Genomic DNA, 115,343 nt, shown 5'->3' on the forward strand with positions numbered 1-115,343 from the left:
CTGCCGCATGTGTCGACCAACCTGATGGCCGGTCTGATCGAAACGCTGGCGGCCGCGCCGTATCACGGCCGTGCCGACATGCCGGAAATTGCCCGCTCGCTGCATCTGGAGGTGGACGATCTGTTTCCGGTCGCGGAAGTGCTGCAGCATCTGGGCTTTGCCGAAGTCCGCGAAGGCGACATTCTGCTCACGCCGCCAGCGCGCGTGTTCTCCGAACTCGGCACCCAGCACCGCAAAATGATGTTCGCCGAACATCTGCTGCGTCACGTGCCGCTTGCGGCGCGGATCAAGAAGGTGCTCAACGAGCGTCCGGGCCACCGTGCGCCGCGCGTGCGTTTCGAGCAGGAACTGGAAGATTTTCTCTCGGACAGCGCCGCTGAGAAGACGCTCGACGCGGTGATCAACTGGGGCCGTTACGGCGAGATCTTCTCGTATAACGACCAGACCGAATTGTTCAGTCTGGAAGACGTGGAGTCCTAACCTGTTTTGGTGTCATCGGATTGGTTACGGACGTAGCGGCACCCGCGTGCCGCTACGCATCAACGATCCTTTTCTATCGCCCAGTCGACCGCGGCCTGCGCATGCAGCGCCGTGGTATCGAACACCGGCAGCGCGACATGCTCGGGTTTGATCAGGAGCGTGATCTCAGTACAACCCAGAATCACCGCCTGCGCTCCGCGCGCAGCGAGATCCGCGATCACCCGCTGATAGACCTGCCGTGAGTCGTCGCGGATCACGCCGTGACACAACTCGTCGTAAATGATGCGATGGACCTCGCCACGATCGGCTTCGTTCGGCGTCAGCGTGTCGAGCGCGTAGCGCTCCTGCAGCCGCCCCGTGTAGAACGACTGCTCCATGGTGTAGCGTGTGCCGAGCAAGCCGACCCGCTCGATGCCCGCGGCGCGCAATGCATTGCCGGTCGGATCGGCGATATGCAGAAAGGGAATCGCGATGGCCTGCTCGATCGACGCGCAGACCTTGTGCATGGTGTTGGTCGCGAGAATCACGAGGTCCGCGCCGCCGCGTTCGAGTTGACGTGCGGCGTTCGCCATCTGCTCGCCCAGCGCGTCCCAGTCGCCCGCGCGCTGATGCGCTTCGACGGTCGCAAAATCTACCGTCAGCAGCAGGCTGCTTGCATTGTGGTGCCCGCCCAGACGCGTTTTCGCGTGGCGGTTGAGGAGCCGGTAATACTCGCTCGACGATTCCCAACTCATGCCGCCGATAATGCCGATCGTTTTCATCTGGTTGCCCCGCCGCTGCTGATTGCCGAACGCTGAGTATAGGCCGGGCAGGGTGGTGGGCAGCAGTACGGATGGGCAGGATTGTGCCGGTACGGGCGGCGCGAACGCGGTAGATCCGTGTTCAATCTTTCGGCAGCGCGGATTGCCCGCGCCGCCCGCGCTGTCCGCGTGGCTTGGGTTCGACGCCGATACGCGGATCGCGCGCGAGCACGAGCGCCGTCAACCGTTCGACGGTGGCTTCGAACGCCGGGTCGTCTTGCGGGACGTATAGCCATTTTCCGAGCACTGGATGTGGCCGCAAGGCGGGCAGATCATCCGTCAGCGCAGCGTGGCGCTCCTGCGATGTGCATACCAGCAGGCCGTTCCACGGCGGATCGCGGTCGGCGGCGACCAGGCATAACAGGCCGTCGAGATAGGCGGCGTCGGAGCCGAACATCCGTTTGCCAAGAAAGGTCGGCTCGCGTTCAAAGGCGTCGAAAATCCAGGCAAGCGAGTTGCGGATGGAAGACGGCATGAGGGGATGTCGATTCGTGGGCGTCTTGATAATACTACTGTATTTTTGTACAGTAGTGCATCGTGAATCCGCTCGACTCTTCTCCCGCCGTATCGCCTTTGTCACTCGTGCCGCTCCTGCGCAAGATCATCCATTGCGATTGCGACTGTTTCTACGCGTCCGTCGAAATGCGCGACGACCCCACGCTGCGCGGGCGGCCGCTGGCCGTGGGTGGCCGCCCCGATCATCGCGGCGTGGTGGCCACCTGCAACTACGAGGCGCGGCGCTTCGGCGTGCATTCGGCCATGTCCTCGGCGCTGGCGCTGCGCAAGTGTCCCGAGCTGCTGATCATCCCGCCGTCCATGGAGAAATACCGCATTGCCTCGCGTCAGATCATGGCGATCTACGCCGACTACAGCACCGAGGTCGAACCGCTCTCGCTCGACGAAGCTTATCTCGACGTGACCTACACGGAGCGTTGTAAAGGCAGCGCCACGCTGATGGCCAACGAGATTCGCGAGCGCGTGCGCGAAACGGTTGGCGTGACGGTATCGGCGGGTGTGGCGCCCAACAAGTTCGTCGCCAAGATCGCCTCCGACTGGAACAAGCCCGACGGTCTCTTCGTCGTACGGCCGCACGAAGTCGACGCGTTCGTGGCAGCGTTGCCGGTGCGCAAGATTTTCGGCGTGGGCAAGGTGACGGCGGCGAAGCTCGAAAAGCTCGGCCTCACCACGTGCGCGCAGTTGCGCGACTGGCCGCTCGTCGACCTGCATCGCCAGTTCGGCGTGTTCGGCAAGCGCCTCCATGAACTGTCGCGCGGCATCGACGAGCGACCCGTGCGCGCCGACCGCGAACGCAAATCGGTGAGCGTGGAGACGACCTATGTCACGGACTTGCGCACGCTCGAAGAGTGCGCCGCTGAACTGCGTGGGCTCGCTGAACAACTGGACGTGCGGATTGCCCGGGCCGAAGCGGCAGCGGCGGTGCGCAAGCTGTTCGTGAAGATCCGTTTCGCCGATTTTCAGCGCACCACCGTCGAATGTGTGGGCGAAGTTCCGCATCTGCCTACGCTGCTCGCGTTGCTGGAGAAAGGCTTCGCGCGCCGCAACCGGCCGGTGCGGCTGCTGGGTGTGGGCGTGCGGCTCGAAGAAGAGCATCTTGCACAGCCTGTGCAGTACACGCTGTTCGACGACGACCCCGCCGACGAAGTGATCGAGGCGTCGCCGCAAGCTTCGATTGACGATCCCGAAGCGTAGACCTCGATCAGCGAGCCGTGAGTGCTGAAACGGTGGCCACCCGCCGCTGCAAGTGCCGCGCCAAACGTCTCCCCCAATCCTTTCTGACGCCGATAGAATCGATGGCAGTCAAAGGAGCGAGCCATGGACCTGATCATCCGCCGTGCCAGTCTGCCGCGTAGCGTTGCCGAGCATCGGGAGCCGGTCGATATCGGCATCGAGGCGGGGCGCATCGTCGCGGTGGAACCGCATCTGGCCGCGCACGCGCAGGAAGAAATCGATGCCGCCGGCTCGCTTGTCACGCCGCCTTTCGTCGACCCGCACTTTCACATGGACGCGACACTGTCGTACGGTCTGCCGCGTGTCAATGCGTCCGGCACGCTGCTGGAAGGCATTGCGCTGTGGGGCGAACTGAAGCCGGAGCTGACTCAGGACGCCTTGATCGAGCGCGCCCTGCAATACTGCGACTGGGCCGTCGCGCGCGGTCTGCTAGCAATCCGCAGCCACGTCGACGTGTGCGACCCGCGCCTGCTGGCGGTGGAAGCGCTGCTCGAAGTCAAACGGCGCGTGGCGCCTTATCTCGACCTGCAACTGGTGGCGTTTCCGCAAGACGGCGTGTTGCGCAGCCCCGGCGCCTTCGACAACCTGAAGCGGGCGATTGCGCTCGGTGTCGACGTGGTCGGCGGCATTCCGCATTTCGAACGCACTATGGCCGATGGCGCGGAGTCGGTGCGGATCCTGTGCGAGTACGCGGCCGAGCAGGGCTTGCGCGTCGATATGCATTGCGACGAATCGGACGATCCGCTCTCGCGTCACATCGAAACGCTGGCGGCGCAGACCCACCGGCTCGGTCTGCATGGCCGCGTCACCGGTTCGCATCTGACATCGATGCATTCGATGGACAACTACTACGTCAGCAAGCTGCTGCCGCTGATGCGCGAGTCGGGCGTGGCGGCGATTGCCAATCCGCTCATCAACATCACGCTGCAAGGCCGCAGCGATACGTACCCGAAGCGGCGCGGCATGACGCGGGTGCCGGAGATGATGGCCGCGGGCATCAACGTCGCGTTCGGCCACGACTGCGTGATGGATCCGTGGTACAGCCTCGGCTCGGGCGACATGCTCGAAGTGGCGCACATGGGCCTGCACGTTGCGCAGATGACCGGCATCGACGCGATGCATGCGTGCTTCGACGCGGTGACCGTGAACGCGGCGCGCGTCCTTGGACTGGAGGGTTATGGCATCGCGCCGGGATGCGAAGCGAATTGCGTACTGCTGGACGCCCGCGATCCGGTCGAGGCAATCCGTCTGCGCGCGGCGCGCCTCGCGGTGATCAGGCGCGGCAAGGTGGTCGCCCGTTCGCCTGCGGCGCGGGCCACGCTTGCCCTGGAAGGACGGCCCGCGCAGATCGACTTCAAGCTGCAGCGCGGTTAGCCGAGCCGAGGTCGGTTGCAGCAGCCATAAAAAAACCGGTGCCTGCGTGAGCAGAGCACCGGCTTTTAACGTGAAGCGGCTCGCAGCGCCAGGCTTAGTGTGTCGCGGCCGGCGTCATGCCGTTATGACGCAGCAGCGCGTCGATATTCGGCTCGCGGCCACGGAACGCCTTGAACGATTCCATGGCCGGACGGCTGCCGCCCACCTCGAGAATCTCCTGGCGATAGCGCGTGCCGGTCGCCGCATCGAGCACACTGCCGCTCGCCGCTGCAGCCGCTTCTTCGAACGCGGCATAGGCGTCGGCGGACAGCACTTCGGCCCACTTGTAGCTGTAGTAGCCGGCTGCGTAACCGCCCGCGAAGATATGGCTGAAGGTGTTCGGCCAGCGCGAGAAGGCGGCTTGCGGCACCACGTGGAAGCGTTCGTTGATCTCGCGGGCGAGGTCGTTGGCGCTCTTCGGGCCGCTCGCGTCGAAGTCGGTGTGCAGCTTCATGTCGAACATCGAGAACACGATCTGGCGCAGCGTGCCCAGACCGCTCTGGAAATTCTTCGCGGCGAGCATCTTGTCGAACAGATCGCGCGGCAGCGGTTTGGCGGTTTCGACATGCGCGCTCATGTCGCTCAGCACGTCCCACTCCCAGCAGAAGTTTTCCATGAACTGCGACGGCAGTTCGACCGCGTCCCATTCGACGCCGTTGATGCCGGACACCGCCAGTTCATCGACGCGCGTGAGCATGTGATGCAGGCCATGGCCGAATTCGTGGAACAGCGTGATGACTTCGTCGTGCGTAAAGCAGGCGGGCTTGCCGCCAACCGGCGCCGAGAAGTTACAGGTCAGATAGGCGACCGGCGTTTGCACGCCGCCGTTCGCGTGCCGGTGACGGGCTCGTGCATCGTCCATCCACGCTCCGCCGCGCTTGCCTTCGCGCGCATACAGGTCGACATAGAACTGCGCGACCAGACCGCCGTCCTGATTCTCGATGCGGAAAAACCGCACATCCGGATGCCACACGGCTGCTTCGTCGCGACGGATCTTCACGTTGAAGAGCGTTTCCGTGACCTTGAACAGGCCCTTGAACACGACATCTTCCGGGAAGTACTGCTTGACCTCGTTTTCCGAGAACGAATAGCGCTTCTGGCGCAGACGTTCCGCTGCAAACGTCATGTCCCACGGCTGCATCTCGGACATGCCGAGTTCGTTTGCGGCGAACTCGCGCAGTTCCTTCCAGTCCTGCTCGGCATGTGGACGCGCGCGGGTGGCGAGGTCTTCGAGGAAGGCCATCACTTGCGCGGGCGACTCGGCCATTTTCGGCGCCAGCGAGACTTCAGCGAAGTTGCCATAGCCGAGCATGTGCGCCTCTTCGGCGCGCAGCTTCAACTGCTCGGCGACATTGGCAGTGTTGTCCCACTCGAGCTTGCCGCCGCCGTACGTGCCGCCGAGCTCCGACGCGCGCGTGACGTAAGCGCGGTACAGGGTCTCGCGCATGGCGCGGTTTTCCGAGTACTGCATGACCGGGAAGTACGACGGGAAGTGCAGTGTGAATTTCCAGCCGCTCTTGCCTTCGCGTTCGGCGGCTTCCTGGGCGGCTTCGATCACGTCTTCCGGTAAGCCGGCCAGGTCTGCCTTGTCTTCGACGACGTAGCTGTAGGCGTTGGTTGCGTCCAGCACATGGTCGGAAAAGGCTTTTGACAGATTCGCCTGACGTTCCTGTAATTCGGCGAAGTGCGGCTTCTGGCTTTCCGGCAATTCGGCGCCCGACAGACGGAAATCGCGCAGCGCGTTGCTGAGGATTTTTTTGCGTTCGCCCGTGAGCGAACTGAAGTCGCTGCTGGCGGAGAGGGTCTTGTACTTTTCGTAGAGCGCGAGGTTTTGGCCGACGCTCGACCAGAACTCGGTGACGCGCGGCAGATTCTCGCCGTAGGCGGCGCGCAGTTCCGGCGTGTCGGCCACCGCATTCAGGTGCCCGACGACGCCCCATGCGCGCGAGAGCGGCTCCGTGACGCGCTCGACCGGGTCGACCACGTCGGCCCACGAAGCGGGCGTGCCCGGTTCGGCGGCGCGCTCGACGGCGGCCGTCGCATTGGCGAGCAGCACGTCGAGGGCGGGAGTCACGTGTTCAGGGCGGATGTCGCCAAAGCGCGGCAGATCGGAGAAATCGAGGAGCGGGTTGTCGTGTTTCGATTGAGGTGTGGACATGAGGCGGCTTCCTGTCTGACGCGGGTGAGTAGGCGTGTATCGGCGGACGTGGCTCGTGGCGGCGCCCGATACCGACATTATTGGGGCGCAGCGCCACGATTCCAATCGGGCTACGGCACAAATTATCAGAAGTTCGCCTGGCGTGTATTCGCCTCGATATTTGTGCCACACCGGTAGCAAGCCGGGTTCGCAGCCGCCAGGCGGTACACGGCGTCGTGTCCCGCCTGGCGGCGTGGCGCACTGTCCGTGGGTCTGTGCGAAAGCGAACGGTCAATTTTGTTGCTATGCGGCATCGTGATGCTTCGTCGGCTGTGTGGACAGAACCGGCCGACGGCGTCGTTCATAGAGGAGAGCTTTCAATGCATCCGCTTTCGCGTGCGTTATCGCGCAACGGGAACAATTTCGATCTGGTGCGCCTCCTCGCCGCCATCGCCGTAGTCTACGGTCACTCGTACATGGTGCAGATGTCGGATGGCAGTGTCGACGGTGCCCTGGCCGCGCTCGGTTTCGACGGTTTTGGCGCGTTCGGGGTCTACGCCTTTTTCCTGCTGAGCGGCATGCTGGTGACCGCCAGTTTCGACCGCCAGCAATCGGCGCCGCGCTTCGTGGCCTTGCGCATTGCGCGGATCTGGCCGGCCGTGGCCGGCGGCTCGCTCGTGACGATCTTCGTGATCGGGCCGCTTTTCACCACCTTGCCGCTACGTGAATATTTCGCTTCCGGCATGACGTGGGCCAATCTCGACAATTTTTCGACGATCGTGCTCAAGGCGGGCTGGGTCGTGCCCGGCGTGTTCGAACACAACCCCTTCGTGAACGACGTTTGCGCGCCGCTGTGGACCTTGCCGCTCGAAGTGCGCTGCTATCTGATCGTGTTGCTCACGGGGCTTGCGGGCTTGCTATCGAGCCGCTGGGGCGTGGTGCTGGCGGTCGCGCTGGGGGTGGCCGCCTTCGCGCTGCGCCTGCATCTGTCGCCGCATCTGGAAATCGGGCTGCGCGACTTCAGCGAGAAACCGGGTGGCTATTCGTTCTGGCCGGAACCGTTCTTCTTTGTCGGCATGCTGCTCTATGGCTGGCGCGAGCGCATTGCCATTCATGGCCTCGTCGCGGTGGGTCTCGTGATGGTGTTTCTGGTGTTTCGCGATACGGCCGGCGCGCAGCCGCTGTTTTATCTTGCCTTTGTGTACGGCGTGTTGTGGATCGGTACGACGCCGCTGTTGCGCCGCTTCGTACCGCGCAACGACTACTCGTATGGCATTTATCTTTACGGCTTCATGATGCAGCAATGCCTGGCGAATATCGCGCCGCACCTGCACCACCTGACGGCGGCGCTGGTGGCCGCGCCGTTCATCCTGCTGTGCGCGGCGTTGTCGTGGCGGTTCGTGGAAAGGCCGGTGCTGGTGTGGTGCCGGCGGCGGCTGGCGCGCTCGCCGGGCTCGCTCGGTGCTGCGGTTGCGGGCTGAGTTGCGGCTGCGGGCTGCGGTCGCGGGCTTTGTGCGCGAGCTTTGTGCGCTGTGGGCGGCCGTCCGGCCGCCTCTTCTATTTACGCGCCTGCGGCAGCGCGTTCGGCTGCCTCGATCGTGTTGACGAGCAGCATCGTGATCGTCATCGGGCCGACGCCGCCCGGCACCGGCGTGATGTAGCCCGCCACTTCCTTGACGCCCGCAAAGTCGACGTCGCCGCACAGTTTGCCGGCCTCGTCCCGATTCATCCCGACATCGATCACGGCCGCACCGGGCTTCACCATCGCGGCAGTCAGAATGTTGCGCAGACCGGTGGCGGCCACCACCACATCGGCGTTGCGGGTGTGCGCGGCCAGATCGCGGGTCTTGCTATGACAGATCGTGACGGTCGCGCCGGCTTCGAGCAGGAGCAGCGCCATCGGCTTGCCGACGATGTTCGAGCGGCCGATCACCACCGCGTTGGCGCCCTTCAGGTCGATGCCATAGGCCTCGAACATTTTCATCACGCCGTACGGTGTGCACGGACGAAACAGCGGCTTGCCGGTCATCAGGGCGCCGGCATTGGCCACGTGAAAGCCGTCCACGTCCTTCTCGGGGGCGATTGCTTCGATCACCTTGTGGCTGTCGATATGCGCCGGCAGCGGCAGTTGCACGAGGATGCCATGGATCTTCGGATCACGGTTCAAGCCGTCGATGCGGGCCAACAGGTCGGCTTCGGACAGCGTCGCCGGATAGCGGTCATACGACGAGAACAGGCCGTTGTCCTCGCAGGCCTTGATCTTGTTGCGCACATAGACTTCGCTAGCCGGGTTGTCGCCCACCAGCACGACGGCGAGGCCCGGCTGGTGGCCACGGGCGGTGAGGGCGGTGGCGCGCGTGGCGACGTCGGCGCGCAAGGTCTTGGAGAGGGCGTTGCCGTCGATCAGTTTGGCTGTCATGGTCGGTCGAGATTGGGCTGTTCGGAATGCGGGGTACGGCGGCGCGCGTGATTCCACGTTCGGCACGCCTCGCATGCAAGAGGCATACGTGTCGGCGACGGCGCATGGGCGTTTTCAACATGCGCGTATGCGACGTGCGCGTTAGCAACCCGCGATGGCGCTTTTCATCACAAGCCAGTCGGATCGCGAAACGCGCGGCGCGGAAAAAGCGTCGCTGCGAAGTTCGGCATTATACCGTCGCAGGCTTGCGCGCCGCATGAGCCGGGTAATCCGGCGCGAAGGGGAAAGTCACCACCAGGGAAGGTGAGCAGAACGGCAGGGCGTTCGCGCGTGGCGGGCTTGGAACAGTAGGGCGCAAAGGCGCAAGTCGCGACCAGGCAGGGAAAACGGAATGGCAGGGCGCTCGCGCGTAGCTGACCCGAGACAGTCCAGCAGGTACAGCGCTCAAGCAGGGGAATAGCGAGGCTTGCCGGGTACGCCCGCGGCAAGCCGTCGTGCGACAAGCCTTACTGCGTCTGTTGCGGCTTGTTTGACAACGCCAGTCGCAGCAGGTCGGCGACCGTGTTGACGTTCAGCTTTTCCATGATGTTGGCGCGGTGCGCCTCGACCGTCTTGATGCTGATGCCCAGGTCGTCGGCGATCTGCTTGTTCAGACGGCCGGCGATGATGCGCTCGAGCACCTGGTGCTCACGCGCGGTCAGCTTGCCCAGACGCTCGGCCGCGGCGCGCTGCTGCTGCACGTTGGTGCTTTCGCTACGTGCCTTGTCCAGCATGCGTTCGACCAGCTTGCGCAGTTCGGCTTCGTCAAACGGTTTCTCGATGAAGTCCATCGCGCCTTTTTTCATCGTCGACACCGCCATCGGCACGTCGCCGTGACCCGTCACGAAGATGATCGGCAGCGAGGCATTGTCGGCGATCAGACGTTCCTGCAACTCCAGCCCGCTCATACCCGACATCCGCACGTCGAGGATCAGACAAGCGATCTGGCCCGGATGCGTGTGCGGCTGCCAGGCGTCGATGAACTGCTCGGCGCTGGAAAAGCACTGGACCCGATAGCCGTTCGCCTCCAGCAGCCAGCGCAGCGAATCTCGCACGGCCTCGTCGTCATCGACGACAAAGACTGTTTCCTGAGTGGTGACTGGGCTGTTCATAGCTCTCCCGTAACGGTTTGTGGTGTCGGCGCCTCTGACCCGCCGTTGCTCGGGCCATCGGGCTCTCCAATAGGCAGACTGCAATGGAACGTGGCGCCTGTGATATGGCCGTCGGACTCGACGTTGTTCACCACCCACAGGCGACCGCGATGCGATTCGATAATCGAACGGCAGATGTTCAGCCCCATGCCCATACCATCGGACTTGGTGCTGTAAAACGGTTCAAACAGACGCTCGGCCGTGGCTTCGTCGACCCCCGGACCCTGATCCACCACGCTGATGCACACAAAGCCGCTTTCCAGCCGCACGACCACGCGGATCACCGGATCGACCGCATTGGGCCGCGCATCGTGCATGGCTTCAGCGGCGTTTTTCAACAGGTTCACCAGCACCTGCTCGATCAGCACCGGGTCCACGTAGATCACCGGCAGCCGTGAACGCAGGTCCGTGACGATCCGGATACGCCGTTTGCGGGCCTCGATTTCGGCCAGTCCGACCGCATCCGCGACGATATCCGCGACCCGCGTGGCCTGGCGTTTCGGCTCGCTGCGCTTCACGAACTCGCGGATCCGCTTGATGATCATGCCCGCCCGCACCGCCTGCTGCGCGGTCTTTTCGAGCACGGGCAACAAGTTGTCAGGCGTCGTCCGCCCAGATTTAACCAGTGCTACGGTTCCGGAGCAATAGTTATTGATCGCGGCGAGCGGCTGATTCAGTTCGTGAGCCAGCGAGGAGGCCATTTCGCCCATCGTCATCAAGCGGCTCGTGAACTGCAGCTTCTCGTCCTGCTGGCGCGCAAGCTCCTGGGCCTGCTTGCGGGTGGTGATGTCGGTTGCGATCTGCATCTGCGCCAGATGGCCGTCCACCCACTGAATGTACTGACGGCGCACTTCGAACCACTTCTGGATGCCCTGCACATAGACTTCCTGGGCATCCGCGGTGCTTTCGGTCAGCGCGGCCGCCGGCAGGCCGGCGTAGGCGTCGACCATGTCGATCGAATCGGATGAGGCGTCGCCGCTGTCGAAGCCGGCGCCCGCCAGTTCCAGATGGCCGTCCGGCCGGATGCCGAACAGGTGACGGTAATAGCGGTTGGCGAACAGCAGTTCGGCTTCGTCGGCGGCCAGCACGGAAACGGCGGCATCGAGGCTTTCGAGCACGGTGGTGAAGCGCTCGTGCGCGGCGGCCAGTTCTTCGCGGGCGCGTTTGGGTTCGGTGATGTCGGTCATCGACGACATCCAGCCGGTCTGGCGCCCCGAGCTGTCGATCAGCGGCGACACGTACAGCCGGGCGTGGAACAGCGAGCCGTCCTTGCGCCGCACGCGCAGCTCGAAGCCCGAGGAAGGCGCCTTGCCGCGCAGCGTCATGTCGAGCTGGCGCTGCATCTCCGGATAGGCGTCGCGCGGCCAGTAGGGGAACGGCGCGTGCTTGCCGACCAGATCGCTCTCGTCCCAGCCGGTCATGCGGCAGAAGGCGGGATTCACGTGGGTGATGCGGCCGTGCATGTCGAGCACGCGCATACCGATCAGCACGGAGTTTTCCATGGCGCGGCGGAAGAACGCTTCGGCATAGAGCGCCTGCTGCGCTTCGAAGCGCTGGCGCGTGTGTTTCCAGAGACTCCACAGACTCCACAGCACGAAGCACGACAGCCCGGCGACCAGCCACACGAGCGTGTTGTTCGTGAAGTTGGTCATCTGCGGGAACGCGTAGACGCGTACCGAGATGCCCTGGCCGGGCGGGTCGAGCGGCAGGTCGTAGAACATGTCGCGCGGCAGGCGCGGCCGCGTCGAGGTGGTGGCGAGCTCGCGGTTGTTCAGGTCGATGATCGAGATCTTGTACTTCGCCGACAGCTCGGGCGGGATGTCGTGCTTCAGCACCCCTTCGATCGAGAACACGGCCGCGATCGAGCCGAGAAATTCACGGTCGCGATACACCGGCGTCTGCAACGTTAGATAGCCGTTGCCGAGGTCGTCGTAGATGAGCGGTGAGTACACCTGACGGCGCGAGGTGCGCGCGTCGTTGAAGGCGGCCTTGAGGGCTTCGTCCATCTGCGCGTCGCTGGGTCGGGCGAGGCGCTGGCCGAACACCGGCAGTGCCGTATTGGGCCAGCGCGGCTGCTGCTGCGGCGTGTACCAGTTCATGTAGAGGATTTCGGGATGCCCCTGCATGATGTCCGTGGTAGACACCTGAAACGAATGCGGATCGGCGTGGCCGGCGGCGAGGTCACGCGCCAGGGCCTGAATCTGTTCCTGGGCGCCCGTCATGGACAGGCGGATCTGTTGCTGGGCCCACGCGACGTTGCGGTAGAGCGTGTCTTCCTGCTGCTGCTGTTCGCGCCGGTTCAGACTCCAGAGAATCAGGCTCATGACGACCAGGAACACCAGGATCGACAGCAGCGGCGTCAGCAAATAGGAATTCGACCACCATGGTCCATGGTGCCAGCGGGACGGCGACGAATCCGCCGTCGTTCGGGCGGGCCGCGCCGAGCGTGCGAAAAGCCGTTCGGTCAACATGGCTGGCATTGTAGCGCAGCGTGCAATTACCAAATGACGCAAAAAAGCGCTGAAAGTGCCGCTAATCGGAGCAAACTAGCCGACGTATTCACGGATCCGCAGCCAAACCAGGGTGCGCCGCAACAATTTTCCGCATTATGAGAAGTGATCTCGTAATTCGAAAATTATGTTGCGCAGACGGCGAACGACTTATTACAATCGGCCCGAAGCTGCCGCGGTCGGACCTCGTCCGCGTCGTCTGTTTAAAGAGCGTTCCTTATCCTCAGGAGACGAGCATGTCCGCTGTACCCGACGAAGTCATGAAATATGTCGCCGCCGAGAAAGACGACGATCCCCAGGAAACCGGCGAATGGCTGGAAGCGCTGGATGGCGTGATTTCTGCTGTGGGCCCCGATCGCGCCCACTACCTGATCGAAAAGCAAATCGAATTTGCTCGCGTGCACGGCGAACATCTGCCGTTCTCCGCCAATACTCCCTACATCAATACGATTCCCGTCGCGCGCCAGGTGCCGATTCCCGGTGACCAGGATATCGAACACCGTATCCGCTCGTACACGCGCTGGAACGCCATTGCCATGGTGCTGCGCGCGGGTAAGGCCACGAACGTCGGCGGCCACATTGCTTCGTTCGCCTCGGCGGCCACGCTGTACGACGTCGGCTACAACCACTTCTGGCACGCACCGTCGGAAAACCACGGCGGCGACCTCGTGTTCGTGCAGGGTCACTCGTCGCCGGGTGTCTACTCGCGCGCGTTCCTGCTCGGCCGTCTGACCGAAAACCAGCTCGACAACTTCCGTCAGGAAGTGGGCGGCGAGGGCATCTCGTCGTATCCGCACCCGTGGCTGATGCCGGACTTCTGGCAGTTCCCGACCGTCTCGATGGGCCTTGGCCCGATCATGGCGATCTATCAGGCGCGTTTCATGAAGTACCTGCAGGCGCGCGGCATTGCGAAGACCGACGGCCGCAAGGTCTGGGCCTTCCTCGGCGACGGCGAAACGGACGAGCCGGAATCGCTCGGCGCGATCGGCATGGCCGGCCGCGAACGTCTCGACAACCTGGTGTTCGTGATCAACTGTAACCTGCAGCGCCTGGATGGCCCGGTGCGCGGTAACGGCAAGATCATCCAGGAACTGGAAAGCGAATTCCGCGGCGCCGGCTGGAACGTCATCAAGGTGATCTGGGGCAGCCGCTGGGATGCGCTGTTCCAGCGCGACAAGTCGGGCGCGCTGATGCGCCGCATGATGGAAGTCGTGGACGGCGAGTATCAGACGTACAAGTCGGAGTCGGGCGCCTACGTTCGCGAGCACTTCTTCAACACGCCGGAACTGAAGGCGCTGGTTGCAGAATGGTCCGACGAAGACGTGTGGAACCTGAATCGCGGCGGTCACGATCCGCACAAGATCTACGCAGCGTTCCAGGAAGCGTCGAATTCCAACGGCCAGCCTACCGTGATCCTCGCCAAGACGATCAAGGGCTACGGCATGGGCGAAGCTGGTCAGGCGATGAACATCACCCACCAGCAGAAGAAACTGCACGTGGATCACCTGAAGAAGTTCCGCGACCAGTTCCGTTTGCCGATCTCCGACGAAGACCTCGTCCACGTGCCGTATCTCAAGTTCGAAGAAGGTTCGAAGGAACTCGAGTACATGCGCGCGCGTCGTCAGGACCTGGGCGGTTATCTGCCGGCGCGTCGTCAGAAGGCGCAGTCGCTGCCGGTGCCGGACCTCAGCGCATTCGAACCGCTGCTCAAGGGCACGGGCGAAGGCCGCGAGATTTCCACGACGATGGCGTTCGTGCGGATTCTCAACATCCTGCTGAAGGACAAGGCGCTCGGTAAGCGCGTGGTGCCGATCGTGCCGGACGAGTCGCGTACCTTCGGTATGGAAGGCCTGTTCCGTCAGATCGGTATCTGGAATCAGCAAGGCCAGAAGTACGTGCCGGAAGATTCCGATCAGTTGATGTTCTACCGTGAGTCGGAAACCGGTCAGATCCTGCAGGAAGGGATCAACGAAGCCGGCGGCATGTCGGACTGGATCGCGGCCGCGACGTCGTACTCGACGCACGGCGAGATCATGATCCCGTTCTACATCTTCTATTCGATGTTCGGCTTCCAGCGTATCGGCGATCTGGCGTGGGCCGCGGGCGACATGCGCTCGCGCGGCTTCCTGCTGGGCGGCACGGCTGGGCGTACGACACTGAACGGCGAAGGCCTGCAGCACGAAGACGGCCACTCGCTGCTGTGGGCGGCTTCGGTGCCGAACTGCATCAGCTATGACCCGACGTTCGGTTACGAACTCGCCGTCATCATGCAGGACGGTCTGCGCCGCATGGTGGCGGAGCAGGAAGACGTGTACTACTACGTCACGGTGATGAACGAGAACTACGAGCACCCGGCGATTCCGCAGGGCGAGTCAGTAGCGGCCGACATCATCAAGGGGATGTATTCCTTCAGGAAGGCCGAGGCTGACAAGAAGGCACCGCGCGTTCAGCTGATGGGTGCGGGCACGATCTTCAATGAAGTGATCGCCGCAGCCGAACTGCTGAAGTCCGACTGGGGCGTCGCGGCCGACCTCTGGAGCGTGCCGAGCTTCACTGAGCTGGCTCGCGAAGGCCATGAAGTGCAGCGCTGGAACCTGCTGCATCCGACCGAAGAGAAGAAGCTCTCGCACGTCGAGAAGCTCCTGAAGGACGCACAAGGTCCGGTCATTGCATCGACCGACTACGTACGTGCGCTGACCGAGCAGATTCGCGCGTTCGTGCCGCAGAAGTTCATCGTGCTGGGCACGGATGGCTACGGCCGTTCGGACACGCGCGAAAAGCTGCGTCACTTCTTCGAAGTCGATCGTTACTGGGTCACGGTTGCCGCGCTGAACGCGCTGGCAGACGAAGGCACGATCGAACGCAAGGTTGTCGCCGAGGCGCTCAAGAAGTACAACCTTGATCCTGCCAAACCCAACCCGATGACCGTCTAAGGCATCATTCCCCGTGTGCCACGGCGTGCGCGCCTGCTTCTGATCACAGAAGCAGGCGGCGTACGCGGCCCAGGAGACACTAACAATGAGTCAAACGATCGAAGTCAAAGTGCCGGACATCGGCGATTACAAGGACATTCCTGTCATCGAGGTGCTGGTGAAGGCGGGTGACACCGTCGAGAAAGAGCAATCGCTCGTTACGCTGGAATCGGACAAGGCGACGATGGACGTGCCGAGTTCGGCTGCCGGCACGGTCAAGGAAGTGAAGGTCAAGGTTGGCGACAACGTGTCGGAAGGCACCTTGATCGTCGTGCTGGAAGGCGCGGAAGGCGGCGCGGCTGCTGCGAAGCCGGCGGCTGCGGCTGCTGCACCGGCGCCTGCTGCTGCGGCAGCACCTGCCCCGGCACCGGCACCTGCTGCCGCGCCGGCACCCGCTGCTGGCGGTGGCGGTGTGCAGGAAGTGAAGGTGCCGGATATCGGCGACTACAAGGACATTCCCGTCATCGAGATCGCGGTGAAGGTCGGCGATCGCGTCGAGAAAGAGCAGTCGCTGGTCACGCTCGAGTCCGACAAGGCGACCATGGATGTGCCGAGCACGGCCGCCGGTGTCGTCAAGGAAGTGAAGGTCAAGATCGGCGACAACGTGTCGGAAGGCTCCGTGATCGTAGTGATCGAAGCCGACGGCGGCGCGGCCGCCGCTCCGGCTCCGGTTGCCGCGGCTAAACCCGCTGCGGAAAAGCCGTCCGACGCGCCGGCTACGCCGAGCCCGGCTCCGGCTGCACCGTCCGCGCTGGCTCAGGCACCGATCATTCCGGCAGGCGAAGGCGGCGCGCGCAAGGCGAGTCACGCCTCGCCGTCCGTGCGCAAGTTCGCGCGCGAACTGGGCGTGGATGTGTCGCGCGTGCAGGGCACGGGTCCGAAGGGCCGCATTACCCAGGACGACGTCGCCGCGTTCGTCAAGGGCGTGATGACAGGTCAGCGTGCGGCTCCGGCTGCGGCGCCTGCTGCTGGCGGCGGTGGTGGCGAGTTAAATCTGCTGCCGTGGCCGAAGGTGGATTTCACGAAGTTCGGCCCGGTCGAGGCGAAGCCGCTGTCACGTATCAAGAAGATTTCGGGCGCGAACCTGCATCGCAACTGGGTCATGATTCCGCACGTCACCAACAACGACGAAGCGGATATCACCGAACTCGAAGCGCTGCGCGTGCAACTGAACAAGGAACACGAAAAGGCCGGCGTGAAGTTCACGATGCTGGCGTTCGTTATCAAGGCGGTGGTCTTCGCCCTGAAGAAATTCCCGACCTTCAACGCCAGCCTCGATGGCGATAACCTCGTGTTCAAGCAGTACTACCACATCGGTTTTGCTGCTGATACGCCGAATGGGCTGGTCGTGCCGGTGATTCGCGATGCGGACAAGAAGGGGCTGGTCGATATCGCAACGGAAATGGCCGAGCTTTCCAAGGCCGCGCGTGACGGCAAGCTCAAGCCGGATCAGATGCAGGGTGGCTGCTTCTCGATCTCGTCGCTGGGTGGGATTGGCGGGACGCATTTCACGCCGATCATCAATGCACCTGAAGTCGCGATTCTCGGTCTGTCGCGTAGCGCCATGAAACCCGTTTGGGACGGCAAGCAGTTTGTGCCGCGGCTGACCATGCCGCTGTCGCTGTCGTATGACCACCGGGTTATCGATGGGGCTGCTGCTGCGCGGTTTAATGCGTATCTGGGTGCGATTCTTGCCGATTTTCGGCGTGTGATTCTGTGATTGGGTGATGAATGCCGGCAGCGCGTTTTTGTGATCATTCGCGCTTGTCGTTGAACCTGCTTTCGTGTCGGTCTATTAGTGTCGCCCCTGCTTGGGGCGGCACTTACTTTTCTTTGTCTTCCAAAGAAAAGTAAGCAAAAGAAAGGCGCGTCCTTTGGCGGACAGCAAAGGATGTTTCTATCTGTGCCAAGAGTGACCGTCAGGCCGAAAGTTCGGGTTCTTCGTTCGTCAACGATCAATAAGAGAAGGGGACACTATGAGTCTCGTCGAAGTGAAGGTGCCCGACATCGGTGATTTCAAGGATGTCGATGTCATCGAAGTCAATATCAAGCCGGGCGACGTCATCGAGATCGATCAAGCTCTCATGACGCTCGAGTCCGATAAGGCTTCCATTGAAGTGCCCAGCGATACCGCCGGCACCGTCAAGGAAGTTCGCGTCAAGGCCGGTGATAAGGTCTCCCAGGGGACCGTCATCGCGCTCGTCGAAGCGTCGGCGGACGCGGCTCCAGCCAAAGATGCACCCAAGGCTCCCGCTAAAGAGCCCGAAAAAGCCCCCGCTCCGGCCGAAGCCAAACCGCAGGCCGCCGCGGCGGCTGCACCCAAGGCCGCGGCTCCCGCGCCCCAGGCCGGCAGTTTCTCCGGTAGCGCCGATATCGAGTGCGACATGCTCGTGCTCGGCTCGGGCCCCGGCGGCTATTCCGCGGCATTCCGCTCCGCGGATCTGGGCATGAAGACCGTGCTCGTCGAACGTTATTCAACGCTCGGCGGCGTCTGTCTGAACGTGGGCTGTATTCCGTCCAAGGCGCTTCTGCACACCGCGCTCGTCATCGACGAAGCCGATGCGCTGAGCCATCACGGCATCACCTTCGGTAAGCCGCAGATCGATCTCGACAAGCTGCGCGACTTCAAGTCCGGCGTCGTCAAGAAGCTGACCGGCGGTCTCGCCGGCATGGCCAAGGCGCGCAAGGTCGAAGTCGTCACCGGCACCGGTTCGTTCGTCGACCCGCATCACATGGAAGTCGTCACGGACGGCGGCAAGAAGGTCGTCAAGTTCAAGCAGGCCATCATCGCGGCCGGCTCCGAAGCGGTCAAGCTGCCGTTCATTCCGGAAGATCCGCGCGTGGTCGATTCCACCGGCGCGCTCGAACTGCGGCAGATTCCCCAGCGCATGCTGGTGATCGGCGGCGGCATCATCGGGCTCGAAATGGCGACTGTCTACTCGACGCTCGGCGCGCAGATCGACGTCGTCGAAATGCTCGATGGCCTGATGGCCGGCGCCGATCGCGACCTCGTCAAGGTCTGGGAGAAGTACAACAGCAAGCGTTTCGCCAACGTCATGCTGAAGACCAAGACGACCGGCGCAGAAGCGAAGGACGACGGTATCTACGTGACGTTCGAAGGCGAGAAGGCTCCGGCCGAAGCGCAGCGTTACGATCTCGTGCTGGTTGCGGTGGGCCGCAGCCCGAACGGCAAGAAAATCGGTGCCGACAAGGCTGGCGTCGCCGTAACGGATCGCGGCTTCATCGACGTCGACAAGCAGATGCGCACCAACGTGCCGCATATCTTCGCAATCGGCGATATCGTCGGTCAGCCGATGCTCGCGCACAAGGCCGTGCACGAAGGCCACGTGGCGGCCGAAGCTGCGCACGGCGAGAAGGCCTACTTCGACGCGCTGCAGATTCCGTCGGTGGCCTACACCGATCCCGAAGTGGCCTGGGCCGGCAAGACGGAAGACCAGTTGAAAGCCGAAGGTATCAAGTACGGCAAGGCCGTGTTCCCGTGGGCTGCTTCGGGTCGCGCCATTGCCAACGGCCGTGACGAAGGCTTCACGAAGCTGCTGTTCGACGAGGAAACGCATCGCGTGATCGGTGGCGGCATCGTGGGCCTGAATGCCGGCGACCTGATCAGCGAAGTCTGTCTCGCCGTCGAAATGGGCGCGGACGCAACGGATATCGGCAAAACGATCCATCCGCACCCGACGCTCGGCGAATCGGTCGGCATGGCCGCTGAGCTGTATGAAGGCGTCTGTACCGATCTGCCGCCGCAGAAAAAGAAGTAACGCCGTGAGAGGGCGCTTGCGCGGAGTTCGCGTGAGCGCTTTTGATCCGCACAAAAAAAACGGCGCGCCCCGCAAAGGGCGCGCCGTTTTTTATTCCAGCAGGGCAGAGTATTCGCCGCGCGGGTTTCTCAGGTTTACAGCACTCCGCTTGCCTCGTTTGCTTGCCTGGATAATGGGACAGCCGTGACCAGGACAAAAAAATCCCGGCCTTCGCCGGGCAAACGATACGCTGTTCAACGTATCGGAGCGTTCGGCCGGCAGTAAACGCGTGGAACGCGAGGGCTGCGCGGCGCTGCTGCGATAAGCGCCGGCCAGTGAAACCGGCCGGCGCGTGTTGATGCGCGTGATACTGAAACGCTTGAAACCTCAGTTAAAACCTGAGGCGAACACTTAGACAGCCTTCTTGGCCGAGCGCGAAGCTTGAGCGGCAGCTTGCGAAGCGGCCTTCGACGCTGCCGTAGCGGCTGCGTTGAAGTTGCTTTCAGCGATCTCGACAGCTTGCTTGGTTGCCTTATGAACCGTTTCGTACGTGGTGTTGGCGGCGGTGATAGCCGACTTGATCACGGCGACGGCGGTTTCCGAGCCAGCCGGTGCATTCTTGGCGACGTTCTCAACCAGCGACTGCACCTTACGGTTTTGCTCTTCGTACTGAGCTTCGGCAACGCGGGCGAATTCGGCTTGCGTAGCAGACACGATTTCATACACGTGACGGCCATACGACAGCGCCTTTTCCGAGACCGGTTGCGTGAGGCCAGCTTGCAGCGCGAAAAATTCCTGTGCGTCCTTCACCGACAGCGCACGTTGTGCATTTTCCTGGCTTTCCACGAGCGTCGACTTCACGACTTGCAGGTTCAGCTCAACCAGCTTTTCGATGCCTTCGAATGCCTTGGTCGTCAGACCAAACAGGGTTTCGAGGTTGGCCTTCTGTGCTGCGGCGATTTGCTCAGGGGTCAGCAGTGACATGTTTACGCTCCTGGATGGACGGTCCGTCTGATGCGGACCGTGTTGGGTTAATGGCAAAACTCTCTTTCACACCTTGCGCTGCAGTAATTGTGCGTTGCAGCAATGACACCTATTTTAGGATGGCGGCGAGGAATGTCAAGCGTTTTTTGTGCGCCGCACAATGTTAAGAAATTCTCGATAAAACAAGACGTTATGAAATGCATATGACATAACCATGACGCAGGTCGATTGGCCGCTGCACAGGGCTGGTGCGCGCTGGAGCGGTCGCGGATGCTGCGTCTGCGAAGGGACAGACGTTACATCGCCGAGGCGACGGCGGTCGGAAAAAAGGGGTAGGGACAGAGGGAATCTGACGGCGAGATGCGCTTAAACAACAATTCATGTAAACCGGAATCTGTCGCGGAACGTTAATCCGACATCCCGGTCGAATGCGCGATGGCCTGATCTGCAGCGGACGCTTAACTGTCTGCCGGTCGGTGCATTGGCCGCAGCCCTGATGAAGGTCCGCTGGGCTCCGGCACGCGGCGTTTCGCGGTTCATGGAACGACCGTATTTCCCCGGATCAAGGTTGTCTCAAATTTGCCGTTATGCTGCTAGGATCGCTCCAATCCCGTGCATAACTGCTCGACGAACGTCCGCGAGCACGATCGTTTTTTTCGATTGCGCTTACAAATCCGATAGACTTTTGATAATCGGATCTTATAAGCCGGTTTAAAGAGCATCGATAAGTGCTTAATATTGCTAATTTTTCGTGGTTTTACTACACTTGCGTAAAATCCTCGCCGCCCCTGACAGAACACCAATGAAAACCGACATGTTTTCGTCGCTCAAAGTGATCCACGGCGTGGCCCTCAGCACCGCTGTGTCGGTGGCCGCCTCGGTGGTCATCGCAGCTGCGTTCGCTGCGCCTGTCGACGCTTTTGCGGCGACGGCTACAGCCGCTGCCGCCCCCGCCAACACCAGTAAGAAACCCCTCAATACCGCGAAGTCGGCCCGCAAGGCCGGCTCCTCCGTCGCGGCGAAGAAGTCCAAAGCCGCACAGACCGCCGCCGCGACTGACGACGACGCGCCGCGCGTCGAAACCCGCCGGCATCGCGTGTCGTATACGTTGAACGGCCGCCGCCGCTCGGTGGTCCGCCAGGTCGCATATGAACCGCGCCAGCCGACGGTCGGCCAGGCATTCGGTCTGCACGACACGCCGGACGCGCTTGCCTTGCGTTCGAGCGTCGCGTACGTGATCGACCAGAATACCGGCGAGTCGCTGTTCGACAAGAACTCGCGGGCCGTGGTGCCGATCGCTTCGATCACCAAGCTGATGACGGCCATGGTGGTGCTGGATTCGAAGGCGCCGCTGACCGAGCAGATCGAAGTCACGGACGAAGATCGCGACTACATCAAGAACACCGGTTCGCGCCTCGCGGTCGGTTCGGTGCTCTCGCGTGAAGATATGCTGCATATCGCGCTGATGGCATCGGAAAACCGCGCGGCTGCATCGCTCTCGCGTTACTTCCCGGGCGGCCGTCCGGCTTTCCTCGCGGCCATGAACGCCAAGGCGAAGCAACTCGGCATGACCGACACGCACTTCGAAAGCCCGTCGGGCCTAACGAGCGAGAACGTGTCGACCGCGCGCGATCTGGTCAAGATGGTCAACGCGGCTTACCAGTATCCGATGATCCGCCAGTTCTCGACCGATCATAGCTACGAGGTGTACACCGGCAAGCGTTCGATTGCTTACAACAGCACGAATGCGCTGGTGCGCAACCCCACGTGGGACATCGGTCTGCAGAAGACCGGCTTCATCAACGAAGCGGGTGAGTGTCTCGTGATGCAGGCGACCATTCACGGCCGCCCGATGATCGTGGTGCTGCTCGATTCCTCGGGCAAGTACTCGCGCTTCGCGGACGCGACGCGTCTGCGTACGTGGCTCGATAACGGTGGCGGCGACGCGCACATCACCAGTGCCGACGCCAGCGGTCCGGGCACCTGAACCCGCACGATGCCGGAAGTGCGCTGCCTTCAGATCGCGAAGGCAGCACCAGCAAAAAGCCCCGCAATTGCGGGGCTTTTACATTTGAAGCGCCTCGACTGCGCGCTTCAGGGCCGCTCAGCTCCAATCACGCGTGCTGATGATGCGCGCTGGCGGGCGGTATCTCGGGTTGATAGCCGAGCGACGCGGAGATCACCAGCGCCGTCTTGCTGAGCTGGCCAAGCCACGAATCCTGCAGACGGTCAGCCGGTGCCGACAGTGACAGGCCCGCGACGAGCTTGCCGGTGTCGTCGTAGATGCCCGCCGCGATACAGCGCACGCCGAGTTCCAGTTCCTCGTTATCGCGGGCGGAAGACTGCTGGCGCACGTGCAACAACTCGCGTTCGAGCTTGGCAAGATCCGTAATGCTGTTCTGGGTGTGTCCCGAGAGGCCCGTGCGGGTCGCGTAGGCGCGCACGCGGGTCGATTCGTCTGCGGCGAGGAACAGCTTGCCGACCGAAGTCAGATGCAGCGGCGCCCGCCCGCCGATCGCCCGTACCACCTGCATGCCGGAGCGCTCCGAGTAGGCCCGTTCGATATAGACGATCTCATCGCCCTGGCGTACCGACAGATTCACGGTTTGCCCTGTCAGGCGATGCAGTTCACGCATGGGCAGCAGTGCAGCGTCGCGCACCGACAGGCGTGCCTTGACCAGGTTGCCGAGTTCCAGCAGCCGCATACCCAGCCGGTAGGTGCCCGGATCCGACCGGTCGACGAGGCGGCACGTCACCATGTCGTTCAGGATGCGGTGGGCGGTTGAGGGATGCAACTCGGTACCCAGTGCGAGTTCCTTCAGGCTGACCGGGTCGGTGTGCGCAGCCAGGGCGTCGAGCAGCCGCATCATGCGCTCGATCACCTGGATCGAAGTCTTGGGATCCGGGTTCGTATCGCTCATTGGGAGAAATCGGTTGACGCAACAAACAGCGGAAAACTGATTGTATATCGTATTGTGAAAAAAGCGAACGTCGTTCGAGGCGGGATTCGAATTAGCCTAGACGCCCGGCGTGCAGCGCGAAGCGTGGCTTTAGCGTTGGTATTGTTCGGCAAACAGCGGATAATCAGGGACGTTTTCCCGGAGGAGCGCCCATGCGAGTCGGATTGTTCGTTACCTGCCTGATTGACCTGATGCGTCCCGAAATCGGTTTTTCGGTGATCAAGCTGATCGAGCGGGCAGGCTTCGAGGTCATCGTGCCACCGGCGCAAACCTGCTGCGGGCAACCTGCTTACAACTCCGGCGAGCGCGGTCTCGCGCGCGATCTGGCCGAGAAGGCCCTGCGCGAATTCGAGCAGTTCGATTACATCGTCGTGCCGTCGGGTTCGTGCGGCGGCATGATCCAGGTGCATTACGGCGATCTGTTCGGCGACGATCCGGAGATGCTGAGCCGCTTCGGCCGGTTGCGTCCCAAGGTGTTCGAGCTGACTGACTTCCTCGCGAACGTGGCCAAAGTGGCGTTGACGCCGGGCGAGTTCGCGGGGCCCGTCACTTATCACGATTCCTGTTCCGGGCTGCGCGAGCTGGGCGTCAAGATGCAGCCACGCGCGCTGCTCGCGCAGGCTGGCGTGGCGGTCACGGAAATGAAGGATTGCGAACACTGCTGCGGCTTCGGCGGCACCTTCGCGGTGAAGTACGGCGATATCTCGACGGCGATCGTCGACGAGAAGTGCGCCAATATCAGCGCGAGCGGGGCGGGCGCGGTGGTGTTGGGCGACCTCGGCTGCATGCTCAATATTGAAGGCCGCTTGCGCCGCACGGGCGACACCGCGACGCGCGTGCTGCACATCGCACAGGTGCTGGCCGGCGACGCGTGAGGTCATCCGGCCAGCGAAGGCATTCGCGAGGCCGGTGCTGTTTTGGGGACCACCGTCATTTACTGAAATCGAATTCGCAAGCGCATTCCAAAGGCCGCCATGCAAGTTCAGACGATGCAGTTCAAAGCCCGCGCGGGTCAGAAACTCGCCGATCAGCGCCTGCAGCAGAACCTCACCAAGCTGTCGACCAAATTCGTTTCGGCGCGGGCGGCCGCGCTCACTGCGATCGATTTCGCCGCGACCCGCGCGGCACTCAAGGAGCGCCGTAATCGCGCGCTCGAGAATCTCGATGTGTGGCTCGAGACCTTCGAGCGTGAGGCAAGCCGGCGTGGCGTCACCGTCCTGTATGCGGAGACGACCCAGCAAGCGGCCCGGCTCGTCGCGGATATCGCCCGCCGGCACGACGTGAAGAAGGTGATCAAGACCAAGTCGATGGTCACCGAGGAAATGCGCCTGAACGAAGTGCTGGGACAGATGGGCGTGCAATCGATCGAAACCGATCTCGGCGAGTACATCCTGCAGATCAACGACAACGAACCGCCGAGCCATATCATCGCGCCGGTGGTCCACAAGGATAAGGACGAGATCGCCGATCTGTTTGCCAGAACACACCAGCGGCCGCGCCTGACCGAGATTCCCGAGATGACGCGCGAGGCCCGCGAAGTCCTGCGTCCGCATTTCATGACGGCGGACATGGGCGTGACGGGCGGCAACTTTCTGGTGGCGCAGACCGGCTCGGTCGCGCTCGTCACCAACGAGGGCAACGAGGGTATGTGCACGGTGATGCCGCGCGTGCATGTAGCGGTCACGGGTATCGAAAAAATCCTGCCGACCCTCGAAGACCTGGCCACGGCGATGCGGCTGCTGCCTCGCTCGGCCACCGGCCAGGCGACCTCGAACTACTTTTCGGTGCTGACAGGGCCGCGCGGTCCGGGCGATCAGGACGGCCCCGAGCATATGTACGTGGTGCTGGTTGATGGCGGGCGCACTGGGCTGATCGGCGGAGACTTTCAGGAGATGCTGCGCTGTATCCGTTGCGGCGCCTGCATGAATCATTGTCCGGTTTATCAGAAGGTCGGCGGTCACGCCTATGGCTGGGTGTATCCGGGGCCCATGGGGTCAGTGCTGACGCCGAGCTACGTAGGACTCGACCAGGCGCTCGACTTGCCGCAAGCCGCCACGCTGTGCGGCGAATGCAATAGCGTCTGTCCGGTCGGCATTCCACTCTCCGACCTGTTGCGCAAGCTGCGCGAGAAGCAGGTCGAGCGGCACCTGCGACCGTGGCGGGAACGTGCGGGGCTGGCAGTGTGGGGCTTTCTTGCGCTGCATCCGGACGCTTACGCGTTGTTCACCAAGCTGGCGGTGCGGGTGCTCGAACGAATGGGGGGCCGTCGGCGGGCGATTGCGCGTCTGCCGCTCGCTGCGGGTTGGACGAACAGCCGCGATTTGCCGGCGCCGGTGGGCCGCACCTTCCGGGAGCTCTACGCGGCGCAGCGCAGTCATCTCGGATAGGGCGCGTCTGGCCGATTTGATCTGAGCGACTGGGTGCGGGCGGGGTCGCCCGAGGTCAATGCGAGTTGGAGTGCTGGCCGGAGCCGTAGCCATAACCGGCGGAGCGGTTATTTCCACTTCCCGATCCGCCACCACCACCACCACCACCGCCACCGCCACCGCGCTGTCCGCCGGTGTTGCGGCTTTGCGGTGGTGGGCCCCCTGGGCGTCCACCAGCCGTGCCTCCATAGACGGGCCCGCCAGACACACTGGATGGCGGCGGGCTATGCGGTCCTCCGTCGCCGGGACGGGAATGCGCACCGTAGTCCGGACGCGGGTGTCCGCCCCATCCGCCCCAATTCGACTGGCCGTGATAACCGGGTCCATAGCCACGACGCTGATCGTAATAACCGGGTCCTGACGAACCGCCAGCGCCAATCAGAACCTCCGATTGAACTACCGGCGGTTCGCCGCCATATCCGTAATAGTCACCGCCATAAACCGGTGCTCCATCCGGATAGACGGCACAGCCACCGAGCAAGGCCAGGCCTGCGAGAGCGAACGTAAAACGTGTGATTCGATGCGACATGGTTCCGGGCAGCGTTTTGATCGAGCCGCCATTTTGAATGCCCAGCGAAAGAAAACTGTATAACTTTGTAAGGATGTGATTCCGACCACGACGCGGTGCCCCAGCGGACCCTCCCGCTGGCGATTGTTTCCTTTGGCGCAACGCTGTATCTCGCTATGACGGGTTTTCCCTGATTGATTATTTCTATATGATCTCGACTGGGCATAGTGGGTCACGAGCCCCTAGTGCCTCAATCGGAAAAGAGAATCACATCATGAGAAAGACAATATCGATGTACTGGCCATTGGCCGTGTTTATGCCGTTTGCCGCGGCAGCGTATCTGTATGTAAGCGGAGAAGGTGCTTCGCGGGCCCCGCAGCCGACGCTGGGTGCCAGCCAGCTCACGGCGGAACTGGCGCGTACGGTGTCGTATGGCCTGGTTGGCAATGAGGCTGGCATGCCGGTCAAGCCGATGCGTACGGTTGTTTCCGCGCAGACGTCCGAAGCGTCCTGAATCGCCTCCCCCGAGCAACGACGCCCACGCCGGACAGATAACCCCGCGGGCGACCCCCAGGTCCCGCAGCCCAAGGCTGCGCGCCGGGCACGCGACCGGCGCGATTCTGTGCACCTTTGTATAATCGCGGCACTTGCCAACTCGACCGGATGCATCGCATCCAGCGCCTTTGATGAAAACCATCGCCATCTGTTTTGTCTGCCTCGGGAACATCTGCCGGTCCCCGACCGCGGAAGGGGTGATGCGGCATCAGGTGGACGAGGCGCGGCTGGCGGAACGCATCACCATCGATTCAGCCGGTACCGGCAACTGGCATGTCGGCGCGCCGCCCGACGAGCGCGCGCAGCACGCGGCGGCACAGCGCGGCTACGATCTTTCGGGACTGCGCGGCCGCCAGATTGCGGCGCCGGACTTCGAGCGCTTCGATCTGCTGATCGCGATGGACGACGCCAACGTCGCCGCCTTGCAGCGGATTTGCCCGCCGGCGCAGCGCGACAAGATTCGCCTGCTGCTGGAGTTCGTGCCACAAAACGATTCCCGCTGGGCCGGCGAGCGTGAAGTGACCGATCCCTATTTCGGCGGCGCAGCGGGCTTCGAGCAGGTGCTCGACCAGTGCGAGGCCGCCTGCCGGGGACTGATCGCCGCGCTGCATCCGCAACTGGCGGCCTGAGTGGGCGCCAAACGGCGCAGCGGCCAGGTGTCCAGCAGCGTCAGGACGCGCGATTTCAGCGCCATCTCAAGCGACACATGACCCAATTTGCGATAGGGATACTTGACTAATTTGCTCATGTATTTATACTTGACCAAACTTGTCGAGAATTGCGATCCCCATACATCATGAGACTCACCACAAAAGGCCGTTTCGCCGTCACGGCGATGATTGACCTGGCGTTGCGCCAGGAGCAGGGCCCGGTGACGCTTGCGGGTATCAGTCAGCGCCAGCACATTTCCCTGTCCTACCTCGAGCAGCTGTTCGGCAAACTGCGCCGTCATGAGATCGTCGAGTCCGTGCGCGGGCCCGGCGGTGGCTACAATCTGGCGCGCCGCGCCGAAGACGTCACCGTTGCGGACATCATCATCGCCGTCGACGAGCCGCTCGACGCCACCCAATGCGGCGGCAAGGGTACGTGCGAAGGCACCAAACAGCACGACGGCCACTGCATGACGCACGAATTGTGGTCCACCCTGAACCAGAAAATGGTCGAGTACCTGGATTCGGTCTCCCTGAAAGATCTGGTCGATCAGCAACGTTCGCGCGAAGGCGCGCCCGCCGTGCTGCGCGACCGCCGTAGCGAGGCGCCGGCGGTCGAACCCACCCGCGTCGCGCCGCGCGGACCGAATTCCGTTTTCAATATGGCCAGTTCGTAGAGCGCCGCGAAGCCAGCGAACTCAGAACCCAAGAGCCAGAGCAATGATGTCCCCCGGAGCGATTCATGAATAACGAGATTCCCCACCTGCCCATTTACATGGACTACAGCGCCACGACTCCGGTCGACCCGCGCGTGGTGGACAAGATGATTCCGTACCTGCGCGAGCAGTTCGGCAACCCGGCATCGCGCAGCCACTCGTATGGCTGGGATGCGGAACGTGCGGTCGAGGAAGCGCGCGAGAACGTCGCCGCGCTGGTGAATGCCGATCCGCGCGAAATCATCTGGACCTCGGGCGCAACGGAGTCGGATAACCTCGCCATCAAGGGTGCCGCGCACTTCTACAAGAGCAAGGGCAAGCACATCATCACGGTGAAGACCGAGCATAAGGCTGTGCTCGACACTTGTCGCGAACTCGAGCGCGAAGGCTTCGAAGTCACGTATCTGGACGTCAAGGACGACGGTCTGATCGACCTCGACGTGTTCAAGGCCGCACTGCGCCCGGACACGATTCTGGTCTCGGTGATGTCGGTGAACAACGAGATCGGCGTGGTGCAGGACATCGCGGCGATTGGCGAGATCACCCGTGAAAAGGGCATCATTTTCCACGTCGACGCTGCTCAGGCCACCGGCAAGATCGAGATCGACCTGCAAACGCTGAAGGTCGACCTGATGTCGTTCTCGGCCCACAAGACATACGGCCCGAAGGGCATCGGCGCGCTGTACGTGCGTCGTAAGCCGCGCATCCGTATCGAAGCGCAGATGCACGGCGGCGGTCACGAGCGCGGCATGCGTTCGGGCACGCTGGCCACGCACCAGATCGTCGGCATGGGCGAAGCCTTCCGTCTCGCACGTGAAGAAATGGCGACGGAAAACGAGCGCATCCGCATGTTGCGCGACCGTCTGCTGCGCGGCCTGCAGGACATGGAAGAAACCTATGTGAACGGCGACATGGAAAAGCGTGTGCCGCACAACCTGAACATCAGCTTCAATTTCGTCGAAGGCGAATCGCTGATCATGGCCGTGAAGGATGTCGCGGTGTCGTCGGGCTCGGCTTGCACCTCGGCGTCGCTCGAGCCGTCGTACGTGCTGCGCGCTCTCGGCCGCAACGACGAACTGGCGCACAGCTCGATCCGCTTTACGGTGGGCCGCTTTACGACGGAGCAGGACGTCGAATACGTCATCAACCTGCTGAAGACCAAGATTTCGAAGCTGCGCGATCTGTCGCCGCTGTGGGAAATGTACAAGGACGGTATCGATATTTCGACGATCCAGTGGGCTGCGCACTAAGCTGCCGCACGGTTGTATCTACTGGGCGAAACATCGCACCGAATGCAGGTTGAAACGAATCAAGGAGTGTAATCATGGCTTATAGCGACAAGGTTCTGGACCACTACGAAAATCCGCGCAACGTCGGCTCGTTTGCCAAGGACGACGATGCAGTGGGCACCGGCATGGTCGGGGCGCCGGCGTGCGGCGACGTGATGAAGCTGCAGATCCGCGTGGGTGCGGACGGCATCATCGAAGACGCGAAGTTCAAGACGTACGGTTGCGGTTCGGCGATCGCGTCGAGCTCGCTCGTCACGGAATGGGTGAAAGGCAAGACGCTCGATCAGGCCATGTCCATCAAGAACACGCAGATCGCCGAAGAACTCGCGCTGCCGCCGGTCAAGATCCACTGCTCGATCCTCGCGGAAGACGCGATCAAGGCCGCAGTGGCTGATTACAAGCAGCGTCACGGCGAAACCGCAGAAGCGGGCGACAAGCAGCACGCCGCATAAGGCGGCAACGAGAAACGCTATGGCAATTACGTTGACTGAAAAGGCAGCACAGCACGTCCAGAAGTATCTGGTCCGACGCGGCAAGGGTGTCGGGCTGAGGCTCGGCGTGCGTACGACCGGATGCTCGGGCTTGGCCTACAAGCTCGAATATGTGGATGAACTCGCGCCCGAAGATCAGGTATTCGACTGCAATGGCGTGAAAATCATTGTCGACCCGAAGAGCCTCGCCTATATCGACGGCACGGAACTCGACTTCGCACGTGAAGGGCTGAACGAAGGCTTCAAGTTCAACAACCCGAACGTGAAGGACGAGTGCGGTTGCGGCGAATCGTTCCGCGTCTGAGTGGAACGATTCCGCGTGAAGCGGAAAAAAGGCGGCGCGGGCCGCCTTTTTAATTTGTCGTACCGGATAGCGGGTTCAACCTCGCAGCTTGTTGTACCGCCTTATTTTTCGCACTACGTGCGCCTCTTGAACGGATTACCTCTGATTCGATGGCCTCGCTGACCGATAGCCACTTCGACCTGTTCGACCTGCCGGCGCAATACACGCTCGACGCGGGTGCGCTCGACCACGCGTACCGCACGGTGCAGTCGCAGGTGCATCCCGATCGCTTCGCTGCCGCGGGCGACGCGCAAAAACGCGTTGCGATGCAATGGGCCACGCGCACGAACGAGGCGTACCAGACCCTGCGCGATCCGTTGAAGCGCGCCACCTATCTGCTGGCGTTGCGCGGCGTCGATGTCGGTGCGGAGAACAACACGGCCATGGAGCCGGCGTTCCTGATGCAGCAGATGGAATGGCGCGAAGGGATCGAAGATGCCGCGGCGGCGAAGAATGTCGACGCGCTCGATGCCTTGCTGGCCGAGCTGCGCGACGAGGAACGGGTACGCTTCACGAAACTCGGCGCCTTGCTCGACAGCGGGGTGAACCAGGCGGCGGGCGAGGCGGTGCGGCAGTTGATGTTTATAGAGCGGGTGGCGGCGGAAATCGGCACGCAGATCGAACGGCTCGACACCTGACGCGCAAGCGCCGGGGTCACGGCCCGATCAACCCAGCAACGCGAACCATTCAGGACGGGGCGGAACGCGCCTCGAAGAAGATCACAGATGGCTTTACTGCAAATCTCCGAACCCGGCATGGCGCCTGCGCCGCATCAGCGGCGCCTCGCGGTCGGCATCGATCTCGGCACCACCAATTCCCTCGTCGCCGCGGTGCGTAGCGGCCTCGCCGAAGTATTGCCCGACGCGGACGGCCATGTGCTGCTGCCGTCCGTGGTCCGCTATCTGGAGAAGGGCGGCCGCCGGATCGGCCGTATCGCCAAGGCGGAAGCGGCGAGCGATCCGCGCAATACGATCGTCTCGGTCAAGCGCTTCATGGGCCGCGGCAAGGCCGAAGTGGAAGGCGCCGAAAACGCCCCGTACGATTTCATCGACGCACCGGGCATGGTGCAGATCCGCACGGTCGATGGCGTGAAGAGCCCGGTCGAAGTGTCGGCGGAAATTCTCGCGACGCTGCGTCAGCGCGCGGAAGACAGTCTCGGCGACGATCTGGTGGGCGCGGTCATCACCGTGCCGGCCTATTTCGACGAAGCGCAGCGCCAGGCCACCAAGGACGCCGCCCGTCTGGCCGGACTGAACGTGCTGCGCCTGCTCAACGAGCCGACCGCTGCGGCGATCGCCTACGGTCTCGACAATGGCTCCGAAGGTCTCTACGCCGTGTATGACCTCGGCGGCGGAACTTTCGACCTGTCGATCCTCAAGCTGACCAAAGGCGTCTTCGAAGTCCTCGCGGCGGGCGGCGATTCCGCGCTCGGCGGCGACGATTTCGACCACGCGCTGTACCGTCATGTGCTCGAGCAGGCCGGCATCGCGCCGCAGACGCTCAGCGTGGAAGACGTGCGGATGCTGCTGGACAGCGTGCGTGTGGCCAAGGAGGCGTTGTCGGACGCGCCGCTGGCAAGCCTGCGGGCGACCCTCTCGAATGGCACCCAGCTCGATCTGACGCTCGACGAGACTACTTTCGAGGCTATCACCCAGGCGCTGGTGCAGCGCACGCTGGGACCGACCAAAAAAGCGCTGCGCGACGCGAAGGTCACGACCAAAGAAATCCAGGGCGTGGTGCTGGTGGGCGGCGCAACCCGCATGCCGGTGATCCGCCGTGCGGTGGCGGCATTCTTCGGTCAGCCGCCTTTGATCAATCTCGATCCCGACCAGGTGGTCGCGCTCGGCGCGGCGATCCAGGCGGACCTGCTGGCCGGCAATCGTGGCGCCGACGGCGACGACTGGCTGCTGCTCGACGTCATCCCGCTGTCGCTTGGCGTCGAGACGATGGGCGGCCTGACCGAGAAGATCATCCCGCGTAATTCGACGATCCCGGTCGCGCGTGCGCAGGATTTCACCACCTTCAAGGACGGCCAGACGGCGATGGCGATTCACGTCGTGCAGGGCGAGCGCGAACTCGTGTCGGACTGCCGCTCGCTCGCGCGTTTCGAGCTGCGTGGCATTCCGCCGATGGCGGCCGGCGCGGCTCGCATTCGTGTGACCTATCAGGTCGACGCGGACGGCCTGCTGTCGGTCTTCGCACGCGAGCAGCATTCGGGCGTGGAAGCATCGGTGGTCGTGAAGCCGTCGTACGGCCTCGCCGACGACGACATCGCGAGGATGCTGGAAGACAGCTTCAACACGGCCGAAGTCGACATGCGCGCCCGCGCGCTACGCGAGGCGCAGGTGGAAGCACAACGGTTGATCGAAGCCACGGATGCGGCGCTCGCAGCGGACGCTGAATTGCTCGACGAGTCCGAACGCGCCGCGCTCGACGGTTTGCTCAACGGCTTGCGTGACGTAGCCCAGGGCGCCGACGTGGAGGCGATCGAAGCCGCGACGAAAACCGTGGCCGAAGGCACCGACGAGTTTGCCGCCCGCCGCATGAACAAGGGCATCCGCCGCGCGCTCGCCGGCCGCAAGCTCGACGATATCTGAGCAAGCGGTGGCGGGTCCGCGGTTCGCCCACCCCAGCAACCTTGAATGAATCACGTGACGCGTGTCAAAAAGGCACGTGTCACCAGTAAAATGGTGCGGAGCCAGTTCGTCGGCGTCCGTGCCCCAGACCAAACGGAAATCGTATGCCTCAAATCGTTGTGCTGCCCCACGTCGAACTGTGCCCGGAAGGCGCGGTGATCGATGCGGTACCGGGCAAGAGCATCTGCGACAATCTGCTGGAACACGGTATTGAAATCGAGCACGCCTGCGAGAAATCGTGTGCGTGCACGACGTGCCATGTGGTCGTGCGTGAAGGGTTCACTGTGCTCACGCCGTCGGAAGAGGACGAAGACGATCTGCTCGACAAGGCGTGGGGGCTCGAACCCGAGTCGCGACTGTCGTGCCAGGCCATGGTGCCGGCCGACCAGGATCTCGTGGTTGAAATTCCGCGTTACTCGATCAACCATGCGAAGGAAAATCACTAACAGGAGCGCGCAGCCATGAAGTGGACCGACACGCAAGACATCGCGATGGCCCTGACCGACAAGCATCCGGAAGTGGACCCGCAGCAGATTCGCTTCACCGACCTGCACCGCTGGGTGATGGAGCTGGAAGGCTTCGACGACGATCCGGACCGTTCGAACGAGAAGATCCTCGAAGCGATCCAGGCGGCATGGATCGAGGATGCGGATTACTGAGCGGCGTTGAGCCGGGCGTGTCTGGCCGGGCTCGAGCGAACAAAAAAGGCGATTTCGTTGGAATCGCCTTTTTTACGTCGTGCGCTGGAAGCGAAGCACGACCGGTTGCCGCCTGCAACAGGTCCACGCTTAGCCGGGTCGTCGCGCCGTCGTGTCGTGGGTTGGCTCGTAAGCCAGACACACCCTCGCTTGCTTAACCCGCGGCGAGCGTACCGTTCTCGAGATGCACGCGCTCACCTTGCTGGAACGGCGGCGCTTCGTGGTACGTGAAGTAGCGGTTCTTGCCGCTTTCCATGCGCACGTGCACGGAGTAAGAGGTCGTGCTACGAATGTGCTTTTCGACCGAATTACCGGCGAAGCCACCACCGACCGCGCCGAGCACGGTCATTGCACCGCGGCCGACGCCGCCGCCGAACTGGTTGCCCACCAGACCGCCGACCACCGCACCGCCGACAGCGCCAATCCCGGTGCCATGACCTTCCTGGCGCACCTCCGAGATCCCTACGACCGTGCCGCAGCTAGCGCAATAGGCCGGCTGCGGTGCCGGCTGCTGGGCGTACTGCCCTTGTGCTGGTTGAGGCGCCGGTGCCTGGGGTTGCGCTGCATAGGGTTGCTGCGTCGGCACAGGCACAGGCGCCGGCGCGGGCGCCGCGGCTTGCGCCTGGGTGTCGGTCCGCGCCGGCGCTTGCTGTTGTTGTTGCTGCTGCGGCTGTTGATCCTGTTGCGCGTAGGTCGCGGGATTGGCGGGCTGAGACGAATCGACCACCGGTTGCGAGGCCGCTTGCGCGGCGACCGGGGCTGACTGCGTCTGATCGTTTTGCGCGCTGCCGCTCGACGCTTTCGGGAACACGCCCGTGATAGCGGCCGTGGCTGCAAGGCTGGCGACGATGACTGCGCCGGCCGCGGTCGCGACAAGCGGGTGAATACGACGTGATGGCGTGGTGTTGGGATTGTTCATGGTTGACCTCCGTCTCAAGCAGAGTCGGCTTTTATTGAGACACAGTGTCCGACAACTGGCTTGGCCCAAGGTTTCAAGTTGTAACCAAATCTGAGCGCGTTGAACGGCCGGGCAAAGGACTGCTACGGGAAGAGGGCGAGAAAACCCGATTTATCGGGCAAAGGCGGCGAGCGTACGGTGTAGCGGGTTAGCGTGTATCGTGGAGCTTTTACCGATAGTTACAAACCATCGGGTCTGAGCAAGCTATCGCGACGGCGCTGCGGCGCCACAAAAAACGCCCGGCAGGATGCGCCGGGCGTCGGGTCCAACCCGTCCAGCCGTGACGTCAGCCTTGCGGTGACTGCACGGCCAGCGCGCTCAGTCTTCGCGGCGCAGATGCGGGAACAGGATGACGTCGCGGATGCTCGGGCTGTCGGTCAGAAGCATGACGAGACGGTCGATACCGATACCGCAGCCACCGGCCGGCGGCATGCCGTACTCCAGCGCGCGGATGTAATCGGCGTCGTAGAACATGGCTTCTTCGTCGCCGGCGTCCTTCTGGTCCACCTGCTTCCTGAAGCGGGCGGCCTGGTCTTCCGGATCGTTCAACTCGGAAAAGCCGTTGGCGATTTCGCGGCCGGTGATGAACAGTTCGAAACGCTCGGTGATGCCCGGCACCGTATCCGACGCACGCGCCAGCGGCGACACTTCGACCGGATAGTCGATGATGTAGGTCGGCTCCCACAGTTGCGATTCCGCTGTCTCTTCGAACAGCGCCAGTTGCAGCGCGCCGACACCCGCGTTGAGGAACTGCGGCTGCGAAGCGTCTACGCCGAACTTCTTCAATTCCGGGCGCAGGAACGCGGCGTCGGCCAACTGAGCGTCGGTGTATTGCGGGGCGTATTTCTGGATCGCCTGGGAGATCGTCAGCCGATGGAACGGCTTCGAGAGATCCAGTTCGCGGCCCTGATAGCTGATCGTGGCGGTGCCGAGCGCGTCGACGGCGGCCTGACGGATCAGCTGTTCGGTGAAGTCCATCAGCCACTGATAATCGGTGTACGCGGCGTAGAACTCGATCATCGTGAATTCCGGATTGTGGCGCACCGAGACGCCCTCGTTACGGAAATTCCGGTTGATCTCGAACACGCGCTCGAAGCCACCCACCACCAGCCGCTTCAGATACAGCTCGGGCGCGATCCGCAGGTACATCTGCATATCGAGCGCGTTGTGATGCGTGACGAAGGGCTTGGCCGCCGCGCCACCCGGAATCGGATGCAGCATCGGCGTTTCGACTTCCATGAAGTCGGCTTCGGCCATGAACTTGCGGATCGACGACATGGCGCGGGTGCGCGCCACAAAAGTCTTGCGCGTTTCCGGCGTGACGATCAGGTCGACATAGCGCTGGCGGTACTTCATTTCCTGGTCGGCGAGACCGTGGAACTTGTCCGGCAGCGGACGCAGCGACTTCGAGAGCAGACGCAGTTCGGTACAACGCACCGACAACTCACCCTTGTTGGTACGGAACAGCACGCCGCGCGCCGCGACGATGTCGCCCATGTCCCACTTCTTGAACGCGTCGTAGGTTTCCTGACCGATGTCAGCCGGCGTGATGAAGAACTGGATCTGACCCGAACCGTCGCGCACGGTGGCGAAACTCGCCTTGCCCATCACGCGCTTGAGCATCATGCGGCCGGCCACGGCGACTTCGAGCGGATTGGCTTCGAGGGCTTCCTTGTCGGCTTCGGCGTATTGCGTCTGCAGATCTTCGGCGTGATGCGTGGGACGGAAATCGTTCGGGTAAGCGACGCCCTGTTCACGCAGCTCGCGCAGCTTTTCGCGGCGCTCGGCGATGATCTTGTTTTCGTCCCCCTCGGGCGCGGCGTTCGTCTGGATCGGTTCGGTCATGATGGGTCGGTATTCGGGGTGGCCTCTATGCGGGTGGGCCGCACGAGGTTGCCTGCCGGTCGGAAATCGGACTGCGATCGGACCACGACAGACGGTCAAAAGATGCGGCGCGGCTATTCTGGCCGCGCCGGCTGCGCTTGCTTTAGATGCCCTGTTTCAGGCTGGCGCTGATGAACGGGTCGAGGTCGCCATCGAGCACGCTCTTGGTGTTGCTGATTTCGACGTTGGTACGCAGATCCTTGATGCGGCTGTTGTCCAGCACATACGAACGGATCTGGTGACCCCAGCCCACATCGGTCTTGCCGGCTTCGAGCTTGTCCTGCTCGGCCTGACGTTTGCGGATTTCCGCTTCGTACAGGCGCGATTTCAGCATCGCCATGGCTTCGGCGCGGTTGCGGTGCTGCGAACGGTCGTTCTGGCACTGCACGACGATGCCCGAGGGCATGTGCGTGATCCGCACGGCGGAGTCGGTCTTGTTGATATGCTGACCGCCCGCGCCGGACGCGCGGTACGTGTCGATGCGCAGATCGGCCGGGTTGATGTCCACTTCGATCGAATCGTCGATCTCCGGGTACACGAACACCGACGAGAACGACGTATGGCGGCCGCCCGACGAATCGAACGGCGACTTGCGCACGAGGCGGTGCACGCCGGTTTCGGTGCGCAGGAAGCCGTAGGCGTATTCGCCTTCGATCTTGAGGGTGGCGTTCTTGATACCCGCGACGTCGCCTTCGGTCTGTTCCAGCACTTCGGTCTTGAAGCCTTTGCGTTCGCAGTAGCGCAGGTACTGGCGCAGCAGCATCGAGGCCCAGTCGCACGCTTCGGTGCCGCCGGCGCCTGCCTGAATGTCGAGGAACGCGTTGTTCGGGTCGGCCGGGTTCGAGAACATGCGGCGGAATTCCATGTCCGCCACGCGGCTTTCCAGACCGGCTGCGTCGCTTTCGCAGGCAACGAGGGTTTCCTCGTCATCTTCTTCGCGCGCCATGCCGAACAGGTCCTGCGCGTCGCGCAGGTCGTTGTCCAGCGAAGTGAGTTTGCCGACGACGTCGTCCAGCAGCTTCTTTTCCCGGCCGAGGGCCTGGGCGTGCTTCGAGTCGTTCCAGACGTTCGGGTCTTCGAGTTCCCGGTTGACTTCGATTAGACGCAGTGCTTTGTCGTCGTAGTCAAAGATACCCCCGTAGCTCGCCCGCGCGACGGCGCAGGTCGGCCAGAGAGGCTTCGATCGCGTTGAGACGTTCCGCTTCCATGTCGATCTTTTATGGCTTGGTAAAAAGGGGAAATTATAGCCGATCGAGGCTGCCCGCCGGACGCTAATGCGCGTTTCCGGCGGCTGTCTGGGGCGGTTTTGCAGGCGTTGCGCGCGGTTTTGGCGGGTTTCACGACGCCGCGAGGCGGGTCCGGCCGAACCCGCGGCGGTTCAGCTCACCGCATGCTCGACGATCAGTTGCACGCGCGACACGCCGTTCCAGGTATCGCTTGCAAGCCGGTAAGCGATGGTCGTGCGGTTGGGCAGGGAATCCGTGTGATTGAACCAGATCGCGTTAAAACGCTGACGCCCGCGCAGCAGTTGCAGCTTCAGATGCTTGTCCTTCACGAGGGCCTGCGACGCGACCTCGAATTCGCCCGAAAACACCGGCGCCGGAAAGCCCTGGCCCCAGACTGCGGCGTCGAGCATCTCGACGAATTGCGGCGTGAAATAGGCCTCTTCGAGGTCGCCGTCGGTCTCGACGACGCGCGCCAGCGCGTCCGCGGAGAGCCACTCGCGGCCGACCGCCTCGAAGGCGGCGGTAAAGCGCGGCACGTCCGCGGCCGCGAGCGTCATGCCCGCCGCCATGGCGTGGCCGCCGAACTTGACGATCATGCCGGGTTCGCGTTTCGAGATCAGGTCGAGCGCATCGCGCAGATGAAAGCCCGCAATCGATCGGCCCGAGCCTTTGACGAGCACGCCGCTTTCGTCCGCCGGCGCGAAGGTAAAGGAGGGCCGGTGGAATTTTTCCTTGAGCCGTCCGGCGACGATCCCGATCACACCCTGGTGCCAGCTTTCGTTGAACAGCACGATGGTGGCCGAGCCGGCCGGATCGACCGTCGACAGGTCTTCAAGTGCCTGCTGCTGCATGCCGGCTTCGATTTCGCGCCGCTCGCGGTTGATGGCATCGAGTTGCTGCGCGAGCTCCCACGCACGACCGATATCGTCGGTCGTCAGACATTCGATTCCGAGCGACATATCCGAGAGCCGTCCCGCCGCGTTCAGGCGCGGGCCGAGCGCAAAGCCCAGATCGAAGCCGGACGCGCTGCGCGCGTCGCGCGCAGCGGCGCGAAACAGCGCGGCGATGCCCGGCTGCATCTTGCCTTTACGGATGCGTTGCAGACCTTGCGCAACCAGCACGCGATTGTTGCCATCCAGCTTGACGACGTCCGCCACGGTGCCGAGGGCGACCAGATCGAGCAGGCCGTCCAGACGCGGTTCGGGACGCGCGTCGGTGAACGCGCCGCGGCGGCGCAGTTCGGCGCGCAGCGCGAGCAGCACGTAAAACATCACACCGACGCCGGCGATGCATTTGCTCGGAAAGCTGCAGCCCGGCTGGTTCGGATTGACGATCGCACGGGCTGCGGGCAGGTCGTCGCCGGGCAGGTGGTGGTCCGTGACCAGCACGTCGATGCCGAGCGCGTTGGCTGCCTCGACGCCGTCCACGCTGGCGATGCCGTTGTCCACCGTGATCAGGAGGTCCGGCTTACCCGCCGCGCCGCGAGCGGCCAGCGCGACGATTTCAGGGGTCAGGCCGTAGCCGTATTCGAAGCGGTTCGGCACCAGATAGTCGATCTGCGCGCCGAACATCCGCAAGCCGCGCACGGCGACCGCACAGGCGGTCGCGCCGTCGCAATCGTAGTCGGCTACCACCAGCATGCGGCGCTTCGTTTCGATCGAATCGGCGAGCAGCGCGGCGGCGTCCTCGCAGCCTTTGAGCTGTGCGGGCGGCACAAGGCGCGCGAGTCCGGTTTCGATTTCATCCGGCTGGCAGACGCCGCGCGCTGCATACAGGCGGGCCAGCACCGGATGCAGGCCATGACGGGTCAACACTTCGGCGTCGACGGGGGACGAGGCGCGCGTAACGATTCGAGTCATGCGGAAAGGCCGGAAAACATGCGATGGAACAGGCGCGGAGCGATGGACTGGGTCATTCTCGGCATCATTCGATAAAGAGCGAGGCGAGCAGGCGCCGCCGCCAGAATTTGCGCAGATCGCCGCGCGTGATGGTGAGCGTCACCGAGCCGGTGTCGCCGCACAACGTGAGGCCGAGTTCGCTGAGTTGTCCTGCCTGCAAGGCGGCGAGGGCGGGGGCGAACCACTCGGTCTCGAGCGCGGCGAACGCCTCGTTCCAGCGGCCCCAGTCCTGCTCGATGTAGGGGGCGGAAAAAGGATCCAGTTCGACCAGCGTAGTGGCCGTGGACTTGTTGCCGCCACGGTTGCGGCTGGTGCCGCTGCTCATGTCATGCGCGCCGTTTGTGCCCGCTGCGAGGTCCGCAAACGAAGCCGGGGGCGCGCCGGTTTCCACCCCGGCTGTGAGCGCGAGGCCGCGCGTGGCCGCTGCGTCCGACAGCACGCGGTCAAACGGGCTGGTTACCGGCTGCGCCGCGCCTTGCGCGTGAAACCAGATGGAGTTGACCGAGGGCAGCCCGCGCGCTTCACGCGCCTCGTTGACCGGATGTTCGAACCACGCCATCTGGACTTCGTTCTGCAGCTTCATCCACGCCCGCGAGCGCTCGCCGGTATGGGCCTCGTGCGGCAACCAGATTTCGATGTTGCGGCCACTGGCGCGCAACGGCGAAGCGCCGGCCAGGGTGCCGAAGGCGTCGCTCGCGAGGTACCAGCGCGAAGGCTGGGGCGCCTCGAGACGCACGCCGAGTTCCTCGATCAGCGGCCGGGCGACGTCGAGCAGCGTGGCGGCTTCGGCGTCGGTCAGCGCGAGCGAGGCGGGGTCGATCAGCACCAGATGATCGTGCGCGATGCGTACGTGCACCGGTTGCACGCACGCCCAGGTCGACGTGCCGGGCTCGCCGCCGTCGGCGCGCAGCATGTAAGGCGCGAGCGGCGCTTCATCGGCGGCTCCCGCGCCGCTTGCAACCGTGCCGAACTGGCGGGCCACCCAGCGTTCGTGCGGCAGCGTGCGCTGGAAGTCCTCGCCGATCACCCGTTCGACCAGCGTGGCTCGGGCGATCAGCTTGTCGAGCGCGGGGCTGGAGATGTTGTACAGCGCGGTGGAGGCGTCGGCTGCGGCGGGCAGCGCGAAGGGCAGGAGGAGGTGAAGACGGTCGACGTGCATGATGCTGCGCATTGTATGGCAAACGCTGCGCGTGTTTCGATTCTCGCTGTCATGCGGTGGTGGGTAAGGGTTCATATCGGAACGTTTGACGGTCCGTGCGGGAAGAGTGCCTTTCCCTGTGGTTGTACGTTAGCTGACCGGACGAGTTCCAACACCGCAGTCCCGCCTGTACATTGGGTTGGTGGAGATCAGTCGCCTTCATTGCATCGGCCCGACTTCCCACGTCCGAATGCGCTCAGGGAATGCCACTCGGGCATCCCCGCAACCCATCATTGGTCGTGCATCACGGTTGATGTAATGTGAACCATGGATTACACTTGTTATTGCTGAATATCCGAACGACCGAGGTTTTCGATGTCTGGTTCGACGGCCTTCGCGATCGAATCGCCAAGCGCCGGATACAGGCCCGCATCGACCGTCTGGCCTTGGGCATTCCGGGCGACACGAATTCGGCCGGCGCACCGGTTACGGAAATGCGTATCGATCACGGACCCGGCTACCGTGTCTATTACGTACAGCGCGGCGTGGCGCTGGTGATTCTGCTGTGCGGGGGCGACAAGTCGACTCAGGCTGCGGATATCAGACACGCACACAGGATCCTCGACAGTCTCGACACGGAGTAACCAATGGACAAGATCAAAACCCGCCTGTGGGATTCGGCCGAACACCTGAAGACCGAGGCCGACATGGCCGAATACTTCGAAGCCTGTCTGCTGGAAGGCGGCGACGATCCAGCCTACCTCGCGCATGCGCTCGGGGTCATCGCGCGTGCGCGCGGCATGGCGCAACTCGCGCGCGACACCGGAATTTCGCGCGAGGGACTCTACAAGGCGCTTTCCGAGGACGGCAACCCCAGTTTCGCGACGATCATCAAGGTGATCAGGGCGCTGGGTCTCGAGCTTCACGCCGCTGCGGCGCGCGCATAGGCGCGGGCAACGGTTCGCGGAGATCGTCCGCGTTGTATGGCAAACTTCGCGCTTGACCGATGGTAAAGGCCGGCGCCGGAACCTTCCGCCCCCGATCCGACACCAACGGTCACGACGCTTGCGTCGGATGGGGCGCGCAATACTCGCCGTCATGCGCCGTAACACGCCACGGCACTGCCGCGGGAACGCCGCAGCAAGCCCTGGCACGAGGCCGAAGAACGCAGAAAAGGATTCGCTTGAAATTTCCCTACGAATGGCAGATTGGCTGGCGCTACACCCGCGCCGGCAAACGCACGACCGGTAACGGCTTCATTTCGTTCATCGCGCTGGTTTCGATGTCGGGCATCGCGCTCGGCGTCGCGGCGCTGATCGTCGTGCTATCGGTGATGAACGGATTCCAGAAAGAGGTGCGCGACCGCATGTTGTCGGTGCTCGCGCACGTCGAGATCTTTTCGCCAACCGGCTCCATGCCGAACTGGCAATTGACGGCCAAGGAAGCGCGCCAGAACAAGGAAGTGATCGGCGCGGCACCGTATGTCGATGCGCAGGCGTTGCTGACGCGCCAGGACGCCGTGAGCGGCGTCGCGCTGCGCGGTGTCGATCCGGCGCTCGAGCCGCAGGTGTCCGATATCTACAAGGAAATGAAAGGCGGCCAGTTGAGCGACCTGAAGCCCGGCGACTTCGGCATTGTGCTCGGCGCCGATCTGGCGGCGAACCTCGGCGTGATGGTCGGCGACAAGATCACGCTGGTGGCGCCCGAAGGCACGATCACGCCAGCAGGCATGCTGCCGCGTCTCAAACAGTTCACGGTGGTGGGTGTCTTCGAATCGGGACACTATGAATACGACAGTACGCTTGCGCTGATCAACATTCAGGATGCGCAGGTGCTGTTCCGCCTGCCCGCGCCAACCGGCGTGCGCTTGCGCCTGAAAGACATGCAGCGCGCGCCGGAGGTCGCGCACCAGCTGGCGCGCACCCTCTCGGGCGACCTCTACATTCGCGACTGGACGCAGCAGAACAAGACGTGGTTCTCGGCGGTGCAGATCGAAAAGCGCATGATGTTCATCATCCTGACGCTGATCATCGCGGTGGCGGCGTTCAATCTGGTGTCGTCGCTGGTGATGACGGTGACCAACAAGCAGGCTGATATCGCCATTCTGCGCACGTTGGGCGCGCAGCCGGGCTCGATCATGAAGATCTTCGTCGTGCAGGGTGTGACGATCGGATTTATCGGCACGGCCACGGGCGTGATACTCGGCTGTCTGATTGCCTGGAGCATTCCATGGCTCGTGCCGATGATCGAGCATCTGCTCGGCGTGCAGTTCCTGCCGCCGTCGGTGTATTTCATCAGCGAGCTGCCGTCTGAGCTGGTGCCGGGCGATGTGGCCAAAATCGGCGTGATCGCTTTCGTGCTGGCTTCGCTGGCAACGTTGTACCCGAGCTGGCGTGGTGCCAAGGTCCGTCCGGCGGAGGCGCTGCGCTATGAATGATCGTTCGATTCTCCGACCTATGTCCTCAGACAGCGCGCTCCATCCGTACGTCCTCGAAGCGACCGGCATCTCGAAGTCGTTCGTGCAGGGCGGCCTGAATGTGCAGGTGTTGAACAACACGCAACTGTCGGTGCGGCGCGGCGAGAAGCTGGCGATCGTCGGCGCGTCGGGCTCGGGCAAGAGCACCTTGCTGCACGTGCTGGGCGGCCTCGACGATCCGAGCACGGGCGAGGTGTCGGTGCTCGGCAAGCCGTTCACCAAGCTCTCGGAACGCGAGCGCAACGAGTTGCGCAATCGCGCCCTCGGGTTCGTCTATCAGTTTCACCATTTGCTGGCCGAGTTCACTGCGCTCGACAACGTCGCGATGCCGCTGCGCATCCGCCGCATGCCGACCGAAGAAGCGCGCCGTATCGCGCTGCAGACGCTCGAGCGGGTGGGTATCGCGCACCGCGCGAAACACCGTCCCGGCGAGCTGTCGGGCGGCGAGCGCCAGCGCGTGGCGATTGCGCGGGCACTGGTGACCAACCCGGCCTGCGTGCTGGCTGACGAGCCCACCGGCAACCTCGACGGCGGTACCGCCGACACGGTGTTCAACCTGATGCTCGAACTGTCGCAGTCCTTCGATACCAGCTTCGTGATCGTCACCCACGATCTGGATCTGGCGGCACGCTGCGATCGCATCATGCGTTTGCGCGACGGCGTGCTGCACGACGAGCCGCCGGTTTCCGTATAACGTTTCTTTCCCGCGGGGCCGAGCATGTGGATCGATACGCATTGCCACCTCGACGCGTCGGAGTTCGACGCGGATCGCGACGCGGTGGCGGCCACGGCCCGCGAATCCGGGGTAGGGCGCATCGTGATTCCGGCCGTGGCGCGCATGAACTTCGCGAGGGTGCGCGACCTGGCGCATCGCGTGGAGGGCGGCGCGTACGCACTCGGGATTCATCCCATGTGTACGCCCGCTGCGCAGGATGCGGATCTCGACGCCTTGCGCATGGAGATCGAAGCGAGTCTCGACGATCCGCTGTTCGTCGGCCTGGGCGAAATTGGCCTCGATTATTTCGTCCCGGGCCTCGACGAGGGGCGCCAGCAATTCTTCTACAACGAGCAACTGAAGCTCGCGCACGAATTCGATCTGCCGGTGATCTGTCACGTGCGCAAATCGCAGGATCAGGTGCTCAAAGGCTTGCGCAAACAGCGCGTGAACCGCGGCATCGCTCATGCATTCAACGGCAGTTTTCAGCAGGCCCAGGCGTTTATCGATCAGGGCATGCACCTTGGCTTCGGCGGCAACCTGACATTCGAGCGGGCCTTGCAGATCCGGCGGCTGGCGGCGCAATTGCCGCTCGATGCGCTGGTGGTCGAGACCGATGCGCCCGACATTTCTCCCTCCTGGCTGTACCGCCAACGCAATACGCCGGATCAGATTCCCGCCATCGGCGCGGGGCTCGCGCAACTGCGCGGGATCGGCGTGGATGAGCTAGCCATAGGCACAACGGCTAACGCTCACGCCGCGCTGCCACGGCTCGCGCTTTCGTCTGCATAATCTTTCCCGAGGGTTCGCGCCGGGCGCATCCCGCGCGCGGCCGTCGTCTGAATTCGCTTTCTGACCTGTGTCCCATGGTGATGCCCGGCGGCAGTCGGGCGGTCAGCAGGCGGAGGACGAATGCGGGCAGTGTGGGGCGGATTTGCGTTAGGTGTGATCGTCTTGCAGCAGCAGGCAGGGCTGCCTGCATGGCGTGGCTGGCTGGTGCTGTTGCTAACCATGAGTGGTGCGTTGGCCGGGGCCGTGTGGGGCTTGCGTGGGGCGCCGGGTTGGCGGATGTGCTGCGGCTGGTGCGCGGTTTGGCTGGCTGCCGCTAGCGTGGGGTTTGGCTATGCGGCGTGGCGGGCCGAACTGCGTCTTGCCTCGAGCTTGCCGGCCGCGTGGGAGGGGCGCGACCTCGACGTACAGGGGGCGGTTCGCGGCCTGCCGAACCGTGACGACACGGGCGTGCGGTTCCTGTTCGACGTCGACTCGACTGACGCCCCGATCCAGCGCTTTCCGCGCACGATCCAGCTCGCATGGATCGACCAGAAGGGACCACCGCCGCCGTTGCTGGAACCCGGCTCGCGCTGGCGTCTGACGGTACGGCTCAAGCGTGCGCACAGCAACGCCAATTACGGCGTGCGCGATGGCGAAGCGGGTTGGCTCGCACGTAACATCCGGGCTACCGGATACGTGAGCAAGCTGGAGACGGCGCGGCGCCTGCCCGGGTTCGCGAGCGGCATTGCCATCGGAGTCGACCGCTGGCGTGCCGCGCTGCGTGCGCGCATCGACTCCGTGCTGGCCGGCGCGCCGCATCGCGGCGTGGTGGTGGCGCTGGCGGTCGGCGCGCAGGACGAGGTCAGCACCGCGGACTGGACGCTGATGCGCGCGACGGGCACGAGTCATCTGGTGGCGATTTCCGGGTTGCATCTCGGTTTCGTCGCCGGACTCGCCGGTTGGCTAGCCGGGGCGCTATGGCGACGTTCCTGTTTTGTAGGGTGCAACTGGCCGCTAAAGATTCCGGCGCAGACAGTCGCGGTGACGGCGGGTGTGCTGTTTGCGGCGCTGCACGCGGCGCTTGCCGGCTTCAATGTTCCGGTGCAGCGGGCGTTGTGGATGGCCGGTGCGGTGGCGCTCGCGTTTGTCAGCGGGCGCAGCGTGGCGCCGTCGTGGGTGCTGGCCTGGGCGTTGGGCCTCGTGCTGTTGCTCGATCCGTGGGCGGTGGTGTCTGCTGGATTCTGGCTGTCGTTTTGCGCCGTGGCGGCAATCGTTTATGCGATGTCGGGACGGCCGCGTGTTCGTGATGACGCTCGGCGCGGCGAGCAGCAGGAGCCTGAATCGGATGCGGATGCCGCAGTGGGTGGCGAAGCAGTTATCGAAGCCGATGGCCCAGCAGATGTCGCTGCGACCGCACGGCCAGGCCGCATGCGCCGCCCGCGCTTCGTCACCCAGGCAATCGCTCTGTTGTGCACGCTTGCCCGCACGTCCATCGCCCGCTTGCGCAGTGCCGCCCACGTGCAGTTCGCGGTCACGATCGCGCTCGCGCCGTTGACCGTCTACTGGTTCTCACAGATCCCCTTGATCGGGCCCGTCGCCAATGCGTTTGCCATCCCGTGGGTGAGTTTCCTGGTGACACCGGCCGTGCTGGCCGGCGTCGCGTTGCCCGTGCCGTTCGATGCCTACGCGAATCGCGCCGCTCACGGATTGCTCGACATGCTGGTGACCGGTCTGCAGTTGCTCTCGGGGCCGGACTGGGCGCTCTGGCGCCTGCCGCAGCCCACTATCTGGGCGCTGGCCGCGGCGGCGATCGGCGTCGTCTGGTGCCTGGCGCCGCGCGGCTGGCCGTTGCGCTGGGCGGCACCGCTGACCTGGCTGCCGCTCCTGTTGCCGCCGCCCCCCGGGCCGCCGCCAGGAACGTTCAGGCTGACTGCGCTCGACATCGGCCAGGGCTCGTCGATCCTCGTGGAAACGGCGCATCACGCGTTGTTATTCGATGCCGGACCCGGACCGGAGTCGACGCACGCCGGCGAGCGGATCGTAGTGCCGTATCTGCAGGCCAACGGCGTGTATACATTGGACACCATGGTCATCAGCCATGCCGATTCGGATCACTCGGGTGGCGCGCCGGCCGTGCTGCAAGGGGTCCACGTGCGTCAGCTGGTGGCCGGGCTTGTGCCATCGAATGCGCTGTGGGAAAAAGCCAGGGCGGCCGGCGCCGGCACGGTGCGCTGTTCGGCCGGCCAGCGCTGGCAATGGGACGGTGTCGAGTTCAGCATGCTCTGGCCTGATCCGGGGCCATTGCAGGGCAATCCGAATGGGCATAGCTGCGTGCTGCGCGTCAGCACGGCGGCCTCGCCTGATACGAGCCGCGGCGCGGTGGCTGCCGGCCACGAGGCTGAAGGCATCACCCCGGCCAACGCAGCGCCGGCGACCCACGTAGGCGCCACTGGCAACGAAGCCGCAACGGCCAACGCAACTCCCACAGCTGACGCAACCCCCACGGCCAACGCAACCCCCACGGCCAACGCAACCCCCTCAACCCGCCTCACCGCGCTCCTGGCCGCGGACATCGAAGCGCCGGTCGAGCGTATCCTGCTCAAGCGCGATCGCGAAGCCTTGTCCGCGCAGATCCTCCTTGTGCCGCATCACGGCAGCAAGACCTCTTCGACCGAGCCGTTCCTCGACTCTATCGAGCCGCTTATCGCAGTATTTCAGGTAGGCTATCGCAACCGTTTTCACCATCCCAACCCGGGCGTCTTCGAACGCTATCTGGCGCGGCATATCGAACTCACGCGCAGCGACGAGGACGGCGCAGTGCGAATTCTGGCCTGGGACGCTGCGGTGCAGGAGTCGTCGGAGCAGGGCGGCGCAGCGCCGCGTGCGACGCTTTCGCTCGAGCGGTATCGCGTTGCGCATCACCGGTACTGGATGGATCCATGAAGGCCGCACGCGCGCAACCCGCCGTGCCGCTCGGCTAACAGAATCAGGAACGGAGACAGCGACACTTGAAAAATATCATTCACTTCTCCCACGCGAACGGTTTTCCCGCGTCGACCTATCGAACCATCTTCGCCGAGCTGGCCGATGACTACGACGTGCGTTTCATCGAACGAATCGGCCACGACACACGCTTTCCGGTGACGCAGGACTGGCCGCATCTGGTCGAACAATTGCTCGACGATATCAGCCGGTCCTACGAGCAACCGGTATGGCTGGTCGGCCATTCGCTCGGCGGCTATCTGTCGCTGATGGCCGCGCTGAAAAAGCCGCAATGGGTCAAGGGGGTAGTGATGCTCGATTCGCCGGTGATTGCCGGCTGGCGCAGCAGCATGCTGCGCGTGTCGCAATGGACCGGTCTCGACGAACGTCTTTCACCCGCTGCCGCCACGCGCACGCGTCGCACCCAATGGGCGAGCCGCGACGAAGCCTGGCGGCACTTTCACTCGAAGCCCGCGTTCGCGCGCTGGGACGAGCGCATGCTGTCCGACTATATCGACTTCGGCATTCCGCAGAATTCGTCCGACGGCACGCGCGTGCTCGCGTTCGATCGCCGCACCGAATACCGGATCTACAAGACCTTGCCGCACACGCTGGGTTCGCGGCTCGCCCGCGGCGCACCGGTGCCGGTTGGCTTCATTGCCGGAACCCATTCGAAGGAGATTCGCCAGGCCGGTCTCGACGCCACGCGCCGCGCGACCGGCGGCCACCTCGAATGGATCGACGGCAGCCATTTGTATCCCATGGAGAAACCGCTGGAAACGGCACGGGCGGTACAGCGGATGCTGCGCGAACTGGAGCGGCGCACCTGATGTGAGACGCAGCGGCTGGGTGGGCGCGGGCACCGCATCGGCGGCGGGGCGGCAAGGCAGTCACAGGCGGCGTAGGAAACCGTGCGGGATCGGTATGGGTGCCGCGCATTTCGCTGGGTTGAGGCCCTGCTTTACGGTATAATCCGTTTTTCCCGCGAGCATCCAGCGATGACCAAATATGTTTTCGTCACCGGCGGCGTAGTTTCTTCCCTCGGCAAGGGTATTGCCGCCGCTTCCCTCGCCGCGATCCTCGAATCGCGCGGTCTGAAAGTCACCCTCCTCAAGCTCGATCCCTACATCAATGTCGACCCCGGCACGATGAGCCCGTTTCAACACGGCGAAGTGTTCGTGACGGAAGACGGAGCGGAGACCGACCTCGACCTTGGGCATTACGAGCGCTTCATCAGCACGAAGATGCGCAAGGCCAACAACTTCACCACGGGCCAGATTTACGAATCGGTGATCCGCAAGGAACGCCGCGGCGATTATCTGGGCAAGACCGTGCAGGTGATCCCGCACATCACGAACGAAATCCAGGCTTTCATCGAGCGCGGCGCAGCGTCTGCGACGTGCGGTGAACCGGATGTCGCGATCGTCGAAGTCGGCGGTACGGTGGGCGATATCGAATCGCTGCCGTTCCTCGAAGCCGCGCGTCAGATGAGCCTGCGCCTCGGCCGCAACAGCGCGTGCTTCGTGCACCTGACGCTGGTGCCATGGGTCGCCACCGCCGGTGAGCTGAAGACCAAGCCCACCCAGCACAGCGTGCAGAAGCTGCGCGAAATCGGTATCTCGCCGCATGTGCTGCTGTGCCGCGCCGACCGCCGCATCCCGGACGACGAACGCGCGAAAATCTCGATGTTCTCGAACGTGCCGGAAGACGCGGTGATCTCCGTATGGGACGCGGACAGCATCTACAAGATTCCGCAGATGCTGCACGACCAGGGCATGGACGCGATTGTCTGCGAAGAACTCAAGCTCACGCCGAAACCCGCCGACCTGACCATCTGGTCGGAGATGGTCGACAAGCTCGAACATCCGAAGCACGAAGTGACGATCGGCATGGTCGGCAAGTACGTCGATCTGACGGAGTCGTACAAGTCGTTGATCGAAGCGCTGCGCCATGCGTCGATTTATACGTCGACCAAGGTCAACATCGAATACATCGACTCGGAAGAGGTCGAGACGCAAGGCGTCGAGAGTCTCAAGCATCTGGACGCCGTGCTGGTTCCGGGCGGCTTCGGCCGGCGCGGCACCGAAGGCAAGATCGCGGCGATCCGCTATGCGCGCGAAGCCAAGGTGCCGTACCTCGGCATTTGCCTCGGCATGCAGCTGGCCGTGATCGAATTCGCGCGCGACGTAGTCGGCATGAAAGACGCGAACAGCACCGAATTCGATCCGGGCACGCCGAACCGCGTGGTCGCGCTGATCACCGAGTGGTACGACCGTGACGGCCGCGTCGAAAAACGCACTGAAGAGTCGGACCTCGGCGGCACGATGCGTCTCGGTTCGCAACGTTGCCCGGTCAAGCCCGGCACGCTGGCTGCAGAGATCTATGGCAAGGACGTGAACGAACGTCACCGCCACCGTTATGAAGTCAATAACCGCTTCGTGCCCCAGCTCGAAGGCGGCGGCCTTATCATCAGCGCCCGTACCCCGAGCGAAGATCTGCCGGAAATGATGGAATTGCCGCGCAGCATGCACCCGTGGTTTGTCGGCGTGCAGTTTCACCCGGAATTCACGTCCACGCCGAGCAACGGGCATCCGCTGTTCAAATCGTTCGTCGAAGCGGCGCTGGCGCATCAGCTGTCGCTCGTCGAGGAGAAAGCATGAAACTGGGCGATTTCGACATCGGACTGCACAAGCCGTTTTTCCTGATCGCGGGCACCTGTGTCGTCGAATCCGAACAGATGACGATCGACACGGCCGGCCGGCTGAAGGAAATTTGCGCGAAGCTGAACATTCCGTTCATCTACAAATCGTCGTACGACAAGGCCAACCGCAGCAGCGGCAAGTCGTTCCGCGGTCTGGGGATGGACGAGGGTCTGCGCATCCTGTCCGAAGTGAAACGCCAGCTCGGCTTGCCGGTGCTGACCGACGTGCATGCGGAACACGAGATCGAGCAGGTTGCCTCGGTGGTCGACGTGCTGCAGACGCCGGCATTCCTGTGCCGCCAGACGGACTTCATTCACGCCTGCGCGCGTTCGGGCAAGCCGGTCAACATCAAGAAGGGCCAGTTTCTCGCGCCGCACGACATGAAGAACGTGATCGACAAGGCGCGTGATGCCGCGCGTGAAGCGGGTCTGTCAGAAGACCGCTTCATGGCGTGCGAACGTGGCGTGTCGTTCGGCTATAACAATCTGGTATCGGACATGCGATCGCTTGCGATCATGCGTGAAACCCACGCGCCGGTCGTGTTCGACGCCACGCACTCGGTGCAGTTGCCGGGCGGGCAGGGCACCAGCTCGGGTGGTCAGCGCGAATTCGTGCCGGTCTTGGCCCGTGCTGCAGTAGCCGTGGGCGTGGCCGGACTCTTCATGGAAACGCATCCGAATCCGGCGAAGGCGATGTCGGACGGGCCGAACGCCGTGCCGCTACATCGCATGGCCGATCTGCTCGAAACTTTGCTGACGCTCGATCAGGCCGTCAAGCGCACGCCGTTCCTCGAAAGCGATTTCAACTGATGTCGATCCGCGCGCTGTTTCGACTCACGAGCCGGCGCTGCGCGTCTGAATCTGTTTTGAGCCCCGATTGGAACCCAATGGTCGTCCAAAGTGTCTGGCTAGAGGCTGCGCCTCGTACGTCAGACGCCGTTTCACCGTAAGAATCCAACGTTATTTCTTGAGGAAACCATGAGTGCTATCGTAGATATCATCGGTCGAGAGATTCTCGATTCGCGAGGCAACCCCACCGTCGAATGCGACGTGCTGCTCGAGTCGGGCACGATGGGCCGCGCCGCGGTACCGTCGGGTGCATCGACGGGCTCGCGCGAAGCGATCGAACTGCGCGACGGCGAAGCCGGCCGTTACAACGGCAAGGGCGTGCTGAAGGCCGTCGAGCACATCAACACCGAAATCTCCGAAGCGATCATGGGCCTCGACGCTTCCGAGCAAGCTTTCCTAGACAAGACCCTGCTCGAACTCGACGGCACCGACAACAAGTCGCGTCTCGGCGCGAACGCGATGCTGGCGGTGTCGATGGCGGTTGCCAAAGCTGCGGCTGAAGAAGCCGGCCTGCCGCTGTACCGTTACTTCGGCGGCTCGGGCGCGATGCAACTGCCGGTGCCGATGATGAACATCGTCAACGGCGGCGCACACGCCAACAACAGCCTGGACATCCAGGAATTCATGATCGTCCCGGTCAGCCAGCCGACCTTCCGCGAAGCACTGCGCTGCGGCGCCGAAGTGTTCCACGCGCTGAAGAAGATCCTGTCCGACCGCGGCATGAGCACGGCCGTGGGCGACGAAGGCGGCTTCGCGCCGAACTTCGGCAGCAACGACGAGTGCCTGTCCACGATCCTTCAGGCTATCGAGAAAGCAGGCTACCGCGCCGGTGAAGACGTGCTGCTGGCGCTCGACTGCGCCGCGAGCGAGTTCTACCACGACGGCAAGTACCAGTTGGCTGGCGAAGGCCTGCAACTGTCGTCCACGGAATTCGCGGACTACCTGGCGAATCTGGCCGACAAGTTCCCGATCGTGTCGATCGAAGACGGCATGCACGAAAGCGACTGGGCCGGCTGGAAGACCCTGACCGACAAGCTCGGCAAGAAGATCCAGCTGGTGGGCGACGATCTGTTCGTCACCAACACGCGCATCCTGAAGGAAGGCATCGACAAGGGCATCGCCAACTCGATCCTGATCAAGATCAACCAGATCGGCACACTGACGGAAACCTTCGCCGCGATCGAAATGGCGAAGCGCGCGGGTTACACCGCCGTGATCTCGCACCGTTCGGGCGAGACGGAAGATTCGACGATTGCCGATATCGCGGTCGGTCTGAACGCCGGTCAGATCAAGACGGGATCGCTGTCGCGTAGCGACCGCATCTCGAAGTACAACCAGCTGCTGCGTATCGAAGAGGATCTGGGCGATATCGCCAGCTATCCGGGCAAGTCGGCGTTCTACAATCTGCGTTGAACGCTAGCCTTGACCACCAGGCTTGACCATTGAGCCGGTTCTCTTTCGTTTCCGATTCAGCACGCCGCCCTGCGTATAGCGCAGGGCGGCGTGTATTTATTGTGCTTACTTCATGCGGCTTGTCACTGCTGTCCTGATCGTACTGCTGGCGCTGATCCAGTACCCGCTCTGGTGGGGGCATGGCGGCTGGCTGCGCGTCCACGAACTGCAAGGCGAACTGGCGCAGCAAATGCAAAAGAACGCCGACGAAAAACTGCGCAACGAACGCATTGCGGGCGAAGTGCAGGATCTGCAGAACGGTACCGCTGCGGTGGAAGAACGCGCGCGTTACGAAATGGGCATGGTGCAAGACGGCGAAGTGTTCGTGCAGTTCGTCTCGCCGAACGCCCCGTTGCCGACGCCGAACAACGCATCGGGCACGACTTCGACGCGCGGCGAAGTGTCCGCCGCGCCGGTGCGCGTGGTGCCGAATCCGGAATCGCGGGCGAAGCCGGATCGCAAGCACGGTAGTAAGGACGCGAAGGACAAGAACTCGAAAGAGAAGAAGCCGGCGCAGTGAGGCGTACGCGCAAACTGCGTGCAGAACGAGAAGTGCCCGATGCGGGGCGGTTGTGACGGCATGGGCAAACAAAAAGCGCGGTGAGAACCGCGCTTTTTTTGTCTGCAGCGTGCTGTTTGCAGCCGAGGTGACCCATTGGCCCAGCGCCGCTACGCAGCGGCACGTCAGATCAGTAGTGCCTCACCAGCCCCAGCCCCATCCCGGCGCATAGCCCACGCCTACACCACCGCCCCAGCCGGGACCCCAGCCGCCGCCGTAGTAGCCGCCATAAACGGTGACGGGCGGCGTGTAGTAGCGTGCCCAGGCCTGGGCGGCGTTGTCGGCGGCAATGGCCTGGTTCTGGTCGGCCATGACCTGCCTGTCGATCGCGTCGTAGCGCTGGCGCTCTTCTTTCGTCAGCGGGCGGGTGCCGTCAGGCAAACCCGACTGGCCAGCCGGCAGGCGGCTGTAGATGGGCGAAGGACCGGGCGGGTCGATCGTGCAACCGGTCAGCATCGCGGCGCCCGCGATCAGCGACAGTGCGACCGACGGACGAATGGTTTGCAGTAGCGCAGTACCGTGGTTCATTGCGTTGACCTTCATCGGCTGCCCCCGAATCGTACGAATTGCTGGGGCACGACCCATGTCGACGATATCGCACCGTTCATGGCCTGCACCATTTGTGCGGCCCCGAAGCGGTGCGACCGGCGCGTCTCAATGCCGTTGGTCTGCGGCGGGAGAGACACCTTCAGAAAGCCCGCTGGCGACAAAAAGTTGCGCCACATCGACCGGGTCGAACTCGTAGCGCTGGTTGCAGAACTCACAGTGAATCTCGACGTGGCCACGTTCTTCGATCACGCTGTCCACCTCTTCGCGACCCAGCATTTTCAGCATCGCGCCGACCTTCTCACGCGAGCAGCTGCATTCGAAGCGCGCCGGCGCCGGTTCGAAATGCTGGACGTTCTCTTGCCAGAAAAGCCGCCGGAAGACGGTCTCGGGTTCTTCCTTCAGCAGTTCGTCTTGCGACAGCGTGCCGCCGAGCGTGCAGACACGCTCCCAGGTGTCCACGTCGAGCTCGCCCGGATGCGGGACGATGCCGCCGTCGCCGGGCAGCTTCTGCAGCAACATGCCGACGGCACGCTCGGTATTGGCCGCGAGCCAGAGGCGCGTGTCGAGCTGTTCCGAGTGGTGCATGTAGTGCTCGAGCACTTCCGACATCGACTTGAGCGGACCGTCGAGGCCCGACAGCGGCACGATGCCCTGGTAGGGCTGCTGGCCCGGCTGTTTGACGCGCGGGTCGAGTGTGATCACGCAACGGCCATGGCCGCTGGCGTTGACCAGTTCGACGAGGGTAGTGTCGTCGCCGATGGTGCTGTCTGCCTCGCCCGAGAACTTGGCGGTGGCGCGCATCGACAGGTCGGAGCTGCACTGCACCACCAGCATCTTGACCGGGCCGTCGCCGAAAATCTGCATGATGAGCGTGCCGTCGAACTTGAGGTTCGCCGACAGCAGCGCACACGCGGCCATCATTTCGCCGAGGATGGTACGCACCGGCGCGGGATAGTCGCGACGGGTCAGCACTTCTTGCCACGTGTTGCGCAGCGAAACAATCTCGCCGCGCACCGGCGCCGCGCTGAACATGAATTTTTGCAACTGGTCGTTCACAACTTTTTTCCTCGGTCGAATGGCGCAGCTCAATGCTGCGCGCGCTGCATGCCTAGCCGATACGGACGAGCTGCGCCTTGAAAAAAGCGCGACGTTCGACGTAATTGGCCGTATTACGGTGCATGCGGGTGATGTCGGCTTCCGTGAGTTCGCGCACGACCTTGGCCGGCGCGCCCAGAATCAGCGAATTATCAGGAAATACCTTGTCCTCGGTGACGACGGCGCCTGCTCCAACCAGACAGTTGCGGCCGATTACCGCTCCATTCAAGACCACCGCCTGAATTCCGACGAGCGAACCTTCCTTGATGGTGCAGCCGTGCAGCATGGCCTGATGGCCGATCGTCACGTTGGCTTCGATCGTCAGCGGGTAGCCGGGGTCCGTATGTAGCACGGCGCCTTCCTGGACATTGCTGCCCTGACCGACTGAAATCAGTTCGTTGTCGCCGCGGATCGCCGCGCCAAACCAGACGCTCGCGTTTTCCTCGAGCGAAACCTTGCCGATGATGGTCGCGGTATCCGCGACGAACACGCTTTCATGGATGGTCGGGGCTGCATCGCCAAGCTTGTAAATTGCCACGGTCTCTCCGGTCTCATGCAAAAGTTGCGGCCGAACGGTGGCCGCGCCATCTACTGCAGGCGTGACGGCAGCGCCCAAGGCCGCGCCGTATGGTCGAATAGCGTATTGTAAACGGTTGTGTGGACGGGGCGCCTGATACTGCTGCTGGTCCACCGCGCGGGTCGCGCCGCGTTCCATCCGGATTCCATTCCTTTTCCAGCCGCTTTCCCGTTCCGCCACGATGAATTCCGTTGTTCCCATGGCTCCCGACACGCCTTGCCCACCATTCTGCGCCCGTACCGGGGCGCTCCGCGCGTTGCTCGAATGCGATCCGCGCAGCAAGGCCGACGCCGCGCGGGCGCTGTATGCCAGCGCGGTGCAAGGCGGCGCGACCTGCTCACCGTCCGCCCTGATCGAGGAGCCATCCGGCTTGCCGGGACGGCCTGAGCGCCCACAACTGGTGGAGCCGCGCAAGCTCGGCCGGCGCAGCATGCAGTCGCCGGAGGGTCGCGCGGTCTTGCTGCACGCGCTGGCGCATATCGAGTTCAACGCCATCAACCTCGCCCTCGACGCCGTGTGGCGCTTCGGCGGCATGCCGGCGGCGTTCTACACCGACTGGCTCAAGGTGGCCGCCGAAGAGGCCTACCATTTCTCGCTGCTGGTCGCGCGGCTTGCCGAGTTCGGCCACGCATACGGCGATTTTCCCGCCCACGACGGTCTGTGGGATATGTGCGAGCGCACACGCGGCGATGTGCTGGCGCGCATGGCGCTGGTGCCGCGCACCCTCGAAGCGCGCGGCCTCGACGCCTCGCCGCCCATCCGCGCGCGGCTCCAGCAGGCAGGCGATCACGCGTCGGCGGCGATCCTCGACGTGATCCTGCGCGACGAGATCGGCCACGTGCTGATCGGCAACCAGTGGTTCCGCTACCTGTGCGAACAGGGTGGTCTCGATCCGCATCCCACCTACCTCCAGCTGGCCGAGCAGTACCACGCGCCAAAGCTGCGCGGTCCGTTCAATTTCGAGGCGCGCCGTGACGCCGGTTTCGACGAGGCGGAACTGGCCGCCCTGGCGGGGCTCGAGGAACGATCGCCGGCTACGGATTGAGCGCAGCCTTGAGGCGCCGCGCCTTCCGGAAAACGCTTATCTCGTTATAATCGAACGATCATTCGTTTTTCAGGTGCGGTCCGCTTATGAACACTCCAGAGTCCGATTTCATCGACGTGCGCGGCGTGCGTCTCCACGTGCGGCGTTGGGGCAGTCCGGATGCCCCGACCTTGTTCATGCTGCACGGATGGATGGATGTCGCGGCGTCTTTCCAGTTCGTGGTGGACGCGCTCGGCGGCGACTGGCAGGTGATCGCGCCCGATGCGCGCGGTTTCGGGCTGTCCGACTGGCCGGTGGCGGAGCGCGGCGGCGGCAGTTACTGGTTCCAGGAGTACGTATCCGATCTCGACGCGCTGCTTGACCACTACGCGCCATCAGGCGAAGTGAACCTCGTGGGACACAGCATGGGCGCCAACGTGGTTTGTCTCTACGCCGGCGTGCGTCCGGAGCGGGTGCGGCGGGTGGTGGATCTCGAGGGCTTTGGCCTCGCCGCTGCGAAAGCCAGCCAGTCGCCGAAGCGTTTGCGCAACTGGCTCGACGAATTGCGCGAACCGCCGCAACTGAAGCGTTACGCCTCGCTCGACGAGGTCGCGGCGCGTCTGACGAAGACCAACCCGCGTCTCGCGCCGCGACGGGCGCGCTTTCTCGCCGAACACTGGTCGAAGCCGGACGGCGAGGTCGGTTTCATGCTGCTGGCCGATCCGGCGCACAAGCTGCGTAGCCCGCTCCTGTACCGCCTCGACGAAATCATGGCGGTGTGGGCCAACGTCCGCGCCAAGGTGTTACACGTCGAGGCCGCCGGCTCGCCAACCCTCGCGCAGATTGCGGGCGACGTACCGCTCGACGAATTTAAGGCGCGTTTTAGCGCATTCCCCGACTGGCGGGAAAAGATCATCGAGGAAGCCGGTCACATGGTCCATCACGATCAGCCGGAGCAGATTGCTGCGCTGATCGAAGCGTTTTGCGCATAATATTTTTTCGCGACTGAATGCCCTGCGAGGGATTGCGCGCCATCGAATCGTCTGCTGGGCTTACTGCATTGCAGTAAAATGAATGCAGAACCTTTTTAAGACACAGATGAACGCCGACCTCCACTGTCATTCCACCGTTTCCGACGGCCAGTTCGCGCCCGCCGACGTCGCGCGCCGCGCGCACGCGAACGGGGTCACCTTGTGGGCGCTGACCGACCACGACGAGGTGGGCGGCCAGCAGGAAGCTCGTCAGGTGGCCGAGGAACTCGGCATGCGCTACCTGAGTGGCGTGGAGATTTCGGTGACGTGGGCCTCGCGCACGGTGCACATTGTCGGTCTGAACGTGGATCCGACTTGCCAGACGCTGGTTGAGGGTCTCGAACGTACCCGTAACGGCCGTGCTGCGCGCGGTGAAGCGATCGGCGAGCAACTGGCCACGCTGGGCGTCCCGAACGCCTACGAAGGCGCACTCAAATACGTCTCCAACCCCGACATGATGTCGCGCACCCACTTTGCGCGCTTCATGGTGGATAGCGGCTACGCCAAATCGACCCAGGATGCCTTCACGCGCTTCCTCGGCGACGGCAAACCGGGATACGTCGCCCATCGCTGGTCGAAGCTGGCCGACGCGGTTCGCTGGATCCAGGTGGCCGGCGGCGAAGCGGTGATCGCGCATCCAGGGCGTTACGAGTACACGCCGCTCGAATTCGATGCGCTGTTCGGCGAGTTTATCGATCTGGGCGGCAAGGCAATCGAAGTCGTCACCGGCAGCCACACGCCCGACCAGTATCGCGAATATGCTGACGTGGCACGTCGCTTTCGTTTCGAAGCATCGCGCGGTTCCGATTTCCACGCAGCGGGCGAGGGCCGGGTCGAACTGGGCAGTTTGCCGCAGTTGCCGTCCGACCTGACACCCGTCTGGCAACGCTGGCTGTGACCGTAAGGGGTGTCGCAGCGTCACGGCTCTAACGTGCGCCGCGATGACAGGATGCGCCGGGTAGGCGGAATACGCTGACAGCGCCGCGCGGGCCGGTCCGATTCTCACGATAACTACCATGTCCCAATTTTTTCGGCTCCATCCCGATAATCCGCAGCCGCGTCTGATCAAGCAGGCCGTGCAGATCATCAACGACGGCGGGGTAGTCGCCTTGCCGACCGATTCGAGCTACGCACTAGCCTGCCATCTCGACGACAAGACAGCCGTAGAACGCCTGCGGCGGATTCGCGGACTCGACGAGCGTCAATTGCTGTCGTTGCTGGTGCGTGATCTGTCGGAGCTGGCGAACTTCGCGATGGTCGACAATCGTCAATACAGGTTGATCAAATCAGTCACGCCGGGGCCGTACGTGTTCGTGCTCGAAGCCACCAAAGAGGTGCCGAGGCGGCTCTCCCACCCGTCGCGCAAGACCATCGGGCTGCGCGTGCCGGATCACGCGATCACGCTGGCGATTCTCGAAGAACTCGGCCAGCCGCTGCTCGGCTCGACCCTGATCATGCCGGGTGAGACCGAGCCGCTGAACGACGCGGAGGAAATCCGTGCCCGGCTGGAGAAGCAGCTCGATCTGGTGATCGACGGCGGCCCATGCCCGTGCGAGCCGTCGACCATCGTGGATCTGACAGGACCTGAGCCGGTGCTGGTGCGGGCCGGGCGCGGCAGCCTCGCGCCGTTTGGCCTCGAACAGCCGGCATGAGCGATAGCAAGATCGCCTGCATGAGCGAAAGCCGACTGACGCACGCAGTGGCGTTGTTACAATAGCGGGCTATGGACTCTTCCCTCATACAGACAATCGCGGTCTACGCATTGCCGGTGATTTTCGCCATCACGTTGCACGAAGCCGCACACGGCTATGTCGCGCGCCTGCTCGGTGACAACACGGCCTACGTGCTCGGCCGGGTTTCGTTCAATCCGATGCGCCATATCGACCCGCTCGGGACGATAGCCATTCCATTGCTGCTTTATTTCGCGACCAGCGGCGCGTTCATGTTCGGTTACGCGAAGCCGGTGCCGGTGGCGTTCGGCAATCTGCGCAATCCGCGCTGGGGCAGCCTGTGGGTCGCGCTAGCCGGGCCGATGTGCAATTTCGTGCAGGCGCTCGTGTGGGGCGTGATCAGCGTGGGACTGTCGGTGGCTGGCGTCGAAGAACCGTTTTTCACGCGGATGGCCGCGGCGGGCGTGGGCGTCAATCTGGTGCTTGGCGTGATCAACCTGTTTCCGCTGCCGCCGCTCGACGGCGGCCGCGTCCTGACCGCGCTGCTGCCGACGCGCCAGGCTATTGCGCTCGCGCGCCTCGAGCCTTATGGTTTTTTCATCGTGATGGCACTGGTGATGACCGGCCTCCTGACCCGTTACTGGCTGAGCCCGCTTGTCAGCCTGGGTTATGACGCCGTGACCGCCATCCTGACCCCTATCGCTTCGCTTTTTCAATAAAACCATGTTCCCTGACCGTATTTTCTCCGGCATGCGGCCTACCGGCTCCCTGCACCTCGGCCACTATCACGGTGTGCTGAAAAACTGGGTCCGGCTGCAGTCCGAGTATCCGTGCTTTTTCTGCGTGGTCGACTGGCACGCGCTCACGACGCACTACGAGACACCCGAAGTCATCGAAAAGAACGTCTGGGAAGTGCTGATCGACTGGCTCGCTTCGGGTATCGATCCGGCGCAGGCCACGCTGTTCATCCAGAGCAAGGTGCCCGAACATGCGGAACTGGCGCTGCTGCTCGGTATGAGCACGCCGCTCGGCTGGCTCGAACGCGTGCCGACCTACAAGGAGCAGATGGAGAAGCTGAAGGACAAGGATCTGTCCACTTACGGCTTCCTCGGCTATCCGGTGCTGATGGCAGCGGACATTCTGCTGTACCGCGGCTCGCTCGTGCCGGTGGGTGAAGACCAGGTGCCGCACGTCGAAATGACGCGCGAAATCGCGCGCCGTTTCAACTACCTTTACGGCCGCGAACCGGGCTTCGAAGAGAAGGCGAATGAAGCCGCCAGGAAACTGGGCGGCAAGCGCTCGAAGCTTTATCACGAACTGCGCAACGCCTACCAGCAGGAAGGCGACGACGAGGCCCTCGAACAGGCGCGTGCGATGTTGCAGGAATCGCAAAGTCTGTCGATGAACGACCGCGAACGTCTCTTCGGTTACCTGGAAGGCTCGCGCAAGATCATCCTCGTCGAGCCGCAAGCCATGTTGACCGAAGCGTCGCGCATGCCGGGCCTCGACGGTCAGAAAATGTCGAAGTCCTACGGCAACACGATCGGTCTGCGCGAAGACGCGGCGACCATCGGCAAGAAAGTCCGCACCATGCCCACCGACCCGGCGCGCGTACGCCGCACCGATCCGGGCGATCCGGACAAATGCCCGGTGTGGCAACTGCATCAGGTCTATACGGACGAGAGCACGCACGAGTGGGTGCAAAAGGGCTGCCGTACGGCCGGCATTGGCTGCCTCGACTGCAAGCAGCCAGTGATCGAAGGCATTCTGCGCGAACAGCAACCCATGCTCGAACGTGCGCAGAAATACATGGACGATCCGTCGCTGTTGCGCGCGATCGCCGCCGACGGCTGCGACAAGGCCCGCAAGTTCGCCACCGAAACCATGCGCGATGTGCGTGAGGCGATGGGCCTCTCGTACAATTGATGCCGCTGACGCGCCGGAGGCATCGGGCATCCACGGCGCGCAGCGCTTCTTGCAGGCCATGAGCGAACCCGCTATCACCGCATCTGCCGCATCTGACACGCCGCTCGGCGAGCCGTCGCGCTGGGTGCGTCACTGGACGCACCTCGTGGCGCAGGGCGGGGCTGTGCTCGATGTTGCGTCGGGCGCAGGGCGGCACGCGCGGTGGTTCGCCAGCCACGGTCATCCGGTGACCGCGATCGATCGCGATGTGGCCGCGCTTGCCACGATGCAGAACGAGTCTCTGGTTACGGCGCTCGCCGCCGATCTCGAAGGCGCGCCCTGGCCGCTGTCCGATGCCGCGAAATTCGCCGCGGTGGTGGTGACGAACTACCTGCATCGTCCGTTGTTTCCCTTTTTGCTGGACGCGTTGGCGCCCGGAGGTGTGCTGATTTACGAGACTTTCGCGCAGGGTAATCAGACCGTCGGCAAGCCGTCCAATCCGGCCTTCCTGCTTGCACCGGGCGAGTTGCTCGACAGGGTCCGTCCGCGTCTGCGGGTGGTCGCATTTCAAGATGGTTTTCTCGCGCAGCCGCGTCCGGCGTACGTCCAGCGGATCTGCGCGGTTCTGGAGGCGGAACCGGCCCTCAATGGAGCACAGTCTGACGGGTTGGGGGCGACCCAGGCGTTACCCCCGGCTTGTTACGAACTGGCCGGCTAATCCGCTACAATCGCGTTTTACTGATTAAATTCATGGCGTTTCATGACTAACGGCACTCAAAGCGGCACCCCCGGCGAAGGTCCTCAGATTCGCGGCAGTATTCCCGCGATCATTACCCCAATGCTCGAAGACGGCAGCCTCGATTTGCCGGCATTCCGCAAACTGATCGACTGGCATATCGAAGAGGGTACGAACGGGCTCGTGGTGGTCGGCACGAGCGGCGAATCGGCTACCTTGTCGGTGGAAGAGCATGTGCTGATGGTCAAAACCGCCGTCGAACACACGGCCGGCCGGATTCCGGTGATCGCCGGCTCGGGTGGCAACTCCACCACCGAGGCGATCGAACTGACCCAGCAGGCGAAGCAGGTGGGCGCGGATGCGACCCTGCAAGTGGTGCCGTACTACAACAAGCCGACCCAGGAAGGCATCTACCGCCATTTCGCGAAGATCGCCGAAACGGTCGACCTGCCGGTGATCCTGTATAACGTCCCTGGCCGTACGGTTGCAGATATGTCGCACGAGACCGTCCTGCGCTGCGCACAGGTGCCGGGCATCGTGGGCGTGAAGGAAGCGACGGGCAATATCGACCGCGCGGCGCACCTGATCAAGTCGGCGCCCGCGCGCTTCGGCATCTACAGCGGCGACGATCCGACGGCAATCGCGTTGATGCTGCTGGGCGGCCACGGCAATATTTCCGTGACGGCGAACGTGGCACCGCGCGACATGAGCGAATTGTGCAAGGCCGCGCTGGCGGCCGACGCGAAGACCGCGCGTGAGATTCACCTGAAACTCCTGTCGCTGCATAAGAACCTCTTCATCGAATCGAATCCGATTCCCGCGAAGTGGGCGTTGCAGGAACTGGGGCGTGTGCAGGGCGGAATCCGCCTGCCGCTCACCCCGCTCGATGCGCGCTACCACGAAGTGGTGCGTGCTGCGCTGCGCGAAGCGGGCCTGCTCGGCTGAGTGGTTTCAGCACACAGCAGCCCGTCACCGGCATTTTTTTAACCGACGTCGATATCGCCCGCGTTCCCGGCATTGAACCAGGCACCGCGTTCCAGCTTCACGAAGGACCTCATGAAACGTTCCGCACTTCCCCTCCACGCAACCCGCATGGCGGCGCTGGCGCTTGCCCTGGTGACGCTCGCCGGCTGTGACACGCTGAACGACTGGTTTGCCTCCGATCGAGTCAATTACAAGGCCACAAGCATCGCGCCGCCGCTGAACGTGCCGAGCGATCTGCAGACTACGCCCACGCAAGACAAGTACGTGGCGCCGCCTGCCAACCTGGCCCTGGGTGGCGCGCCAACGCGTGCAATGACGGCCGCCGGCAATGCGACCGAAGGCGTGCCGAATGCGCAGGATCCGCTCGGCATGCACATCGAACGTGACGGCGACCGCCGCTGGCTGGTGGTCGACGGCCGGACGCCGGAACAGCTGTGGCCCCAGTTGCAGGAATTCTGGGAAGAAAACGGCTTCGTCCTGAAGACCGATGCGCCGGCTACCGGCATCATGTCCACCGACTGGGCCGAGAACCGCGCCAATATTCCGGATGACTGGTTCCGCCGTACGATCGGCAAGGTCGTCGATTTCGCTTATTCGAGCGGCACGCGTGACAGTTTCCGTACCCTTGTTTCGCGCGGTTCGAACGACGTCACCGACATTTCGATCACGCACAGCGCGATGGAAGAAATGCTGACCGGGCAGGACAAGACCTCGTCGCGCTGGGTGGAGCGTCCGCGCGACCCGGCACTGGAGGCGCTGTTCCTTGCGAAGCTGATGCAGAAATTCGGCCTGAGCGATGCGCAGTCGAAGCAACTTATTACGGATGCCCGTCCGTCGACCGCCCCGGTCACGGTCGACATGGCCGCCGGCGGCGCGGCTACGCTCGACCTGCAGGAATCGTTCGACCGCGCCTGGCTGCGCGTGGGCCTCGCGCTCGACCGCACCAACTTCGCAGTCGACAACCGCGATCGCGAAAAGGGCATTTACTACGTGCGCTACGCAGATACGATGCAGGAACTGAAGAAGGAAGGCCTGTTCGGCAAGCTGTTCTACAGCGGCAACTCGAAGAAGCCGGCGCAGGAGTTCCTCGTGAACGTGCGTCCGAAGGGAGATGCGCTGACGCAGGTGGCCGTGGTCGATGCGAACGGGCAGGTGGATACTTCGTCGGATGCGCAGCACATCGTCTCGCTGCTACACGCGCAGTTGAACTAAGGCGACCGTGAGGTTCGCCAGCCTGGGAAGCGGCAGTGAAGGCAATGCTTTGCTCGTTGAAGTGCAAAGCGGCGCGACGACCACGCGCGTTTTGCTCGACTGTGGCTTCTCGGCCAAGGAAGTCGAGCGCCGCCTTGCGCGGCTCGGTTCGGGCGTCGAGGGGCTCGACGCCATTCTCATCACCCACGAACACAGCGACCATATCGGCAGCGCCTTGACGCTGGCGCGTAAATGGTCAATTCCGCTCTACATGAGTTGGGGAACGGCGCGCGCGGTAGGTGCCGACGAAGCCGACGTCGACCTGCACGTTCTATGGGGCGACGAAGCGGTCGCGATCGGCGATGTCAGCGTGTTGCCCTATACCGTACCGCACGACGCACGCGAGCCCTTGCAGTATGTGCTGTCCGATGGCGCAGGACGCCTCGGCGTGCTGACCGATGTCGGTACGTCGACGCCACACATTAGCGCGGTGCTGGGCGGCTGCGACGCACTGGTGCTCGAATGCAATCACGATGTACGGATGCTGGCGGCGAGCCGCTATCCGCAATCGCTGAAAGCGCGGATTGGCGGCAATCACGGCCACCTGAACAACGAGGCTGCAGCGGAAATCCTCGCTTCTCTCGATCGCTCGCGCTTACGTCATCTGGTCGCAGCGCATTTGAGCCAGCAAAACAATTCGCCGGAGCTCGCCCGTGCGGCAATGGCGGGTGTGCTGGGCGCAGCGGCCACCGAAGTCGTGGTGGCCTCGCAGGATGATGGATTCGACTGGTTGAGCCTCTGAGGCGGCAGCTCACCCGTCGGAGAATACCGCCGTCGCGTGAGCCAAAAAGAAAACGCCCATGACAGTTGCCTGTCATGGGCGTTGTTTATTCCTGCGCTGAAGCACGTACCGTTTGTGCATCCAATACCGCTTCAGGCTTGGCGGGCGTGGGCCGTCTTTTATCTCGGCCCGCGCCGTTCAGTCATGCCATGTTAATTGCGGTTGCCGCCAAAGATGCCGAGGATGGCCAGCAGGTTCACGAACACGTTATACAGGTCAAGGTAGATTGCGAGCGTGGCGGTGATGTAGTTCGTCTCGCCGCCGTTCACGACGCGCTGTACGTCGAACAGCATATACGCCGAGAAGATCACAATGGCGAGTACCGACACCGTCAGCATCAACGCGGGCAGGTGCAGGAAGATGTTGGCGACCGAGGCGAGGATCAGCACGATCACGCCCATGAACAGCCATTTACCAAGGCCCGAGAAGTCACGCTTGCTCACCGTGGCGATGGTGGCCATGGCCGTGAAGATCACGCCCGTGCCGCCGAACGCCATCATGATCAGCGACGGACCGTTCGAGAAGCCGAGAATGAAGCTCAGCATGCGCGACAGCATCAAGCCCATGAAGAACGTGAAGCCGAGGAGCACGAACACGCCGACCGCGCTGTCTTTGGTGCGCTGGATGGCGAACATGAAGCCGAAGGCGATGGCGAAAAACGCCAGCATGCTCATGGCCGGGCTGGTGGCCGCGAACAGGGAGAAGCCGGTGGCGACGCCTACCCACGCGCCCAGCACCGTCGGCACCATGGACAGCGCCAGCAGCCAGTAGGTATTGCGCAGCACGCGGTTACGGGTTTCGGCCGTACTGACAGCGCCATTGCGGCCAAAGCTATAGGGATGGTCGTTCATGCTTTCTCCTTGCGTCAGGCGTAATCACTCGCCGTGGTTTATGCAGCGCCAGCCAGCAAGTTCGCCGCCAGTCGCTTGATCTGTACTGTACAACCCTAAGATTAGCGCCGACTTAAGGAGTTTCAATCCCTGGCGGTAGCCTATTACAGACAAATACAGACTCTTCGTTGGAGTCTTTCAATGCCGTAAGGGTTCAATCACAATCATACATGGGAACATGCTACAATAGCGGATTCATTTGAATCTGTAACCTCTTAATTTTCTGGAGTTTTTATGGCGATCGAACGCACCCTGTCGATTATCAAGCCGGACGCAGTGGCCAAGAACGTGATCGGGCAGATCTACAGCCGTTTCGAAAACGCTGGTCTGAAGATCATCGCTTCGCGCATGGTTCATCTGTCGCGCGCTGACGCGGAGAAGTTCTACGCTGTGCACGCTGCACGTCCGTTCTTCAAGGACCTCGTCGACTTCATGATCTCCGGTCCGGTGGTTGTGCAAGCGCTGGAAGGCGAAAACGCAATCCTGAAGCATCGCGACCTGATGGGCGCAACGGATCCGAAGAAGGCAGAAAAGGGCACGATTCGCGCAGACTTCGCAGACAGCATCGACGCGAATGCCGTGCATGGCTCGGACGCTCCGGAAACGGCGAAGGTCGAGATCGCGTTCTTCTTCCCGGAAGTCAACGTTTACTCGCGCTAATCGTTCGGCGAAGTAGTAAGGTAAAGCAGCAGGAACGGGCGCGAACGGCACATGCGTTCATGCAGCTTGTTGCATGAACGAAAGTCTCGCACTGAAATGGCAGGATTCGATATGACGAGCAGTCCAACCGTCAACCTTCTCGATCTCGACGCTCAAGGGCTCGTCGCCTATTGCGACAGCCTCGGCGAGAAGCCGTTTCGCGCCAAGCAATTGCAGCGCTGGATTCACCAGTACAACGCTGCAGACTTCGACGGCATGACCGATCTGGCGAAGTCATTGCGCGAAAAGCTCAAGGGTCGGGCAACCATGACGATGCCAGGCATCGTCAGCGATCACATCTCTACCGACGGCACACGCAAGTGGCTGATCGACGTCGGCAACAGCAACGCGGTTGAAACCGTCTTCATTCCGGAAGAAACGCGCGGCACGCTGTGCGTGTCGTCGCAGGCGGGGTGTGCGGTGAACTGCCGGTTCTGTTCCACCGGCAAACAAGGTTTCTCACGCAATCTCACTACCGGCGAAATTATCGGCCAGCTACGGATGGCTGAATTTGCGCTGCGTGCCTCGCTAGGCACAGCGGGCGGTCGCGCAGTGGGAGGCGAAGGCAAGGGCGAGCGGGTCGTCACGAACGTCGTGATGATGGGTATGGGCGAGCCGCTCCTGAATTACGACGCGGTGGTGCCGGCCATGCGCCTGATGCTCGACGACAACGCATATGGTCTGTCACGCCGGCGCGTCACGCTCTCCACTTCGGGTGTAGTGCCGATGATGGACCGGCTTGGCGCGGATCTGCCCGTGGCGCTCGCGGTTTCGCTGCATGCGCCGACGGATCCGCTGCGCGACATGTTGGTACCGCTCAACAAGAAATATCCGCTGCGCGAATTGATGGCGGCATGCCAGCGCTATCTGAAAGTTGCGCCGCGCGATTTCATTACGTTTGAATACTGCATGCTGGACGGTGTCAACGACAGCGAGGCGCAAGCGCGCGAACTGCTCGCCGTGACGCGCGACGTGCCGTGCAAATTCAATCTGATTCCGTTTAATCCGTTCCCGGAGTCCGGGCTGCTGCGCTCGAAGAATGAGCAGATCAAGCGGTTTGCACAGGTCCTGATGGACGCGGGTGTGGTCACCACGGTGCGCAAGACGCGCGGCGACGACATCGACGCGGCGTGCGGTCAGTTGGCAGGCGCGGTCAAGGACCGTACCCGTCTTGCCGAGCGCACGGGTCGCGGGGCCAAGGTGATCGAGGTCCGCGCAGTGTGAGCACGGTGGCGGGGAACGTGGGCCGCGAAGCTGCGGTGCGCAAAAAGACTGCCATGCATCACGGTATTGAAAAGAAAGTTGGCAGAAGCGATCGGAAGCGGCACACGAGGCCGCACATTTTGTTATAAACGGTCTGCGCAATCGACTCGAGGCATGGCGCCTCAGTGGTTCGCGCGTAAAAAAGAATCGACGCGAAAGGATTTGGGATGAGTGAGCCGCAGCACCCGCACCCGCAGGACACAGGGACCGACGCAGACCATCCAGTACCGGCAGCAGCACGCGCTGTGGTGCAGCCTGCTCTGCAGACGGGGTTGGACTCGCTGGCGACGGTGGGCGCGCGACTGACGCAACTCCGCGAATCGAAAAACTGGTCGATCGACGACGTGTCGGCCCGGCTGAAGGTGTCGTCAACGAAGCTGCGGGCGCTCGAGGCAGGCGATATCAGCCACTTGCCGGATACGACCTTCGCGCTTGGTGTGGTGCGCAGCTACGCGAAGATGCTTGGTGTCGATCCGGCGCCGTTTACGCAGGCAATGCGTCGCGAAAAAGGCGTGCCGGAGCCGGATCTGTCCATGCCGGCTTCGTCGGGTAGAGACTTGCCGCGTGGCCGAGTTTCGTTGTCGCTGGGCGGCAGCGGTAGTCAGAAACATCGCTCGTGGCTGTGGGGTATCGCCGCGGTGATCGTCGCGGTGATCGCACTGGGTATGTGGCATACCAACGGCGGCGATTCGTCGGCGTGGCTGGCACGACTGCGCGCTAGCGCCAATGGCGCGGCGGGCAACGCAAATGGTGCGTCGGGCGCGGTTGCACAGGGGCAGGCGGCCGGCTCAGAGGCCGCCGTGGACGAAGCGGCGCCGGCTGCATCGGCACCGGATCAGGCACAAGCTGCGGCGGACAATGGCGCATCGGCAGTGCAACTGCCGGCACCGTTGGCAACGGGCGACGTAACGAGTTCGGCGCCGGTGGTTGCGGCGGCGCCGAAAGTAGCCTCTCAGGCAAACTTGCAGGCAACGGCGCAGACGCCTGCGACGAAGCCTGCCAGTGCGCCGGCGGCGGCTCCGGCGGTGGCGACGACGGCTGACGGCGCGTCGAGCGCAGCTGAGGCAGCAGCGGGCGAGTCGATCGTGGCGGTACGCGTGACGCAGGACAGCTGGTTCAGCGTGCGCCAGAATGACGGCAAGGAAATATTTTCCGGCCTCGTACATGGTGGCGACAGCAAGGAAGTGTCGGGCGTGGGGCCATTCAAGGTCACGGTCGGCAACAAGGCCGGACTTGAATCGATGACGCTTGACGGCCAGCCGGTCGACCCGGCGAAATATTCGTCCGCCAAGGGCAATGTGGCGCGCATGACGCTGCCTTGATACGGTGTGCGTCGCGGCCCCATTGGGGCGCGGCGCTTTTTCAATTCATGCGGCATGTGGCAAGCGCGTTGCGCGCCGCATGCGGCGTAAATGGGTTTTTCGATGCACTCCGAAGCTCAATCCCAATCCAGTATTTCGTCTGCTAGCCAGATTAGTTCGAACGAGCCGGTTTTTGGCGGTCACGCAGCGCGGCGCAAGTCGCATGCTGTGGATGTCCGTTGGGGCGGCAACCTCGTGACGATCGGCGGTGATGCGCCGGTGCGCGTGCAGTCGATGACCAACACCGATACCGCCGACGCGATCGGTACGGCCATCCAGATCAAGGAACTGGCTCAGGCGGGTTCGGAACTGGTGCGCATCACGGTCAACACGCCGGAAGCGGCAGCGGCTGTGCCGGCCGTGCGCGATCAGCTCGACCGCATGGGCGTGTCGGTGCCGCTCGTGGGCGACTTCCACTACAACGGCCACCTTCTGCTGCGCGACTATCCCGCCTGCGCGGAAGCGCTGTCGAAGTATCGGATCAATCCGGGCAATGTCGGCCATGGCGCCAAGCGCGATACGCAGTTCGCGCAGATGATCGAAGCCGCGATCCAGTACGACAAGCCGGTACGTATCGGCGTCAACTGGGGCAGTCTCGACCAGGACCTGCTCGCGAAGATGATGGATGAAAACGCCGCGCGCTCCACACCGTGGGAAGCGCAGAGCGTGATGTATGAAGCGCTGATCCAGTCGGCCATCGGCTCGGCCGAGCGCGCCGTCGAATTGGGTCTGGGCCGCGACAAGATCATCCTGTCGTGCAAGGTGAGCGGTGTGCAGGACCTGATCGCCGTGTATCGCGAACTCGCACGCCGATGCGAATTCGCGCTGCACCTGGGGCTCACCGAAGCAGGCATGGGTTCCAAGGGCATCGTGGCGTCGACCGCGGCGCTTTCGGTATTGCTGCAGCAAGGCATCGGCGACACGATCCGCATCTCGCTCACGCCTGAACCGGGTGGTCCGCGTACCGGCGAAGTGATCGTCGGTCAGGAAATCCTGCAGACCATGGGCCTGCGTTCGTTCACGCCTATGGTAATCGCATGCCCGGGTTGCGGCCGTACCACCAGCACGCTGTTCCAGGAACTGGCGTCGCAGATCCAGACATATCTGCGCCAGCAGATGCCGGTGTGGCGCGATCAGTATCCTGGTGTGGAGAAAATGCACGTCGCCGTAATGGGCTGCATCGTGAACGGTCCTGGTGAATCGAAGCAGGCCAACATCGGTATCAGTCTGCCGGGTTCGGGCGAGAATCCGGCCGCGCCGGTGTTTATCGACGGCGAGAAGGTCAAGACGTTGCGCGGTGAGCATATCGCCGAGGAATTCCAGCAAATCGTGAGCGACTACGTCGAGCGCACTTATGGCCGCGCGAGCGCGCTCAACTGAGAAGTATCAAGCGAACACAGATGACTGAACAGAAGAAAAAGCTCGAGAAATTGTCCGGTGTGAAGGGCATGAACGACATCCTCCCGCAGGAAGCAGGGCTGTGGGAGTTTTTCGAAGCGACCGTCAAGTCGATGCTCCGTTCTTACGGATACCAGAACATTCGCACACCGATCGTCGAGCATACGCAACTGTTCACGCGCGGTATTGGCGAAGTGACGGACATCGTCGAGAAAGAGATGTACAGCTTTACTGACGCGCTGAACGGCGAAAACCTGACGATGCGTCCAGAAAATACTGCTGCCGTCGTGCGCGCTTCGATTGAACACAACATGCTTTACGACGGCCCAAAGCGTCTGTGGTACATCGGCCCGATGTTCCGTCACGAACGTCCGCAGCGTGGTCGCTATCGCCAGTTCCATCAGGTGGGCGTCGAGGCGCTGGGCTTTGCTGGTCCGGATGCTGACGCTGAGATCATCATGATGTGCCAGCGGTTGTGGGACGACCTCGGCTTGATCGGCATTCGTCTTGAAATCAACTCGTTGGGGCTCGCCGAAGAACGCGCGGCCCACCGTGTTGAGTTGATCGCCTATCTGGAAAAGCACATGGACGTGCTTGACGAAGAAGCGAAGCGCCGTCTGTACACGAACCCGCTGCGCGTGCTGGATACGAAAAACCCGGCCATGCAGGAAGTCGCGCAAAACGCGCCGAAGCTGATTGATTTTCTGGGTGAAGCATCGCGCGCGCATTTCGAAGGACTGCAGCGTCTCCTGAAGGCAAACAACCTGCCGTTCACGATCAATCCGCGTCTCGTGCGCGGTCTCGATTATTACAATCAGACCGTGTTCGAATGGGTGACCGACAAGCTCGGCGCGCAAGGTACGGTGGCGGCCGGCGGCCGTTACGACCCGCTCATCGAGCAACTGGGCGGCAAGCCGACGGCTGCCTGCGGTTGGGCGATGGGTGTCGAGCGCATCCTCGAACTGCTGAAAGAAGAGAACCTCGTGCCGGAAGACGAAGGCTGCGATGTGTACGTGGTCCACCAGGGCGACGCGGCGCGCGAACAGGCTTTCATCATTGCCGAGCGTCTGCGCGACACCGGCCTTGACGTGATCCTGCATTGCAGCCCCGACGGCCAGACGGCGAGCTTCAAGTCGCAGATGAAACGGGCAGACGCAAGCGGTGCGGCCTTTGCGGTGATCCTCGGTGAAGACGAGCTTGCGAATGGCACAGTCGGTGTGAAGCCGCTGCGCAATGCCAGCCAGGATGGTGATAAGAGCGAGCAACACAACGTGCCGGCCGAAGACTTGACCGAATTTCTAATCAATGCGATGGTTGCATCCGCCGAAGACGGCGACGACTAATTGCAGTGTCGTCGGCCATGCGGTTCGACACATACAAGGTAATAAAAAGAGAAGGAATCGCTTGGCGATGAGTTACCACGACGAACAAGAATCGATTGAAGGGTTGAAGGCCTGGTGGGCACAGTGGGGTAATTCCACGACGTGGATCGTGCTGGTGGCGCTACTCGCGTCCGCGGGCTGGAACGGCTGGAATTACTGGCAGCGGCATCAGGCGGCAGAAGCCGCAGTGCTGTACGACGAGGTGCAACAGGCGGTAAACGCCGGCGATAAAGCCATGGTGACCCGCGTGGCGGGTGACATGGAAGACAAGTTCGGCGGCACCGCGTATGCGCAGATGACGGCGCTGGTGGCGGCAAAGGCGCTCTACGTGGCGGGCGACGAAGCCGGTGCGAAGGCCCAGTTGCAATGGGCGATCGATCACGCCAAAGACGACGAATTCAAGCAGGTCGCGAAGTTGCGTCTGGCGTCGTTGCTGCTGGACGACAAGGCTTACGACCAGGGCCTCGCGCTGCTGGCTGAGCCGCAATCGGATGCTTTCAAGGGCGTAGTGGCGAACGGCCGCGGCGATCTGCTCGCGGCCGAGGGCAAGCGTGCCGATGCACGTGTGGCCTATCAGCTCGCGCTCGATGCACTGTCGAAGACCGATACATCCACGCGCCAGTTGATCCAGTTCAAACTGGACGCGCTGGGCGGCTGAGCGTCGCACGACGTCCAGCCCGTCCCATTTGATTAATCTCCCTAAATGCAACGTCAACCGATGAATCTGCTGAAACGCTACGCTGTGCCCGTTGCCTGTGCGATGACCGTCCTGATGGTGACGGCTTGCTCATCCACGAAGGACGAGCGCCGCGCACCGACGCCGCTCACCGAGTTCAAACCCGTGCTGAACGTGCAGCAGGCGTGGAAGTCCAGCGTCGGTAAGGCAGGGCGCTACCTGTTCTCGCCGGTAGCGGTCGGCAACGTGGTGTATGCCGCGGGCGCGAATGGCTCGGTCGCGAAGATCGACGCGCAAACCGGCAAGGACATCTGGCGCATCAAGGTCGGCAGCGACCTGTCCGCCGGTGTGGGCAGTGACGGCACACTGACAGCGGTTGGCGGGCTCAAGGGCGAGGTCTTCGTGCTTGGCGAGGACGGCAAGGTACTGTGGAAGAACACGGCGCCCGGCGAAATCATTTCGCCGCCGCTGGTGGGTAATGGCTTCGTGATCGTGCGTACGGTCGACGGTCAGATCACCGCGTTCAACGCCCAAACCGGCGAGCAGAAGTGGGTGTACCGCAATCGCGCCGTGCCGCTCAATCTGCGCGTGTCGGCGGGCATGACGTTCGCGGGTAACCAGGCCGTGCTCGCGGGCTTCCCGGGTGGCAGCTTCGCAGCCATCAACGTTCAGACGGGTGACAGTTTCTGGGAAACGCCGGTGTCGTATCCGAAGGGTGTGACCGAAGTCGAACGGATCAATGACGTCACCGGTCCGCCGACGCTGGTCGGAGCGGAAACCTGCGCTGTGACGTTCCAGGGGCAAATGGGCTGCTTCGATGCGAACTCGGGCCGTCCGGTGTGGGAAAAGGCGTTCTCCAGCACGACGGGCGTCGCCCAGGATGAAAACACCGTGGTGGGCGGCGACGACTGGTCGGTGGTGAGCGCGTTCGACGCGACGAACGGCAACCAATTATGGAGCAACGACAAGCTGAAGAATCGCGAAGTGAGCCTGCCGTACCTGCTCGGTCACGCTGCTGTGATCGGCGATTACCAGGGCTTCGTGCATTTCCTGTCGCGTGACGACGGCACGTTCGTCGCACGGATGCCGACCGACGGCAGCCCCATCACCGCTGCCCCGGTTTTGGCTGGCGAAACGCTGGTGGTGCAGACGCACGACGGCGACCTGTACGGCTTCCGTCCGCGTTAAGCGCGAGAAGAGGCTTACGCAGCAGGACGCGCAGGCCGGCTTAGCCGGCCGCGCGTCTTTTTTGCCGCAGGACAGTCGCGCAGCGCCCGCGCTGCACGGTTTGTCCCGGCACAAGGTCATCGAATGGCCTTGAGCAGATCAAGTAGAAGACAGAAACATGGATTGTCGGCCCGGCTGGTCCGGCAATTGCACCCAAGACGGTCCGCCTCACCGTCTGGAACAGATAGAACCTGGCGCACACAGGCGTGCCGCCCATACAGCCAACCCAACGTCCGCCTGGATGGGCATATATGCCGCACACCCGGGGCCGGCCGAATTCGTGATAATTTGCGTCAAACGCAGCCGCGACGCGGCCGCATGGCGTCGTGCGCGGGGTGGTCGATATCGACCTCGCGTTTCACCGTGAACAACATCTGATGAAACCCGTTATTGCCCTTGTGGGGCGCCCCAATGTGGGGAAATCCACGCTATTCAACCGCCTCACGCGTTCGCGTGATGCCCTCGTTGCCGACCTGCCAGGCCTGACGCGCGATCGTCACTACGGCGAGGGGCGCACGGGGGAACGGCCGTACCTCGTCGTCGACACCGGTGGTTTCGAGCCGGTCGCCAAAGACGGCATCCTCCATGAAATGGCGCGGCAGACCCGACAGGCGGTCGAGGAGTCGGACATCGTCGTGTTCATCGTCGACGGCCGCAACGGTCTCGCGCCGCAGGACAAGTCGATCGCCGACTATCTGCGCAAAACCGGCCGGCCGATTTTCCTCGTGGTCAACAAAGCCGAGGGGATGAAGTACAGCGCCGTGGCAGCAGACTTCTACGAACTTGGTCTCGGTGATCCGCGCGCCATTTCGGCGGCGCACGGCGACGGCGTGACCGAAATGATCAACGAGGCGCTGGAAGTCGCTTACGCCGGTCAGCCGGAAGAGAGTGATGAGGAGAAGGCGTCGCGTGGCATCAAGATCGCCATCGTCGGCCGCCCGAACGTCGGCAAGTCGACTTTGATCAACGCGCTGGTGGGCGAAGAGCGCGTGATTGCGTTCGACATGCCCGGCACCACACGCGATTCGATCTACGTCGACTTCGAACGTCAGGGCAAGCCCTACACGCTGATCGACACGGCTGGCCTGCGTCGCCGCGGGAAAGTGTTCGAGGCGATCGAGAAGTTTTCGGTGGTGAAGACGTTGCAGTCCATCTCGGATGCGAACGTCGTGATCCTGCTGCTCGACGCCCGCCAGGATATCTCGGATCAGGACGCGCACATCGCCGGTTTCGTGGTCGAACAGGGCCGCGCGCTAGTTGTTGGCGTAAACAAATGGGACGGCCTCGACCCGCATGTGCGCGAGCGCACCAAAGCGGATCTCGAGCGCAAACTAAAATTTCTCGACTTCGCCAAGTTTCACTTTATTTCCGCGGTTGAGAAGACCGGGATTGGTCCACTGATGCGTTCGGTCGACGATGCGTATAAGGCTGCAATGACCAAGCTGCCGACGCCGAGACTGACGCGCGCATTGATCGACGCAGTCGAATTCCAGCAGCCGCGCCGCCGGGGTCCGGTGCGTCCGAAGCTCCGTTACGCTCACCAGGGGGGGCAGAACCCGCCGATCATCGTGATCCACGGCAACGCGCTCGACGCGATCACGGAAACGTATAAACGCTACCTCGAAAACCGCTTCAGGGAAACTTTCGGCCTGACCGGGACTCCATTGCGCATAGAGTTCAGATCATCGACGAACCCTTATGCGGACAAAGGCTGAAACCCGCATGTGTGTTGGGTTTGGCCGGATGGCCAGGCTGCTCGCGCAAAAACGAAAATCGGCTATAGTGTAGCGGTTGACGACGGATTTCTTTTTCTTCGTCGTCAATTTAGTCAACCTGCAAAAAAATACGGAGTTTGCTATGAGCAACAAAGGGCAATTGTTACAAGACCCGTTTTTGAACGCACTGCGTAAAGAGCACGTGCCGGTGTCGATCTATCTGGTCAACGGCATCAAGCTTCAAGGGAACATCGAATCGTTCGACCAGTACGTCGTGTTGCTCCGGAATACGGTCACCCAGATGGTCTACAAGCACGCCATTTCGACTGTGGTGCCTGCCCGTCCGGTGAATTTCCACCCGGACTCCGAACAGTCCTAACCTCTCGTCTCGGCCGGCGCAGTGTCGCCCGTTTGGCGATCTCTCCCGGCCGCTTCATTTTGATACCCTCCAATTTGACCAACGCAGCGCTTGTCGGCATCGACTTCGGTAAGATCGATTTCGAAGCCAGTCTCGAAGAACTCAGCCTGCTCGCACAAAGCGCGGGCGCGAATCCCATCGTTACCCTCACCGGACGCCGGTCCAGTCCCGATGCCAAGATGTTCGTCGGCAGCGGCAAGGCCGAAGAACTGCGTCTTGCGTGCGAGGCCAACGACATTGAACTCGTCATCTTCAATCACGCTCTTGCGCCTGCCCAGCAGCGCAATCTGGAGCAAGCGCTTAACAGGCGTGTGATCGATCGTACGAGTCTGATCCTCGATATTTTTGCGCAGCGCGCCCGCAGCCACGAAGGCAAGCTGCAGGTCGAGCTCGCGCAGTTGCAGTACCTGTCCACGCGGCTGATCCGCGCATGGACCCACCTGGAACGGCAAAAAGGCGGTATCGGCCTGCGTGGTCCGGGTGAAACCCAGCTTGAAACCGACCGCCGGCTGATCGGCGAGCGCATCAAGGCGCTCAAGACGCGGCTCGAAAAATTGCGCCGTCAGCACGGCACGCAGCGGCGCGCGCGCGAGCGCAATCGCACGATGTCGGTGTCGCTGGTCGGCTATACCAACGCGGGCAAGTCGACGCTCTTCAATGCGCTGACCAAAGCTCAGGCCTATGCCGCGGACCAACTATTTGCGACGCTCGATACAACTTCGCGGCGCGTCTATCTCGGCGACGAAGTGGGGCAGGTGGTGGTGTCCGACACGGTCGGCTTCATCCGCGAGTTGCCTCACCAACTGGTGGCCGCGTTCCGCGCCACGCTCGAAGAAACCATTCACGCGGACCTGCTGCTGCACGTGGTGGACGCATCGAGCGCGGTGCGCCTCGATCAGATCGATCAGGTCAACGAGGTGCTGCACGCAATCGGCGCGGACACGATCCGCCAGGTGCTGGTGTTCAACAAGATCGACGCCGTACCTGAGCTGGCGGCCCGCGGCGAGGCGGTCGAGCGGGACGAGTATGGTAATATTTCGCGCGTCTTTTTGAGCGCGCGCACCGGGCAGGGGCTGGACACACTGCGCGCTGCCATCGCCGAAATCGCGGCTGCCGAACCTCTTTCCGACGAGCAGCGCGTGGGGCCGGAGGAAGATCACCGGCTTGCTGAACCGCGCGACGACCGCAAGGTCCCAGAACTCGGGCACTGACCCGTTCCAATTGCACTGACCCGCTGTCTACTCTGGTGAACGAACACAGGTGAACGATTACAACGAGCGGAGTATCTGGCTGCGCCTGCGCGCCATTCTTTCGATGAACGATCCGCGCTGGGGCCGGGGTGACGGCAATGGTGCGAAGCAACGGCCGAACGAGCCCAAGCGTCCGCAGAACGGCAAGGATGGCGATGGGCCGCCCGATCTCGACGAAATGTGGCGGGATTTCAATCGCCGCCTGAGCAGCATCTTCGGTCGCAAGGGCACGGGTGGGGGCGCAGGTCGCCCGGACGACGGGCGCGGCGCACGCATCGGCGTGGGCATCGTGATCGGTGTGCTGATCGCCATCTATCTCGGCAGCGGCGTGTTCGTCGTGCAGGACGGCCAGGCCGGCGTGGTGACACAATTCGGCCAGTATCGCTATACCGCGACGCAGGGTGTGCATTGGCGCCTGCCGTATCCGTTCGAAGCGCAGGAGCTGGTCAATATCGGCGATGTGCGTCAGGTGGAAATCGGTCGCAACAATGTGGTGCGGGCGGCGAACGTCAAGGATTCGGCGCTGCTCACGCATGACGCGGACATCGTCGATGTGCGCTTTGCCGTGCAGTACCAGGTGCGCAGCGCGACCGACTATCTGTTCCGCAGCGTCGACCCCGATCAGAGCGTGGTGCTGGCCGCACAGGCCGCAGTGCGCAACATCGTCGGCGCGCGCAGCACCGACGACATCCTCTATCAGGATCGCGAAGCAATCCGCCAGCAACTGTCGGATGCGATCCAGCATTCCCTGGACGAATCGAAGACCGGGCTCGTGGTGACGGGCGTGACTATTCAGGGCGTGCAGGCGCCTGAGCAGGTGCAGGCTGCTTTCGACGATGCTGCGAAGGCGCATCAGGATCGCGAACGCGCGAAGGCGGACGCCCAGGCGTATGCCAATGATTTGCTGCCGCATGCCCAGGCCGACGCGGCGCGTCTCGTCGACGAGGCAAAGACCTATAGCGACCAGGTCGTGGCTCAGGCGCAAGGCGACGCCGAGCGCTTCAAGCAGGTCTACGAGCAGTACTCCAAAGCGCCAGCGGTGATCCGCGAGCGCATGTACCTGGACACCATGCAGCATATCTATTCGAATACGACGAAGGTATTTGTCGACAGCAAGGCTGCTAACAACGTGTTGTATCTGCCGCTCGACAAACTGGTCGAGGCGACGCGTCAGCGTGTAGCTGAAGCCGCAGCCGCTGGCGCGGCGTCCGGCGCCGCTGCGGTGTCGGCTCCAGCTGTGGTCGCGCCGCAGGCGGCGAGCGGTGCCGCGGCATCGGCTCCGGCATCCGCAGCCGCCACCGCGGCGAGCGACACCGACGCGGCCAGCGATTCTTTGCGTTCGCGCGACGCGTTCCGCAGCCGCGGCCGCGAAGACGACATTCAGTGAGGAGCGCCAACATGAATCGAATCATTGCGCTCGTCGTGGTTATCGTGGTGCTGCTGTTTGCGGCTTCGTCGACGGTATTCGTGGTCGATCAGCGTCATATGGCAGTGCTGGCTGGTCGTGACGATGCGGCGCCCGCGCTGCTCGGCCCAGGCCTGCACGTCAAACTGCCGCCGCCGTTGCAAACCCTGATGCTGGTCGACAACCGGATCCAGACACTGGATACGCCGGACGAAGACCGTTACGTCACGTCTGACAAAACGGACTTGCTGGTGGACCCGGTGGTCAAGTTTCGCGTGACGGATGCGCTCAAGCTGTTCGCGCAAACCAAGGGCGACGACCAGACATTGCCGGACCGTCTCGCCCTGCTGTCGCGAAGCGCGCTAGGCGATGCGTTTGCCAAGGTCACCTTGGCCGACGCGTTGGGCAAACAGCAGGCGCTCGCCGACGAAGCACGCGCTGCGATGGCGGCCGCGGCCGCTTCGCTCGGTGTCGAGGTCGTCGACATCCAGTTGGCGCGGGTCGATTTTCCGGCAGCCATGACCGACTCCGTCTACAAGCGCATGAGCGCGGCGCGTGAACAGGCCGCCAGCGCGGAACGCGCCAAGGGCGTGGCCGAAGCCGATCAGATCAAGGCGGATGCCGCCACCCAGCAGCAGGCATTGCTCGCGGACGCGTACATGCAGGCGCAGACGATCAAGGGCGGGGGCGACGGCAAGGCAGCTTCCATCGCCGCGGACGCCTATGGTCGCGATCCGCAGTTCTACCAGTTCTACCAGAGCATGCTGGCCTACCGGAACACCTTCAAGCCGAACGACGTGATCGTGGTCGATTCGAGCAGCGAGTTTTTCCGCTTCATGCGTAGCCCGACCGGTGACGTGTCACCGGACGCCGTCGCCACACCGCGCAAACACTGATTACCGGAGCGCCGCGGCGTACGTATCGCGGCACCCTCACTCGCATGGATATAGCCGGCTCGTTGTTGCTTGCGATCGCACTGATGCTGATCATCGAGGGCATGTTCCCCTTCGTTTTTCCCAGCGCCTGGCGCGATACGTTTCGTAAAATAGCGGAGCGGCCCCCTCATCAGATCCGTATTGGCGGGCTGATCGTGATGGTGCTCGGTCTGCTGTTGCTGTATATCGCGACCTGAATCGGCGCGCGGTTGCCGCGCTGGGGTGTAGAGTCGGGCATCCCGTCAACCTTCGCCGCCCGCGAGAGGCATGTGCATCCGCGCCGCGACGAGGCGCGTGTCAGCACGTTCGTCCGGCCCAAAAAGCCGCGGCGGACCCAGCCGTGGCCCAAACGGCCGGGCTCGTGCGCAAGCTGTCCATCATTCTTATTTACCGGCGCGCCCAGGCGCCGTGTTCACCGTCGTAGGACTGTATCGATGTCGACCTGGTTACTTCCCGAGAATATTGCCGACGTGCTGCCGTCGGAAGCCCGCAAGATCGAAGAGTTGCGGCGCCATCTGCTGGACCGCTTTCGCGTCTACGGCTACGAGATGGTCATGCCGCCGCTGCTCGAATACCTCGAGTCGCTTCTGACCGGCGGGGGCCACGACCTGAATCTGCGCACGTTCAAGCTGGTCGACCAGTTGTCGGGCCGCACGCTCGGCCTGCGCGCCGACATGACGCCGCAGGTGGCGCGCATCGACGCGCACTTGCTGAACCGTCAGGGCGTGACGCGCCTGTGCTATGCCGGCAACGTGCTGCATACGCGTCCGCGCGGACTGCACGCAACCCGCGAGCAGATCCAGATCGGCGCGGAAATCTACGGGCACGCCGGGCTGGAAGCGGATCTCGAGATCCAGCAGTTGATGCTCGATGCGCTGCGTCTGGCCGGTCTCGCCCGGGTGCGTCTGGACCTGTGCCATGCCGGCGTGCTGGCGGCGCTGATCGACGCGGAACCCGCTGCGGCGGCGCTTGGCGAGTCGCTGTATGAAGCGCTTGCTGGCAAGGACGTGCCGCGTCTCGCCGAACTGACGGCCAATCTCACCCCGGTTACGCGCGATGCGCTGCGTGCCTTGCCGTCGCTCTACGGCGACGCCTCGGTACTCGGAGAAGCACGCGCACGCTTGCCGGATACGCCGGAAATCGCCCGTGCGCTCGACGACCTGGCGTTCCTCGCGAGCCAGGTGGACGGTGCGGAGGTGATGATCGACCTCGCCGATCTGCGCGGTTACGCTTACCACAGCGGCGTGATGTTCTCGGCCTACGTGGACGGTGTGCCGAACGCGGTGGCGCGTGGCGGTCGTTACGACCACGTGGGACAAGCCTACGGACGTGCGCGCGCAGCAACCGGCTTCTCGCTGGATTTGCGTGAAGTGGCGCGTATCTCGCCCATCGAGGCACGCAGCAGCGCGATTCTCGCCCCCTGGCAGCACGATGACGCACTGCGCGCCGCAGTGGCCACGTTGCGAGATGCCGGCGAAGTGGTGATCCAGGCATTGCCCGGTCACGATCACGCGCTCGACGAGTTTGCTTGCGACCGTGTATTGGTCGAGCGCGACGGCGCGTGGCTTGTCAAACCGCGTTCCTGATCAGTTGTTTTAGCGTTGCAAAAGATCGGCGCGGTGCCGGACCGCGCTATTTCGATATACCCAGAACAACGTCCATACCGTTGAGCGGAAACGGAAAAATTCGGAAGGTTCCGCGAAGATAGGTAGAATACGTTTTTAACCAGCTTACGAAACAACATGTCTGCCAGCGCAGTGAATGTGAACCCCGGACGTAACGTCGTCGTCGTGGGGACCCAATGGGGTGATGAAGGCAAGGGCAAGATCGTCGACTGGTTGACGGACCACGCTCAAGGCGTCGTTCGCTTCCAGGGCGGTCACAATGCCGGTCACACGCTTATCATCGGCGGCAAGAAAACCATCTTGCGTTTGATTCCGTCGGGCATCATGCATCCCGGCGTCGCGTGCTACATCGGCAATGGCGTGGTGTTGTCGCCGGAAGCGCTGTTCAAGGAAATTGGCGAGCTCGAGGCCGCCGGAGTCGATGTCCAGAATCGCCTCTTCATTTCCGAAGCCACCACGCTGATCCTGCCGTATCACATCGCTATCGACCAAGGTCGCGAAAAGCGTCGTGGCGCGGCCAAGATCGGCACCACGGGCCGTGGCATCGGACCAGCTTACGAAGACAAGGTGGCGCGCCGCGGTCTGCGCGTGCAGGACCTGTTCGAGCCGGAAAGCTTCGCCGAACGTCTGCGTGAAAATCTCGATTACCACAACTTCGTGCTCACGCAATACCTGGGCGTCGACGCTGTCGACTTCCAGCAAACGCTCGACACGATGCTGAGCTACGCGGATCGCCTGAAGCCGATGGTGACGGACGTATCGCGCCGCTTGTATGACGAAAACGCCAAGGGCAACAATCTGCTGTTCGAAGGTGCGCAAGGCACGCTGCTCGACATCGACCACGGTACTTATCCGTATGTCACGTCGAGCAACTGCGTGGCCGGTGCGGCTACCGCAGGTGCAGGCGTCGGTCCGCAAAAGCTGAACTACATCCTCGGCATCACCAAGGCGTATTGCACGCGCGTCGGTTCGGGTCCGTTCCCGAGCGAGCTGTACGATGCGGACAACGTCGATCGTCAGGATCAGATCGGCCTCAACCTGGCAACCGTCGGCAAGGAATTCGGCTCGGTCACCGGCCGTCCGCGCCGCACCGGCTGGCTCGACGCGGCTGCGCTGCGCCGCTCGATCCAGATCAACGGTATCTCGGGTTTGTGCATGACCAAGCTCGACGTGCTCGACGGTCTCGAGGAAGTGAAGCTGTGTGTCGGCTATACGGTGGACGGCAAGTCCTGCGATATCCTGCCGCGCGGTGCGACGGAAGTGGCCCGTTGCGTGCCGGTGTACGAGACGTTCGGTGGCTGGAAGGAAAGCACCGTCGGCATCAAGGAGTGGGACAAGCTGCCGGCGAACGCCCGCGCTTATCTGACGCGTGTGCAGGAAGTGGCAGGCGTGCCGATCGACATGGTTTCGACCGGTCCGGATCGTGACGAGACGATTCTGCTTCGTCACCCGTTCAAGGTTTAACTCATGACGCAGGGTGTACCCATGATTGCGATGAAGGACCCGCGTAACGACGACAAGAACCTGTGGGTCGGTTGGGATGAGTATCACCGCCTGATCGAAATGCTGGCGCTGTCCGTTCATGAGTCCGGGTGGAAGTTCGACAAGATCTTGTGCCTCGCGCGCGGCGGTTTGCGTGTGGGCGACCAGCTTTCGCGTATTTACGATCTGCCGTTGGCGATTCTGGCAACCAGTTCGTATCGTGAAGCGGCCGGTACGGAGCAGGGCGAACTCGACATCGCGCAATACATCACGATGACGCGCGGCGAGCTGTCCGGCAACGTGCTGCTGGTCGACGACCTGGTCGATTCGGGTGTGACGCTGGCTCGCGTGCAACAGCATCTGAAAGAACGCTATCCGGCCATCACGGCGGTGCGTTCCGCGGTGCTCTGGTACAAGGGGTGTTCAAAGGTGACGCCCGATTACCACGTGCAATTCCTGCCCACTAATCCGTGGATTCATCAGCCGTTCGAGGAGTGGGACACAGTGCGTCCGCATAACCTCGGCGCGTGGATCAAGCGCGGCACTGCGCAGGACCGATCGGACAAGTGATGCGAGCCGGCACGTTCCGCGTGTCGTATCGAATCCGTCAAGACGGGGCCCTTTTGGGGCTCCGTTTTTTTTTGCGCGCGTGCTTCGTTTGTGCGCGGCACGCAATGTGCGTGGGTGGCATCGCGATAGCCGGTCTGGCGCCCGCGATTGGCAGGCTGCAGGCAAGACACGGGTTTGTGCAAGGGGCTCACGTGGTGTAGGCACAACATGCGGGAGCGCTACCTTACAGTCAGTTTAGAATAGCGCTCGTTTTTCCGATCAAAACGGATACCCTGCGTTTATGACAGATAGCCATCACGTGCACAAACAGCCTTTGCCCACGCTCGCACTGGCTGCGGTCGGAGTGGTGTTCGGCGACATCGGCACGAGCCCGTTGTACTCGCTGAAGGAGGCGTTCAGCCCGGCGCATGGTATTCCGCTGACCGAGCAGTCCATCCTCGGCGTGATCTCGCTGCTGTTCTGGGCGATCGTGATCGTCGTCAGCGTCAAGTATGTGATGTTCGTCATGCGCGCGGACAACAACGGTGAAGGCGGTGTGCTCGCCCTGATGGCGCTGGCCTTGCGCTCAGTGGATCCGAAAAAGAAGCTGGCCGGCTTGCTGGTGATGCTGGGCATCTTCGGCGCCTGCATGTTTTACGGCGATGCGGTGATTACACCGGCCATCTCGGTGATCTCCGCGGTCGAGGGGCTGGCGATCGCTTCGCCCCATCTGTCGCATCTGGTGCTGCCGCTCACCATCATTATTCTCATTGCATTGTTCTGGATCCAGCGGCACGGCACCGCGCTGGTGGGGCGTCTGTTCGGACCGATCATGGTCATCTGGTTCGCGGTGATCGGGCTGCTCGGCATCATCCACATCGTCCAGTCGCCCACCGTGATCCGTGCGCTCAATCCGTATTACGCGTATTCGTTCATGGCGGCGCACGTGCTGCAGGCGTATGTCGTGCTCGGTTCGGTCGTGCTGGTGCTGACCGGTGCCGAAGCCTTGTATGCCGACATGGGCCACTTCGGCGCCAAGCCGATCCGGATGGCCTGGTACGTGCTCGTGATGCCGTCGCTGGTGATGAACTACTTTGGCCAGGGCGCGTTGCTGATGCACGACCCGACCGCCATCGAAAACCCGTTTTTCCTGCTCGCGCCTGACTGGGCGCTGCTGCCGCTCGTCGTGCTGTCTACGGTGGCGACCGTGATTGCGTCGCAAGCGGTGATCTCCGGCGCCTATTCGCTGACGAGCCAGGCAATCCAGCTCGGCTACGTTCCGCGCATGAAAATCCTGCACACGTCGGATCTGGCGATAGGACAGATCTACGTGCCGGTGGTCAACTGGCTACTGCTGTTCATCATCCTGTGCATCGTGGTGGCCTTCAAGAGCTCGGACAACCTGGCGGCGGCCTACGGTATCGCGGTGACGGCCACGATGGTGATCACCACGGTGCTGGCCTGCGTGGTGATGGTGAACGTGTGGAAGTGGAACAAGCTGCTGGTCGCGGCGATTATCGGCGGCCTGATGGTGGTCGATCTCGGCTTCTTCGGCGCCAACCTGCTGAAAGTCGAGGAGGGCGGCTGGCTGCCGCTCGGTATCGGCGCGTTGCTATTCTTCCTGCTGATGACGTGGTTCAAGGGCAGGATGATCGTCAAGGAGCGCACGGCCGCCGACGGTATTCCGTTGATGCCGTTCCTGCAAGGGTTACTGGCGCATCCGCCGCATCGCGTGTCGGGCACGGCGATCTATCTGACCGGCAGTGAGACACTGGTCCCGGTGAGCCTGCTGCACAATCTGAAGCACAACAAGGTACTCCACGAGCGCACCATTTTCCTGACCTTCGTGACGCTCGACATTCCTTATGTGAACGACACGGATCGCGTTACGGTGAAAGAGATCGGCGGTGGCCTGTTCCTCGCGAAGGCGGCATACGGTTTCAATGAGACGCCGGATGTGAAGGCGGTGCTGACCGACGTGGGCCGCATGCACGACATGACCTTCGAATTGATGGACACGTCGTTTTTCCTCGCACGCGAAACGGTGGTGCCGACGCAGTTGCCCGGCATGTCGGTCTGGCGCGAGCGGGTGTTTGCCTGGATGCATCAGAACGCAGCCAAGCCGACCGATTTCTTCAGCATTCCGGCTAATCGCGTCGTGGAGTTGGGGACGAAGATCGAGATTTGAAGTTTGAGATTTGAGGTTTGACGCTGCACCTCGCCCGCGAACTACGCGCGGCGCAGCAAGGGGGTAACAAAAAACCCACGCAAATGTTTTGCGTGGGTTTTTTGCTGTGCGGCGCCTGCTGTGCGACGGGCGCCGTGCGCTGGCTTGGCGCTTGAGTTAGCGCTTGAGCTTGGCGAACGCCGCAGCCATTGCGCCACCCGGTTCCGGTTCACGCGAACGTTGCGCAGCACCGCGAGCAGCGCCACCGCCTGTTCGTGCACCGCCGCGCTCCTGCTGACCGCCGCTGCGCGGCGCCGACCCTGCTGCGCCTGCTGCACCGAATTCGTCCGCGAGACGCATGGTCAGCGAAATGCGCTGGCGCTTCACGTCCACTTCGAGCACCTTGACCTTGACGATCTGGCCGGCTTTCACGACCTCGTGCGGGTCTTTGATGAACTTCGTCGACATGGCCGACACGTGGACGAGGCCGTCCTGGTGCACGCCGATATCGATGAACGCGCCAAAGGCCGCGACATTGGTCACGACGCCTTCGAGCACCATGCCGGGCGACAGGTCGGAGACCTTTTCGACGCCTTCGCGGAAGGTGGCGGTCTTGAACTCAGGGCGCGGATCGCGGCCCGGTTTTTCGAGTTCGGCCAGAATATCGCGCACGGTTGGCAGACCAAAGCGGTCGTCGACAAACTCGGCCGGCGACAGGCCGGAGAGCGCTTCACGATTGCCCAGCACTTCGCCGACGTGCCTGTTGATCTTCGCGAGCATGCGCTCGACCAGCGGATACGCTTCCGGGTGCACCGACGACCGGTCGAGCGGATTTTCGCCGTTGTTGATACGCAGGAAGCCCGCGGCCTGTTCGAAGGTCTTGTCGCCGAGACGCGGCACTTTGCGCAGATGATCGCGCGACGGGAAGGGACCGTTCGCATCGCGGAAATCGACGATATTGCGTGCAAGCGTCGCATTCAGACCGGAGACACGTGCGAGCAGCGCCACGGACGCCGTGTTTGCATCCACGCCCACGGCATTCACGCAATCCTCGACCACTGCGTCGAGCGAGCGTGCCAGTTCGCGCTGGTTCACGTCGTGCTGATACTGCCCGACACCAATCGCCTTGGGTTCGATCTTCACGAGTTCAGCGAGCGGGTCTTGCAGACGGCGCGCAATCGACACCGCGCCGCGCAGCGACACGTCCATGTCGGGGAATTCCTTGGCCGCCAGCTCCGATGCCGAATACACCGACGCGCCGGCTTCGGACACGACGATCTTCTGCAGCTTGAACTCCGGATGACGCGCGATCAGCTCGCTCGCCAGCTTGTCGGTTTCTCGCGACGCCGTGCCATTGCCGATGCTGATCAGCTCGGCCTGGGTCTGCGCGCAGATGCGCGCCAGCTTGGCGATCGAGCCGTCCCAGTCGCGGCGCGGCTCATGCGGATAGATCACGTCGGTGGTGAGCACCTTGCCTGTGCGGTCGACTACGGCGACCTTCACGCCGGTGCGCATACCCGGATCGAGACCGATCACGGCCTTCGGTCCTGCCGGCGCGGCCAGCAGCAGATCCTTCAGGTTGCGCGCAAACACGCGGATCGCCTCATGTTCGGCCTGTTCGCGCAGATTGGTCAGCAGCTCGTTTTCGATGTGCGGCTGCACCTTGACGCGCCAGCACCAGCGGCACGCGTCGGCGAGCCACTTGTCGGCCGGCCGGTTCTGGTTGGCGATGCCGAAGTGGCGCGCAATCAGCGCTTCGCCCGGATGCGGCACCTGCGCGTCCAGTTCTTCGCCGAGACCCAGCTTGACCATCAGCACACCGGCGTTGCGGCCGCGGAACAGCGCGAGCGCGCGGTGCGACGGCACCGTCTTGATGGTTTCCGAATAGTCGTAGTAGTCGCGGAATTTCTCTTCTTCCGCGTTTTCCTTGCCTTCGACCACTTTCGACGACACCACACCCTGATTGAATAGGTACTCGCGCAGTTTGCCGAGCAGCTCGGCGGTTTCGCCGAATTGCTCCGACAGGATGTCGCGCGCGCCGTCTAGCGCCGCCTTGACGTCGGCCACGCCTTTTTCGGCGTCCACGTATTGAGCGGCTTCGGTCTGCGGATCCAGTAGCGGATTGGCGAGCAACGCCTGAGCCAGGGGCTCGAGTCCCGCTTCGCGGGCGATCTGCGCGCGCGTGCGGCGTTTCGGCTTGTATGGCAGATACAGATCTTCCAGCACCTGTTTGCTGTCCGCAGCTTCGATCGCGGCGCGCAGCTCGTCGGTCATCTTGCCCTGTTCGTCGATGCTCGCGAGGATCGTCGCGCGCCGGTCTTCCAGTTCACGCAGATACAGGAGCCGTTCTTCGAGATTACGCAACTGCGTGTCGTCGAGGTTGTCGGTCACTTCCTTGCGGTAACGCGCGATAAACGGAACAGTCGCGCCTTCGTCGAGGAGTTGCACCGCCGCTGCGACCTGGCGCGGCTGGACGGAGAGTTCGCTGGCGATACGCTGTACGATCTTGAGTGCTACGGTTTCCGTCATAGGGTCTAGGTGTTCCTGCCGGACTCGATCTAGGGCCGCGCATGGCGGCACGCGAGACGCGTGCGCGTTGCGACCGGGTTGCTGAAGCGGGGCATTTTGCCATAAATGCCAAAGGGCTCAACCGCGGGGTGATAGAATTTCGGGCATGTTCCGTTGCCCATCTACGACGTTGCCGATCTCCCGTTTTCCACGTGCTCCGCTTGCCGTCAAGCTTGCCGCACCGCTATTCACCTGCGCTGCGCTTGGCGTTGCCGCCGCCTCTTTCGCCGTGTCCGCACCGGCGTTTGCGCAAGACCAGCCGGTGGTAACGGAGCCGGTCATGTCCGCGCCGTCGGCCGCCTCCGCGGGTTCGACAGGGGGCGAAGGCTCCGGGGCTGCAAGCAAGGCGCCAGGCTCCGATAATGGGCAGATGAGTGGTGGAGCGGGCGCGTCAGCGGCTGCGTCGGATGCCGCAGCGACGAGCGCGGACGGCGGAACGGGCGGCGGCAGTTTCGACGAGCGGCAAGCGGACCTGAATCGCCGTGGCGCAGAAAACAGCTATGAGTACGGCGTTGCCGTACATGATTGTTATAGCAAGTTTTTCGTGAACTATTGCATCGGCAAGGCACGGGACAGGATGCGCACCGTGCAGGCCGATATTCGCAGGGAACAGCTCGCGCTCGACGCGGAGCAGCGTACGGCGCGCGCGCAGCAGCGCGACGAGCAGGCGGCGCTGCAGCGTGCGCGGGACGAAGCCAATGCGCCGCAGCGCGCCGCGGACGATGCGCGCAACGCATCGGCGTTCGAAGACAAACAGCGCCAGCATCAGCTGGATCAGGCGCAGCGTGCGGCTGAGGCGCCACAGCGCGCGGCCAACGAGCAGTCTTATCAGCAGAAAGTGCAGCAGCATGCGCTGGACCAGGCGCAACGTGGTATCAGTGCGCCGCAGGCGGCTGCCAACCAGCAGTCCTATCAGCAGAAAACGCAGCAGCATGCGCTGGATCAGGCGCAACGTGGTAACGCTGCGCCGCAGGCAGCTGCCAACCAGCAGGCGAACTTCCAGACCCAGCTCGAGCAGGCCCGTCAGCAGGGCGCACAGAAGGCGCAGGAACGCACCGAGAAGCAGGAGAGCTATCAGCGCAAGCAGGAGACGGCCGCGCAGCACAAGCAGGACGTCGAGACGCGCCAGAAGCAGGCTGCCGACAAGGCCGCGCAAAAACAGCAACAGCAGTTGCAGGAACAGCAGCAACAGCAGGAGCAGCAAAAGCAGCAAAAGCAGCAGTAACGCGTTTTAGCCGGACAGCAACCTGAGGCGTCTGTGCTGCACGAGGCAGCCTGCGCCGCATAGGGAGAGGAGGCGAGCATGCGCGACCATCATCACGTCATCGACGCGAACGCACTTCAGGACCGCATTCTGCAACTGGAATCGGAGCACAGTGGACTGGACCGTCTGATCGACAAAATGTCGGATGAGCCCGGCTTCGACGACCTCGAACTGCAGCGCCTTAAAAAGCGCAAGCTCAAGGTCAAGGACACCATTATCTTGCTGCAGTTGCAGCTCGAACCGGACGCGCGCGCCTAGACTCGCGACCTGGCAGGCGCCGGGTCGCCACGCGCGCACCGGATTTTGCAGGAAACGCTTGCCTTGAATTCACCGCTTGTTACTTCTTCGCGCAGCTCGTCGGATGACGAAGCCCCCGCTCGCGACCCGCGCGCCGCTGAGAGCGCGCTCGCGTCGTCGTTGAATCCCCGCCGCAAAACCGAACTGGACGATATTTTCGCCGCTGATGGCCTGCTCGCGCGGCAGATCGATGGTTACCGTTCGCGTGCATCGCAGATCGAGATGGCGCGCGCCGTTGCCGCCGCCATGGAGGCCTCGGGCCGCGCCATGCCCGAGCCGGCCATGTTCGAGGCGCAGAAGCGGCCCGCGCGGCGCTTGCAACCCGCCGCAGGCGAACCTCAGCCGGACACCGCTGCGGACGCGAGCGACGCCGCAGGCAGCCTCGAAGGCGGCGAGAACACGCTGATCGTGGAAGCGGGGACGGGCACCGGCAAAACGTATGCTTACCTCGTGCCGGCCATGCTGTGGGGCGGCAAGGTAATCGTCTCGACCGGTACCAAGCACTTGCAGGACCAGTTGTTCCAGCGCGATATCCCAACCGTGCGCGATGCGCTGGCCGTGCCGGTCACCGTAGCGATGCTCAAGGGTCGCGCGAACTATCTGTGCCACTACTATCTGCAGCGCACAGCCGACAACGGCCGCTTGCCGTCCCGCCAGGAAACCTCGTATCTGCAGGACATCGTCCGTTTTGCGAAGATCACGCGTACCGGCGACAAGGCCGAGCTCGCGAGCGTGCCGGAGACGGCTGCGGTCTGGTCGATGGTCACCTCGACTCGCGACAATTGCCTCGGTCAGGAGTGTCCGCATTACAAGGATTGCTTCGTGATGCAGGCGCGCCGCGAGGCGCAGCAGGCCGATATCGTGGTGGTCAATCACCACCTGTTCTTTGCCGACATCATGCTGCGCGACACGGGCATGGCCGAACTGCTGCCTACCGCCAATACGGTCGTCTTCGACGAAGCGCATCAATTGCCGGAGACTGCGACGCTGTTCTTCGGCGAGACGCTGTCGACCGCACAGTTTCTCGAACTGGCCCGCGATTCGGTGGCCGAAGGGCTCGGTCACGCGCGTGAGGTAGTCGACTGGGTGAAGCTGGGTGCGGCGCTCGAACGTTCGGCGCGCGACGTGCGGCTCGCCTTCAGGGAAGACTCGGTGCGTCTGTCGATCGGCCAGTTGCCCGACGACCATCCGTTGTTCCCCGCACTCGAAACGCTGGAAACCGAACTGACCGCGCTCGCTGACGCCTTGTCGAGCCAGGCGGAGCGCGCCGAGTCGATTGGCGTTTGCTTGCGGCGCGCCCGCGAACTGCAGGGCATCCTGGCCGGTTGGACCACGCCGCCTACCGACACCGAACGTGACGCGGCGAGCGGCGCTCTGGACACCAAAACTGCCGCATCCGATCCGAACGAAAAAGTGCGCTGGATCGAAGTCTTCGCGCATACCGTACAGTTGCATGAGACGCCGCTGTCGGTAGCGCCGATCTTCGCCAAGCAGCGCGCCGGCGTGCCGCGGGCGTGGATCTTCACCTCCGCGACGCTCTCGGTGCGCGGCGATTTCACGCACTATGCCGCGCAGATGGGTCTGAACGCGCGCCGCTCGATGACGTTGCCGAGCCCGTTCGACTACCCGGCCCAAGGGCTGCTGTACGTGCCGCGCAATCTGCCACAACCTTCCTCGCCGATGTTCACCGACGCAGTGTTTGAAGCCGCGCTGCCGGCCATCGAGGCATCGGGCGGCGGCGTGTTCATGCTGTGCACGACCCTGCGTGCGGTCGACAAGATTGCGAACAAGCTGCGCGAAACGATCGAAGCACGCGGCTGGAACTACCCGCTACTGGTGCAGGGCGACGCGAGCCGCACGGAACTGCTGGATCGCTTCCGCTCGTACGGCAATGCAATCCTGGTGGGCAGCCAGAGCTTCTGGGAAGGGGTGGACGTGCGCGGCGATGCGCTTTCGCTCGTCGTGATCGACAAGCTGCCGTTTGCGCCGCCTGACGACCCCGTGCTTGCGGCGCGACTCGACGCGCTGACCAAGAAGGGTTTGAGCCCGTTTGCGGTTCACCAGTTGCCGCAGGCGGTGATCACGCTCAAGCAGGGCGCAGGGCGTCTGATTCGCGCTGAGACCGATCGTGGGGTGTTGATGATCTGCGATACCCGTCTGGTCGACAAACCCTATGGGCGCCGTATATGGCAGAGCCTGCCGCCTTTCAAGCGAACCCGTGAGATCGACGTGGTGCGCGAGTTCTTCGAAGAGCGTGCGGCGCCACTGGCAGGCTGAAAATCGGGTCTGGATTGAATGAGTCAGCGGGGAAAGGTCAGCGTTACAAGCGCTGGCCTGAAATAACGGCAAATGTGAATAAGCTGCGCTGAAAAAGCGGCTTCAGAATGGCAAAACGCCACGGATGTGAATCCGTGGCGTTTTGCTTTACTACACCGGTAGACCGGGTTGATCTGCCGATGTAGTTTTCGCCCAGAGGCGAACCCTGTACGACAGCTTACTGGCTTGCGCCCGAAGCCGGAGCAGCAGCCGAAGCTGCAGCATCCGAAGCTGCAGCGCCTGCGTCCGAAGCAGCGGTAGTAGCCGAAGCAGCAGCGTCGCTCGCAGCAGCAGCGCTCGAAGCAGCAGCGCCTGCATCCGAAGCAGCAGCAGGTGCCGAAGCAGCCGATGCATCGCTAGCCGGGGCAGCTGCCTGGTCGCTGCTCTTGTTGCATGCAGCCAGTGCCACAGCTGCCAACAGGGATGCTACGAGGAGGGATTTCTTCATGATCACGTCCTTTTATGGTTAAAGGTAAGCAACAGCGCAAAATAATACCGGTAATGTGCTCCAACACCGACCTGGGCCGCTGGTGGAGACGCACTTCAAGAGCGTGAATCTTCCCTACGGCTTGGGCGGAAATTATATGCACTTTCGTATCGACCGTCGACAAATCCGGGGTCAATACGTTGTCTTTCTCATACAAAATTTCACATTACGTCATAACAGGCAGGCAAGCCTCAGACAGGCTCGCCCACTTGTATCCAGCCCGCACAATACCACTCGTGCAGCAATGCTGTCACCGATGAATCATCCGAGAGTGTTACAAAGCGTTTCGCACTCAGACACCGGCTATCAGCGAATTCGATCAACCATTTTTTAAGGCTCGCGAGCCGATTTTCTTCTCCATTCAAGAAGAAAAAGCGGCTGTTGTACAGCAAAACCGTCTTCCGGTCGAGCCGGAGACCAAAGTTTGAAGCGCGTTGAATAAAACGCGCTTCGTTTAGCGGTTGTTCAGGCGGATCGAAGACGACCGTGGGCTTCGGTTCGCTCAGATAAGTGCCAAGGAAAGACGCAATGTCCTTCTCGTCCCATTTGATCTGAGCAAGGATCGCGCCCACCCGTTCGACCAGGGCTGCGGGCAGCTCTGCCGGGCGGGCCACCGCGGGCTGTTGCGGGTCGCGATACAACTGCGGCGCGCGCTCTTGGCGCTCGTCGTTTTCCCCGCGCTCGGCGAGATGATACAGAAACTGCGCCGTCAGCTCGGTCGAGGAGGGCGCGCGAAAGCCGATCGAGCAGGTCATGCACTCGCCTTCGGCTACGCCGTCGTGGGCAATGTGCGGCGGCAGATAGAGCATGTCGCCCGGTTCAAGCACCCATTCTTCTTCGGGTTCGAAATTTTGTAAAACTTTCAACGGGACGCCCGGGCGCAGCGACAGGTCGCGCTGCGCGCTGATCCGCCAGCGGCGTTTACCGTGCACCTGCAGCAAAAAAACGTCGTATGAGTCGAAGTGCGGGCCTACGCCGCCGCCGTCGGTGGCGTAGGAGATCATCAGATCGTCGAGACGGGCGTCCGGCACGAAGCGGAAGCGGTCGAGCAGGGCGCGGGCGCGGTCGTCGTGCAGGTCGACGCCCTGGACCAGCAGAGTCCACGCGCGCTGCTTCGCCGAAGGCAATTCGTCGGCCGCGAACGGTCCGTGCTCCAGTTGCCATTTGTTGCGAAAGTGCGTGATCAGGCGCGCTTCGACTTCCTCCTGGTCGGCGAGGTCGAACAGTTCGTCGCGCGAGAGCGGCGCGGCGATGTTCGGGATCGCCTGACGGATCAGCAGAGGTTTCTTTTGCCAGTACCGGCGCATGAATTGCGCCGGAGTGAGATTGCCGAGCAGCGGCGTGGGCACGTCGGGCGAGGGCGGCAGAACCGGCGAAGGAATCCGCGCAGAAGCTGCGTGCGCCGGGTGGTCAAGGGGCCGCTTGGGCATCGTATAATGTGAGTTGTATTCTGGAGAATCGAATGAAAATTGCAAAGAACACCGTCGTGTCGGTCGCTTACAAGCTGTCGGATGCGCAGGGCAACCTGATTGAAGAAAGCGACGAGCCGATGGTCTATCTGCACGGCGGCTATGATGGCACGTTCCCCAAGATCGAGGAAGAGCTCGACGGCCATGAGGCTGGTTTCGAGACCCAGATCCAGCTCGAGCCGCAAGATGCGTTTGGCGAATATGATCCCGATCTCGTGAAGATCGAGCCGCGCAATCGCTTCCCGGAACCGCTCGAAGTCGGTATGCAATTCGAAGGCACGCCGGAAGAGGGCGACGAGGATATCGACTCGCTGGTCTACGTCGTGACCGACGTGGCGGAAGACAAGGTGGTGCTCGACGGGAATCATCCGCTCGCCGGCATGGCCTTGCGCTTTGCGCTGACGGTGAAGGACGTGCGCCCTGCAACCGAAGACGAAATTCAGCACGAGCATGCCCACGGCGCGGATGGACTGGAAGTGCTCGACGAGGATGACGACGAAGGCGACGAAGAGCCGTCAGGGCCCACGCTGCACTGAGCTGGCAGGGGCGTCCGGGTTGCTGGGTGCGCTATTGGGCGTGGCTGGTATGTCTGCTGCCCCACCGCCGCCCGCCGGAGGACTGATGGGTGGGCCGAGCGGCTGCTCCGGCTGCGGCGTGTTCGGCAATAGCGGTGGCAGATTCGACGCCGGATTCAAAGACTGATTCAATGCGGGCGGTGCGGTTTCGTCGGATGCCGGCTCGGGCTGTACGGCCTGTGCCGGTTGTGTTTGCACCGGCAGCAGCGGCAGATTTTTTGGCACGTCACGGACACTCACACGGAATGGCGGCCGGCGCGCCATATCGGCTTCGATCTGAATCCACTGGTCGAGACGGTCACGCGGCGCGATGGCGATGCGCGTGAGATTCGTCACCACCTCTCCTTTGTCGTTCCGCAACGGCTGGTCGATGACGAAGCCGCCAGTTGCGCGCTGGTCGTCGCAATGGATCAGCAGCACGGGGCCGCGAAAGATCTCGGCGACCTTGACGAGGCTGCGCTTCAGTTCCAGAAAACCATCGCGCCGCGAATTGCGGGCAAAGCGCAACCAGGCGAAACGGTCCGGCCGCTCGTAGCGTTCCGGATCCAGGTCGCCCTGAATGAAAATCACTATCGCGCGCGCTTCACGCCGCTTCGCATACTCGGCGGCGTGCTCCAGCCAGAACGCATTGGCGATGACACGATCTTCGAATTCGCCATTGCGCCCGCCGGCGGTCAGATAATGATTATTTGCATCCGGTGCGTTCAGGCCGATGAAGACCGTGTCGCCGAGTTGCCAGCGCACGTTCTCCCGATAAGGCCGAAACCGCGAGACTTCGCTCTCGCGCGTCAAGGCAAGCGGGTTTTGCCCCATCGATGCGCTATCTGAAAACAGCGTCTGGCGTAGCTGGTCGAGCCGTTCGACCGGATCGAAGCCACCTGCTTCGGCCGTGCCGCAATCCGTCCAGTCGTGCTGCCCCGGAATGAAGATCAGCGCTGGACGTGCCGCTTCCAGCAGCGTCTGACGCCGCTCGTACAGAGAGTCGCGGCACGCTTCCTTCGGCCCCTTCAGATTGCCGTCGTAGACGATGAAAGACATGTCGCGGTTACGGCCGATCGCGTCGATCAGCCGCTGGGTCGGCGCCTCGTCGGCAGGGCTTTGCAAGGTGCCGGCGATGACCGCGAAGGTATAGCGAACCGGCGCCGCCTGTGCGTGTGGCGATGCAGCACCCGTCAGGATGAGCGCAACGGCGAGCGCCGCGCACAGCGTGCGCGGACGTTGCAGTTCGTGGTGTCGATCAATGATCTGCATCCGGCGCGACGGCCAGGTCATACAGTTCATAAAGCAGGTCCAGCGCATCGCGCGGGCGTAAGTCGTTGGGATCGATTGCCCGCAAACGCGTGAGCAAGGTTTGCTCCGCTTCGCTCAGCGCGGGGGCGGCTGAGGCGGCATCCGGGTAATCGTCGTCCGCATCCTGCAGCAGTAGCGGCGCTGAAAACAGGTCGAGTTGCGGTGCCGGCTGGCCGGCCGATTGCTGCTCGAGATGCGCAAGATGCTTGCGCGCCGCGCGGATCACAGCGGCGGGCACGCCGGCGAGTTGGGCCACCTGCAGGCCGTAGCTCTGATTCGCCGGACCCTCGTTCACCGCATGCAGAAACACAATGCCATGCCCATGCTCGACGGCTGAGAGATGCACGTTGGCCGCTTGCGGAAATTCCGCGGGCAGTTGCGTCAGCTCAAAGTAGTGCGTGGCAAAAAGCGTGTGGCAGCCGTTATGCGACAGCAAATGCCGGGCAATTGCCCAGGCCAGCGCGAGGCCGTCGAAGGTCGAGGTGCCGCGGCCGATTTCATCCATCAGGACGAGACTTTGCGGCGTCGCATCGTTGAGAATCGCGGCGGCTTCCGTCATCTCGACCATGAAGGTGGAGCGACCGCCGGCCAGATCGTCGGCGGCGCCAATCCGCGTGAAGATGCGATCGATCGGGCCGAACGACGCGCGCCGCGCCGGCACGTAGCTGCCCACGTAAGCCATCAGCGCGATCAGCGCGGTCTGGCGCATGAAGGTCGACTTACCGCCCATGTTCGGGCCGGTGATCAGCAGAAGCTTGCGTTCGGGGCTCAGCGTGCAGTCGTTGGCGATGAACTGTTCGACTTGCGCTTCGACCACCGGGTGGCGCCCCTGTTCGATCTCGATGCCGCCGCTCGCCGAAAACGACGGCGCGACCCAGTCGAGCGCGCGGGCCCGCTCGGCGAATGCCGCCAGCAGATCCAGTTCGGCAAGCGCCGTGGCGACCCGCTGGCAATCTGCGATGAAAGGCAGGAGTGCCTGCAGCAAGGCGTCGTACAGTGAGCGTTCACGGGCGAGCGCGCGCTCCTGGGCCGACAAGGCTTTGTCCTCGAAGGTCTTCAGTTCCGGCGTGATGTAGCGCTCGGCGTTCTTCAGGGTCTGGCGCCGGCGGTAGTCGTCCGGCACCTTGTCGGTCTGGCCACGCGTGACTTCGATATAGAAGCCATGCACCTTGTTGTATTCGACGCGCAGATTGCCAATCCCAGTACGGGTGCGTTCGCGTGTTTCGAGGTCGATCAGGAACTGCCCGCAGTTCTCCGAGATGTCGCGCAGTTCATCGAGTTCGGCATCGTAGCCGCGGGCAATCACGCCGCCGTCGCGCACCATCGCTGCCGGTTCGGGCGCGACCGCGAGCTTCAACAGGTCGACGCACGGCGCAGGCGGTTCGAGCGCCGCATCGATGCGGGCGAGCGAGTCGGCGGCGCCTGTCACGGCGGCCAGCAACGTGCGCAACTCCGGCAGTGCGATGAAGGTGTCGCGCAGGCTCGACAGGTCGCGCGGCCGGGCCGAGAGCAGCGCGAGACGCCCGGTGATCCGCTCGATGTCGGAGATCTGCCGCAGCGCGCTGCGCAAGGTGTCGACGCTCGCGCCGGGCGGTGCATCGAGCAGTGCGCCGATCGCTTGCTGACGCGCCTGGGCAAGCGCCGCTTCACGAGGCGGGTGATGCAGCCAGTGGCGCAGCAGCCGGCTGCCCATGGTCGTGCAGCAGGTGTCGAGCAGGGAGCACAGCGTGGGACTTTCCGTGCCGCGCAGCGTTTCGGTCAGTTCGAGGTTGCGGCGCGTGGCGGGGTCGAGCCCAATATATTCAGACTCGTATTCGACCTTGAGACTGCGCACATGGCGCAATTGCTGACCCTGGGTCGCGGCGGCGTACAGCAGCAACGCGCCCGCGGCGCCGCAGGCGCTCGACAGCGAGTGCGCGCCGAAACCGTCGAGGCTGGCCACATCCAGTTGATCGCACAGGCGCTGGGTGCCCGAGGCGACGTCGAAGTGCCACACCGGCACACGTGTCAGCGCGCCGGCACCGGCAGGCGGCGACCACGCGTTCGCATCGGAATTTGCGTCGGCGACCAGAATTTCCGCGGGGCGAATCCGTTCGAGCGCGGCGGCTGCCTGGTCGGGCGCCACTTCCGCGAGCCGCAATCCGCCGCTCGCGAGGTTCAGCCACGCCAGGCCCACATTGGTCGCCACGCCGCGCCGGTTATGACCCACGCACACGGCGAGCAGATACACGTCGTTCTTGTCGGACAGCAGTGCGGCATCGGTCAGGGTGCCTGGCGTGACGACGCGCACGACCTTGCGTTCGACCGGCCCCTTCGATGTGGCCGGGTCGCCAATCTGTTCGCAGATTGCGACCGATTCGCCAAGCTTCACGAGCTTGGCCAGATACTGCTCGACCGCGTGATGCGGTACGCCCGCCATCTTGATCGGGTTGCCCGCCGACGCGCCACGCTGCGTCAGCGTGAGATCGAGCAGGCGTGCGGCTTTCTCCGCATCGTCGAAAAACAGCTCGTAGAAATCGCCCATCCGGTAGAACACGAGCGTGCCCGGATGATCCGCCTTGATGCGTAGATACTGCTGCATCATGGGGGTATGAGGTGCGACGTCGTTGGCCGCTGCGGTTTGAATGCCCATCCTGAGTGTCTTCTTGCGTTAGCTGTTCAGGGCGTGAGTTTAACCCGCCGTCGCGCGCCGTGAACCTGGCCGGATGGTCAATCTGCGCAGAGCGCCTATCCGTCAGCCTGGTACGCCGGCGCCAGCCTATTCTTCGAGCAATGCGCGGATGTCGACGGTGCGCGCATTCGACACGCTACGGCGCTGCGCCAGCCACATCATGAAGGTGATAAAGGTGCCGAACACGACGATGATCCACGGCACCGGTACCTTCACTGTGAGCAGCAGCGCGTAGATGCCCAGCATCAGCAGCACCGCCAGGTTCTGGTTGAAATTCTGCACCGCGATGGAATGTCCCGCGGAGAGCAGGGTCGCGCCACGATGCTGCAGCAACGCGTTCATCGGCACGATGAAAAAGCCCGACAACGCGCCGAGCAGGATCATCAGCGGATAGGCGAGCACGATATAGATGGGCGCCACAAAGTGGCCGACGCGGATGCCCATGCCCGGCGGAAACAGTCCCTTGCTGTAGAACGCCATCGCAATCGCGACCGCGCCGGTCAGGATGCCGATTGGCAGCACCTTCAACGAACTGCGCAGCGGCACGAGCGTCGCGGCAGCGGACGCGCCGACCGCGATACCCAGCCCCGTGATGCCCTGCATGACGGCCGCTTTCGAGAGCGACAAACCAAGGTTCACGTCTGCCCACTTGAGCACCAGCAACTGCAGCGTCACCGCGCCGCCCCACATCAGCGTGGTCACCCACAGGGCGATCTGCGCGAGCTTGTCGGCCCACAACACGTTGAAGCAATGCGTGAAATCGCCGACCAGTTTCTTCGGCTCCTTGAGGCGGTTCGGATAGCGTGCGCCGGTATCGGGGATGCCCACGTTGATCGCGGCGGCAATCGCGTAAGTCACCATCACGGCGAGCATTGCCAGGTCGGCGGCGGACCGGATCAGCGGCAGATGCGCGTGCGCGACGAAGCGGGTCGCGTAGGTGCTGATCAGCGCCCCGCCGATCATGGTGCCGACGATGGTCGACAGCACGGTGGCCGACTCGAGCCACGCATTGGCTGCGACCAGCCGGTCGGCGGGCAGCAGTTCGGTCAGGATGCCGTATTTGGCGGGGGAGTAGGCAGCCGCGCCGAAGCCGACCACGCCGTAGGCGACCATCGGATGCACGCCGGCGATCATCAGCAGGCAGCCGCTTGCCTTGAGGGCATTCGAGACGAACATCACATGACGTTTTTGCAGCGCATCGGCGAACGCGCCGACGAAAGGCGCCAGCAATACGTAAGAGACCGTGAAGAAGATCTGCAGCATCGGCGTGACCCACGCGGCGGACCGGATCACCGAGAGCAGCGCAATCGCTGCGATCAGCAGCGCATTGTCGGCAAGCGACGACACGAACTGCGCTGCGATGATCGTATAGAAGCCTTTTTTCATTGAGCAGTTCGGGATGCTGCGCGCGACCTCGCGCCGGAACGGACGACGGTGCGACAAAAACAGATCCTGGCGCGACCTGTCGCTTTGTAGCATGAAGTGGCGCCGCATGCAGGGCGCGCGTGCAGCGGCTACATGGAGATGCTGCATCGAAGCTGCAGGCCCACACCCTGCCGACCCGCGCCGGCCGAGCAGTGCCGGCGCCAATAAAAAAGCGGCCGAAGCCGCTTGTGACTCGTTGCAGCCTTAAGCCGCTTGCTGCCGGGTACGGCTGTAGCGCGAGAGGATAGGCACCATTTGCGCGTACAGCTTGGGGTTGCCGGCGACGACTTCACCAATGTGCAGGAAGTCGGAATCGCCCGTGTAGTTGCCCACCAGGCCACCCGCTTCGGTGATCAGCAAGCTGCCGGCAGCCATGTCCCACGCGTGCAGGCCCTGTTCGAAGAAGCCGTCCAGACGGCCGGCCGCGACGTTCGCCAGGTCGAGCGCGGCGGCGCCCGGGCGGCGCAGGCCTGCGCAGGCCTCCGTCATTTCCTTGAAGAGACGGCCGTACGATTCGAGGCCGTCGGTATCGCGGAACGGGAAGCCCGTGCCGATCAGGCCGTCGGCGAGGCGATCGCGCCGGCCTACGCGGATGCGGCGGTCGTTCAGGAACGCGCCGCGGCCGCGCGAGGCGGTAAACAGGTCGTTGCGGTTCGGGTCATACACGACGGCCTGGGTCACGATGCCCTTGTGCGCGAGCGCGATGGAGACGCAGTAGTACTGGAAGCCGTGGATGAAGTTCGTGGTGCCGTCTAGCGGGTCGATGATCCACTGATACTCGGACTCGTTGTCCGATTTGCCGGATTCTTCGGCGAGGATGGCGTGATCGGGGTAAGCGGTCTTCAGCGTGTCGATGATCGCGGCTTCCGATGCCTTGTCGACCTCCGTGACGAAATCGTTGTGCTGTTTCTTGCTGACCTGAACCAGATCGAGATCGAGCGACGCCCGGTTGATGATCTGCGCGGCGCGGCGGGCGGCCTTGACGGCGATGTTGAGCATGGGATGCATGAGGCTTGATCCTTGTGCCGGAGCAGTGCGGCTGCTTACCGGAAATGAGCTGAAAATAAGCTGAAACAGCACGAAACGCCCGCTATACGGCGCGTTCCGTCGACGGAGACGAATTGGATAAGAACGAGGCGCGCGTCCGGAAACGGCGCGAATAGGCGTGATTTTACCCGACTCCGGAGTTCTCCGGCAGCGCGCGGTGCGATGTGGGTGGGTTCGCGGGCCGGTTGGCGCTACCATACGGTCTTTAGCTCCCCATTTTCATCGTGGCCCAAACCCCGACTCCGTCTTCGTCCTCTTCGCCGTCGTCCGAAACCTGCAGGCCGGACAGCGCTGCGCCCGTGCGCGGCGGCTTTACGTCGACCCGCTTCGTGCTCGTCGAGCCTAGCCATCCTGGCAATGTGGGAGCGGCTGCGCGCGCGCTGAAGACAATGGGCTTTGCCCGCCTCGTGCTGGTCGCGCCGCGCGTGCCGCATGTGCAGTCCGATCCTGAAGCGATCGCCATGGCAAGCGGCGCGGATGACGTGCTGGCCGGCGCGCACATCGTGCCGACGCTGGCGGACGCGCTCAACGGGGTGCTCTGGTCGGTGGCCATGACGGCGCGCTCGCGTGAGTACGGGCCACCGCAGCTCGTGCCGCGTGCCGCGGCCGCGCATGCGCGTGAACATGCCGTGCACGGCGACATCGCGCTGGTATTCGGCAATGAACGCACCGGCCTGTCGAACGAGGATGTCGAGCGTTGCAGCGCGCTCGCGCATATTCCGGCCAATCCGGCTTACAGCTCGCTCAATCTGGCGCAGGCCGTACAGGTGCTGGCGTACGAGTTGCGGCTCGCGTATCTCGGCCTGGGCGGGGGCGCCGACCGGTCTGCGGGCGCCGGCACCGGCGCCGCGGGGCAGGGCGCTGCGGCCGGCTCGCTCGCGCCTAGCGACGATATCGAAGGCATGTACGCGCACCTCGAAAACGCCCTCGTTGCACTCGAATTTCTCGATCCGGCCAATCCAAAGAAGCTGATGTCGCGTCTGCGGCGCATGTTCGCCCGCGCCGGGCTCGAGCGCGAAGAGGTAAACATCGTGCGCGGGATTGCCAAGCACATTCTGCTGAACGTGAAGGACCCGGGCGAGCCTACGCCCTAAGATTCCGCCCTGCCGCATGGGACGACCTTGCCGCTAACGGGGGCATCCGGCAGGTTTGGCGCAACCGCCCTACAATTCTCGAAACCTTATAAGCAAAGCTGCCGGTCTGCTAACCGGCAGCGTGCCGTCGTGCGCCATCTGGCCACGGCGGTTTCCCGTCCCTACGAAAGCTTCATTGCCATGTTCACGAGACTTCGCGAAGACATCGCCACGATCCGCGAGCGCGATCCCGCCGCCCGCAGCGCCTGGGACGTGCTCACGTGTTATCCGGGCCTCCACGCGCTCGTGCTGCACCGGCTCGCGCATGCCTTCTGGCGGGCGAAACGCCACTGGCTGGCGCGTTTCGTGTCGCAGTTGGCGCGCTTTTTAACGGGCATCGAGATTCACCCCGGTGCAACGGTCGGGCGCCGCGTGTTTATCGATCACGGCATGGGCGTGGTGGTCGGCGAGACGGCGGAAATCGGCGACGATTGCACCATTTATCAGGGCGTAACGCTCGGTGGCACCTCGCTCACGCGTGGGGCCAAGCGGCATCCGACGCTCGAACGCGGCGTGATCGTCGGCGCGGGCGCCAAGGTGCTCGGCGGCTTTACGATCGGTGCCGAGGCGAAAATCGGTTCCAATGCGGTGGTCGTCAAGCCCGTGCCGGCAGGCGGCACGGCGGTCGGCAATCCGGCGCGCGTGATCGTGCCGGCGGCGGTCCCGGCAGCGGCCGCGCGTAGTGGTGCAAAACCCGCGCCGGAACGCGCCGCGTTTTGCGCCTATGGCATTACGCCGAATGCGGACGATCCGGTGTCGCTTGCCATTCACGGCCTGATCGATCACGCGGCGGCGCAGTCGCAACGCATTGATGAGATCGTGGCCGCGCTGGAGCGGCTCGGCACCAGTCTCGAAGCGCTGCAAGGCGCGGACGCGGCGCTGCTCGACTTGCGGCGTTTATCCGCGGCGATTGCAGGGAAAGCGGACAGCGTGGCGGTTGAGCGTTGACAGCGCGGGCGTGTGCTTGGCGCACAGAAGCGCTCAGCGCAGCCGGTCAATCGAGCGGTAACGCGCGGAGTCCATCCGCGTCGATGCGCAGATAGCCACCTCGGCGCATGCCGTGATCGAGGTCCCAGTCGGGCAGCACCCAGCGGGTGCCGCCGGGCTCACGGTGGCGTGCCGGCCGGTGTGTATGACCATGCACGATCGTGGCTGTGCCGCTCTGTTTGAACAACGCGGCTACGCCTTCCGGCGTCACGTCGTACTTGGGCGAGACGGGTCGCGAGCGGCCCGCTTCACTTGCCGAACGCATCCGTTCAGCCAATGCCTGGCGCCAGCGGAACGGCCAGGCGAGAAACAGCATCTGCGCGAAACGACAGCGTGCGAAACGGCGAAAGCGTATGTAGGCGCGGTCCGCCGTGCAGAGCGCGTCGCCGTGCGCGAGCGTGATGCGCGTGCCGAATGCGGTGATGACGAACGGATCGGGCAGCCAGATTGCTCCGGCCGCTTTCATGAAGCGCTTGCCGAGCAGAAAATCGCGATTGCCGTGCATGATGTAGAGCGCAATGCCGCGCTCGGACAGTGTGTGCATCAGCGTCGCCATGCGGGCGACGAACGGCTCGCCCAGCATGTCGTCGCCGATCCAGTATTCGAACAGGTCGCCGAGAATGAAAACGGAGTCGGCCTCTTCCGCGGTCACGCGGATGAAGTGCTCGAATGCGGCGACCGTGTGCGGGATCGCGTCGTTCAGATGCAGATCCGAGATGAAAAACAGGGGACGTGCGCCGTGCGGGCGTTTGCCCTCGCGAGGCACGCCCGCGGCCACGCTGCGCAGCGGCGTTTCTTGCAGCATTGAAGAATGCCTGAGTTCGTTTGCAGTGAATGCGTGGCGCGGCCAGATCAGGCCTGCGGTACGCCAGCGTGCCGGCATACCGCAGGATGCCTGCGCGAATTACTCGACGATGACCGCTTTTTCGATGATGACGTCGTCAGCCGGCACGTCCTGGTGGAAGCCCTTCGAACCGGTCTTCACCTTCTTGATCTTTTCGACGATGTCGAGACCTTCGACCACCTTGCCGAACACCGCGTAACCCCAGCCTTGCGGCGTCGGCGACGAGTGGTTCAGGAAGTCGTTGTCATTGACGTTGATGAAGAACTGCGCCGTCGCCGAATGCGGATCGTTGGTGCGTGCCATGGCGACCGAGCCGTTAACGTTCTTCAGGCCGTTGTTCGCTTCGTTCGTGATCGGCGCTTCGGTCGGCTTTTGCTTCATGCCGGGTTCGAAACCGCCGCCCTGGATCATGAAGCCGTCGATGACGCGGTGGAACACCGTGTTGTCGTAATGACCGGCCTTCACGTAGTTGAGGAAGTTCTCAACCGACTTCGGAGCCTTCTCGGCGTCCAGTTCGAGTTTGATGACGCCGTGATTTGTGTGCAGTTCAACCATGATGGAATCCTTTGATGAACAGGTGGGTGGAAGGCGCGGCGCATGGGGTGAAGGGGGCCGCGCCGGGGCACTCAAGCGTGGTGCAAGGGGCGGCGATCGTCAGGATCGCCGGGGCCTGCACGGGCTAGCTTACTTGCTGACCACGGTCGCCGATTCGATCACGATCGGCGTTTGCGGCACGTCGGCCATCGGGCCGCGCGTGGTGGTCGGCGAACCTTCGATCTTCTTCACGACTTCCATACCCGAAGTCACCTTGCCAAACACGGCATAACCGTTGCCGTCCTGGCCCGGATAATCGAGGCCGGCGTTATCCGCCGTGTTGATGAAGAATTGCGCCGTGGCCGAATCCGGGTCGCTGGTGCGCGCCATTGCAATCGTACCCACCGCGTTCTTCAAGCCGTTACGGCTTTCAAGCGCGATCGGCGCGCGTGTCGGTTTTTCCGCGTAGCTCTGCGTGAAGCCACCGCCCTGAATCATGAAGCCGGGAATCACGCGGTGGAAAATCGTGCCGCTGTACTGACCGGATTTCACGTAGTCGAGGAAGTTCGCGACGGTCTTCGGCGCCTTCTCGGGGTACAGCTCGACGCGGATGTCGCCGTCCGTGGTCTTGAACAGGACAGACGGGTGCGCAGCCGGCGTGGCGGACTGGGCAAAAGCGGGTGCGTTCGCGATCAGGGCGGCGCTACCGAGCGCCAGCATCAACCATTTCATGAAGATCCTCAGAGTGGAAAAAAACGTTGGCGATGAGTGTGCTTACTGCGACGGCGCCATATACGGCGGCTGGGCGAGCGAACCGTTCGGGCCGCCGAACTGGAAGGCGGGCGATTCCGTGATGTTCGAGGTGGCGCGGCTCGTGTAGTCGTCCGGCGCGGCGACCTTTCTGACCGGCTTCGCGCTGCTCGCGGGCGGCGAGATGATCTTCTGGATGTCGGTCAGGCGCTGCTGCGTCGGGCCGCTCGTGTGGCCGAGGTCGTGCGCGCGCTGGTACGCCGAGTCGGCAAGACGCAGATACAGGTCGCCGAGATTCTCGTAGGCGAGGCCGTAGTTCGGGTTCGCCTTGGTGGCGGTTTCGAGTGCTTCGCGTGCTTCCGTATAGCGGCCATGTTTCGCGTACAGCGCGGCAAGATTGTTATACGGTTCCGGCAATTCCGGGTAAGTTTGCGTGAGCGCGATGAAGGCGTTGATCGCTTCGTCGTCGCGGTTCAGGTGAGCCAGAATGGTGGCGCGCTTGAACTGCGCCTGCGCGTCGCGCGGATTCGCAGCGATGCGGGTGTCCAGTTGCGTGAGCGCGGCGTTCCAGTTTTTCTGCGCGATCGCGGCGTCGATTTCCGGCGTGCCGTCGCGCACAGCGGGGCCCTGCGACAGGACGGGCGTCTTCTGTGCATACGCAGGAGCGCCCGGCAGCAGCATGACGGCGAGGCCGCACAGGGCCGTCGCGGCGAGGGTCGCGGCGCTTCGCGCGCGGCCGCTGGAAGGTTTCATAGGCTCAGGTCTGGATGTTATACTCCGAGCCATTCTAACAAAAGGTCTGCGCGTTCCGTTGAACCACAGACTGTCTTTTCGCCACTCGTGGTCGTCTCCGCCTTGATCGCAGCCTGACCGCCGCACCAGGTGCGCCGGTTTGCTGCTGTTGTATGCACCTTGTCCGCTTCGTCTGGAGCGGGCGCGGCGCGCACGAAACACATTGCGGATCTCTTTCGGCCCACGCATCGTCTCTATGGAATCACTGCGCATCTACAACACGCTCGCGCGTGACAAGCAAACTTTCGTGCCGCTGCAAGAGGGCGTCGTACGGATGTACGTCTGCGGGATGACGGTGTATGACTACTGTCATGTCGGTCACGCACGCGTGATGGTGGTGTTCGATATCGTGCAACGCTGGCTGCGCACACTCGGTTACGACGTGACCTATGTACGCAACATTACCGATATCGACGACAAGATCATCCGTCGCGCGGTCGAAAACGGCGAGACGATCAAGGCGTTGACCGATCGCTTCATCGCGGCGCTGCATGAAGATGCGGACGCGCTGGGCATCGAACGCCCCGATCACGAACCGCGCGCCACGGACTATATTCCGCAGATGCTCGGCATGATCGGCAAGCTCGAGGCCAACGGCTACGCCTATCAGGCCGACGACGGCGACGTGAATTACGCGGTGCGCAAATTCGCTGGCTACGGCAAGCTTTCGGGCAAATCGCTCGAAGACCTGCGGGCCGGCGAGCGGGTGGCGGCCAACGACGCGAAGCAGGATCCGCTAGATTTTGTCCTGTGGAAACAGGCCAAGCCCGACGAGCCGGTAGACACGGGTTGGGACTCGCCCTACGGGCGCGGCCGTCCAGGGTGGCACATTGAATGCTCCGCCATGGGCTGCAGTTTGCTGGGCGATCACTTCGACATTCATGGCGGCGGCCAGGACCTGCAGTTTCCGCACCATGAAAACGAAATCGCGCAAAGTGAAGGCGCGACCGGCCAAACCTTCGTCAATTTCTGGATGCACAACGGCTACGTTCAGATCGACAATGAGAAGATGTCGAAGTCGCTCGGCAACTTCTTTACGATCCGCGAAGTGCTCGCGCAGTACGATGCCGAGGTCGTGCGTTTTTTCATCGCACGCGCGCACTACCGTTCGCCGCTGAACTATAGCGACACGCACATCGACGACGCGCGTAACGCGCTGACGCGTTTGTACACATCGTTGAAAGAGGTGAGCCCGGACGATGCCGGGCTCGACTGGAACGAAGCCCACGCGCAGCGTTTTCGCGCGGCAATGAATGACGACTTCAACGCGCCGGTTGCAGTGTCGGTGCTGTTCGAGTTGGCAAGTGAGGTAAACCGCACGCGCGATGCCGCGTTGGCCCGACAACTGCGCGCGCTTGCGCGCATCATCGGACTGCTCGGCCGTGAGCCGCGTGCGTTTCTGCAGCAGGCTGCGGGTAGCGCGGGTGAAGCCGCGCTAGAGGCCACCGCGATCGAAGCGAAGATCGCCGAGCGCGTCGCCGCCAAGCAGGCGAAGGACTATGCGGCAGCAGACCGGATCAGGGCGGAATTGCTCGAAGCCGGCGTTGCACTTGAAGACAAACCCGGCGGGTTGACCGAGTGGCGGCGCATGTGAGCGCACCTCGTACTTCCCTTTGATCGACTCGCCAGGCAGGAGGCAGGATGGCATCGGCCACGAAGACGCTGGCTAACCGGGCCGCGTCTCAAACAGGCGCGGCGGCCGCAGTGAAGTCGACGCGCCCGCGCAGCGGCAGCGCGGCGAAAGCATCGCCGTCAACGGCAAAGGTCGCCGGCAAGACCGGCAGCACCGCATCAAAAACGCCCGTGAAGCGCGCGCTCAACGGCGCTTCCGCACATGCGCCGAAGCTCGCGAAAGAGCTTAAAGCCACGCGCCCGTCGCGTGCGAAAAATCATGGCGGCAACGGCGCCGTGCCGGCTGAACTCGTCGACGACGCGCAGGAACTCACGCGCGACGAATTGCACGAAGGCGAAGTCGTGCGCAAAACGCGTGTGCTGGACGACGCGGATGTCGCCGCACCGGTGCAGGTGGCGGGCCTCACGCCGGAAGTCATGCGTCCTGCGTACTGGGACAAGGCCTGCGCCGACCTCGTCAAGCGCGATCGCATCCTCAAGAAACTGATTCCGAAATTCGGTCCGGTGCACCTGATGAGTCGCGGCGATCCGTTCGTCACGCTCGCGCGTTCCGTGGTGGGGCAGCAGGTCTCGGTGGCCTCGGCACAGGCCGCGTGGCAGCGCGTGGAAAACGCGTGTCCGAAGCTTGTGCCGCAACAGTTCATCAAGCTCGGTCAGGACAAACTGATGGGCTGCGGCCTGTCCCGGCGCAAGGCGGAATACATTCTCGATCTGGCGGAGCATTTCGTCTCCGGCGCCTTGCATGTGGGCAAATGGACCTCGATGGAAGACGAGGCAGTGATTGCCGAGCTCACGCAGATCCGCGGCATTGGCCGCTGGACCGCGGAGATGTTTCTGATCTTCAATCTGTCGCGCCCGGACGTCCTGCCGCTCGACGATCTCGGCCTGATCCGCGCGATCAGCGTCAATTATTTCAGCGGCGAGCCGGTCACGCGCAGCGAAGCACGCGAAGTGGCTGCCAACTGGGAGCCGTGGCGAACCGTCGCGACCTGGTACATGTGGCGTAGTCTGGATCCGTTGCCGGTCGACTATTGAGTTGAGCCAGTGAGCTGAGCCGATAATGCGATGAGATGTGATGCTGCCTCCATACTATCAATTTTACTGAATCGATAGTTTTGAGGTAGTTTTGACAGCGGCGGTCGCGGTTAGAATACGCGCTGCCTGGTAAGTCCAAGGATTAAAACCAATGAAGACCACTTTTCTGGATTTCGAGCAGCCAATCGCGGAACTCGAAGCGAAGATCGAAGAATTGCGCTTCGTGCAGGACGATTCGGCCGTCGATATCTCGGAAGAAATCGAACGGCTGTCCAAGAAGAGTCAGCAACTCACCAAAGATCTGTATGCGAATCTGTCGCCGTGGCAGGTTTCGCAGATTGCCCGTCATCCGCAGCGTCCATACACGTTCGACTATGTGAGCGAACTGTTCACCGATTTCCACGAACTGCACGGCGACCGCGCGTTCGCGGACGACCTGGCGATCGTCGGCGGCTTCGCGCGTTTCAATGGTCAGGCGTGCATGGTGATCGGCCACCAGAAGGGGCGCGACACCAAGGAGCGCTCGCTGCGCAACTTCGGCATGCCGCGTCCGGAAGGCTATCGCAAGGCCGAACGATTGATGCGACTCGCCGAGAAGTTCGGCCTGCCGCTGTTCACCTTCATCGACACGCCGGGTGCGTATCCTGGCATCGGTGCGGAAGAGCGCGGCCAGTCGGAAGCCATTGGCCGCAATCTGTATGTGATGGCCGAACTGAAAACGCCGATCATCGCCACGATCATCGGCGAAGGCGGTTCGGGTGGCGCGCTGGCCATCGCCGTGGGCGACAGCGTATCGATGTTGCAGTTCTCGACCTATTCGGTGATTTCACCGGAAGGCTGCGCGGCGATCTTGTGGAAGAGCCCTGCGAAGGCGCCGGAAGCGGCTGAAGCACTGGGCCTGACCGCGCATCGTCTGAAAGCGCTTGGCCTGATCGACAAGATCGTCAACGAGCCGCTCGGCGGCGCGCATCGCGATCCGAAGGGCATGGCCGCCATGTTGCGCCGTGCCTTGGCCGATTCGCTGCGTCAGTTCCAGGGCATGAGCGTTCCGGACCTGCGTCAACGCCGTTTCGAACGGTTGATGGCGTACGGCAAGTTCAAGGAAACGACGCCGGGCGCATAAGCCGGCTCGTCTTCACACTCCAGGGCGCTGCGCGCCTCGTCGCCGTGACCCACACCGCTGACTCTCCCGCCGACCGCCTCGTTCTCGATGCGCTCGGCGTGGCGCTTTCTGCGCGACCGGCAGCATCGGAGTATGCGGCAGACGCACGCTTTGCGGTGGCGTTCAGCGGGGGCATCGACTCCAGCGTCTTGCTCGACGCCGCGGCGCGGGTCGCGGGGCCGTCGCGTTGCATCGCGCTGCATGTTCATCACGGTCTCAGTCCACACGCCGACCAATGGCTCGCGCATTGCGAGGCGTTTGCACGCGAGCGTGGCATCGCGTTCGCGGCGCAGCGTGTCGAAGTGATGTGCGAGGTGGGCGTGAGCATCGAGGCCGCCGCGCGCGATGCGCGTTATCGGGCGCTCGACACGCTGTGCGTCCAACACGGCGTGACGACGCTGTGGCTCGCCCAGCATGCCGACGATCAGGCTGAAACCGTCCTGCTGCAATTGCTGCGCGGAGCCGGGCTGGCCGGGCTCGCCGCCATGGCTTCCGAGTATTTGCCGGCAGGCGCCGCCGTGACTCGCGTGCGGCCATTGCTGCATCTCTTGCGCGCGCAACTCGAGCAGTACGCGGCGGGGCGCGAGCTGGCGTGGGTCGACGACGAATCGAATGCGGATACCCGCTATGCGCGCAATGCGTTGCGCCATGACGTGCTGCCTGCGTTGGCGGTCCATTTTCCGGGCTTTCGCGACGCCTTGTCGCGCACGGCGGCCCATGCCGCGTCTTCACAACGCCTGCTTGACGAGCTGGCGCGCGTGGACCTGCAAGCGGCCGCGGTCGACGCCGGCCGCGCGCTTTCACGCGACGCATTGCTCGCGCTCGCCGACGAACGCGCGTCGAACCTGCTGCGTTTCTGGATGCGCTCGCTCGGCTTGCCGGCCGCATCGGCCGCACGTCTTGCCGATGCCTTGCGGCAATTGCGTGAGGTGGGCGAGGACCACGGCCTGCGTATCGATCATGCGGGCCAGGCGCTACGCAGCTATCGCGGGCAGATCTATTGGGAAGCCGGTGACAGCGCGGAACCCGCTGACGAGACGGCGCTCGTTGCGCACGACGTCAGCGAGCTTGCCTGGCAGGGCGAATCGATCTGGCGCCTGCCGCAATGGCGCGGCACCTTCGTGTTTACCGAGGCGCACGCGGACGATCGCAACGCCGTGCCTGCCGCGCTTTTGCGTGCGGCGCCGCTTGCCGCGCGCTCGCGCAGCGGTGGTGAGCGTATGCGCAGCAGCGCGCACGGTCCCGGCCGCACACTCAAGAACCTGTTCCAGGAGCAGGGCGTACCGGCATGGAAGCGGGACGTGCCCTTGCTATTTGCGGGCGAGATGCTGCTGTTCGTGCCACTGCTTGGCGTGAACTTCGCGGCCTGGCCTACCCAGGACGACGCTCGCGAGGCCGGCGCAGCCTACATCCGGATTGACTGGCGCGAAGATCTGCTGATCGCCTGACCGACCGGTCGGGCACTGCGGAGAAGCCTCGACACGCCGTGCGAGGCCAGGCCTCAAGCACGCTAAAAAATGGCGCAACGCCTTTACTCATAAGCCTTTGCAATACTCATTGCCGGGATTGTGGCTTGTCTTTTTTCGCCTGATCGGGTACGTTACCTTGTTTGCCCGAAGCCGCTATGGCCGTCATTTCGACGCGCTTTTGCTGTTTTCCGGCCGTTTCCTGTGTTTCCCGGCGACCAAAAGCCACCGGGGAGCCGCCAGCCAGCGGCCTTTGGCGATTCCTCGCGGGCAAATCCGCGCGTGCTGCACGTGCGCTGCATCTACGCCGTTATCCTTCACACTTCGCCGTCGTTCCTGAAACGTTGAGCTCTTGTGCCTTGGTGCGGTCGTCTCCAGCGCGGCAGCGCGGTTACTTCTCCAGTTCAGAACGACAATGGCACTCATCGTACATAAATACGGCGGTACTTCGATGGGCTCAGTCGAGCGCATCAAGAACGTCGCGAAGCGCGTCGCGAAATGGCACAAGGCCGGTCACAAGATGGTCGTCGTGCCTTCGGCGATGTCCGGCGAAACGAACCGCTTGCTCGGCCTCGCAAAAGACATTTCGGCCCAGCCGAGCCCACGCGAACTCGACATGATCGCCGCCACCGGCGAGCAGGTCAGCTCGGGACTGCTGGCCATCGCCCTGCAGGACGCAGGCGTAGATGCGGTCAGCTACGCCGGCTGGCAAGTGCCGGTCAAAACCGACAGCGCGTTCACCAAGGCGCGTATCAGCGAAATCGACGGCGAGCGCGTGTTGCGCGATCTCGACGCGGGCAAGGTGGTGGTGATTACCGGCTTCCAGGGTATCGACCCGGACGGCCATATCACGACGCTCGGCCGCGGCGGTTCGGACACGTCGGCAGTGGCCGTAGCGGCCGCGCTGAAAGCGGACGAGTGCCTGATCTATACGGATGTGGACGGCGTCTACACGACCGACCCGCGTGTGGTCGACGGTGCGCGCCGGCTCGACCGCGTGACGTTCGAAGAAATGCTGGAAATGGCCAGCCTGGGGTCGAAGGTATTGCAGATCCGCTCGGTGGAATTCGCCGGCAAATATCAGGTGAAGACGCGTGTCCTGTCGAGCCTGACCGATCCGCTGATCCCGCTCGAAGCAGAAATGACCTCAGGCACCCTGATTACTTTTGAAGAAGACGAGACCATGGAAAAAGCAGTCATCTCGGGCATCGCGTTTCAGCGCGACGAAGCACGTATCGCCGTGATGGGTGTACCCGACAAGCCGGGCATCGCCTACCAGATCCTCGGACCGGTGGCGGACGCGAATATCGACGTCGACATGATCATCCAGAACCAGAGCGTCGAAGGCAAGACGGCCTTCACGTTCACGGTGGGCCGCGGCGACTATCAGCGCGCCATGGAAATCCTCTCGGGCCAGGTGAAGGACCATGTGAAGGCCGAGCAGGTGTTGGGCGATCCGAAGGTATCGAAGGTTTCGGTGGTCGGCGTCGGCATGCGCTCGCATGTGGGTATCGCGAGCACCATGTTCCGCACGCTGTCGGAAGAGGGCATCAACATCCAGATGATCTCCACGTCCGAAATCAAGATCTCGGTATTGATCGACGAGAAGTACATGGAACTCGCCGTGCGTGCGCTTCACAAGGCGTTCGAACTCGATCAGGCGTAATGTGCCTTTAAAAACGGGGCGCGCCGCGCAATGAATGCGAGCGCCCCGTTCGCCGTTGTTGCGGTTAATGTGCGGTCGATGTGCGTTCGTCGCGGCCTGGTTGAGCGAATTGCGTCGTCGATGACGAATCTGGCACAAAAAATGTGCCGCAGACATTGACCTTCGCGGTTCGGGCCGCTATTATCTTGGCTTCGTCGCGCTGACTCCCTGCGCGACCGAAAGTTTGGGAGACGTGGCCGAGAGGTCGAAGGCACTCCCCTGCTAAGGGAGCATCTGGGCCAAAACCTGGATCGAGGGTTCGAATCCCTCCGTCTCCGCCAGAAATGGCGGCGGAACCCCAAGAGATCGCGGTCTCTTGGGGTTTTGTTTTTTCCGGGGTCGTTTTCGGTTCCGGTGGGCAGAGTTGCAATGTGCATGAAGCGTTTTCGCAGACACACGAACGAAGATGCTTCGGATGCCGAATTAATAAGTCGAAGCCGATGGAGTCGCACCTGGCCATCACGGAATTCAGTGCCTACGGGAAGTCCGTCCAGACATGGGACGGCGGCGCGCCGGTGCGTAGATTCGCCCCGATTGTGTTACCGGCGGGGCAGCTTTTCACCGAAACTTCGTCCGTTGTAACCAGACGTAACGTAGCGCTTCAGAGTGCGACGTTATGCATCAGTTCTTACAAGTTTGAAATACGCGAGCCTTCACCTTGCGCTATATTCCAGCCAACAAACACACACTTGTTAAAAGGTGAATTCCATGAAGTCCGCTCGTCTTGTTCCGCTTCTCATCGGGGTTGTTGCGCTGGGTGCGTCGGGTGTAGCAATGGCCGGCGTGAGCGTGGGTGTCAATATCGGTATTCCGGCGCCGGTGTATGTCGCTCCGGCGCCTGTCTACGCACCGCCGCCTCCGCCTGTCGTCTATCAACCGGCTCCTGTGTACTACGGCGGCCCGGCCATCGTCATCGGCTGGCATGGCGACCGCTACTGGGACGGCCATCGTTACTGGGCGCGTGACGACTGGAATCATTATCACGGCGGCGGTTATCATGGTGGTGGCTACTACCACGGCGGTGGCGGTTATCACGATCACCGCTATTGAGCCGCGTAGCGCAGACTCGTAGCGCCTTTCGCGCCGAACGTTGCCAAAACAAAAAAACCGCCTGTACAGGCGGTTTTTTTATTGCAGGGCGACGGATGTGCCAGAACCTCGAAGTCGGACGAGCATTTGGGGCGCTTCGCACGACACGCCGCTATCGAATCGTCGCGCCGTCATGCAATCCGTGTGTACCTCACATCACTCCGCGACCGCGGCCATGCCGCCGACTACCGCGTTAAAGCCGCTGTCGACATGCAGAATCTCCGCCGTCACGCCAGCCGCGAGATCCGACAGCAGGAACGCCGCCGAATTGCCGACCTGTTCAATCGTCACATTGCGTTTGAGCGGCGCGTTGTCTTCGACGAAATCGAGAATCTTGCCGAAGCCCTTGATGCCGCTTGCCGCCAACGTCTTGATCGGACCCGCTGAGATGCCATTGACGCGCACACCTCTCGCGCCGAGCGAAACGGCCAGATAGCGCACGCTGGCTTCGAGCGATGCTTTGGCGAGGCCCATCATGTTGTAGTTCGGAATGGCGCGTTCGGCGCCAAGATAGCTCAGTGTCAGCAAGGCGGCGTCGTTGGACAGCATCGGCAGCGCGGCCTTGGCGAGCGCGGGGAAACTGTAGGCGGAGATGTCGTGTGCGATGCGGAAGTTTTCGCGCGTCACGCCGTCGAGGAAGTCACCGGCAATCGCTTCACGCGGGGCAAAACCGATCGAATGGACGAGGCCGTCGAGGCTCTCCCAACGTTGCTTCAGCGAGATGAAAAGCGCTTCGATCTGCGCGTCGTCAGCGACGTCGCAAGGGAAGACCCGATCGCTGCCGAATTCCGTTGCGAACTCGGTGATGCGTTCCTTGAACCGGTCGCCGACATACGTGAACGCGAGTTCAGCGCCTTCGCGCTTGCAAGCCTGTGCAATGCCGTAGGCAATCGAACGGCTCGACAGCAGGCCGGTCAGCAAGATTCGTCTACCAGCGAGGAAGCCCATGAATTCTCCTAACGAAGTCGACGCGCCGTGCGCTCAGATGGGCGGGTTCGCGCGGGATTATTTGGGTAGAATTCTCTCACATCGCTACCGCCCACTGACCAACAAGGCCTCTATGACAACTGGCTCGCGACGGCTTCAGGCGCTTCATGCGCGCTTGCGCACCGTGAGGGAAATGATCGCGCCTCTGCGTGCCCAGGGAGCGGCGGTTTCGTTGGCGGCAATGGTCGTGATGGTCTTTGCGGCTGGCGCCGGGTTGCTGGCGGCGCAGCCTGCGCACGCGGTCTACGCGATTGCGCAGTACGGCAATCCGAAGTATCCACCCGACTTCAAGCACTTCGACTACGTCAATCCGGATGCGCCGAAGGGCGGCACGCTGATTCTGGCCAATCCGAACCGGCAAACGAGCTTCGACAAATTCAATCCGTTCACGTTGCGCGGCAACGCGGCGCCGGGCATGGATTTTCTGTTCGAGAGTCTCGCAACCGGGAGTGGCGATGAAGTCGCGACCGAGTACGGGCT

General features: G+C 63.0%; 101 protein-coding genes and 1 tRNA gene (1 of these 102 running past the window's edge). 72 read left to right on the top strand and 30 right to left on the bottom strand.

From position 1 onward, the window contains the following. A partial coding sequence (locus P3T43_RS00005) for an AAA-associated domain-containing protein (protein ID WP_429278991.1) occupies nt 1-480 on the top strand: 480 nt, incomplete at its 5' end. 59 nt (nt 481-539) lie between these two features. On the opposite strand, the gene P3T43_RS00010 is transcribed toward P3T43_RS00005, so the two are convergent. Both P3T43_RS00010 and P3T43_RS00015 read right to left on the bottom strand, forming a co-directional pair. Further along, entirely contained in the window at nt 540-1,241 is a 702-nt protein-coding gene (locus tag P3T43_RS00010; RefSeq protein WP_429278992.1) for an aspartate/glutamate racemase family protein, read from the bottom strand. Between the two features lie 121 nt (nt 1,242-1,362). Next, complete coding sequence (locus tag P3T43_RS00015; protein ID WP_429278993.1) at nt 1,363-1,755, bottom strand: hypothetical protein; 393 nt, start codon at nt 1,753-1,755, stop codon at nt 1,363-1,365. 62 nt (nt 1,756-1,817) lie between these two features. Here P3T43_RS00015 and dinB point away from each other — a divergent pair, with 62 nt between their 5' ends. Together dinB and P3T43_RS00025 are read left to right on the top strand one after the other, a co-directional pair. Beyond that, nucleotides 1,818-2,990 carry a DNA polymerase IV gene (gene dinB, locus P3T43_RS00020; RefSeq protein WP_429278994.1) on the top strand — a complete coding sequence of 391 codons (1,173 nt, stop codon included), beginning with the start codon at nt 1,818-1,820 and terminating at the stop codon, nt 2,988-2,990. Nucleotides 2,991-3,113: 123 nt separating this feature from the next. Beyond that, nucleotides 3,114-4,403 (top strand): amidohydrolase family protein, encoded by a 1,290-nt coding sequence (locus P3T43_RS00025; RefSeq protein ID WP_429278995.1) that lies wholly within the window; start codon nt 3,114-3,116, stop codon nt 4,401-4,403. Between the two features lie 94 nt (nt 4,404-4,497). Here P3T43_RS00025 and P3T43_RS00030 read toward each other — a convergent pair whose 3' ends face one another. Further along, on the bottom strand, nt 4,498-6,600 hold the full coding sequence (locus tag P3T43_RS00030) for a M3 family metallopeptidase (protein WP_429278996.1): 2,103 nt from the start codon (nt 6,598-6,600) through the stop codon (nt 4,498-4,500). A gap of 359 nt (nt 6,601-6,959) precedes the next feature. On the opposite strand from P3T43_RS00030, the gene P3T43_RS00035 reads away from it, so the two are divergent. Further along, complete coding sequence (locus P3T43_RS00035) at nt 6,960-8,060, top strand: acyltransferase family protein (RefSeq protein ID WP_429278997.1); 1,101 nt, start codon at nt 6,960-6,962, stop codon at nt 8,058-8,060. An 80-nt stretch (nt 8,061-8,140) separates the two neighbouring features. Here the strand turns inward: P3T43_RS00035 and folD are convergent, their stop codons facing one another. From folD to fixL, 3 genes are all read right to left on the bottom strand, one after another. Further along, nucleotides 8,141-8,998, bottom strand: coding sequence for a bifunctional methylenetetrahydrofolate dehydrogenase/methenyltetrahydrofolate cyclohydrolase FolD (gene folD, locus P3T43_RS00040; protein WP_429278998.1), 858 nt, complete (start codon nt 8,996-8,998; stop codon nt 8,141-8,143). Between the two features lie 506 nt (nt 8,999-9,504). Beyond that, a complete protein-coding gene (fixJ, locus tag P3T43_RS00045) occupies nt 9,505-10,149 on the bottom strand; it encodes an oxygen response regulator transcription factor FixJ (protein WP_429278999.1) in 645 nt (214 codons plus the stop codon). Continuing rightward, nucleotides 10,146-12,659, bottom strand: a complete 2,514-nt coding sequence (gene fixL, locus P3T43_RS00050) for an oxygen sensor histidine kinase FixL (RefSeq protein ID WP_429279568.1) — start codon at nt 12,657-12,659, stop codon at nt 10,146-10,148. The genes fixJ and fixL overlap by 4 nt, the downstream gene beginning before the upstream one ends. Before the next feature lie 275 nt (nt 12,660-12,934). Here fixL and aceE point away from each other — a divergent pair, with 275 nt between their 5' ends. The 3 genes from aceE (at nt 12,935) to lpdA (ending at nt 19,449) form a co-directional block, all read left to right on the top strand. Beyond that, nucleotides 12,935-15,631, top strand: a complete 2,697-nt coding sequence (gene aceE, locus P3T43_RS00055; protein ID WP_429279000.1) for a pyruvate dehydrogenase (acetyl-transferring), homodimeric type — start codon at nt 12,935-12,937, stop codon at nt 15,629-15,631. Between the two features lie 85 nt (nt 15,632-15,716). Further along, complete coding sequence (gene aceF / locus P3T43_RS00060; RefSeq protein ID WP_429279001.1) at nt 15,717-17,390, top strand: dihydrolipoyllysine-residue acetyltransferase; 1,674 nt, start codon at nt 15,717-15,719, stop codon at nt 17,388-17,390. 256 nt (nt 17,391-17,646) lie between these two features. Continuing rightward, nucleotides 17,647-19,449 carry a dihydrolipoyl dehydrogenase gene (gene lpdA, locus P3T43_RS00065; protein WP_429279002.1) on the top strand — a complete coding sequence of 601 codons (1,803 nt, stop codon included), beginning with the start codon at nt 17,647-17,649 and terminating at the stop codon, nt 19,447-19,449. A 390-nt stretch (nt 19,450-19,839) separates the two neighbouring features. On the opposite strand, the gene P3T43_RS00070 is transcribed toward lpdA, so the two are convergent. Continuing rightward, nucleotides 19,840-20,412 carry a phasin family protein gene (locus P3T43_RS00070; protein WP_429279003.1) on the bottom strand — a complete coding sequence of 191 codons (573 nt, stop codon included), beginning with the start codon at nt 20,410-20,412 and terminating at the stop codon, nt 19,840-19,842. A gap of 802 nt (nt 20,413-21,214) precedes the next feature. Between P3T43_RS00070 and pbpG the strand changes: the two genes are divergently transcribed. Next, a complete protein-coding gene (gene pbpG, locus P3T43_RS00075) occupies nt 21,215-22,399 on the top strand; it encodes a D-alanyl-D-alanine endopeptidase (protein WP_429279004.1) in 1,185 nt (394 codons plus the stop codon). Nucleotides 22,400-22,526: 127 nt separating this feature from the next. Here the strand turns inward: pbpG and P3T43_RS00080 are convergent, their stop codons facing one another. Continuing rightward, the gene (locus tag P3T43_RS00080) at nt 22,527-23,333 is read right to left on the bottom strand and encodes an IclR family transcriptional regulator (RefSeq protein WP_429279005.1); all 807 of its coding nucleotides are present in this window, start codon (nt 23,331-23,333) and stop codon (nt 22,527-22,529) included. Nucleotides 23,334-23,524: 191 nt separating this feature from the next. On the opposite strand from P3T43_RS00080, the gene P3T43_RS00085 reads away from it, so the two are divergent. Both P3T43_RS00085 and P3T43_RS00090 read left to right on the top strand, forming a co-directional pair. Beyond that, nucleotides 23,525-24,247 (top strand): (Fe-S)-binding protein, encoded by a 723-nt coding sequence (locus P3T43_RS00085; RefSeq protein ID WP_429279006.1) that lies wholly within the window; start codon nt 23,525-23,527, stop codon nt 24,245-24,247. Between the two features lie 99 nt (nt 24,248-24,346). Continuing rightward, on the top strand, nt 24,347-25,759 hold the full coding sequence (locus P3T43_RS00090) for a lactate utilization protein B (RefSeq protein ID WP_429279007.1): 1,413 nt from the start codon (nt 24,347-24,349) through the stop codon (nt 25,757-25,759). Between the two features lie 55 nt (nt 25,760-25,814). Here P3T43_RS00090 and P3T43_RS00095 read toward each other — a convergent pair whose 3' ends face one another. Then, entirely contained in the window at nt 25,815-26,327 is a 513-nt protein-coding gene (locus P3T43_RS00095; protein WP_429279008.1) for a hypothetical protein, read from the bottom strand. Nucleotides 26,328-26,580: 253 nt separating this feature from the next. Here P3T43_RS00095 and P3T43_RS00100 point away from each other — a divergent pair, with 253 nt between their 5' ends. From P3T43_RS00100 to iscX, 10 genes are all read left to right on the top strand, one after another. Continuing rightward, on the top strand, nt 26,581-26,820 hold the full coding sequence (locus P3T43_RS00100; RefSeq protein WP_429279009.1) for a hypothetical protein: 240 nt from the start codon (nt 26,581-26,583) through the stop codon (nt 26,818-26,820). A gap of 172 nt (nt 26,821-26,992) precedes the next feature. Continuing rightward, the gene (locus tag P3T43_RS00105; protein ID WP_429279010.1) at nt 26,993-27,490 is read left to right on the top strand and encodes a low molecular weight protein-tyrosine-phosphatase; all 498 of its coding nucleotides are present in this window, start codon (nt 26,993-26,995) and stop codon (nt 27,488-27,490) included. A gap of 167 nt (nt 27,491-27,657) precedes the next feature. Beyond that, nucleotides 27,658-28,188 carry a Fe-S cluster assembly transcriptional regulator IscR gene (gene iscR, locus P3T43_RS00110; protein ID WP_429279011.1) on the top strand — a complete coding sequence of 177 codons (531 nt, stop codon included), beginning with the start codon at nt 27,658-27,660 and terminating at the stop codon, nt 28,186-28,188. A gap of 65 nt (nt 28,189-28,253) precedes the next feature. Next, nucleotides 28,254-29,477, top strand: a complete 1,224-nt coding sequence (locus P3T43_RS00115) for an IscS subfamily cysteine desulfurase (RefSeq protein ID WP_429279012.1) — start codon at nt 28,254-28,256, stop codon at nt 29,475-29,477. A gap of 74 nt (nt 29,478-29,551) precedes the next feature. Continuing rightward, on the top strand, nt 29,552-29,968 hold the full coding sequence (iscU, locus tag P3T43_RS00120; RefSeq protein ID WP_429279013.1) for a Fe-S cluster assembly scaffold IscU: 417 nt from the start codon (nt 29,552-29,554) through the stop codon (nt 29,966-29,968). 19 nt (nt 29,969-29,987) lie between these two features. Beyond that, entirely contained in the window at nt 29,988-30,311 is a 324-nt protein-coding gene (gene iscA, locus P3T43_RS00125; protein ID WP_074299878.1) for an iron-sulfur cluster assembly protein IscA, read from the top strand. Between the two features lie 149 nt (nt 30,312-30,460). After that, nucleotides 30,461-30,988, top strand: a complete 528-nt coding sequence (gene hscB / locus P3T43_RS00130; protein WP_429279014.1) for a Fe-S protein assembly co-chaperone HscB — start codon at nt 30,461-30,463, stop codon at nt 30,986-30,988. Nucleotides 30,989-31,075: 87 nt separating this feature from the next. After that, nucleotides 31,076-32,947: a Fe-S protein assembly chaperone HscA gene (gene hscA, locus P3T43_RS00135; protein WP_429279015.1), complete on the top strand. Its 1,872-nt coding sequence runs from the start codon at nt 31,076-31,078 to the stop codon at nt 32,945-32,947. Between the two features lie 143 nt (nt 32,948-33,090). Further along, on the top strand, nt 33,091-33,432 hold the full coding sequence (fdx, locus tag P3T43_RS00140) for an ISC system 2Fe-2S type ferredoxin (RefSeq protein WP_429279016.1): 342 nt from the start codon (nt 33,091-33,093) through the stop codon (nt 33,430-33,432). A gap of 15 nt (nt 33,433-33,447) precedes the next feature. Beyond that, a complete protein-coding gene (iscX, locus tag P3T43_RS00145; protein WP_429279017.1) occupies nt 33,448-33,645 on the top strand; it encodes a Fe-S cluster assembly protein IscX in 198 nt (65 codons plus the stop codon). A 193-nt stretch (nt 33,646-33,838) separates the two neighbouring features. Here iscX and P3T43_RS00150 read toward each other — a convergent pair whose 3' ends face one another. The 5 genes from P3T43_RS00150 to P3T43_RS00170 form a co-directional block, all read right to left on the bottom strand. Continuing rightward, complete coding sequence (locus tag P3T43_RS00150; protein ID WP_429279018.1) at nt 33,839-34,603, bottom strand: glycine zipper 2TM domain-containing protein; 765 nt, start codon at nt 34,601-34,603, stop codon at nt 33,839-33,841. A gap of 357 nt (nt 34,604-34,960) precedes the next feature. Next, nucleotides 34,961-36,487 carry a lysine--tRNA ligase gene (lysS, locus tag P3T43_RS00155; RefSeq protein WP_429279019.1) on the bottom strand — a complete coding sequence of 509 codons (1,527 nt, stop codon included), beginning with the start codon at nt 36,485-36,487 and terminating at the stop codon, nt 34,961-34,963. A 142-nt stretch (nt 36,488-36,629) separates the two neighbouring features. Beyond that, a protein-coding gene (gene prfB / locus P3T43_RS00160; protein ID WP_429279020.1) for a peptide chain release factor 2 occupies nt 36,630-37,734 on the bottom strand; the annotation gives its coding sequence in 2 pieces (ribosomal slippage) (nt 36,630-37,652 and nt 37,654-37,734; 1,104 coding nt in all). Nucleotides 37,735-37,904: 170 nt separating this feature from the next. Continuing rightward, complete coding sequence (gene recJ / locus P3T43_RS00165; RefSeq protein WP_429279021.1) at nt 37,905-39,611, bottom strand: single-stranded-DNA-specific exonuclease RecJ; 1,707 nt, start codon at nt 39,609-39,611, stop codon at nt 37,905-37,907. A 64-nt stretch (nt 39,612-39,675) separates the two neighbouring features. Next, nucleotides 39,676-40,821 (bottom strand): regulator, encoded by a 1,146-nt coding sequence (locus P3T43_RS00170; protein WP_429279022.1) that lies wholly within the window; start codon nt 40,819-40,821, stop codon nt 39,676-39,678. Between the two features lie 311 nt (nt 40,822-41,132). Here P3T43_RS00170 and P3T43_RS00175 point away from each other — a divergent pair, with 311 nt between their 5' ends. The 11 genes from P3T43_RS00175 (at nt 41,133) to ftsB (ending at nt 53,254) form a co-directional block, all read left to right on the top strand. After that, entirely contained in the window at nt 41,133-41,432 is a 300-nt protein-coding gene (locus P3T43_RS00175) for a type II toxin-antitoxin system RelE/ParE family toxin (protein ID WP_429279023.1), read from the top strand. Between the two features lie 3 nt (nt 41,433-41,435). After that, nucleotides 41,436-41,735, top strand: coding sequence for an addiction module antidote protein (locus P3T43_RS00180; protein WP_429279024.1), 300 nt, complete (start codon nt 41,436-41,438; stop codon nt 41,733-41,735). Between the two features lie 236 nt (nt 41,736-41,971). After that, on the top strand, nt 41,972-43,225 hold the full coding sequence (locus P3T43_RS00185; RefSeq protein ID WP_429279025.1) for a lipoprotein-releasing ABC transporter permease subunit: 1,254 nt from the start codon (nt 41,972-41,974) through the stop codon (nt 43,223-43,225). Beyond that, nucleotides 43,218-43,958, top strand: a complete 741-nt coding sequence (gene lolD, locus P3T43_RS00190) for a lipoprotein-releasing ABC transporter ATP-binding protein LolD (RefSeq protein WP_429279026.1) — start codon at nt 43,218-43,220, stop codon at nt 43,956-43,958. Before P3T43_RS00185 ends, lolD begins: the two co-directional genes overlap by 8 nt. 24 nt (nt 43,959-43,982) lie before the next feature. Beyond that, entirely contained in the window at nt 43,983-44,771 is a 789-nt protein-coding gene (locus P3T43_RS00195) for a TatD family hydrolase (RefSeq protein ID WP_429279027.1), read from the top strand. 120 nt (nt 44,772-44,891) lie between these two features. After that, nucleotides 44,892-47,693 carry a ComEC/Rec2 family competence protein gene (locus P3T43_RS00200; RefSeq protein ID WP_429279028.1) on the top strand — a complete coding sequence of 934 codons (2,802 nt, stop codon included), beginning with the start codon at nt 44,892-44,894 and terminating at the stop codon, nt 47,691-47,693. A 65-nt stretch (nt 47,694-47,758) separates the two neighbouring features. After that, complete coding sequence (locus P3T43_RS00205) at nt 47,759-48,562, top strand: alpha/beta fold hydrolase (protein ID WP_429279029.1); 804 nt, start codon at nt 47,759-47,761, stop codon at nt 48,560-48,562. A gap of 168 nt (nt 48,563-48,730) precedes the next feature. Continuing rightward, nucleotides 48,731-50,392, top strand: a complete 1,662-nt coding sequence (locus P3T43_RS00210) for a CTP synthase (protein WP_429279030.1) — start codon at nt 48,731-48,733, stop codon at nt 50,390-50,392. Next, nucleotides 50,389-51,243 carry a 3-deoxy-8-phosphooctulonate synthase gene (gene kdsA, locus P3T43_RS00215; RefSeq protein WP_429279031.1) on the top strand — a complete coding sequence of 285 codons (855 nt, stop codon included), beginning with the start codon at nt 50,389-50,391 and terminating at the stop codon, nt 51,241-51,243. Before P3T43_RS00210 ends, kdsA begins: the two co-directional genes overlap by 4 nt. 168 nt (nt 51,244-51,411) lie before the next feature. Then, nucleotides 51,412-52,695: a phosphopyruvate hydratase gene (gene eno, locus P3T43_RS00220; RefSeq protein ID WP_429279032.1), complete on the top strand. Its 1,284-nt coding sequence runs from the start codon at nt 51,412-51,414 to the stop codon at nt 52,693-52,695. A gap of 112 nt (nt 52,696-52,807) precedes the next feature. After that, on the top strand, nt 52,808-53,254 hold the full coding sequence (gene ftsB, locus P3T43_RS00225) for a cell division protein FtsB (RefSeq protein ID WP_429279033.1): 447 nt from the start codon (nt 52,808-52,810) through the stop codon (nt 53,252-53,254). A gap of 180 nt (nt 53,255-53,434) precedes the next feature. Here the strand turns inward: ftsB and P3T43_RS00230 are convergent, their stop codons facing one another. The 3 genes from P3T43_RS00230 to P3T43_RS00240 form a co-directional block, all read right to left on the bottom strand. Then, the gene (locus P3T43_RS00230) at nt 53,435-53,821 is read right to left on the bottom strand and encodes a hypothetical protein (RefSeq protein ID WP_429279034.1); all 387 of its coding nucleotides are present in this window, start codon (nt 53,819-53,821) and stop codon (nt 53,435-53,437) included. A 126-nt stretch (nt 53,822-53,947) separates the two neighbouring features. Beyond that, nucleotides 53,948-54,898, bottom strand: a complete 951-nt coding sequence (gene hslO, locus P3T43_RS00235; protein WP_429279035.1) for an Hsp33 family molecular chaperone HslO — start codon at nt 54,896-54,898, stop codon at nt 53,948-53,950. 52 nt (nt 54,899-54,950) lie between these two features. Continuing rightward, a complete protein-coding gene (locus P3T43_RS00240; protein WP_429279569.1) occupies nt 54,951-55,475 on the bottom strand; it encodes a gamma carbonic anhydrase family protein in 525 nt (174 codons plus the stop codon). A gap of 220 nt (nt 55,476-55,695) precedes the next feature. Here P3T43_RS00240 and P3T43_RS00245 point away from each other — a divergent pair, with 220 nt between their 5' ends. The 10 genes from P3T43_RS00245 (at nt 55,696) to P3T43_RS00290 (ending at nt 64,857) form a co-directional block, all read left to right on the top strand. Then, nucleotides 55,696-56,559, top strand: a complete 864-nt coding sequence (locus tag P3T43_RS00245) for a ferritin-like domain-containing protein (RefSeq protein ID WP_429279036.1) — start codon at nt 55,696-55,698, stop codon at nt 56,557-56,559. Between the two features lie 86 nt (nt 56,560-56,645). After that, the gene (locus P3T43_RS00250) at nt 56,646-57,530 is read left to right on the top strand and encodes an alpha/beta fold hydrolase (RefSeq protein ID WP_429279037.1); all 885 of its coding nucleotides are present in this window, start codon (nt 56,646-56,648) and stop codon (nt 57,528-57,530) included. A gap of 106 nt (nt 57,531-57,636) precedes the next feature. Further along, a complete protein-coding gene (locus P3T43_RS00255) occupies nt 57,637-58,467 on the top strand; it encodes a 3',5'-nucleoside bisphosphate phosphatase (RefSeq protein WP_429279570.1) in 831 nt (276 codons plus the stop codon). A gap of 118 nt (nt 58,468-58,585) precedes the next feature. Next, the gene (locus tag P3T43_RS00260; RefSeq protein WP_429279038.1) at nt 58,586-59,221 is read left to right on the top strand and encodes an L-threonylcarbamoyladenylate synthase; all 636 of its coding nucleotides are present in this window, start codon (nt 58,586-58,588) and stop codon (nt 59,219-59,221) included. A 71-nt stretch (nt 59,222-59,292) separates the two neighbouring features. Beyond that, a complete protein-coding gene (locus tag P3T43_RS00265; RefSeq protein ID WP_429279039.1) occupies nt 59,293-59,958 on the top strand; it encodes a site-2 protease family protein in 666 nt (221 codons plus the stop codon). Nucleotides 59,959-59,962: 4 nt separating this feature from the next. Continuing rightward, entirely contained in the window at nt 59,963-61,165 is a 1,203-nt protein-coding gene (locus tag P3T43_RS00270) for a tryptophan--tRNA ligase (protein ID WP_429279040.1), read from the top strand. 58 nt (nt 61,166-61,223) lie between these two features. Then, nucleotides 61,224-61,862 (top strand): class I SAM-dependent methyltransferase, encoded by a 639-nt coding sequence (locus P3T43_RS00275; RefSeq protein WP_429279041.1) that lies wholly within the window; start codon nt 61,224-61,226, stop codon nt 61,860-61,862. A gap of 42 nt (nt 61,863-61,904) precedes the next feature. Next, nucleotides 61,905-62,825: a 4-hydroxy-tetrahydrodipicolinate synthase gene (gene dapA / locus P3T43_RS00280; RefSeq protein WP_429279042.1), complete on the top strand. Its 921-nt coding sequence runs from the start codon at nt 61,905-61,907 to the stop codon at nt 62,823-62,825. Between the two features lie 111 nt (nt 62,826-62,936). Beyond that, on the top strand, nt 62,937-64,076 hold the full coding sequence (gene bamC / locus P3T43_RS00285) for an outer membrane protein assembly factor BamC (protein WP_429279043.1): 1,140 nt from the start codon (nt 62,937-62,939) through the stop codon (nt 64,074-64,076). 7 nt (nt 64,077-64,083) lie between these two features. After that, entirely contained in the window at nt 64,084-64,857 is a 774-nt protein-coding gene (locus tag P3T43_RS00290; RefSeq protein ID WP_429279044.1) for an MBL fold metallo-hydrolase, read from the top strand. Between the two features lie 191 nt (nt 64,858-65,048). On the opposite strand, the gene P3T43_RS00295 is transcribed toward P3T43_RS00290, so the two are convergent. Then, the gene (locus P3T43_RS00295; RefSeq protein WP_429279045.1) at nt 65,049-65,747 is read right to left on the bottom strand and encodes a Bax inhibitor-1/YccA family protein; all 699 of its coding nucleotides are present in this window, start codon (nt 65,745-65,747) and stop codon (nt 65,049-65,051) included. 273 nt (nt 65,748-66,020) lie between these two features. Between P3T43_RS00295 and ndk the strand changes: the two genes are divergently transcribed. The 17 genes from ndk (at nt 66,021) to P3T43_RS00380 (ending at nt 85,359) form a co-directional block, all read left to right on the top strand. Continuing rightward, nucleotides 66,021-66,446 (top strand): nucleoside-diphosphate kinase, encoded by a 426-nt coding sequence (ndk, locus tag P3T43_RS00300; RefSeq protein WP_074264186.1) that lies wholly within the window; start codon nt 66,021-66,023, stop codon nt 66,444-66,446. Between the two features lie 111 nt (nt 66,447-66,557). Then, the gene (gene rlmN / locus P3T43_RS00305; protein ID WP_429279046.1) at nt 66,558-67,709 is read left to right on the top strand and encodes a 23S rRNA (adenine(2503)-C(2))-methyltransferase RlmN; all 1,152 of its coding nucleotides are present in this window, start codon (nt 66,558-66,560) and stop codon (nt 67,707-67,709) included. 206 nt (nt 67,710-67,915) lie between these two features. Next, complete coding sequence (locus P3T43_RS00310) at nt 67,916-69,070, top strand: helix-turn-helix domain-containing protein (RefSeq protein WP_429279047.1); 1,155 nt, start codon at nt 67,916-67,918, stop codon at nt 69,068-69,070. Between the two features lie 90 nt (nt 69,071-69,160). Beyond that, entirely contained in the window at nt 69,161-70,489 is a 1,329-nt protein-coding gene (gene ispG / locus P3T43_RS00315; protein ID WP_429279048.1) for a flavodoxin-dependent (E)-4-hydroxy-3-methylbut-2-enyl-diphosphate synthase, read from the top strand. 20 nt (nt 70,490-70,509) lie between these two features. Beyond that, complete coding sequence (gene hisS, locus P3T43_RS00320; protein ID WP_429279049.1) at nt 70,510-71,850, top strand: histidine--tRNA ligase; 1,341 nt, start codon at nt 70,510-70,512, stop codon at nt 71,848-71,850. 67 nt (nt 71,851-71,917) lie between these two features. After that, entirely contained in the window at nt 71,918-72,547 is a 630-nt protein-coding gene (locus tag P3T43_RS00325) for a tetratricopeptide repeat protein (protein ID WP_429279050.1), read from the top strand. A gap of 60 nt (nt 72,548-72,607) precedes the next feature. Further along, a complete protein-coding gene (gene bamB / locus P3T43_RS00330; protein ID WP_429279051.1) occupies nt 72,608-73,753 on the top strand; it encodes an outer membrane protein assembly factor BamB in 1,146 nt (381 codons plus the stop codon). A 416-nt stretch (nt 73,754-74,169) separates the two neighbouring features. After that, nucleotides 74,170-75,507: a ribosome biogenesis GTPase Der gene (gene der, locus P3T43_RS00335; RefSeq protein WP_429279571.1), complete on the top strand. Its 1,338-nt coding sequence runs from the start codon at nt 74,170-74,172 to the stop codon at nt 75,505-75,507. Nucleotides 75,508-75,649: 142 nt separating this feature from the next. Beyond that, the gene (hfq, locus tag P3T43_RS00340) at nt 75,650-75,886 is read left to right on the top strand and encodes an RNA chaperone Hfq (protein ID WP_006051315.1); all 237 of its coding nucleotides are present in this window, start codon (nt 75,650-75,652) and stop codon (nt 75,884-75,886) included. Nucleotides 75,887-75,918: 32 nt separating this feature from the next. Further along, nucleotides 75,919-77,136: a GTPase HflX gene (hflX, locus tag P3T43_RS00345; protein WP_429279052.1), complete on the top strand. Its 1,218-nt coding sequence runs from the start codon at nt 75,919-75,921 to the stop codon at nt 77,134-77,136. Between the two features lie 49 nt (nt 77,137-77,185). Continuing rightward, nucleotides 77,186-78,562: an FtsH protease activity modulator HflK gene (hflK, locus tag P3T43_RS00350; RefSeq protein ID WP_429279053.1), complete on the top strand. Its 1,377-nt coding sequence runs from the start codon at nt 77,186-77,188 to the stop codon at nt 78,560-78,562. Nucleotides 78,563-78,573: 11 nt separating this feature from the next. After that, nucleotides 78,574-79,476 carry a protease modulator HflC gene (gene hflC, locus P3T43_RS00355; protein WP_429279054.1) on the top strand — a complete coding sequence of 301 codons (903 nt, stop codon included), beginning with the start codon at nt 78,574-78,576 and terminating at the stop codon, nt 79,474-79,476. A 44-nt stretch (nt 79,477-79,520) separates the two neighbouring features. Beyond that, nucleotides 79,521-79,712, top strand: a complete 192-nt coding sequence (locus P3T43_RS00360) for a DUF2065 domain-containing protein (protein WP_429267458.1) — start codon at nt 79,521-79,523, stop codon at nt 79,710-79,712. Nucleotides 79,713-79,949: 237 nt separating this feature from the next. After that, a complete protein-coding gene (locus P3T43_RS00365) occupies nt 79,950-81,101 on the top strand; it encodes an ATP phosphoribosyltransferase regulatory subunit (RefSeq protein WP_429279055.1) in 1,152 nt (383 codons plus the stop codon). 156 nt (nt 81,102-81,257) lie between these two features. Beyond that, the gene (locus P3T43_RS00370) at nt 81,258-82,604 is read left to right on the top strand and encodes an adenylosuccinate synthase (RefSeq protein ID WP_429279056.1); all 1,347 of its coding nucleotides are present in this window, start codon (nt 81,258-81,260) and stop codon (nt 82,602-82,604) included. 3 nt (nt 82,605-82,607) lie between these two features. Further along, nucleotides 82,608-83,192 carry a phosphoribosyltransferase gene (locus tag P3T43_RS00375; protein ID WP_429279057.1) on the top strand — a complete coding sequence of 195 codons (585 nt, stop codon included), beginning with the start codon at nt 82,608-82,610 and terminating at the stop codon, nt 83,190-83,192. A 280-nt stretch (nt 83,193-83,472) separates the two neighbouring features. Then, the gene (locus P3T43_RS00380; RefSeq protein WP_429279058.1) at nt 83,473-85,359 is read left to right on the top strand and encodes a potassium transporter Kup; all 1,887 of its coding nucleotides are present in this window, start codon (nt 83,473-83,475) and stop codon (nt 85,357-85,359) included. Nucleotides 85,360-85,515: 156 nt separating this feature from the next. Here the strand turns inward: P3T43_RS00380 and P3T43_RS00385 are convergent, their stop codons facing one another. After that, complete coding sequence (locus P3T43_RS00385) at nt 85,516-87,867, bottom strand: Tex family protein (protein WP_429279059.1); 2,352 nt, start codon at nt 87,865-87,867, stop codon at nt 85,516-85,518. A gap of 319 nt (nt 87,868-88,186) precedes the next feature. Between P3T43_RS00385 and P3T43_RS00390 the strand changes: the two genes are divergently transcribed. From P3T43_RS00390 to P3T43_RS00400, 3 genes are all read left to right on the top strand, one after another. Continuing rightward, the gene (locus P3T43_RS00390) at nt 88,187-89,131 is read left to right on the top strand and encodes a hypothetical protein (RefSeq protein WP_429279060.1); all 945 of its coding nucleotides are present in this window, start codon (nt 88,187-88,189) and stop codon (nt 89,129-89,131) included. Between the two features lie 78 nt (nt 89,132-89,209). Continuing rightward, nucleotides 89,210-89,428 (top strand): DUF465 domain-containing protein, encoded by a 219-nt coding sequence (locus P3T43_RS00395; protein WP_137955558.1) that lies wholly within the window; start codon nt 89,210-89,212, stop codon nt 89,426-89,428. A 63-nt stretch (nt 89,429-89,491) separates the two neighbouring features. Then, the gene (locus P3T43_RS00400; RefSeq protein WP_429279061.1) at nt 89,492-91,744 is read left to right on the top strand and encodes an ATP-dependent DNA helicase; all 2,253 of its coding nucleotides are present in this window, start codon (nt 89,492-89,494) and stop codon (nt 91,742-91,744) included. A 217-nt stretch (nt 91,745-91,961) separates the two neighbouring features. Here P3T43_RS00400 and P3T43_RS00405 read toward each other — a convergent pair whose 3' ends face one another. Together P3T43_RS00405 and P3T43_RS00410 are read right to left on the bottom strand one after the other, a co-directional pair. After that, complete coding sequence (locus P3T43_RS00405) at nt 91,962-92,231, bottom strand: hypothetical protein (RefSeq protein WP_074299784.1); 270 nt, start codon at nt 92,229-92,231, stop codon at nt 91,962-91,964. A 230-nt stretch (nt 92,232-92,461) separates the two neighbouring features. Beyond that, nucleotides 92,462-93,700: a JmjC domain-containing protein gene (locus tag P3T43_RS00410; protein WP_429279572.1), complete on the bottom strand. Its 1,239-nt coding sequence runs from the start codon at nt 93,698-93,700 to the stop codon at nt 92,462-92,464. Between the two features lie 32 nt (nt 93,701-93,732). Here P3T43_RS00410 and P3T43_RS00415 point away from each other — a divergent pair, with 32 nt between their 5' ends. Further along, nucleotides 93,733-94,275, top strand: a complete 543-nt coding sequence (locus P3T43_RS00415; RefSeq protein ID WP_074299780.1) for an FKBP-type peptidyl-prolyl cis-trans isomerase — start codon at nt 93,733-93,735, stop codon at nt 94,273-94,275. Here the strand turns inward: P3T43_RS00415 and P3T43_RS00420 are convergent. The 4 genes from P3T43_RS00420 to P3T43_RS00435 form a co-directional block, all read right to left on the bottom strand. Further along, nucleotides 94,255-95,565 (bottom strand): hypothetical protein, encoded by a 1,311-nt coding sequence (locus P3T43_RS00420; protein WP_429279573.1) that lies wholly within the window; start codon nt 95,563-95,565, stop codon nt 94,255-94,257. The genes P3T43_RS00415 and P3T43_RS00420 overlap by 21 nt on opposite strands. Then, nucleotides 95,552-98,236 carry a DNA mismatch repair protein MutS gene (gene mutS / locus P3T43_RS00425; protein ID WP_429279062.1) on the bottom strand — a complete coding sequence of 895 codons (2,685 nt, stop codon included), beginning with the start codon at nt 98,234-98,236 and terminating at the stop codon, nt 95,552-95,554. Before mutS ends, P3T43_RS00420 begins: the two co-directional genes overlap by 14 nt. A 126-nt stretch (nt 98,237-98,362) precedes the next feature. Continuing rightward, entirely contained in the window at nt 98,363-99,661 is a 1,299-nt protein-coding gene (lplT, locus tag P3T43_RS00430; protein WP_429279063.1) for a lysophospholipid transporter LplT, read from the bottom strand. Between the two features lie 243 nt (nt 99,662-99,904). Continuing rightward, nucleotides 99,905-100,708, bottom strand: coding sequence for an inositol monophosphatase family protein (locus tag P3T43_RS00435; RefSeq protein WP_429279064.1), 804 nt, complete (start codon nt 100,706-100,708; stop codon nt 99,905-99,907). Nucleotides 100,709-101,046: 338 nt separating this feature from the next. Here P3T43_RS00435 and P3T43_RS00440 point away from each other — a divergent pair, with 338 nt between their 5' ends. Both P3T43_RS00440 and cysE read left to right on the top strand, forming a co-directional pair. After that, a complete protein-coding gene (locus P3T43_RS00440) occupies nt 101,047-101,841 on the top strand; it encodes an RNA methyltransferase (RefSeq protein WP_429279574.1) in 795 nt (264 codons plus the stop codon). Between the two features lie 180 nt (nt 101,842-102,021). Further along, entirely contained in the window at nt 102,022-102,828 is an 807-nt protein-coding gene (gene cysE, locus P3T43_RS00445) for a serine O-acetyltransferase (RefSeq protein ID WP_429279065.1), read from the top strand. 46 nt (nt 102,829-102,874) lie between these two features. Here the strand turns inward: cysE and P3T43_RS00450 are convergent, their stop codons facing one another. The 4 genes from P3T43_RS00450 to P3T43_RS00465 all read right to left on the bottom strand — a co-directional run bounded on the left by P3T43_RS00450 (nt 102,875) and on the right by P3T43_RS00465 (nt 105,748). After that, nucleotides 102,875-103,672 (bottom strand): UDP-2,3-diacylglucosamine diphosphatase, encoded by a 798-nt coding sequence (locus P3T43_RS00450; protein ID WP_429279066.1) that lies wholly within the window; start codon nt 103,670-103,672, stop codon nt 102,875-102,877. Nucleotides 103,673-103,771: 99 nt separating this feature from the next. After that, nucleotides 103,772-104,266, bottom strand: a complete 495-nt coding sequence (locus P3T43_RS00455; RefSeq protein WP_144156341.1) for a peptidylprolyl isomerase — start codon at nt 104,264-104,266, stop codon at nt 103,772-103,774. Between the two features lie 129 nt (nt 104,267-104,395). Further along, entirely contained in the window at nt 104,396-104,977 is a 582-nt protein-coding gene (locus P3T43_RS00460) for a peptidylprolyl isomerase (protein ID WP_429279067.1), read from the bottom strand. Nucleotides 104,978-105,019: 42 nt separating this feature from the next. Then, nucleotides 105,020-105,748 (bottom strand): tetratricopeptide repeat protein, encoded by a 729-nt coding sequence (locus tag P3T43_RS00465; protein ID WP_429279068.1) that lies wholly within the window; start codon nt 105,746-105,748, stop codon nt 105,020-105,022. Between the two features lie 235 nt (nt 105,749-105,983). Here P3T43_RS00465 and cysS point away from each other — a divergent pair, with 235 nt between their 5' ends. The 7 genes from cysS (at nt 105,984) to P3T43_RS00500 (ending at nt 113,837) form a co-directional block, all read left to right on the top strand. After that, complete coding sequence (gene cysS / locus P3T43_RS00470) at nt 105,984-107,381, top strand: cysteine--tRNA ligase (protein WP_429279069.1); 1,398 nt, start codon at nt 105,984-105,986, stop codon at nt 107,379-107,381. Between the two features lie 47 nt (nt 107,382-107,428). Further along, nucleotides 107,429-108,454, top strand: a complete 1,026-nt coding sequence (locus P3T43_RS00475) for a DNA-3-methyladenine glycosylase family protein (RefSeq protein ID WP_429279070.1) — start codon at nt 107,429-107,431, stop codon at nt 108,452-108,454. A 151-nt stretch (nt 108,455-108,605) separates the two neighbouring features. Beyond that, nucleotides 108,606-109,577: an acetyl-CoA carboxylase carboxyltransferase subunit alpha gene (locus tag P3T43_RS00480; protein ID WP_429279071.1), complete on the top strand. Its 972-nt coding sequence runs from the start codon at nt 108,606-108,608 to the stop codon at nt 109,575-109,577. A 44-nt stretch (nt 109,578-109,621) separates the two neighbouring features. Then, a complete protein-coding gene (gene tilS / locus P3T43_RS00485; RefSeq protein WP_429279072.1) occupies nt 109,622-111,064 on the top strand; it encodes a tRNA lysidine(34) synthetase TilS in 1,443 nt (480 codons plus the stop codon). Nucleotides 111,065-111,497: 433 nt separating this feature from the next. Further along, nucleotides 111,498-112,748, top strand: a complete 1,251-nt coding sequence (locus tag P3T43_RS00490) for an aspartate kinase (protein ID WP_429279073.1) — start codon at nt 111,498-111,500, stop codon at nt 112,746-112,748. A gap of 226 nt (nt 112,749-112,974) precedes the next feature. Further along, a tRNA-Ser gene (locus P3T43_RS00495) sits at nt 112,975-113,068 on the top strand. 427 nt (nt 113,069-113,495) lie between these two features. Next, the gene (locus P3T43_RS00500; RefSeq protein ID WP_429279074.1) at nt 113,496-113,837 is read left to right on the top strand and encodes a hypothetical protein; all 342 of its coding nucleotides are present in this window, start codon (nt 113,496-113,498) and stop codon (nt 113,835-113,837) included. Nucleotides 113,838-114,032: 195 nt separating this feature from the next. Here P3T43_RS00500 and fabI read toward each other — a convergent pair whose 3' ends face one another. Beyond that, complete coding sequence (gene fabI / locus P3T43_RS00505; RefSeq protein WP_429279075.1) at nt 114,033-114,824, bottom strand: enoyl-ACP reductase FabI; 792 nt, start codon at nt 114,822-114,824, stop codon at nt 114,033-114,035. A 112-nt stretch (nt 114,825-114,936) separates the two neighbouring features. Between fabI and P3T43_RS00510 the strand changes: the two genes are divergently transcribed. Continuing rightward, nucleotides 114,937-115,343, top strand: partial view of an extracellular solute-binding protein gene (locus P3T43_RS00510; protein ID WP_429279076.1) — the 5' portion only. The gene runs 1,528 nt beyond the window's last position; only the first 407 of its 1,935 coding nucleotides appear in the window; it begins with the start codon at nt 114,937-114,939; its stop codon lies off the right edge, out of view.

Source organism: Paraburkholderia sp. GAS41, from assembly GCF_050436545.1.
Lineage (GTDB): Bacteria > Pseudomonadota > Gammaproteobacteria > Burkholderiales > Burkholderiaceae > Paraburkholderia.

Bases quoted from the DNA above. Each gene is read 5' to 3' on its own strand.
- iscR (WP_429279011.1), top strand. From the start codon at position 27,658: ATGAGACTCACCACAAAAGGCCGTTTCGCCGTCACGGCGATGATTGAC.
- P3T43_RS00210 (WP_429279030.1), top strand. From the start codon at position 48,731: ATGACCAAATATGTTTTCGTCACCGGCGGCGTAGTTTCTTCCCTCGGC.
- dapA (WP_429279042.1), top strand. From the start codon at position 61,905: ATGACTAACGGCACTCAAAGCGGCACCCCCGGCGAAGGTCCTCAGATT.
- P3T43_RS00375 (WP_429279057.1), top strand. From the start codon at position 82,608: ATGACGCAGGGTGTACCCATGATTGCGATGAAGGACCCGCGTAACGAC.
- P3T43_RS00010 (WP_429278992.1), bottom strand. From the start codon at position 1,241: ATGAAAACGATCGGCATTATCGGCGGCATGAGTTGGGAATCGTCGAGC.
- cysE (WP_429279065.1), top strand. From the start codon at position 102,022: ATGTTCACGAGACTTCGCGAAGACATCGCCACGATCCGCGAGCGCGAT.
- P3T43_RS00405 (WP_074299784.1), bottom strand. From the start codon at position 92,231: ATGAAGAAATCCCTCCTCGTAGCATCCCTGTTGGCAGCTGTGGCACTG.
- P3T43_RS00090 (WP_429279007.1), top strand. From the start codon at position 24,347: ATGCAAGTTCAGACGATGCAGTTCAAAGCCCGCGCGGGTCAGAAACTC.
- P3T43_RS00310 (WP_429279047.1), top strand. From the start codon at position 67,916: ATGAGTGAGCCGCAGCACCCGCACCCGCAGGACACAGGGACCGACGCA.
- P3T43_RS00275 (WP_429279041.1), top strand. From the start codon at position 61,224: ATGAGCGAACCCGCTATCACCGCATCTGCCGCATCTGACACGCCGCTC.
- P3T43_RS00025 (WP_429278995.1), top strand. From the start codon at position 3,114: ATGGACCTGATCATCCGCCGTGCCAGTCTGCCGCGTAGCGTTGCCGAG.
- P3T43_RS00450 (WP_429279066.1), bottom strand. From the start codon at position 103,672: ATGCTGCAAGAAACGCCGCTGCGCAGCGTGGCCGCGGGCGTGCCTCGC.
- P3T43_RS00370 (WP_429279056.1), top strand. From the start codon at position 81,258: ATGTCTGCCAGCGCAGTGAATGTGAACCCCGGACGTAACGTCGTCGTC.
- P3T43_RS00255 (WP_429279570.1), top strand. From the start codon at position 57,637: ATGAACGCCGACCTCCACTGTCATTCCACCGTTTCCGACGGCCAGTTC.
- hscA (WP_429279015.1), top strand. From the start codon at position 31,076: ATGGCTTTACTGCAAATCTCCGAACCCGGCATGGCGCCTGCGCCGCAT.
- lolD (WP_429279026.1), top strand. From the start codon at position 43,218: ATGAATGATCGTTCGATTCTCCGACCTATGTCCTCAGACAGCGCGCTC.
- pbpG (WP_429279004.1), top strand. From the start codon at position 21,215: ATGAAAACCGACATGTTTTCGTCGCTCAAAGTGATCCACGGCGTGGCC.
- P3T43_RS00245 (WP_429279036.1), top strand. From the start codon at position 55,696: ATGAATTCCGTTGTTCCCATGGCTCCCGACACGCCTTGCCCACCATTC.
- lpdA (WP_429279002.1), top strand. From the start codon at position 17,647: ATGAGTCTCGTCGAAGTGAAGGTGCCCGACATCGGTGATTTCAAGGAT.
- P3T43_RS00420 (WP_429279573.1), bottom strand. From the start codon at position 95,565: ATGCAGATCATTGATCGACACCACGAACTGCAACGTCCGCGCACGCTG.
- ispG (WP_429279048.1), top strand. From the start codon at position 69,161: ATGGGTTTTTCGATGCACTCCGAAGCTCAATCCCAATCCAGTATTTCG.
- hfq (WP_006051315.1), top strand. From the start codon at position 75,650: ATGAGCAACAAAGGGCAATTGTTACAAGACCCGTTTTTGAACGCACTG.
- P3T43_RS00080 (WP_429279005.1), bottom strand. From the start codon at position 23,333: ATGAGCGATACGAACCCGGATCCCAAGACTTCGATCCAGGTGATCGAG.
- P3T43_RS00095 (WP_429279008.1), bottom strand. From the start codon at position 26,327: ATGTCGCATCGAATCACACGTTTTACGTTCGCTCTCGCAGGCCTGGCC.
- P3T43_RS00380 (WP_429279058.1), top strand. From the start codon at position 83,473: ATGACAGATAGCCATCACGTGCACAAACAGCCTTTGCCCACGCTCGCA.
- P3T43_RS00490 (WP_429279073.1), top strand. From the start codon at position 111,498: ATGGCACTCATCGTACATAAATACGGCGGTACTTCGATGGGCTCAGTC.
- recJ (WP_429279021.1), bottom strand. From the start codon at position 39,611: ATGACTCGAATCGTTACGCGCGCCTCGTCCCCCGTCGACGCCGAAGTG.
- der (WP_429279571.1), top strand. From the start codon at position 74,170: ATGAAACCCGTTATTGCCCTTGTGGGGCGCCCCAATGTGGGGAAATCC.
- P3T43_RS00415 (WP_074299780.1), top strand. From the start codon at position 93,733: ATGAAAATTGCAAAGAACACCGTCGTGTCGGTCGCTTACAAGCTGTCG.
- P3T43_RS00260 (WP_429279038.1), top strand. From the start codon at position 58,586: ATGTCCCAATTTTTTCGGCTCCATCCCGATAATCCGCAGCCGCGTCTG.
- eno (WP_429279032.1), top strand. From the start codon at position 51,412: ATGAGTGCTATCGTAGATATCATCGGTCGAGAGATTCTCGATTCGCGA.
- P3T43_RS00195 (WP_429279027.1), top strand. From the start codon at position 43,983: ATGTGGATCGATACGCATTGCCACCTCGACGCGTCGGAGTTCGACGCG.
- P3T43_RS00325 (WP_429279050.1), top strand. From the start codon at position 71,918: ATGAGTTACCACGACGAACAAGAATCGATTGAAGGGTTGAAGGCCTGG.
- hscB (WP_429279014.1), top strand. From the start codon at position 30,461: ATGGCCTCGCTGACCGATAGCCACTTCGACCTGTTCGACCTGCCGGCG.
- hisS (WP_429279049.1), top strand. From the start codon at position 70,510: ATGACTGAACAGAAGAAAAAGCTCGAGAAATTGTCCGGTGTGAAGGGC.
- fixJ (WP_429278999.1), bottom strand. From the start codon at position 10,149: ATGAACAGCCCAGTCACCACTCAGGAAACAGTCTTTGTCGTCGATGAC.
- P3T43_RS00200 (WP_429279028.1), top strand. From the start codon at position 44,892: ATGCGGGCAGTGTGGGGCGGATTTGCGTTAGGTGTGATCGTCTTGCAG.
- P3T43_RS00150 (WP_429279018.1), bottom strand. From the start codon at position 34,603: ATGAACAATCCCAACACCACGCCATCACGTCGTATTCACCCGCTTGTC.
- P3T43_RS00295 (WP_429279045.1), bottom strand. From the start codon at position 65,747: ATGAACGACCATCCCTATAGCTTTGGCCGCAATGGCGCTGTCAGTACG.
- P3T43_RS00170 (WP_429279022.1), bottom strand. From the start codon at position 40,821: ATGCGCAGCATCATGCACGTCGACCGTCTTCACCTCCTCCTGCCCTTC.
- P3T43_RS00435 (WP_429279064.1), bottom strand. From the start codon at position 100,708: ATGCATCCCATGCTCAACATCGCCGTCAAGGCCGCCCGCCGCGCCGCG.
- cysS (WP_429279069.1), top strand. From the start codon at position 105,984: ATGGAATCACTGCGCATCTACAACACGCTCGCGCGTGACAAGCAAACT.
- P3T43_RS00465 (WP_429279068.1), bottom strand. From the start codon at position 105,748: ATGAAACCTTCCAGCGGCCGCGCGCGAAGCGCCGCGACCCTCGCCGCG.
- P3T43_RS00100 (WP_429279009.1), top strand. From the start codon at position 26,581: ATGAGAAAGACAATATCGATGTACTGGCCATTGGCCGTGTTTATGCCG.
- kdsA (WP_429279031.1), top strand. From the start codon at position 50,389: ATGAAACTGGGCGATTTCGACATCGGACTGCACAAGCCGTTTTTCCTG.
- P3T43_RS00360 (WP_429267458.1), top strand. From the start codon at position 79,521: ATGGATATAGCCGGCTCGTTGTTGCTTGCGATCGCACTGATGCTGATC.
- iscA (WP_074299878.1), top strand. From the start codon at position 29,988: ATGGCAATTACGTTGACTGAAAAGGCAGCACAGCACGTCCAGAAGTAT.
- ftsB (WP_429279033.1), top strand. From the start codon at position 52,808: ATGCGGCTTGTCACTGCTGTCCTGATCGTACTGCTGGCGCTGATCCAG.
- iscX (WP_429279017.1), top strand. From the start codon at position 33,448: ATGAAGTGGACCGACACGCAAGACATCGCGATGGCCCTGACCGACAAG.
- aceE (WP_429279000.1), top strand. From the start codon at position 12,935: ATGTCCGCTGTACCCGACGAAGTCATGAAATATGTCGCCGCCGAGAAA.
- P3T43_RS00365 (WP_429279055.1), top strand. From the start codon at position 79,950: ATGTCGACCTGGTTACTTCCCGAGAATATTGCCGACGTGCTGCCGTCG.
- P3T43_RS00230 (WP_429279034.1), bottom strand. From the start codon at position 53,821: ATGAACCACGGTACTGCGCTACTGCAAACCATTCGTCCGTCGGTCGCA.
- folD (WP_429278998.1), bottom strand. From the start codon at position 8,998: ATGACAGCCAAACTGATCGACGGCAACGCCCTCTCCAAGACCTTGCGC.
- P3T43_RS00085 (WP_429279006.1), top strand. From the start codon at position 23,525: ATGCGAGTCGGATTGTTCGTTACCTGCCTGATTGACCTGATGCGTCCC.
- P3T43_RS00480 (WP_429279071.1), top strand. From the start codon at position 108,606: ATGAAGACCACTTTTCTGGATTTCGAGCAGCCAATCGCGGAACTCGAA.
- P3T43_RS00105 (WP_429279010.1), top strand. From the start codon at position 26,993: ATGAAAACCATCGCCATCTGTTTTGTCTGCCTCGGGAACATCTGCCGG.
- fixL (WP_429279568.1), bottom strand. From the start codon at position 12,659: ATGTTGACCGAACGGCTTTTCGCACGCTCGGCGCGGCCCGCCCGAACG.
- P3T43_RS00475 (WP_429279070.1), top strand. From the start codon at position 107,429: ATGGCATCGGCCACGAAGACGCTGGCTAACCGGGCCGCGTCTCAAACA.
- fabI (WP_429279075.1), bottom strand. From the start codon at position 114,824: ATGGGCTTCCTCGCTGGTAGACGAATCTTGCTGACCGGCCTGCTGTCG.
- P3T43_RS00035 (WP_429278997.1), top strand. From the start codon at position 6,960: ATGCATCCGCTTTCGCGTGCGTTATCGCGCAACGGGAACAATTTCGAT.
- ndk (WP_074264186.1), top strand. From the start codon at position 66,021: ATGGCGATCGAACGCACCCTGTCGATTATCAAGCCGGACGCAGTGGCC.
- lplT (WP_429279063.1), bottom strand. From the start codon at position 99,661: ATGAAAAAAGGCTTCTATACGATCATCGCAGCGCAGTTCGTGTCGTCG.
- bamC (WP_429279043.1), top strand. From the start codon at position 62,937: ATGAAACGTTCCGCACTTCCCCTCCACGCAACCCGCATGGCGGCGCTG.
- P3T43_RS00250 (WP_429279037.1), top strand. From the start codon at position 56,646: ATGAACACTCCAGAGTCCGATTTCATCGACGTGCGCGGCGTGCGTCTC.
- P3T43_RS00265 (WP_429279039.1), top strand. From the start codon at position 59,293: ATGGACTCTTCCCTCATACAGACAATCGCGGTCTACGCATTGCCGGTG.
- P3T43_RS00410 (WP_429279572.1), bottom strand. From the start codon at position 93,700: ATGCCCAAGCGGCCCCTTGACCACCCGGCGCACGCAGCTTCTGCGCGG.
- bamB (WP_429279051.1), top strand. From the start codon at position 72,608: ATGAATCTGCTGAAACGCTACGCTGTGCCCGTTGCCTGTGCGATGACC.
- iscU (WP_429279013.1), top strand. From the start codon at position 29,552: ATGGCTTATAGCGACAAGGTTCTGGACCACTACGAAAATCCGCGCAAC.
- P3T43_RS00270 (WP_429279040.1), top strand. From the start codon at position 59,963: ATGTTCCCTGACCGTATTTTCTCCGGCATGCGGCCTACCGGCTCCCTG.
- fdx (WP_429279016.1), top strand. From the start codon at position 33,091: ATGCCTCAAATCGTTGTGCTGCCCCACGTCGAACTGTGCCCGGAAGGC.
- aceF (WP_429279001.1), top strand. From the start codon at position 15,717: ATGAGTCAAACGATCGAAGTCAAAGTGCCGGACATCGGCGATTACAAG.
- hflC (WP_429279054.1), top strand. From the start codon at position 78,574: ATGAATCGAATCATTGCGCTCGTCGTGGTTATCGTGGTGCTGCTGTTT.
- rlmN (WP_429279046.1), top strand. From the start codon at position 66,558: ATGACGAGCAGTCCAACCGTCAACCTTCTCGATCTCGACGCTCAAGGG.
- P3T43_RS00385 (WP_429279059.1), bottom strand. From the start codon at position 87,867: ATGACGGAAACCGTAGCACTCAAGATCGTACAGCGTATCGCCAGCGAA.
- mutS (WP_429279062.1), bottom strand. From the start codon at position 98,236: ATGGGCATTCAAACCGCAGCGGCCAACGACGTCGCACCTCATACCCCC.
- P3T43_RS00070 (WP_429279003.1), bottom strand. From the start codon at position 20,412: ATGTCACTGCTGACCCCTGAGCAAATCGCCGCAGCACAGAAGGCCAAC.
- P3T43_RS00460 (WP_429279067.1), bottom strand. From the start codon at position 104,977: ATGAAATGGTTGATGCTGGCGCTCGGTAGCGCCGCCCTGATCGCGAAC.
- P3T43_RS00390 (WP_429279060.1), top strand. From the start codon at position 88,187: ATGTCCGCGCCGTCGGCCGCCTCCGCGGGTTCGACAGGGGGCGAAGGC.
- P3T43_RS00500 (WP_429279074.1), top strand. From the start codon at position 113,496: ATGAAGTCCGCTCGTCTTGTTCCGCTTCTCATCGGGGTTGTTGCGCTG.
- P3T43_RS00395 (WP_137955558.1), top strand. From the start codon at position 89,210: ATGCGCGACCATCATCACGTCATCGACGCGAACGCACTTCAGGACCGC.
- P3T43_RS00455 (WP_144156341.1), bottom strand. From the start codon at position 104,266: ATGGTTGAACTGCACACAAATCACGGCGTCATCAAACTCGAACTGGAC.
- P3T43_RS00030 (WP_429278996.1), bottom strand. From the start codon at position 6,600: ATGTCCACACCTCAATCGAAACACGACAACCCGCTCCTCGATTTCTCC.
- P3T43_RS00115 (WP_429279012.1), top strand. From the start codon at position 28,254: ATGAATAACGAGATTCCCCACCTGCCCATTTACATGGACTACAGCGCC.
- P3T43_RS00015 (WP_429278993.1), bottom strand. From the start codon at position 1,755: ATGCCGTCTTCCATCCGCAACTCGCTTGCCTGGATTTTCGACGCCTTT.
- lysS (WP_429279019.1), bottom strand. From the start codon at position 36,487: ATGACCGAACCGATCCAGACGAACGCCGCGCCCGAGGGGGACGAAAAC.
- P3T43_RS00180 (WP_429279024.1), top strand. From the start codon at position 41,436: ATGGACAAGATCAAAACCCGCCTGTGGGATTCGGCCGAACACCTGAAG.